The sequence below is a fragment of the Auritidibacter sp. NML120636 genome, from assembly GCF_003185945.1.
Lineage (GTDB): Bacteria > Actinomycetota > Actinomycetes > Actinomycetales > Micrococcaceae > Auritidibacter > Auritidibacter ignavus.
On the sequence record NZ_QHLO01000003.1, the window covers coordinates 1 to 115343 of the forward strand.

The window sequence follows — 115343 nt, forward strand, 5'->3', positions numbered from 1 at the left end:
GCAACACCACGGATAGACACCACCCGGTTACGCTCGAACAAAGCATCGAACTCCCCCACGCACTACCCCTTCGCTCCATACGAGAAAAGAAGCTTCCCGTTTTGAGAAGAATCTTTCGAAAAGACCCGTTACATTTATTTATAGGTCCTTCTAGGGTATTTCTTAGGTCTATCCAAGGAGCTGGTCGCTGGCTCTGGTATGGCTGTGTTGCCCTGTCATTTCATGGTCCGGGGGGTGTTGCCGCCAGAGGTCCAGGACGCGCGTTGACTTCTCATAGGGATGCGGCCCAAGCAGTGTGTTGAGGTCTGTTCGTCACGTGGGTGCAAGCATCGGGTGTCATGATCACAGCGGCGTTGCTACCAGCAGTGAGGAAGACTGCCATGACAACAACCTACGATGTGATCCTGGGGCTAGACGTTGGTAAAAGCGCACATGACGGATGCGCTCTGACAACCACCGGCGAGAAACTCTACGACCGGGAATTACCGCAAGACGAAACCGCATTGCGAGACGTCATCGTTCAGCTCCAAGGGCACGGTTCAGTGCTGGTGGTGGTCGATCAGCCTAACACCATTGGTGCCTTACCGATCGCGGTGGCCCGAGACTGTGGCGCCACCGTGGCATACTTGCCGGGCTTGGCGATGCGCAAGACTGCTGATCTGTATCCCGGCCGGTCCAAAACTTGATGCCCGGGACGCGTTCATCATTGCTGATACTGCCAGAACCATGCCCCATACGCTACGAGCCGTGGATCGGGAATCTGATCTGTTCTCGGCGTTGAAAGTGCTGGCTGGGTTTGATAATGACCTGGCTCGGGAATGTACCCCAGCCATCAACCGACTACGATCGTTGCTGGTGCACATTTACCCGTCACTGGAACGAGTCTTCACCGGCACCGTCCTCACACGGCCCATTGTCCTGGAGTTGTTGATTCGGTATCACGGACCCCACGGCCTGCAGGCTGCTGACAAATCTGGGGTAAAACGCTGGGCGAAAAATCATGCCCGCAAAGACCCCTCCGCGTTGATCGACCAGATCTTCACGGCCCTAGCTGAGCAAACGGTCACCGTGCCTGGAACAGCTACCGTGGAACTGATCATTCCCAGGATGGCCGCCCAGATCAAAGAGCTCAAAGCTCAACGCGCTCTGGTGGCCACCGAGGTGGAAGCGATGGTCGATGCTCACCCTCTTACCCAGGTCTTGATTCCTATGCCAGGAGTCGGAATCAAGACCACCGCCACGATCCTGCTCACTGCAGCAGACTTCAGCTCCTTCCCCACCCCAGATCACCTGGCCACCTACGCCGGCATTGCTCCCGTAACGCGTCGCTCTGAGACCTCGATCCGAGGTGAGTCCCCGGCCCGTTCTAGCAATAAACAACTCAACAACGCCTTATTCCGATCCGCATGGATGGACTCCTGCCACGATCCGGTATCGAAGGCCTACTACGACAAAAAACGCGCCGAAGGCAAACGCCACAACCAAGCCGTCATCGCCCTCGCCCGACGCCGATCCGACGTCCTGTTCGCCATGCTCAGAGACGGCACGTTCTACGAATCTCGCCCAGCACAACTTGTTCCAGCAGCTTGACGAAAACGATAGAAGCACCCCCCGTCGACGGTACTGAGCAAGCTCCGTCGATGCCAGGTTTCGAAGATTCCGAGTTAGACAACTACAATGCCGACCAGCTTGATGAGCCCGGCGACGACTACTCAAACGACAGCATCGTGAGCTAACCCCTCATCCCCAGTGTGGGGGACGTTGCTCCAGCATCCACCGGTCGCGTTCAGACAACTGAGCGTGGCCGGTGGATTTTTTAACGCGCGGAGTGGACACCGGGTGCGCCTGATCTGCGCGGCGTGTTACCTCCGCCGTGAGGTGCTGATCACCGTCGGGGTCAGGTTGACCTGTCGGCCCCACATCCACTCGACGGTGTCCACGCCGACGCGGTTGCGGGCGGTGCTGAGATGGCTCGTGCGGAGTCATCACGGGTCACTGTTCCGTCACATCGTTGGTGTCGGGCTCTTTGCGGTGGGAGCGACTACTGCGCCGGGTGCGTTGTGTCTGCTGATCCATCGTGCCCGGTTGCAGACCGATAAGATCACCCAGTCGGTCCACAGTTTTTTGCGGTTCGGCAAAAGAATCGATACTCCACACCGATACTGGCCGCCAGCCCGCTCGCTGAGCAGCCAGCGGGCGAAGTCGCGATCGCTCACGTACCGAAAGGTGCTGATAGTGGCTACTACCGTCGGTGGTGACCGCCAGGGGGACCGTGTAGTCCTCCCCACCGGGAGTAGGCCGGTAGATTTCTGGATCCGGGTTCCAGATCAGCAACTCCGCATGTAAAGCACCATCGGTGATCACCCGGGCGCCCCGGGCGAGGAGTTCCTCAGCGATCGGTTGCACCAGGGGGTCGGTGGTCGATTTCGTGACGCCGCCAGCCACAGCCTCGGTGTCTGTCCGTGGGGCAGAAATGAGTTCTATCATCTCCCAGAAGTAGCCGGCCCCAGCGGATAAACGAGCGGGGTCGACCTCTTGGGGGTGAATGCAGCTGAGCACCCGAAACGACTCGCGGGCACGGGTTGCCAGTCTCGCGTAGTACTCCACGCCGTGTTGTTCGGACAGTGGCCCAAAGTGGTGTACCACGGTGCCGTGGGAGGTGCGTCCATAACCCAGGGAGAAGATCACGGTGTCGCGCACCATTGACCCCGCCCGCTCCAGTGGTGCGACCACGAAGGGTTCGCCGTGGGGGGCAGTCTCGGCATTGAAGAAGCTGGTGGCCCAGCGGTGATCAGCGAGGTTGACGCGTATTGCTTCGGCCACCCTGCGGGCGTGCAACGGTGTGGTGGTCAACACCGCCACCGAGCGATGGGGGAACGTCTGGAACTGTTCAAAGACCAAATCGACCACACGATTGACTTCAGCAGTGGTGGACTCCACTCCATCGTCGCCGTAGCCCGGGGTACCGGGCGCGGTGAGGTATTCGACCTCGGCCCCTCGGGAGGTATAGGCCCCGGTGATTTCCGCGGCGGTGGCCATTTTGTCCAGTTGTCCGTCATAGAGTTGGGTCCCGAGTAATCGGACCAGCGCCTGGGAGACACCACGGTGCATGGTCGACAGCGCGGTGGTCGGCAACACTCGGCGCAGGGCCACGCACACCGATTCGGTCACGGCTGGTTCGCTACCGGTGGTGGGTTCCACGCAGACGTGGAACGGCTGGGGCCGTTCGGAGACCGGGTCTCCGAAGGCAACCACCTGTTGAGCCCGGGCCATCGCGCCCAGACCCGTGGGCAAAGCCAAGGAACCAGCATCCAGGATCAACACGGCATCGAAGTGCAGTTTCTGCGGGGCTTGCGCCAAAGCCATCGGCGAGGACATCCATACCGGGATCAAGGGCTGCAGGAGCTCGGGATCAATGTCAGCGAGGTTCTCTAGTGTGGTCTCGCCCTCTTTGAGCATGGTCCGTAGCGTCGAAGCGGCAGTCTCGTGAGTGTCGCAGACCTCGTTCCAGCGCTGGGCCAGCGTCCAGTTCAACGAGGAGGCGCCCAAGTCCAGATGCGTCCCATCGGCAAGACGGTACTCGGCTTCTAGTGTGTTCAGCTCGTCGCCGTCCATCACAGTCAGGGTCTCGTCGGAGGACAGCATCGCTTCCAGCACGGACTGCCACCAGGCCATCTCGAGTTCAGCGACCACGTTGTCTGCGGTGACTTCCCGTTCGGAGAAGTCGCGAAGTAGCTCACCGAGCCCGTGTTCAGTCAGCTGATCGACGACCAGGGTCCGTTCGGGCAGTGTCTGCAACGTTTCAGCGTCGTCGACCAGACGTTGGACGACGTCGGAGAGGTCGTTGATCGACAGACGCGCCAGTTCTTCGGCCCGCACCGCCGGTGTGGCTAACCGCTCTTGGAGCTGGGAAATATTGTCGGTCAGCACCGACAGCTCCCGTTCGAGGGTGTCTAGTCCGGTGGGGATTTTAGGATGGCGTTTGGAGGTGGAGTACTGATTCCACGCGGTGAGTTGTTCTTGGACTTTCTCCAGAGCGTCGTGTAAATCGGGCACCGACACGCCGGGCCGCACGTACTCTTTAGCCACACGACGAAGTTTCGACCGCGTCATCGCCGACATCTCGATCTCGTGATCGCGTCGCCAGGATCCTGACCCTGTGGCAGCAATCAGATCGGTCACCGGCCGATCGAAAATATCGGGGGTGAAGTGGTCCAGGGAGCCGCGCACACTTTGCAGCAGGGAAACTTGGTCGTTCCACTCATTGATGTTCGTCCCGGTCCGCAGGTGGGCATCCTCAGTGGCCTGGACCATCAGCTTTCGAACTCGCGGGAGGTGGTCGTTAATGTCTTCGGCCAGCTGGTAGGCAGCTTCGGCTTCTTGCACGTTGCGTAACCGCGCACCATACCACGGGGATTCGGTGGCGGCCCGTGAGAAGGCACCCAGTCTGGCCGCCGAGGTGAGCTTTTCAGCAATATCGTCCCGTGCGACGGTGGAATCCAGCACCGAACGTTTCAAGCGCACCGAAGTGCATGGTGGCGGGTCCAAGGCGGTGAGCTCAGCCAGGGCGCGCATGGCCTGGTAAGGCGAGCAATTCCACCGCTCGCGCACCCGGTGGAGGCTCTCGGCATGAGCAACCAGCTGATCACGACGTTGCACCAGGGTTTGGTTCACCCGCTGGGTGGCCGGCTCTTTGGCAGCTTCGACACGTAGTAACGCCTGGATCATTTCTTCACGCAACTGAGCGGAAGTATGGGTTGCACTGACGTGGAAGAGCATGCTGGCTAGTCCCACCGCGTCGGCACGACGGTAGAGCTCGTTGAGTGTCGTGGTGCGTTCAGCCACCATCAACACCCGGCGACCATCAGCGGCCAAGGCTGCTGCAGCGGCCAGCGCGGTCTGTGTTTCGCCGGTTCCCGGAGGAGCGGTTACCACCACGGAATGTCCGGAGCGGATCAGGTCCACGGCGGTTTGTTGTGAGGGGTCGAGGTCGAAGACGAGTGGCTCATCGGCGGGGTCGCGCTGGTCCAACGGGGTGAGGTCCACCGCCTCCAGACTCGATTCTTCGGGTTCGACGAGTTCGGTCGCGAATTCGGTGCCGGCTTGCGCACGGTAGAGGTCGCGGAGCACGGGGTGATCAAATCCGGTGATCGCCGAAACCGATTCGTCGGTGAGATCAGCGAAAGTCGAGAGCAGAATACGGTGTTCGACCACCAGACCTCGAACCTCAGAGCTATACTCGCGCATCAGCTCCAGTGCGGGCAGAGGCTCGAGCTTATTGGTGGCGTAGGCGGCACGACGGAACTGCTCTGGGTCAAGTTCTACACCGTAGACCGAGTGGAAGTACCGGGCCAGGGCCGGGTTGAGGATAGCTTGTCCGGTGAGCTGGACGTCAAAGTCTTCGCGTCCATTGCGCTGGCTCAAGCGCACAGGAGCCAGTAACACAGGCGCTGACATCTGGTGAGATGCCCCGCCATCGCTGATCCGCCAGGTCGCAATGCCGGCGGCGACGAAGCCGACGTTGATCCCACGATCTTCAGCGAGTTCGTCGATCTTGGAGATCATGGCGGTGGCGGTAGCTCGAGCCGAGTTTTGTCCGGGTTGATCCCGCATCAGCGTGGAGAGGCGGGTGCGACGTTTGGTCAGAAACTGTGTCAGCCCCGAGGGGTGGGAGTGGGTGATTTCCAGGGAGTTTGCCGTGGTCGGGGCAAACCGCAACATGGTGTCAGACTCTTGCCCGGTCGTGATCTGGTGTAGCCATTGGCCGAAGCTGATCTCGGGATCGTCGAAACCGGCTGTGCTCGGTGCGGAATCATCGGCAATGAAGTCGAGATCGGTGCTGTCCAGTTCCTGGTTTTCGGCGCCACCGAGCTCTGTGTCGTCATCACGACGAGTGGGATCCGTTTCGTTCACAGCAGCCTCGTCCTTCCTGATCGATAGTCCTCGCTGAAACTATCCAACCGCACATTGGGCGAGATCGGGCGGTGAACCACCGAGATGGTCCCAGATTTTCTCACGGGGATCGCTTTATTACTCCCATTCGATGGTTCCCGGGGGCTTGGATGTCACATCCAACACAACCCGGTTGATCTCATCGACCTCATTGGTAATGCGATTGGAGATCTTGGAGAGCACGTCGTAGGGCACCTTCGCCCAGTCAGCGGTCATCGCATCATCGGAAACCACCGGGCGTAGTACGATCGGGTGACCATAAGTTCTGGCATCACCCTGCACACCCACGGAGCGAACATCAGCCAACAGCACGACCGGGCACTGCCAGATCTCCCGATCCAACCCGGCTGCGGTCAGCTCGGCACGCACAATTGCGTCGGCGGCCCGCAGGGTGTCGAGACGTTCTTTGGTGACTTCGCCGATAATACGGATACCCAGGCCGGGGCCAGGGAAGGGCTGACGCCAGACAATCTCATCAGGCAGGCCCAGTTCAGTTCCCACGGCGCGGACCTCGTCTTTGAACAGGGCTCGCAGTGGCTCGACGAGTTCAAATTCAATATCGTCCGGCAACCCGCCCACGTTGTGGTGGGACTTGATCACAGCGGTCCCGTCTCCCCCACCGGATTCGACGATGTCGGGGTACACGGTTCCCTGGACCAGGAACTTCACTGGGGGCAGATCCTGATCAGCGGTTTCTGCCACAATCTCGGCTTGTGCCCGTTCGAAGGTGCGGATGAATTTTTCGCCGATGATCTTGCGCTTGGCTTCGGGGTCACTCACACCGGATAACGCCTGCAGGAAGTCTTCTTCGGCGTCCAACATCACCAGACGGGCTCCCCCGGAAGCGGCTCCAAAAGCACGTTCGATTTCGACTGATTCGTCGTGGCGCATCAGTCCGTGGTTGACATAGACGCAGGTGAGCCGGTCACCAATGGCGCGTTGCACTAGCGCGGCGGCCACCGCGGAGTCCACCCCGCCGGAAAGGCCACAGATGGCTCGAGCGTCACCGACCTGATCCTTGATCAGTTGCACCTGCTCGTCAATAACACTGCTGGTGGTCCATTCCGGACGCAATCCGGCACCGTGGTAGAGAAAGTTCGTGATGGTGTCCTGACCGAAGGGAGTATGTTTCACCTCGGGATGCCACTGGACGCCGAAAATCTTCTTTTCGGTGTTCTCGAAAGCGGCCACACTGGCATGCGGAGTCGAGGCAATGACGGTAAACCCTTCGGGGGCTTGCGACACCGCGTCGGAGTGCGACATCCACACCGTCTGGTCGGCGGGCTGACCCGCCAGCAGTACCGAGTCTGTCGCTAGGCTGGTCAGCGGTGTGGAGCCGTATTCGCGCCGTTCGGTCCGCGCCACCGTACCACCCAACGCCTGGGTAATGGCCTGGAATCCATAGCAGAGGCCTAGCACCGGGATGCCGGCTTCCAGCAGGTCCGGGTCAATTCCGGGAGCGCCGTCTTCGTAGGCCGAGGATGGTCCGCCCGAGAGGATAAGCGCGGCGGGTTTGCGCGCCACAATGTCTTGGACCGGGGTGGAGTGCGCGACCACTTCGGAGTAGACATGAGCCTCACGGACACGCCGGGCAATCAACTGGGCGTATTGAGCTCCAAAGTCCACCACCAACACGGTGGGGAAATCAGCGGCAATGTCTGGGTTATCTGCGCGGGATGGATCAGTCACGTTCTCAGTCTAACTGAGCCGCACCGGGGCGCTGCGCCGTTTTTCGGGACCGGATCTTGTAGACCACGTAGGCGATCAATGCCAGCAGGAGCAACCCGATCACCAGGTATTGGAACCAACCGGCGGCCTGTTCCAGCAGGTACCAGTTCTCCCCGAGCAGAAATCCACCGTAGACAAAGATGGTGTTCCAGATCGCTGATCCGGTCAGGGTCAAGAGCCCAAACTTCCACCAGTTCATGCGCTCAACTCCCGCCGGTAGCGAGATCAGTGAGCGGAAGATCGGCACCATACGACCGAGGAACACGGTCCAATAACCGTGTTTGTTGAACCAGTTTATGGTGGCGTCGATCTCCCTGCGCTCCACGAGCGGCAATTTCGTCAACAGATTCACGGTGCGCTGGTGCCCCAGCCAGGCACCCAGCCCGTAGAGACAGTATGCGCCCAGGACTGATCCAACGGTCGCGAACAGCACCGCGGAGGCCCAGGTGAACTGCGCCTGGTCGGAGGCGGCGCTAAATCCGGCCAGGGGCAGGATCACTTCGGAGGGAATCGGCGGGAAGAGGTTTTCGATCAGCACCAACAGCCCGACACCGGTGGGGCCTAAGGCGTTCATAACCGCCACGGCCCAATCGCCGATCAGGCCAAAAGCAGAGTCGGCGGAGTTGGCCTGGGTGGCCATCAACTCCTGGAGCATGATGGTGTCTCCGATCGTTAGTACCGGCGCACTCCTTCGGGGTGTTCGGCAAGTTCTTGGTGGGTCCGTTGAGCTATTTTATGCTCGGTGTAGAAACTCAAAAATGGCACCACGCCACCGCCGGCCATCGCCAACAGCGTCCAGCCGGACCAGCGCATCAGCGCCCACAGTCGGAAACAACCCACCAAATACACCACGTACATCCATCCGTGGACGATGAGTACTAGCAACGACAGGTTTACTCCGCCCAGCACGGAGTCCGGGGGGTGTAGTCCCAGCGTGTTATCCGCACCATCGAAGGTGGTGCCACCGGCGAAAAGCTCGAGGTCGAAACCGTATTTCAGGATCATTTCGACTACCAGCGCCAGGAGCAAAATACCGGTCAGATAAGCGCAGATCCGGTAAAAGGTCAGGGCTCCACGAATCTGTTTGTGGGTGCCGCCAAAACGGCGTTTGCCCACCGACTCAGGGCGGGGTGGCGCAGCCGGCAGATCCTCTTCGGTGATCTGGTCGGGGTCGGGCAGGGTGTTGGGGTCGATGGGAGGTTGTCTATCAGTCACGATCTGTCACGGTGCCTTCGTTGGGTCGAGCTCACTGGTCGGCGGGTGGTTCAGGGTCATGCCCATAGTAATTTCGATAGGCTACCACCGCCGCGGCCTTTTCGGCGCGGGCTTGTTCGCGTCGTTTTTCGAGTTCTTTGCGTCGCCAATGCTGTTCCCACAGCCGGTCGAGTTCTGCCTCGCGTTGGTCTTTCAGGTAGTCATCGCGCACGAATCGCCACCACAGATACAGCGCGAAAGCCGCAAAAATCACCCACTCGATCGCGTAGAAGACGTTGAGCCACACCACGTCGGTTTCCTGCTCCGGGGCGGAGACACGGACAGCTTCCAGGCCATCGGATGTGCTGGACGAGCCGGGGGCCTGAACGGTGTGCACCGTCCCTTCGGTGTCCTCGAATTCTTCGACGACAACATAGCCGGCATAGAGCGGCTCATCCCAGATATTGGTCAGCTCGGCGGTAGCCAGGGTCGAGACGGTTACCGGGGTGGTGGACAGATCAGAGCCGGTATCCGGCCCATCGGCAGGAAGGAGTCTTCCGGTCATGGTCACGGTCTGGCTCGGTTCGATGCCACTAGCCTCAGTAAACAGGCGTTCTGCAACGCTGAGGTCCGTGGGGTTCTGCTCGGTGGCCTCAAAATCCAGCGGTTCTTCGCGCCAGCCCCACACCACCGGAATACTCACGTTACGATCGGTGCCGGTCACCGTGGCACGCGAGACGATCCAATATCCGGTCTGGCCGTCGTGCACGCGGTGAGCAACTTGGACGGTGTGCTCGGGCTCAACAGTGCCGGTGAAGTACACCATCTGGTCAGCCTGAGTGGAAACCATAGCGGTAAATGGTTCGAAGAATTCGGTCATCTCCACCGGGTTTTCGGTTTGTTCCGGTGGCGGGGCAGGGTTGGAGACTGCTTGGCGGGCTTGCCAGACCGACAGGGCCATGAACACCGCCGAAACCAGGATCGCGACCGCTAGGAAACCCAGCCACCGAGGCTTCAGCGCGGTACGGAGCATCAGACCTCGCTTTATCGGGGGTAGCTACAGCAGATGGGAAGGGGTTAGACCTGGGCGATCTGAACTTCGACTTTCTGGAATTCTTTCAGTTCGGTATATCCGGTCGAAGCCATGGCACGCCGGAGTGCGCCCATCAGGTTGGCGGTGCCGTTGGTGTGATCGGTAGGTCCCAATAATACTTCACGCAACGGGGCGACGGTGCCCACATGGGTGCGATCGCCACGGGGGAAGACCGGATGGGCGGCTTCCAGGCCCCAGTGCCATCCCGCTCCAGGAGCTTCTTCGGCTCGGGCCAGGGCGGCGCCGAGCATCACCGCGTCAGCGCCCATACCCAGAGATTTCACGATGTCTCCCGAGTTTCCGAGACCGCCATCGGCGATCACGTGCACGTAGCGTCCACCAGATTCATCCATGTAGTCGCGACGGGCCTCAGCAATATCGGCAATGGCGGTGGCCATCGGCACCCGGATGCCTAAGGCACGACGGGTGGTGGAGGACGCGCCACCACCGAATCCGACCAGCACCCCGGCAGCACCGGTGCGCATCAGGTGAAGAGCGGGTGTGTACCCGGCGGCACCACCGACAATCACCGGAACGTCCAGCTCGTAAATGAACTGTTTCAGATCCAGGGGCTCGGAGGTTTCGGAGACATGCTGTGCCGAAACGGTGGTACCACGAATGACGAACATGTCCACCCCGGCGTCCAGCACGGTGCGGTAGAACTCTTGGGTGCGCTGAGGCGTGAGCGCCCCGGCGACCACGACTCCGGCGTCGCGAATCTCGGCCAGCCGGGCGGTGATCAGGTCGGGCTGGATCGGGGCCGCGTAGAGCTGCTGGAGGCGTGCGGTGTTCTCTGGGGAGAACGCTGCAACTTGCAGGTGGGCGATCTCTTCCAGAATCGGTTCCGGGTTTTCATAGCGGGTCCAGAGGCCTTCGAGGTTGAGCACGCCCATGCCTCCGAGCTTGCCCAGCTCGATCGCAGTGGCCGGAGACATAACCGAGTCCATCGGGGCTCCGATGACTGGCATGGAGAACTTGAAGGCATCGATCTGCCAGTCCAGCGACACATCTTCGGGGTCGCGGGTCCGGCGGGCCGGAACAATATTGACCGCGTCCAGCGGGTAGGATGCTCGGCCTCGTTTGCCGAGACCGATCTCAATCTCGTGACTCACTAGTTGGCTCCAGATTTAGCGGTTGTGGTAGTTGGGGCCTTCCACGGTCATCATAATGTCGTGGGGGTGGGACTCTTTGAGCCCAGCAGGGGTGATCCGCACGAAGCGGCCGTCGCGCTTCAAGGCAGGAATGTCGGCGGCGCCAGTGTAGAACATGGTTTGGCGCAGACCGCCCACCAACTGGTGCAACACGGCACTGACCGGACCGCGGTAGGGCACCTGTCCCTCAATGCCTTCGGGGATCAGCTTCTCTTCGCTGGGCACATCGGCCTGGAAGTAGCGGTCCTTGGAGTAGGAACGGTGACCATCACGGGTTTGCATCGCACCCAGCGATCCCATGCCGCGGTAGGCCTTAAACTGTTTGCCCTGGTAAAACACCAGGTCGCCAGGAGATTCTGCGGTGCCAGCCAACAACGACCCCAGCATCACCGAATCGGCGCCGGCGACCAGCGCCTTGCCGATGTCACCGGAGTATCGCAGACCGCCATCGGCGATCAACGGCACGCCGGCAGGGATGGTCGCTTTGGCGGATTCGTAGATGGCAGTCACCTGGGGCACGCCGACACCGGCCACCACACGGGTGGTGCAAATAGAGCCGGGGCCCACCCCGACCTTGACCGCATCGGCTCCGGCATCAACCAGAGCTTTCGCGCCGGCGTAGGTGGCGGCCTGTCCGCCGATAACATCAATATGCCCCGCGGCAGGTTCCTTCTTCAGTCGGGAAACCATGTCCAGCACGCCGTGGGTGTGACCGTTGGCGGTATCGACCACGAGTGCGTCGACTCCGGCGTCTACCAAGGTCATAGCACGGTCCCAGCCGTCGCCGAAAAACCCGACCGCAGCCCCGACCAGCAGGCGCCCTTCGTGGTCTTTGGAGGCCAGCGGGTATTCCTCGGCCTTGTCGAAGTCCTTGACCGTGATCAGCCCCTGGAGGTGGTTGCGATCATCGACCAGCGGGAGCTTTTCGATCCGGTTTTCAGACAACAACCGGATGGTTTCTTCACGAGTAATGCCGACGTGGGCGGTCACCAGTGGCATCTTCGTCATGGCCTCGGCCACCGTGATGGTGTCGAACTGTCCTCGGGGCACAAACCGAGTGTCACGGTTGGTGATGATCCCGACTAACGTGTTGTCTTCTTCTACAACCGGCAAGCCGGAAACCCGGTAGCGGCCACAGAGTTCGTCCCACTGGCTCAGAGTGGCTTGCGGAGAAATCGTGACCGGGTCGGTAATCATTCCGGACTCATTGCGCTTGACCTTATCGACTTCCGAGGCTTGGTCTGCGATGGACAGATTGCGGTGAATCACTCCCATACCACCCATGCGGGCCATGGCGATCGCCAGACGGGACTCGGTGACGGTGTCCATGGCCGCTGAGATGATCGGGACGTTGATGTTGATCCGTTTGGTGAGCCGGGTGGCGACATCGGCGTCAGCGGGAATGACTTCAGTGGCATTCGGTAACAGCAACACATCATCGTAGGTCAGCCCCACAAACCCGAAGGGGTCGGCGGCTTCGGTGACTGGCTGTTGTGACGGTCCAGAGGTGTTGTTGTTCACGATGGTCGCCTTTCACGAGATGATGCAGGAACAGCACCAAGTATTCGATCAGAACACAGGTTGGTTCTCAGTCTATTCCTCTGGGGTTACGGCGTCACGGTCGGTGACCGACGATGACCGACCTCGGCACGGGGTATTGGGGCCTGATATGGAGCCGCTGGCAATGGCTACTCACCGAAGGGGTCCGCAGGTAGGGTGTGAACTAGATGAAAAGGGGTTTCTCGTGACGGCACCATTGAAATTTTTTCACAGTTCACTGCTGAATCATGCGCCCAAACGGGTTTGGGACTGGTATTCCAGCCCGGGGGCTCTGACTCGGTTGACTCCACAGTGGTTGACCACGGTGGTAGAGCCTCCCACCAACGGCCTGCAACCTGGCTCGCGAACTCACCTGGTGCACGGGGCACCGTGGGTCGATGCGGTGGTCTCAATGGTGCCGGGGCTGCAGCATCTCACGCCGGTGGGTACCAGCTGGGTGGCGGAACACACCACGTTAGAGCCGGGAGTATCCTTCACGGACGAGATGGTGTCCGGACCCTTAGCATCCTGGGAACACATCCACCGGTTTGTGCCCAGTGGCACCGAGGAGACTCTGGTCTGCGATGAAATCACCTACGAGTTTCCCGGTGATCTCCGGGAGGTGCTGCGACTGCGCGAGGAATTTGAAGAGCAACTGGAACGCGTTTTCCGCCACCGCTCCCGGGTCGTGGCCGGCGACCTGAATTTCCACACCGATCTCGCGTTGAGCACGCCGTTGACTATCGTGATCGCCGGCGCCTCGGGTCTGGTGGGTACCCAGTTGGTGGCCCTGCTAACCGCCGCTGGTCACCGGGTCATTCGGTTACAGCGCCGTCGTGGTGAATCGCGTCGGCTCGATGAGGACCGGTTCAGTTGGGATCCTGCTCGGCATCAGCTGGACTCGGAGGTGCTCGAGGACGCGGATGCGGTCATTAATCTCGCCGGTGCATCGATCGTGGGCGTGATGACCGAAAAGCATCGCAACGCGATCTTTGCCTCCCGGGTGCAGACCAACTCCACGCTGGTCGCGGCCATGAAACGTACCACTCGTGCTCCAGCCAGTTTTATTACGGCTTCGGCCTCGGGGTTCTATGGTCACGACGCCTCCCCGCTGTCTCTGGTGGCTGAGCCGATTACCGAAGATCATCCCAGCGGTGACGATTTCTTAGCGGCTGTGTGCCGTCAGGTTGAAGGCATTGCCCGTGAGGCCGAAGATCTGGGGATCCGCACCGTGGCGATGCGCACCGGCCTCGTACTCTCAGCTCGTGGCGGTTTACTGGCCACGCAATTGCCCCTGTATTTTGCCGGCGCGGGAGGCCCGTTGGGTCCGGGAACCATGTGGATGCCCTGGATCGGGCTCGATGATCTGATCCAGCTGTATGTTTGGGCGGTGACGCACGATAGCATCACTGGCCCCCTCAATGCAGTCGCCCCGGCGCCTGTCCAGCAACGCGAATTCGCCGAGGTCCTCGGCGAGGTGATCACCCGGCCCACACGCCTACCCACCCCCGGGTGGGCGCCGGCGCTGGTGTTGGGGCGACAAGGCAACCGTGAATTAGCAATGGCCTCGGCGCGGTTGAGTGCCGAGAAGGCGTTAGCTTCTGGCTACCGGTTCCGCGCCGAGACCATCGATGAGGCGATTCGACAGATTTTTGGGCGTTAGCCCTCCGTCACCTCGACGTCGAATTCCTCGGCGTAGGCCTGAGCATCCAACAGAGGACCATTTTCGGTGACCTCCACGCTGAACAGCCAACCCTTACCGTAGGGGTCCTGATTCACCAACTCGGGGTCGTCCACGACCTCCTCATTGATGGCAGCCACGGTCCCGCTCACTGGAGAGTACAGATCAGACACCGATTTGGTGGACTCGAGCTCACCGCAGACCTCACCGGCGGTGACCTCATCACCAACCTGTGGCAGGTCCACGAACACAATGTCGCCGAGCTGTTCGGTCGCGAACTCGGTGACACCGACTTTCACCGGGCTGGACTCATCGATCCACTCGTGTTCGGCGGAATATTTCAGGGTTGACAGGATTGCGGGCATCGCAGGTGTCCTTTACTTTGTGGTGGGTTGATGGAAGCTGTTTCTGGAAGCTACTGAGACGATATACCGGGTCACCGGTTACGCTGGTAGAAGGGCAGGGGCACCACGGTGAACTCGTGCTGTTTACCGCGAATGTCCACAGTGAGCACTGTACCTGGTTCCGGGGCCGGTGCCTGGATATAGGCCAGTGCGATCGGATATCCCAGGGTAGTCGACAGCTGACCGGAGCTCACTTCTCCGATGGGCTGTCCCTGCTCGTCCAGCAGGTGCGCCCCTTCGCGGGCAGCGCGTCGACCGGTTCCTTGCAAGCCAATCAGCACTCGGACCGGGGTCGCCTCGTTCTCCCGGTCGGCATCTACCGCGGCACGCCCCGGGAAGTCTTCGGTCTTTTTGGCCGAGACCACGCCCAGCGACCCGGCTTCCGCCGGAGTAGTGTGCTCGGTCAGCTCGTGACCGTAGAGTGGCATCCCGGCTTCCAGGCGCAACGAGTCGCGACACGCCAGCCCACAGGGTAGTAGTTGCTCATCAGCTGCCCGAAGTTTCTCCCACAGGCTCACCGCCTGGGTGGCATCCAAGAACAGTTCAAAGCCATCTTCCCCGGTGTAGCCGGTTCGGGCCACCACCAGTTCGCCCAGGTTGTCAATCTCCCAGCGAGCGCAACGATAATATCCCAGCTCGGTTACGACGCTGGCGGCGTGTTCATCGATCAAGTCGGTGAGCACGCTGGCGACGATCTGTTCTGCGGCCGGGCCCTGCACAGCAATGATTGCGGTGTGCTCGGTGGTATCGACGAGTTCAGCTGGCTGCGCTAGCCCCTGGTTGACGCCAGCGATCTGGTCGCGGACCGGGTCCACGTTCGCGGCGTTGGGGACCACCATGAAACGGTCCTCGCCCAGCCGGTAGACGATCATGTCGTCCACAATGCCACCGGATTCGGTCAGAGCCAGGGTGTATTTGGCCCGGCCGATAGCCATCGGGGCGAAGTTTCCAGCTAGCGAGCTATTGAGCAACTCCACAGCGCTGGGACCGGAGATCAGCAGGTTACCCATATGCGACAGATCAAAGATACCGGCATGAGTGCGCACCGCTTGATGCTCCACACGCTCGGAGTCATAACGCAGTGGCATGTCCCAACCGGCGAAATCGGTGAACTTGGCACCGGTTTGCTGGTGCGTCTCGTACAGTGCACTCGTTTTTAGCTGTTCAGTCATGGCTTTACTCCCCCTGCTGTTGGTCGTCGCCGGATACCTCAAAGGCTTCAATGGGCGGGCAGGAACACACCAGGTTGCGGTCACCGGCCGCACCATCGATGCGTCCCACCGGCGCGAAGTACTTACCACGACGCAACTCGGGAACCGGGAAGGCGGCTTGTTCGACCGAGTAGGCCCGATCCCAGCTGGAGCTGATCACAGCATCCTGGGTGTGCGGTGCCCGACGGAGCACCGAATCCTCGGCGGCCACCTTGCCGTCAATGACTTCCTGAATCTCTTCACGCATGGCATGCATCGCCGCCAGAAAACGCTCGATCTCGTCCAGCGACTCGGACTCGGTCGGCTCGATCATCAGTGTGCCCGGAACCGGGAAAGCCTGGGTCGGGGCATGGATGCCGAAGTCGATCAAGCGCTTAGCCAGGTCTTCGACAGTAATCCCGGAGTCCTTGGTGAGCTCGCGGACGTCGATGATACATTCGTGCGCGACCAGGTTGTTGTCTCCGGTGAACAGGATCGGAAAGTCCTCGTGGATCCGACGTGCCAAGTAGTTGGCGTTGAGGATGGCAGTCTGCGATGAGGCCTTAAGTCCTTCAGCACCGGTCATCGCAATATAGGCCCAGGAGATGGGCAACACGCCGGCGGAACCGAAGATGGTGGCCACCACGGGATTGCCACCGCGGGCTGTCAGATCGTGGGCACCGTCGTCTGCCAGCGGGTCACCGGGCAAGAAATCCACCAGGTGCTCCCCCACCCCGATGGGCCCCACACCGGGGCCACCACCACCGTGCGGGATACAAAAGGTCTTGTGCAGGTTCAGGTGGGAAACATCGCCACCAAATTGGCCGGGCTTGGCCAGCCCCATCAGCGCGTTGAGGTTGGCGCCGTCAAGGTAGACCTGACCGCCGGCGTCGTGGATCTTCGCGCACACCGCGCGCACCTGGGTTTCATACACGCCGTGGGTGGAGGGGTAGGTGATCATGATCGCAGCGACCTGATCCCCGGACTTCTCCAGGATGCTGTCCAGATCTTCCATGTCGATCGAGCCATCGGGGGCGGTTTTGACCACCTTGACGGTCAGTCCGGCCAACACTGCTGAGGCAGCGTTGGTGCCGTGGGCCGAGGCCGGAATCAAGCACAGACGACGCTGTTGATCACCCTGAGCGATGTGGTAGTTGCGGATCGCCATCAGACCAGCGTATTCACCCTGCGAGCCAGCGTTGGGCTGGACCGAGACGGCAGCGTATCCGGTGATCTCCGCCAGCCAGTCTTCCAGTTCTGCAATGAGCTCGCGCCAGCCGGCGGCCTGATCGGCCGGAACGTAAGGGTGAATGCTGGCAAATTCGGGCCAGGTGATAGATTCCATTTCCGTAGCGGCGTTGAGCTTCATGGTGCACGATCCCAATGGGATCATGGTCCGGTCCAGCGCCAGGTCTTTATCCGCCAAGCTGCGCAGGTAGCGCATCATCTGTGTTTCGGAGTGGATGGTGTTGAAGGTCGGGTGGGTCAGGTAGTCGCTGGTACGCACGAGGGAAGAATCCACCACATCGGCGATCTCGTAGGAAACTTCGTCCAGCTCGCGTGTAGCGCTGGCCGGAAGCTCGGCGCCAAAAGCCTTGGCAACCGCTTCCAGGTGCGCAATGGTGGTGGTCTCATCCACGGACACACCCACGCGGGTCGCATCCACGTGGCGCAAGTTGATATCGGCGTCCAGGGCCTGGCTGATGACCTGCTCGGCTTGGGCTTCGGAGCCGGTGTCGACCACGAGAGTGTCAAAATAGCTGGTGGTGGCCAGGTTTAGTCCGGCCGAGGTAAGGGCCTCGCCGAGCACGCGGGCCTTGGCATGCACCTCGGAGGCAATCTTCCGCAACCCGGCCGGGCCATGGTAGACGGCGTACATGGAGGCAGTGACCGCCAGCAGTGCCTGCGCGGTGCAGATATTGGAGGTCGCCCGGTCGCGTCGAATGTGCTGTTCGCGGGTTTGTAGGGCCAAACGGTAGGCCGGGGTTCCGGCGTCATCAGTGGAAACACCCACCAGACGGCCCGGCAAGGAACGCTCCAGCCCGGCACGAGCCGCCATATAAGCCGCGTGCGGACCACCGTAGAACAGGGGCACACCGAACCGCTGGGTGTTACCCACCGCAATGTCAGCGCCTTGCTCACCGGGAGGGGTAATCAGGGTCAAGGCCAGCAAGTCAGCGATGACCGTCACGAATCCGCCGGCTTCTTTGGCGGTGGCAATCACCTCGGACTGGTCACGGACCCCACCGTTATTGCCGGGTTGCTGCAGGATGATGCCACACAGGCCTTCTTCCGGCAGATTGTCGGTGACGTTGTCAGGGTTGGAGAGGTCACGAATGTCGATCTCCAGGTCCACCATGGTAGCCCGAGAGGTCACTACCGAGAGGGTCTGCGGGAAGATGTTTTCGTCGACCAGGATGATGCCTTTGGATTTCTTCCGATTGGCACGGCGCATCATCAGCATCGCTTCGGCGGCGGCGGAAGCTTCATCCAGCAGGGAGGCGTTGGCCAACTCCAACCCGGTCAGGTCCATCACCATGGTTTGGAAGTTCAACAATGCTTCCAACCGGCCTTGGGAGATTTCGGCCTGGTAGGGAGTGTAGGCGGTGTACCAGGTCGGATTCTCCACCACGTTGCGACGAATGACTGCCGGGGTGAAGGTGTTGTAGAAACCTTGCCCGATCATCTGGGTTTTCACCTGGTTTTTACCGGCCATCTCCCGCAGGCGATCCTGCGCCTGTTCTTCGCTGAGCGGGGCGGGCAGGTTCAGCGGCTCGGTAATCCGAATGTCTTCGGGAACGGCGGCGTCGACTAGATCCTCAACGGAGGCATAGCCGACTGTGTCGAGCATGGTCTGGACATCTTGTGCGGTGGGTCCGAGATGACGGGTGATAAATGAGCTCATCGGAGTACCTCTCATTGTGCTGTCGGTGGCCCACGACCGGTAGTCGTGTCCCCGCTCTGTTCAAGACCTGAGAGTTTTAGCCGCACTCGGTCGGGACCGGGTCCGGTTTTGCACCGTCGGTGAGACCTGAGTGACTCAGGGCTACTTTCCAGAGTTGCCTAACACAAGCGATTCTGTGACCTGAGAGATTCTTGGGGGTGTTACTCCTTCGGTACCTCCTCCGGTGTTGCCACCGAATGAGATTCTCCCGCCTGCGCTCAACGGCATCACCGTCAGTTTACGTGATCTGGGAATCACTGCTCAACACATCACCATTCTGACGGGCACACTCACGACACGCCGGAAAAAACACGTGTGGCCCCGCCAATTCAGGCGGGGCCACACTGAAGATGTCAGGACGCATCAGCACGGTCAGCGCCGGTGATTAGTCCTCGTCTTCGTCTTCGTCGGTCTTGTCGGCGACCAGGGTTTCAGTGGTCAGCACCAGACCAGCAATGGAGGCTGCGTTCTGCAAAGCTGAACGGGTCACCTTCACCGGGTCGATGATGCCCTGCTCCAACAGGTTGCCGAATTCGCCGGTCTTGGCGTTAAAGCCCTCGTTGGCTTCCAGCTCAGCGACCTGAGAGATAATGACGTAGCCGTCCTCGCCGGCGTTCTCAGCAATCCAGCGCAACGGCTGCACCAGAGCGCGACGAACCACACCGACGCCGGCGGCCCGGTCGCCGGTGAGCTGGTCCAGCTCGGCGTTGTCATCCAGAGCCTTCAGTGCGTTGATCAGCGCGGTACCACCGCCGGCGACAATGCCTTCTTCCAGGGCGGCACGGGTCGAGGAGACAGCGTCTTCAATCCGAGCCTTACGCTCCTTGACCTCGACCTCAGTGGCTGCACCAACCTTAATCACACCGACACCGCCGGCGAGCTTAGCCAAGCGTTCCTGGAGCTTCTCGCGATCCCAGTCGGAATCGGTGGCATCGATTTCGGACTTGATCTGAGCCACGCGCGCTTCCACGTCAGCATCGGAGCCAGCACCTTCCACGATGGTGGTGTTGTCCTTGGTCACAGTCACTCGACGGGCGCTACCCAGGACTTCCAGGCCAACCTGGTCCAGCTTCATACCGAGATCTTCGGAGACCACCTGACCACCGGTGAGGATCGCGATATCCTGCAACATGGCCTTGCGACGATCACCGAAGCCCGGAGCCTTCACGGCCACAGCATTGAGTGTCCCGCGGATCTTGTTGACCACCAGGGTGGATAGTGCCTCACCGTCGACGTCTTCGGCGATGATCATCAACGGCTTCTTCTCGTTGAGGACCTTCTCCAACAGGGGCAGGAATTCCTGGACGTTGGAAATCTTGGACTGGGTGATCAGGATATAGGGGTTCTCCAGTACCGCTTCCTGACGGTCAGTATCGGTGACCATGTAGGGCGAGAGGTAGCCCTTATCGAACTGCATACCTTCGGTGATATCCAGATCGGTCGAGGTGGTGGAGGATTCTTCGATGGTGATCACACCGTCAGTGCCCACTGCATCGAAAGCGCGAGCCAGCAGTTCACCGACTTCGTCGTCGCCAGCGGAAATAGCCGCCACCTGAGCCAGGTTCTTGTCGGTGACGTCCTTGGCGTTGTCCAGCAGACGCTGTTCCACAACAGCCACGGCCTGCTCGATGCCCTTCTTGACTTCGTTCGGGGCAGCGCCGGCAGCCACCAAGCGCATACCCTCATTGACGAGAGCCTGAGCCAGCACAGTGGCGGTGGTGGTACCGTCACCAGCGATGTCTTGAGTTTTGGTGGCAACTTCTTTAGCCAGCTGGGCGCCCATGTTTTCGTAGGAGTCTTCCAGCTCGACTTCGCGAGCGATCGAGACACCATCGTTAGTAATGTTCGGGGCGCCGAATGCCTTGTCGAGCACGACGTTGCGACCCTTGGGCCCCAAAGTGACCTTCACAGTGTCGGCCAGACGATCGATACCGGCCTGCAGTGCACGGCGAGCATCGTCATTGAACAGTAGCTTCTTGGCCATCTGTTCTCCTTCCGGTTATTTCAGGACAGTCTTTTCACTCAATCTGTTCTGTCAGTGAATGATCAGCGACTGAGCAGACTTACTTGGTGACAACAGCCAGCACGTCACGTGCGGAGAGCACCAGGTACTCTTCGCCGTTGTACTTAACCTCAGTGCCACCGAACTTGGAGAACAGCACGACGTCGCCTTCGTTGACGTCGACGGAGACGCGCTCGCCACTATCGGTGATACGACCGGGACCAACGGCCACGACGGTGCCTTCCTGTGGCTTCTCCTGTGCGGTATCGGGAATGACCAAACCGGAAGCGGTGGTCTGCTCGGCTTCCAGCGGCTGGACGACAATGCGGTCCTCAAGGGGCTTGATGGAAACTGCCATAATCAAACTCTCCTGTAGTTCTTTGTCACGTTTTTCGTGAACTGAATCAAGGTTTTTGCGCCGGGCGAGCCAACCGTCGTCGCGGGTGCCGGATGGCGTCTGGCATTTAGCACCTTCACTGTTCGAGTGCTAACTCGACTCTATTCTGTGATTAGCACTCGGTCAAGATGAGTGCCAGCCTGTTCTGCTCAGAGAGGAGCAGGCGGTAACGTGAACATCGTGCCAACACACCAACCCACTGCTGAAAACGCCGAAACCTGGGCGCAACTGCTCTCTCCGGCCGGTCGCGCTCTGCTCGATAAGCTCACCACCGAGACGAGTTATCACCGTGAAGATCCCCTGCAGTTAGCGACGCAACTGCGCCGGGACGGCGTGGACTCCACGCTCGCTGCCGCAGTGCTCACCCAGCTGAAGTTGCGCGAAAAAGCCCACGCAAAGTTCGGCGAGTTCGCCCAGCACATGTTCTTCACCACTGATGGGTTACAGCAGGCCACCCGCCTGGGCGTGGCGGCCCACCATGCCCGCCGTTTTCAGGCCCACGGCATCCAGCACGTGATTGATCTCGGATGTGGGATCGGCGGCGATGCCATGGCTTTTGCGGCGATCGATTTGCAGGTCACCGCGGTGGAGGTCGACGACATCACCGCGGCGGTGGCCACCTTGAATTTGACGCCGTTCCCGCACGCTGAGGTGATCGCCGCCGAGGTCGAGACCTGGGTCGCCGATCATGCCGAGCAGCTTTCGGGAGCCGGGCTGTGGTTGGACCCGGCCCGACGTGAAGTCTCCACCGCCGAATCCGCCCACCGGATTTTCGATCCGGAGTCTTTCTCTCCCCCCTTGTCCTTTGTCGAACGGCTCGCTGATGCCGGACACGCCGTCGGGGTCAAGCTCGGTCCCGGTCTCGCCCATGACTCCATTCCCACCACCGCCGAGGCCCAGTGGGTCTCGGATCACGGGTCGGTAGTGGAGGTAGCCCTGTGGTTCAATGATCTTGCCCGTCCCCGGGTGCGCCGAGCCGCCTTGGTGACGACCGCCCACGGTAGTGCTGAGTTCACCTCGGATCGGGAGTTCGGTGACGATCCCAAGGTAGAGGTCCGTCCTACTCCCAGTGTGGGTGGCTATCTCTACGAACCCGATGGCGCGGTGATCCGTTCGGGGCTGATCCGCGAGTTGATGGCTCGGGAGTTTGGGGCCACCGCGCAAGACTCTCCCAGCTGGTTGCTCGATCAGCACATCGCTTATTTCTGTTCCGATCACCTGGTCGACAGCGACTTTGCGACCGCTTATCGGGTTGTGGAGGTTCTGCCCTATCATCTGAAAAAGCTCAGGGCCTGGATCGCCGAACACGGGATCTCTCGCCTTGATATTAAAAAGCGTGGAGTGGACGTCACCCCTGAGCAGCTTCGTCGGATGCTGATGGCAGGTACGGCGAAAACTCGCAAGAAAACCAAGGCCGGTGGCCATCAGGCGACCTTTGTCCTGACCCGGATCGGTAACTCTCGAGTGGCGCTCGTCGTCGAACCGGCCGAGCAGTCCTGACCGCACCCCCGCCGAAAACTGGTCCTAGAAGTAGACCGCCACCGGGCCGTCGTGATCGTCGATAATACGGACCGTGGTGCCGAAAATCTCGGTGAGTACCTCGGGTTGCATAATCTCTGCGGTGGGGCCGGCATGAGAAATCTGGCCGTTTTTCATCGCGACAATATGATCGGCGTACCGGCCGGCAAAGTTGATGTCGTGGAGCACGATCACCACGGTGCGACCCAGGGCATCGCAGGCTCGGCGCAGTTGGTGCATCATGTGCACCGAGTGGGACATATCCAGGTTGTTCAGCGGCTCATCGAGTAAGAGGTAGTCGGTTTCTTGGGCCATCACCATCGCCACATAGGCGCGTTGGCGCTGACCGCCCGACAGCTCATCGAGGTACCGGTCCTGGAGGGTGACCAGATTGAGAAATTCCAACGCCTCATTGATGGCGCGTTCGTCGTCGACGGTGAGTCGCCCTTTCGAGTGAGGGTAACGACCAAAACCGACGAGTTGGCGGACGGTAAGACGGGTGATGAAATGATTCTCCTGACGCAGGATGGCCAGCGTTGTGGCGATTTGAGCCGAGGGCACCTTGTGCACGTCCTGACCGGCGACGGTAATCCAGCCGGTATCAGGTTGCTGAAGCCGTCCGATCATGGTCAATAGCGTGGACTTACCGGCACCATTGGGGCCTACCAACGCGGTGACTTGCCCGGCTGGGATTGCTAAGTCGATGGGGCCGATCTCAGCGTCTTCTGAGTATTTTTTGGCGATATTGCTGATCTGAATCACAGTCGCCCCTTTCTCATGATCACGACCAGGAACACCAAGCCACCGATCATTTCAATGATCACGGTCACCGCCCCTTGAGCATAAAAGATATTGCGCAACACGAAGTACGCTCCGGTTAACACCACATAGCCGAGCAATATGGCCACCGGGAAGATGCGCTTGTGATCGTAGGTGTCGGTGAAGCTATAGGCCATCGCGGCGATCAAGAACCCCAGGAAGGTCATCGGCCCCACCAACGAGGTGGTCACCGCCATCAGGATCGAGACCAGCAGCAGGGTTTTCATCACCTCGTGTCGGTGGACCAGCCCCAGGCTTTCAGCCACCGGTTTGCCGAGGCTGAGGACGTTGAGCCGGTTGGCTCGGCGTAAGAGCAGAAACGCGACGACGATGACAAGTGGGATGACGACCGGTAAGAAGTCGGTGTTGGCGTTGGCGAGATTGCCGAAGGTGCGTGCCGAGAGCACATCGAATTCATTGGGGTCCAGCATCCGTTGCATAAAGGCCGACAGGGAGCTCAGCCCGCCACCGATCACGACACCAACCAGCAGCATGATGTGCACGTTGGAAAATCGGCCGGAGAGTAGCCAGCCGTAGAGCAGTGAGGCGAGTCCGACCATCAGCACCATTTGGAGGATAAAGGGCACCAGGCCCCGGCCGATCGCTGCACCGGCGATACCGAAGAAAAACACTAAGGCGGTTTGGATCGCCACATAGAGGGATTCGAACCCCAGGATCGAGGGGGTCACGATCCGGTTGGCGGTGGCTGTCTGGAAGGAGACGGTGGCCATCGCGTGGCAGGTGGCGACCAGCATCATCACCACGATGGTCGACAACCGCGATTCGACAATCAGCCAGAACCCCTTGTGCCCGAACGGGACCGGAATACCGTAGGTGAGCATTCCCATCGTCGTCAGCAGGGATAACACGATCAGTGAGGCCACCAGGATGAAGTAACGCTTGCGGTGCCGTGCGGTGACAAAGGACCCGGTTTTCGCCCGATGTCGTTGCGGGGCCTGCGGAGTTTTAAACACGCGTGCGCCTCCTGACCAGCAGGTAGACGAACACGGTCGCTCCCAGGACACCCAGGATCATCGAGACAGGAATCTCGAACGGCATGATGATGGTGCGACCAATGATGTCGCAGACGGTCACCACACAGATGCCGACCAGACACACCCACGGCAGGTTTGAGCGCAGGTTATCTCCACGGAACAACGAGACGATATTGGGCACGATCAGGCCCAAAAACGGTAACGCTCCGACGATCACGGTGACCACACCAGTGGTCACGGCCACCAGAGCAATACCGGTAAAGAGCACCAGCCGGTAGTTCAAACCGACGTTGGTGGCAACTTCTTCACCGAGTCCGGCCACGGTGAAGCGGTCGGCTGTCAGAAAGATCAGCACCAATACGATCGCGACAATCCACAGTAGCTCGTAGCGTCCTCGCACGATCGAGGTGAAGGATCCGGCAAACCAGATGCCCAGGTTCTGCAACATGTCGTATTGCAACGCGATGAAGGTGGAGAAGGATCCCACCACAGCACCGAGCATGATGCCAACGATGGGCACAATGAGTGATGATTTCAGCGCCACGCGCCGCAGGAAGAGGAAGAAGACGATGGTACCGATAAAGGCAAAGAGGATCGCTCCGACCATACGCATCATCAGGGTCGGTTCGGGTAGTAGCAGCCAGGTGAGCATCAACCCCAGACCGGCCCACTCAATGGTTCCGGTGGTGGAGGGCTCAACGAACCGGTTTTGAGTCATCAGTTGCATGACCAGTCCGGCCACCGACATGGCGGCACCGGCCAGGATCAGTGCCAGGGTGCGTGGCAGCCGGGTAATGAAAAACATCTGCCGTCCACCCTCTTGGCTCAGGTCGTAGACGCCGATGAACAATGATGCGATCACCAGCCCGAGGGTGACCAGAACGCCGAGGGCTAAGGGCCACATGGTGTGCCAGATTGACCGGTGAGCTGTGGGGCCACTGGTTGGTGGTGTAGATGTCTCGGAACGGGACGGGGCCCTGTTCCGGGAGATCGTCTCTGACATGTCTCCTCACTTCGGCCACGAAATGGCCTGCCCCATCGGTGCGACGGGACAGGCCACCTGCTCGGCCAGGTCGGGATTAGTTTTCAGCCCCACCAGCGTCTTCAAAGGCCTCAGACATCTGGTTGAACAGCTCGGTATAGTGCTGAATGTCTTCGGCAGTGTAGAAATCAGGGCTCATGTAGATGACCTGATCTTCTTTCACCGCGGTGACGTCAGCCAAGGCTTCGGACTCTTCAATGAGTTCTTCAGCCGAGGAATACCCCTCTTCGTCACGGGCGCTGGTACCTGCGTCGCGGTCCAGAACAATCAGCCAGTCGGGGTTGGCTTGGGCGATGGTTTCCACGGAAATGTCGTCACCTTGGTGGTTAGCGGAACCGTCTTGGTCCAGAGCTGGAGTCAGCCCGATGATGTCATAGACCGGGCCCACGGCCCGACCGGTGGTCGGAGCTGAGTAGTTGATGTCCCCACCGGAGGTGATCAGCCCGGCTACGGTCCAGTCCTCATCGTAGGCGGCTTGTGCATTGTCGATGGCCACGTCGAAGTCATCGACAATCTGCTCGGCGTCCTGCTCACGCCCGAAGATCTCGCCCAGCAAAGTGGTCAGCTCCCGATACTGGTCAGCGACGTCACGGAAGCCTTCTTGTTCCTGACCTTCGCGGTCAACGGGGGAGGAGACAATGTTGGTGTCCACCATGGTTGCATCGGGAGCAGCTTCCTGCATGGCTTCAGTGTGCTGATCGAAACGTTGACCGTTCAAAATCAGATCCGGTGCGGCAGCGGTGACCTGTTCGAAGTCCGGTTCACGGTGGTTTCCGATATTGAGGATGTCCTCGTTCTCGCGGTAGGGCTTCAGGGTCTCGGTATCGGGCATCAGATCCACCGGTGCTGCCGAGAGCTCAATATCCCAGTCAGCCAGGGTCCCAAAGATCCGGTTATCAGTGGCCACAATGGATTCAGGGTTTTCGGGCAACTCCACCGTGTTGCCACCCATGTCGGTGACCTCGGTAGCAGTAGCACTACCGTCCTGTTCCGAATTGCCACCGTTATCGTTGGCCGACTCGGTGCCACCACAGGCGGTTAATCCCAGGGTTGCGGCGGTCACGAAGGCCATGACGCCCAGACGAGTGCGAGTCTTATTCTGCATTCTTGAACTCCAATTGAGTATTTGGTGAGTGTTCGCAAGCCTCAGGGTGGGACCCTTTCAAAAGGCTGGGCTTACCTAACTTCATTTACGCTACTAGAGCATTGCCAATTCGTCCACCGTTACCTGCCAGATATTCGCCATTCACTCATCGTTATCTCAGCGCCATCGAGCCATTTCGCCAGAAAAACCGCAGGCTTTCTTTTCGTCCGCACCTGTCGTGTGGCATAAAACACTCTCGCCGGGTGGCTGTGGAGGGAATGACATGGAGCTACCGAGCGTGGTTGGTGGGCAGAATATGTCGAACGATGTCAGCCCGGCATGTCGCACCAGGCCACAACTGGGATACCGGCTGATGCACTGGCTAAAATCATCGGTATTGTTACCGCTCGGGAAAGGCTCAAGTACCGCTGATGCATCTACCCTTCGCACCGTCTGAACCCGCAACACTGGGAATTGAGTGGGAGTTGGGGCTGGTTGATCGCCAGACCGGAGTGCTACAACCTCTGAGCGATCGGATCGTTGACCGGGTGGTGGCACCCTCTGAGCAACGACCCTATTTGGTCTCCGGTGAGTTTATGCTCAACACCATTGAGCTCATCACTGGTGTGTGCCGTACCGTTGACCAGGGATTAGACCAGCTGGCTGCCGCTGGGCGAGAAGCTCTCAAGCACGCTCAGGCCGAGAACCTGCTGTTGTATTCGCAGGGCACTCACCCCTTCGCGTCGCCACGACAGGAAACGGTGGCTCCTCAGCAGCGTTATCAGCGGATGCTAGACCGCACCCAGTGGTGGGGCCAGCAGATGGTGATCTACGGGGTCCATGTGCATGTTGGGTTACCGAGTACTGATGCGGCGATGCCGGCGATCAACCAGCTGATTAACTACTACCCACACTTATTGGCATTGTCAGCCTCCAGCCCGTATTGGGAATCTCAAGATACCGGATATGTCTCCCAACGGACCTTGATTTTCCAACAGCTACCAACCTCAGGACTTCCTTTCCAGTTTGAGCAGTGGTCCGGGTTCGAGTCGGTGGTCAGCGATCTGATCAAAATCGGGATGGTCGACGATGTCACCGAGTGCCGGTGGGACGTTCGCCCGGTGCCCCGTTTGGGCACCGTGGAAATGCGGATCTGCGACGGGGTCTCGACGCTGAAAGAGATCGGTGCGTTGGCAGCGTTGACCCAGTGTTTGGTGGCTGAAGTGATCACCCCTGAGTCAGACCGGTACGCCCCGGTGGAGATTATGGCACCCTGGTTTGTTCAGGAGAATAAATGGCGGGCTGCCCGGTACGGGCTGGATGCGATCGTGATTATCAATGCCGCCGGGGATGAACAGCTGGTCACCGAACACCTCATGGAGACCATCAACCGGTTGGAGCCTGTTGCCCATCGGCTGGGTTGTCACACGCAGCTAGGCTGGGTGGAGGATTTGATTCGATCCGGGGGCCCGGCGGCGCAACAACGCCAGATTGCTCAGCGAGGAGACCCGGGGCGCGCCCCGGATGTTGCGGATCTAGCCCACGTGGTGTTGGATGCGGCCGGTCGCACCGAGCATTCACTGCTCAACTGGGGTTAGACGCTAATCTGGTCGACTGGTTGGCTCGGGTTGGCGGAGAAGTCCAGACCGGAGGGAGCCACCCCGGCCGAGACGAGATGCGCACCCAGGGCTGCCACCATGGCGCCGTTATCGGTGCAGAGCCCAACCGGCGGGATGGTCAGCGAGATACCGGCTTGCTCGCACCGCTGGGCCAAGAGGTCGCGCAATCGCGAATTGGCGGCTACTCCCCCGCCCAGAAGCACGTGGTCGATGCCGTGCTCTTGACAAGCCAGGACCGCTTTCGAGGTGATCACGTCTACGACGGCTTCCTGAAAAGAGGCGGCGATATCGGCCACCGGCACCTGGTCTCCGCGAGCGCGGAACTGCTCCACAGCCCGAGAAACCGCGGTTTTTAGTCCGGAGAAGGACCAATCGTAGCGGTGCGGGCCAGGCTCTTCGGCGCTACCGACGAATTTAGGGGCGGTCAAGCCACGTGGGAACCGAAACGCGGTGGGATCGCCTTCTGCAGCAAGTCGGTCGATGACTGGCCCACCGGGGTATCCGGTGCCTAGTAGCCGGGAGACCTTATCGTAGGCCTCACCGGCGGCGTCGTCGATGGTACTACCCAGCAGCTCGACGTTGTGGGCCAAGGAGGTGACCTGCAGAATTTCGGTGTGACCACCGGAGACCAGTAACGCTCCCAGGGCCTCCGAGTCCTCGGAGCCGAAACGACTGTGGCGTGCTGGCACGTCGTCGGTGTGGGCTTGATGGAGAAAGCCGACCCCGATGTGGGCCACCAGATGGTTGATTCCATATAGTGGCTTACGATAAGCCACCGCCAGCGCTTTAGCCCCGGCGACACCGACCATCAACGCTCCGGCAAGTCCGGGTCCGGCGGTGACTGCGATGGCGTCCACGTCCTCGGGGCTCACCTGGGCTTCCTCGAGGGCCGCATGGAAGACGGGCAGGAATTCGGTGACGTGGGCACGGGCGGCGATCTCGGGGATCACCCCGCCGAAGGCAACGTGTTCGTCCATCGAGGAGGCCACCTGGTGGGCCAGCAATTCTCGACCGCGCACAATGCCCACACCGGTTTCATCACACGAGGATTCGATGCCGAGCACCAGCGGTGCCCGTTCGGTCGGCATGGTCACAGGATGTGTCGGGAAGGTCATGAACGCGCTTTCGGGTCGTCGTGGGTCGGGGTGTTGGGCAGTATTTTACGCATCACCAAGGCATCGACTCCGGGCGGGTAGTAGTGCGGGCGGGTTGAAATGTGCTCAAATCCCAACTGTTGGTAGAGCTGTTGAGCGCCGGGGTTATCGGCACGTACCTCTAAGAGCAGGTCGGTGGCGCCACGTTGCTGGGATTCGTCAAGCATCCACTGCATCAGGGCGGTCCCGATACCCTGGCGACGAACGGATTCTGCTACCGCGATGGTTTGGATATCGGCCAGGGGTAGCACACACATCAACCCCGCGTAACCGACGACCTGCTCTGTTGGTTCGCCGGTGGTGACCGCAACCCGATAGGCTCGGGTCCCGCCTTGCTCCGGTGGGGTGGTGGCGGCCAGTTCGTCGTGGAAGAAGGAGGCCGGCCAGGCATCCAGAGGGAACAGTTCTCGTTCCAGCGCATGCACGGCGGGGATGTCCTCGGCTGTCATCTGACGCAGTCGGTAGGCAATAGTCATCGGGATCACCCGTGGCGCATTGCGGCCGGGATGTGGGCGTCGTGACCGCGCAGGTACATCGGTGTAACCGGTTCGAGCCCACGGCCACGGCGGAGTGCCCGGATGCCGTAGTGCCCCAGGAATTCTGCCAGCGGCTGAGCCCGGTCCCATCCGGGTACGGCGTGCAGAGCGTCAGGGTACAGCCCGGCTCCGGCGCCGACAACCGGCAACCGGGTGACGTCTTCGGCGGAGGTGACAAAGGGGCCGTGCAGGCGCTGGGATTGTCCCCCGATCAGCTCGTAGTGGGCCCAGTACACCTCGTGTCGGCGGGCATCGGTGGCGACCACCAGTTCTTCGTACCCCTCACGCCACAGTGGTGCCACAGCCTGTTCGGCGAGCGCATCCAAGCTCATCACCCCATAGCAGGGAATGCCCCAGCTATCAGCCAGGGTGGCGGCGGTGAGCACACCGACGCGCAGTCCGGTGAAGGGGCCGGGGCCCACCCCAGCGAAGACCGCCTGAAGGTCCTGGACCCCCAGGCTGGCTTCCTCGAGCACTTCCGCCACATAGCCAGCCAAAACTTCGGAGTGGCTCCGTGTGTCCTCGGTGTGCCGGGTGGCGATGGTGTCGTGCCCGGTGACGATCGCTACCGAGGCTCCGGCAGCGCAATCAACAGCGAGATAGTACATACGGGAGTATCCCACCTTAGGGTTGGTCGGGGCCAGTCGATTCCTCGAAGACGACGGCTGGGTGATCAGGAATCAGCTCGGCAAGGTGAAAACGGCTGTGGTGGTCGCAGACAACGATCCGGCGAGATTCGTCGTGGTCGTCTGCGTCGGAAAAGTCGGTCACCATCGGTGCAGTGGGATCCGGGGTCCCACAGCGCTGAAAGTCTAGTTCGAGCCAGCCGGTAGTGGCGAACAGGGCCTCTGCGAGGCCACGGCCCCATTCGATGACGGTTACGGACTGCTCGAGATCGGTGTCGAGGTCGAGGCTGGCGAGCTCGTCGGCGCCCGAGATCCGGTAGGCATCCACATGGACCAAGTCTGGCAGTCCGGGGTGCTGGTTGCGGTGGTGGTGGGCGATGACGAACGTCGGGGATTTCACCGGGTCGGTGATCTTCAGCCCGGTAGCCAGGGCCTGGGTGAAGGTGGTTTTGCCGGCACCGAGGTCTCCGGTGAGCACCAGCCCGTCACCGCCACGCAAGTGCGTGGCCAGATGATGGGCTACCGCGGTGGTTCCGGTTCGATTAGCCACGGTGATGACCAAGGAGTCCTGGGACTTGGTGCTCTCAGCCATCGATGCCCTCCGATACGTGGGGGTAGATGTGTTGCCGGGGTACCCGCTGGGAAATGCGGCTGACGATCTCGTAGTTGATCGTTCCGGCAGACTGTGCCCAGTGGGCCGCGGAAAGGCCCGAGCGTTCCCCGAAGAGTTCCACCTCAGCACCGACGGGTGCAGTAACGGTGTCTTCGGGGCTGATATGCAAGTCCACGACGAATTGATCCATGGCCACGCGCCCGCAACTGCGGTAGATTGTCCCGTCGATCCACACCGGGGCTTCCCGAGCGATCCGCGGGATGCCGTCGGCATAGCCCAGGGGGATCAAGGCCAGCCGGGTTGGCGCGCTGGTGTGATAGAGGTACCCGTAGGAGACCCCTTGGCCTTTCGGCACCGGTTTATTGTTGGCCACGCGGGTGCGTAAGGACATCACCGGGCGTAGTCCGAGGTCTTCGGCGCAGCGGTCGGCGAAGGGGCTGAGCCCGTAGATCGCGACTCCGGCGCGCACCAGATCCAGGTGGGTGTCGGGGCGGGACAGGATAGCCGGAGAGTTGGCGATATTGCGCAGGTCGATGGTCAGCCCATGGGTGCGGGCCCGCTCAACGGCCCAGTGGAAGACACGGAGCTGTTCGTCCACGTCTTCTTCTCGTTCGGGTTCATCGGCTACCGCCAGGTGGGAAAACACCCCGACGGTGCGGATGAGTCCTTGTTGTTGGTACCGTGCGGCGGTTTTGACCAGGTCTTCCCACTGTTCGGGAACGCAACCGTTGCGACCCAGCCCCGTGTCGATTTTCAGGTGAATTTTCGCGGGGGTGCCCATCTGTTCGGCCACCGAGGCGATATGGGGTAGCTCCCAGCCGGAGACGCCCAAATCGATATTGTGTTCCACCGCCTGGGCGAAGTCCGTGCCGGGTGCGTGCAACCAGGCCAGGGTGGGGGAGGTAATGCCAGCGGCCCGTAGCTGGAGTGCTTCTTCGACCAGGACCACGCCCAGCCAGCTGGCACCGGCCTCGAGTACCGTGCGGGCAACGGGGATCAGCCCGTGACCGTAGGCGTCAGCTTTGACGACGGCCATCAATTGGGCCGGGGCGACCCAGTCTTTGATGACGCGAATATTGTGGGCGAGGTTGGCGTGATTGATCACGGCGATCCGGTGCCCGTCTGGGGCCTCTGGGATGAACTCAGCAGAAGACATAACGACTCCATTATTCCACCACCGCTACGGCGACGGTACCGAATGTGTGGGATTTAGCCTCGTGAGGCGAGTACGGCTCGAACGGCCGGGGCTAGGTCCGAGGCGGAGACTGGTCCGGCGTGGCGTGCGCTCACGGCCGCGGCCCCGTGGAGGTGGATGGCAGCCAGCACATGGTGCAGCACCTGGTGTTCGGTGACAGGCGAGTTCGTGCGTGTCCACGCCGTGGCCAAACTGACAGCGATCAGCCCCGCCAAGGTGTCGCCGGTGCCGGCTGTGGCGAGGTCGGCGCTTTGGGCCGGGTGGAGTCCTCGCTGACCCGATGGGGTGGCCACGACGGTATCGGCGGCTTTCAGCACCACGTAGCAACCGGTTGCCTGCGCCAACGCGGTGGCCCAGGCCAGCGCGTCTTTGTCTCCACCGATCGTTGCCGGAACTGCCTCAGTGCCCACGAATCTCTGGCTCAGTCGCGACATTTCCCCGAGGTGCGGGGTCAGCACGGTGGGTGCGGTCCGCGAGCTGGTGCCTCCGAGACGGAGTCGGTCGAGCCACCCCTGGTCCACCAGGTCTAATCCGGTGGCATCAATGACCACCGGTAGGTCGTGTTCCACAGCATGGTCGAGCCCCTCGTCGAGCCGTTGCCGGCTGGTTGAGGTGTCGTCGAGCCCGGGGCCGATCACCAGGCTGGTGACCTGGGGCACCGGTGCGGCGGTGACCACGGTTTCCGGGCGATCGCCGAGTACGAGCGGTCGTAGGCTCGGCACGGTTTCTGGGTCGGCGATCAGGTTTACCATGCCGATTCCGCAACTGGCCACAGCTCGGCTACACAGCAGGGACGCGCCCGAATAGGCTTCGGATCCGGCAATGATTCCAACGACACCGCGGGAATATTTGTAGTCGGTAGCCCGTGGGGGTGGAAAACACGTTGTGACGTCGTGGGGGTCCGGGCACCACACCGTGGGTTGGTAGGATAGGTGCTCCTGCAACCCGATATCAACAGTGTGCACACGACCGGCGTGCTGGTGCCCTGCCGAGAGCAACAGTCCAGTTTTGGTGGCCCCAAAAGTGACCGTGGCGGTAGCGGTCAGCGTGTCTCCGTCCAGCTGTCCGGTATCGGCGTTGATCCCGGAGGGGATGTCACAGGCGATAACTGTGGTCTCCGGACGGGGTCGATCGATACCTCTCTGGGCCAGCACGGCGCTCATCGAAAAAGGACCGGAAGCGCCAGTGCCCAAGACCCCATCGATCACCACGTCGGTGCGCTGGCCCAAGGCGGTGACGAACCGGCCCCCTGCTCGGTGGAACGCGCTCACCGCGTCCTGCGCGTTCTGCTCCGGATTGCCGAGCACCGCAATGGCCTCGACCGAGACCCCACGCTCGGCCAGCATCGACAGCGCCCAGAGGGTGTCAGCACCGTTCTTTCCTTTGCCGATCAGCCCCACAACCCGGCTCCCATAAACCGCACCGTGAGCAGTCTCCGCCAGGTAGGCCAGTACGTGGTGCGCGAGTCCCCAGGCCGCACGGCGCATTAAAAGCGCCGAGGCGCCACGGGCAATTAGGGGCGCCTCGGCCTTTCGGACACTGGTTCCAAAGTAGAGCTTTTTCACGAGAGACCTTAACCTTCAGCGACCACCATGGCTGCCGCCCAGCCACCGTCGTGAGACAGGGACAGGTGCCAGCGACGCACGCCCTTCGCTTCAGCAATATCGGCGATCGTTTCGGTCACCACCACGTAGGGTTGCCCGGATGCTTCGGCGCCGATGGTGCAGTGTTGCCAGTTCATGCCACCCGGGGCGGCCAACGCTTTGGCAACGGCTTCTTTGGCGGCAAAGCGGGCGGCCAGGGATTGCAGATTGAGCTCACGTTCGGGCGGGGTGAACAACCGTTCCTTAAGTTTCGGGGCTTTGCGAAGTTGCCCCGCAAAGCGGTTGATATCCACCATGTCTATCCCGATACCGATGATCATGTGCTCAGTCTACCGTTCCCTGTTGTTCGTCCTGGTGTTACTGTCTGCTGGCACCCCAGAGGAGCGTTATTCCACGGTGACCGCTTTGGCAAGGTTGCGTGGCTGGTCCACGTCATAGCCCTTGGCAGCTGAGAGTTCCATGGCGAAGATCTGCAACGGCACCACGGTCAACAGTGGCATCAGTAGCGGCATGGTCTCCGGCACGTAGAAGACCTGCTCGGCGAATTCCTTGACCTTCTCGTCTCCTTCGGCTGCCACGACCACGGTGGCTGCACCGCGAGCGCGAACTTCCTGAATGTTGGAGACCACTTTGGCGTGCAATGAGTGTCGGTCCCGCGGAGAGGGCACCACCACAAACACCGGTTGGCCCTGATCGATCAACGCGATGGGGCCATGCTTGAGCTCACCGGCGGCAAAACCTTCAGCATGGATATAGGCCAGCTCTTTGAGTTTCAAGGCACCCTCGAGAGCCACCGGGTAGCCCACGTTGCGACCCAAGAACAACACCGAGTTGTTCTGCTGCATCTGTTGCGCCAAGTCTTTGACCGCCGCAGCGTTTTCCAGCACCTTGTGAATCTTTGCCGGGATTTCGGCCAGTTCGGCCAAAATATCCTTGATCTGCTGGCTGAAAAGTTGCTTCTGTAACTGAGCCAGGTAGAGCCCCAGCAGGTATGCTGCGGTGATCTGGGCCAAGAAGGCCTTGGTGGAGGCCACCGCGATTTCCGGGCCCGCATGAGTATAGAGCACCGCGTCCGACTCGCGCGGAATGGTCGCTCCGTTGGTATTACAAATCGAGACGGTGCGCGCGCCCTGCTCGGAGGCATAACGGACCGCCATGAGCGTATCCATGGTTTCACCGGACTGAGAGATCGACACCACCAGGGTGGAGGGATCGATGATCGGATCACGATAGCGGAATTCGTGCGAGAGCTCGACTTCCACCGGGATCCGTACCCAGCGTTCAATGGCGTATTTAGCCACCATTCCTGCGTACGCGGAGGTTCCGGCGGCCAAGATCACAATTTTGGAGATGGCCTTGAGTTCTTCTTCATCAATGCGCAGTTCGTCCAGGGTCAGCCGACCGCTCGCATCGTGACGTCCCAACAGCGTATCCGCCACTGCGGTGGGCTGTTCGTGGATTTCCTTTTCCATGAAGGTCTCGTAGCCACCCTTTTCAGCAGCCGAGACGTCCCAGTCAACGGTGAAGGGTTTGCCTTCGGCCGGCTGGCCCTCGAAGGAAATGATCTCCACTGAATCGGCGCTGATGGTTACGATCTGGTCTTGATCCAGTTCAATGGCGTTGCGGGTCTCATCGATGAAGCCGGCAACGTCAGAGCCCAGGTAGTTGGCGTCATCGCCCAGACCAACCACCAACGGCGAGTTGCGACGCGAGGCCACCACGTGATCCGGATGCTCGGCGTGCACAGCCAGTAGCGTGAAGGCCCCTTCGAGCCGGTTGACGGTCAGCCGCATGGCCTCGGTGAGGTCCTGGTGCGCCTCGGTGCGGTAGAGGTGGCCCATCAACACCGCGGCCACTTCGGTGTCGGTTTCAGAGATGAAACTGTAGCCATCGGCCACCAGCTCATCTTTCAGGGCCGCAAAGTTTTCCACGATCCCGTTGTGGATCAGAGCGAGTCGGCCCTGATCGGCCAGGTGGGGGTGAGCGTTTTCGTCCGAGGGCACACCGTGAGTTGCCCAGCGGGTGTGTCCGATACCGACCTGCGCTTCGGGCACAGGGTGCTCGGCGATGTTGTCCAGAAGGTTCTGGAGTTTGCCTTCTTTTTTGCGCATTTCCACGTGGCTTGGTTCCTCCGTGGCAATGACCGCAATACCCGCGGAATCATAGCCACGGTATTCAAGTCGTTTCAGGCCGGTCGTCAACACGTCCACCGCGTTGCGCTGTGTCACGGAGACTGGCTGTCCTGCGTATCCAACAATTCCACACATGGATTCAACAATAGCCGGTGATGGACCACTTCCAGACCATTGAGTATCGTTGTCGCCGGAATTGAGCTACCTGTCACCCGATGCGCACCACTGATGTCACTCACAGCACGGTGTTTACCGTCGTGGTCCATAATAGAGCGGTGACTGATTCTCAATACTCCACACCCTCGGTGCCCAAAGTTTTTGGTGCCCGGCAGACCCCGGTGTCGCCGGTGACTGCCAGCAACCCCCGGGTCGGTTCGCCACCGATGGAAGAGCAAAATCACTACTCGCCGTTTATTGAACTGGACCGTCCAGCCTGGGCCCGGCTCGCCCATGAGCTAGAACAGCCCTTTGATGAGTCCGACGTGGAACGTTTGCGGGGACTGGGAGAGCAACTCTCTCTACAGGAGGTCGCCGAAGTATATCTGCCCTTGTCTCGGTTGTTATCGATTTACGTCGATTCCTCGTCGAAACTGCGCCAAGCCTCCAATGAATTCCTCGGAGAGTCCACCCGACGCACCCCCTACGTCATCGGAGTCGCCGGCTCGGTAGCAGTCGGAAAATCGACCACGGCTCGCGTACTCCAGGAGATGTTACGTCGCTGGCCCAATACCCCGCGTGTGGAACTGGTCACCACAGACGGTTTCCTGTACCCGAATGCAGAGTTAGAGCGTCGCAATCTGCTGGGTCGCAAAGGCTTCCCGGAATCCTACGACCGACGTCGCCTGCTGCGGTTCGTCTCCGATGTGAAAGCCGGTAAACCCGAAGTGCGGGCTCCGATGTACTCGCATTTGACCTACGACATTCTGCCCGACCAACAAGTGGTGGTCCGTCGTCCGGACGTGTTAATTATGGAGGGGCTGAACGTGTTGGCCCCACCCACCGTTCGAGCTGATGGCACCGCAGGGTTAAGTGTCTCTGACTTCTTCGATTTCTCGATCTATGTTGATGCCCGGACCACGTTCATCAAGCGCTGGTACACCGAGCGTTTCATGGACCTGCGCAAATCGGCTTTCACCGACCCCCGCTCCTATTTCCACCGCTATTCCACGCTGTCGGATGCTGAAGCCGAGCGTACGGCATCCGATATTTGGGATCGGATCAATGGCCCGAATTTGAAGGTCAATGTACTACCCACACGCGGGCGTGCCAGACTAGTGTTAACCAAGGACGAGCATCACCGCGTCAAGCGGGTTTTAATGCGGAAAGTTTAACGAAGCGTTCGATGGCTCCACCACGCACACAGCTCAGCGCCTATCGGGCGGTGGCCTCTGCTGTCATCGTCGTGCTGGCGCTGACTTCGTGCGCCTTAGCCGAACCGAGAACCTCGGCCACCCACCGGATGGAACACCGGGTACAGCACCCGCACGAGCACCCGCGGGTGGAGTTTGTGATCGACTCACCGCTTATGGTCTTTCCCGCCACAGGACCCCCGTCGTCTCGCGAGCCCCTCTTACAGGCCCGGAGCGCTCCAACTCGCCAGGAATCGGTGCTGGAATCCTCGCCACGTCCGGCGCGTCAACACTCGATTCTGCACAGTTCGCCCCGGCCCTTGCGACAACAGTCCATTGTCGAGCCATCCGCTGTCCCGACCGCGCCGGGTCCGAGCGCCGGTACCGCCTCAGAGTCGAGCCCAACATCGCCGAGTCGCCCGGAGCCCACCGAGACCACGACTGTCGAAGAACTCGACCATCAGGACCCCGCCTCCATCCACGTCATGGTCAATAAGCACCACCCGCTGGAACCAATAGACTACGCGCCCGAGGACCTGGTGTCCGTTCAGGGCACCGGCACCTCACAGACTGTCACCTTACGCCAGGAGGCTGCCACCGCACTGGAAGAGCTCATGGAAGTAGCCACAGACGATGAGGTCACATTCTCCTTACTGTCGGGCTACCGGTCCTATGAACGACAAAACCAGCTCCACCGGCAGTATGTGGCCAGTCATGGTACCGATCAGGCCGAGCACTTCTCTGCCCGTCCCGGCTACTCCGAACACCAGACGGGGCTGGCCGTGGATGTGGCCGGAGAGAATCATCACTGTGTGCTGTCGGCCTGCTTTGGCGAGACCGTCGAGGGCCAATGGCTCGTTGACCACGCCGCCGAGCACGGCTGGGTGATCCGTTATCCGCAGGATTCCGCCGAGCTAACCGGGTATGCCTATGAGCCCTGGCACCTGCGATACGTCGGGAAAGAACAGGCTGAAGCAATTGTCGATGCCGGGGGCATTGCCGAAACAGCGTGGGGCTTTGAGGCTGCCACAACATATCCGGAAGAGTCACACTAGTCACACGGTTCTCTACGTCCTACGATGAATGTCATGCTCCAAGGATTCAAAGACTTCATGATGAAGGGCAATGTCATTGACCTGGCCGTGGCCGTGATTATTGGTGCGGCATTCAGCCAGGTCGTGACCGCGCTGACTGACTCGGTCCTGATGCCGTTGATTTCAGCGCTGGTGGGATCACCGAACTTCGACTCTTTCGCGGTACTGGAACTGAACGGCAACGAGATCCGCTTCGGCGTCTTACTCACCGCGGCCGTGAACTTCCTGCTGATCGCCGCCGCGGTTTACTTCGTGATCGTGCTACCGATGAATAAGATGATCGAAGCTCGCAACCGTCGACTCGGCATCGAACCCGAAGAGGACGCCGTGGCCGAAGACGTTCAGCTACTGACCGATATCCGCGATTTGCTAACCGCCCAGGCCAAGGCCCAGGGTACCGATCAGCTCGCAGATCACTCCCGCGACGAATCCTCTGGACGCCACGCCGAATAGATTTCTCCCACCATCAACAGCTCAGCGCCGGCCAAGTGCCCGGCGCTGAGCCCTTTAACCGGAACCATCCAAACACGGTGCCCAGTTCAGCGTGGCCTGTTCGCAATCCGGTGCAGTAATCAACGTCCAGCTCAACAAGACTAGGCCGGTAGCCAGCACCACAATCCCGATGAACAGCACCCACTGCCACCGCAACAGGTGTTGGGCTGGTTGTGGCATCACGTCCCCGGCGTCAACGTTGTCCTGTTGCGACGGGTCGACGAGATGTTCTGATGCCATGATGTTCGAGATCCTTGACAGGAGATTTACAGAGCGAGCTGTGTGGCGACCTCTTGGGCCAGATACTCAGCTTCCCGCTCAGCCTGCGCCTGATCAGCGGCTTCGACCATGACGCGAACCACCGGCTCGGTACCAGAAGGACGCAAGAGCACCCGCCCGGTTTCGCCTAGTCGGGATTCCGCCTCGGCCACTGCCTGCTGTACTGCGGGATGATCTTTCACTGCGGTTTTGTCTACGTTATTGACGTTGATGAGCACCTGGGGGAGCTTCGTCATCACGGTGGCTAATTCGGCCAGCGACGATCCGGTTCCAGCAACGCGGGCAGCGAGCTGGAGACCAGTCAAGACGCCGTCGCCGGTGGTGGCGAAGTCCGAGAAGATCACGTGGCCGGACTGTTCGCCACCCAGGGAGTATCCGCCTTGGTCCATGGCTTCCAGCACGTAGCGGTCGCCCACCTTGGTTTCCACGACGTTGATGCCCTGGTCTTGCATGGCCAGCTTCAGGCCGAGGTTCGACATCACGGTGACCACGAGCGTGTCGTCTGCGAGCTGGCCGGCTTCTTTGAGCGCTGTAGCCATGATGCCCATGATCTGATCACCATCAACTACATGGCCCTGGGCATCAACGGCCAGGCAACGGTCAGCATCCCCGTCATGCGCGATCCCGAGATCGGCCCCGCGGTCCACGACAGCCTCTTGGAGACGTTCCAAGTGGGTTGAGCCGTAGCCAGCATTGATATTCAGGCCGTCGGGGGCCGCCCCGATGACCACCACATCGGCGCCGGCGTTAGCGAAGGCCTGCGGAGAACAACCGGCGGCGGCACCGTGGGCGGCATCGATCACGACCCGCAACCCGTCCATCCGGTTGGGAAGACTTTTCAGCAGGTGAAGCACGTAGCGGTCTTCTGCGTCGGCGAACACCCGCACCCGCCCGACCTCAGCTCCGGTGGGGCGTTGTGGTGGCTGTGACATTTGCTCCTGGATAGCGTCTTCCTGTGCGTCGGAGAGTTTCAGGCCACCGCGCGCCAAGAATTTGATGCCGTTGTCTGGGGCAGGGTTGTGAGAAGCCGAAATCATCACACCGAAATCGGCGTTGATATCGCCAATCAGGAAAGCTGCCGCCGGGGTGGGAAGCACCCCAGCATCGTAGACGTCGACGCCGGAAGCGGCGAGACCAGCCAAGACCGCGGCGTTGATGAATTCCCCGGAGATTCGTGGGTCTCGGGCCACCACGGCCAGAGGACGACGGCCGTCGGTGGTGTGATGACCTAGAACCACCGCCGCGGCCTGCGCGAGCTGTACAGACAGTTCGACGGTCAGTTCTTCATTGGCTTTGCCTCGAACGCCGTCGGTTCCAAACAATCGAGTCATTCCACTTAGTGTAATCGCGAAAGGTAAATGCTCGAGATTCACCACGCACGTGGGATCGTTTCCTGGTTTTTGCCGGCCTGTGATTTCGTATCACACGGTGAGAAAACAGTCGCCACCGCACCGCGACGGGTTCTTGCTGGGGTGCCTTGGACACAGCATCGGAGGACCAAAGCACGTATGCTGGATCACATCACCACTATTCACACAGAAGAGGTAACGATGATGCGCAAACTCAGCGCCCTGCGGGCACTGGTGATTGCAATGCTGTGTCTCATACCGGCATTGCTCGCTGGATCGTCTGGTGCCTGGGCCGATGCCGAAGAAGTACCGCCCGGGGATTCAGGAGACAATCAGGTCGCCGGTGACGACGCTGGTGAACTGTACGTGATCGGGACGGATACGACCTTCGCTCCCTTTGAATTCCGGGATCCGTCCGGCGAATTGGTCGGTATTGACATCGATATTATGACCGCGATTGCCGAGAATCAGGGCTTCCAAGTCGAGTTCCGTTCGATGGGCTTTAACGCGGCCCTGCAGGCGTTGAGCTCCAATCAGGTCGACGGTGTGATCGCTGGTATGGGGATCACCGACGAACGCCAGGAAGTCTATGACTTCTCCGACCCATACTTCACCGGCGAGCTGACCATCGCCGCCAACGAAGGCAGTGGCATCACCGGCTGGGAAGACCTGGAAGGGGAGACGGTTGCGGTCAAGACCGGGTCCCTATCCGAAGAGTGGGCCCAAGAAATGCAAGAGGACTACGATTTCGAGCTGAATTCGCTGGACCAGACCACCTCCTTAGTCGAATCAGTCAAAGCCGGCCACGATGCCGCGCTGGTTGATGACTTACCGATTATTGCCTACGGAATTCAGCAGGGCTCGGGTTTGGAACTGGTCTCTGATCCCGAGCCGGCCGGCGATTACGGTTTCGCTGTCAATAAAGGCGAGAACCAAGAATTGCTGACCATGTTTAACGAGGGCTTGCAAGAAATTCAGGCCTCGGGTGAGTACGACGAGATCCTTGACCGTTATCTGGGGGAAGATGCCGAGGGACCAGATAATTCGACATTCATCGGCCTGTTGCAGACCTCCCTGCCGGCCCTGATGATTGGTCTGGGAAACACCCTGGCGATTACCGGCATTTCCTTTGCCATGGCGATGGTGCTCGGTCTGGTCTTCGGTTTCTTGAAGGTCTCCTCCAATATCGTGTTGCGCGGTATTGCCACCACCTATGTCAATCTCTTCCGGGGCACTCCGGTTCTGGTCTGGGCGTTTTTCTTCTACTTCGGTCTCCCCCAGCTCATTCAAACAGAAGTCAATATTTGGGTGGCCGGTGCCCTGACGCTGTCTCTAAACGCCGGTGCTTATATCGCCGAAATTGTTCGCGGGGGTATTCAGTCGGTTGACTCCGGTCAGCAAGAGGCGGCTCGGTCACTTGCCCTAACGTCCGGACAGTCTATGCGCTACGTGGTCTTGCCACAGGCCTTCAAGATCATGACCCCGTCACTGATCAACCAGCTGGTGATTATGATCAAAGACTCCTCGTTGCTGTTGGCTATCGGTTTCGGTGAGTTGCTCTATCAGGCGCAGCAGATCTACGCTGCCAACTTCCGCGTGACCGAAGTGCTGGCCATTGCCGGTCTGATCTACTTCATCGCCATCTATCTGCTGACCAAGCTCGCCAACTTTGTCGATAAGAAGGTGAATCACTGATGAGCCACACATCATCGAATCCCCACACCTCGACCATCCCCCTGGTGGTCGATGATTCGTCCAACATCATCCGGCTCGAGAACCTCCACAAGTCTTTTGACAAGAATCATGTCCTCAAAGGTATTGATGCCACGATCAAAGTTGGCGAGGTGGTCTGCATTATCGGCCCGTCGGGGTCCGGTAAATCCACGTTATTGCGCTGTCTGAACCGGTTGGAAACTCCCAGCGACGGCGCTGTTTGGGTGGGAGGCTACAACCTGGCTGATCCCAAGGTGGACATCAACGAGGTTCGTAAACATGTCGGGATGGTGTTCCAGCACTTCAATCTCTTCCCCAATATGAACGTCCTGGACAACATCACCTTGGCCCCGCGCAAGGTGAAGAATAAAGCCGCCCAGGATGCCAGTGACCAGGCGATGGCCTTGTTGAAGCGGGTCAACCTGGAGGATAAGGTTGAAGCCAAAACATCGTCCCTGTCGGGTGGCCAAAAACAACGTGTGGCGATCGCACGCGCGTTGGCGATGAACCCCGAGGTCATGCTCTTTGACGAAGCAACCTCAGCATTGGATCCTGAGACGGTCGGTGAGGTTTTGCAAGTCATCCGGGATCTGGCCGGCGGAGGCATGACCATGGTGCTGGTCACGCATGAGATGGGTTTCGCTCGCGAAGTTGCCGACACCGTACTATTCATGGACGATGGCCAACTTGTCGAGCGCGGGTCGCCTGCCGAGGTCTTTGAAAACCCGCAGTCTGCACGGCTACAAGACTTCCTTTCCAAGGTGCTCTAAGCCCGGACCAGCGGCGTTTTTTAGAGAACCCTACAAGCCAACGGGGACCTCGCCATCATGGCGAGGTCCCCGTGTGGTGTGCTGGCTGAATGCGCCAGTACAAAAAGGAGTTTAGCGCTTGGAGTACTGCGGGGCCTTACGGGCCTTCTTCAGACCGGCCTTCTTCCGCTCAACAGCGCGCGCATCGCGAGTTAAGAATCCGGCCTTCTTCAGGGCAGGACGGTTGTTGTCGCGATCGATGTCGTTCAGCGCACGAGCGACGCCCAAGCGGACTGCACCGGCCTGGCCGGAAGGGCCACCGCCACGCACAATAGCGATCACGTCGTAGGCGCCGTCAACGTTGAGAAGCTTCAGCGGGTCGTTGACTTCCTGCTGGTGGAGTTTATTCGGGAAGTAGGTGTCGAGCTCGCGGCCGTTGACTTTCCACTCACCGGTGCCCGGAACCAGACGCACGCGGGCGATGGCCCGCTTCCGGCGACCCACGGCGGAACCGGACTGAGTCAGGGCAGGACGCTCAGCAACAGTGGCACCTGCATCGACAGATTCGGTTGATTCGGAGGTGTAGCTAGTCAGCTCCACTTCCTCGGTGGACTCATTCTCATTCAGAGTCATGGTTCTCCTTAGAAAGAATTAATGGGGCTGACCCTACTGGGCCACCTGGTTCAAGGTGTACTCAACGGGCTGCTGGGCAGCGTGCGGGTGCTCGGAGCCGCGGTAGACCTTCAGCTTCGACATGAACTTGTCGTTGAGCTTGTTCTTCGGCAACATGCCACGAACAGCCTTCTCGACGGCCTGGACCGGGTCTTTCTCCAACAGCTCAGCGTAGGAGGTGGAGGTCAAACCACCCGGGAAGCCGGAGTGACGGTAAGCGCTCTTCTGCTCCAGCTTGTGCCCGGTCAGGGTCACCTTGTCTGCATTGATAATGATGACAAAATCGCCCATATCCATGTGGGGGGCGAAACTTGGCTTGTGCTTGCCGCGCAGTAGCGGAGCCACCTGGCTAGCAAGACGCCCCAGCACCACATCGGTGGCGTCAATAACGTGCCATTGACGATCGATGTCGTCTGGCGTTGGTGTAAACGTACGCACTATTCTTGCCTTCGTTAATTCGGTATCGGTCTGCAACATTCGACGAGTTCTTGGGCGTGAGACCAAGTTGACTCGACTGTATCTTGTGGGTGCTTCCGGTACACCAGGTGAGGGCTGGCGTGAAGCCGGGTCGATATTTCCCAGCGCGATGAGACTTTGCAACGATGCAACGACGTCAGTCTGATCAGCGTACAGTCTGGGATGACTCGCACAACAGCAACCTAGTTTAGCGCGAGTCTACCCCTAACACCAAATATGGGGCATGTGGGCTGTGACGAAACTAGCGTTCTGTGTCGCGTTTGGCTCGAGTCTGTTCGGCTCGCGAGGCCAGGTCTTCATCGTTAGGGTAGTCAACACCACTGAGGATAAGTCCCTCAGCGGGAGCCAACCGCACCTGCGAGTCGCGAACCTTGGCCGCTAAACGGTGCGCCAGCCACCCCGGGTCCTTCGACCCCTCCCCCACCTGAATCAGTGCTCCCATCAGCGCCCGCACCATGTTGTGGCAGAAGGCGTCTGCGACCAGCTCCGCGGTAATGATGCCACTGTCGTCGCGGGTTATACGAATGTCGTGGACCGTGCGGATCGTGGTGGCGTCGGGTTTAGGTTTGCAGAAGCTGAGGAAATCATGTAGTCCCAAAACCGTGTTGGCTTCGGCCTGCATGAGGCTCACGTTGAGTTCACGACGTAACCAACAGGTGAAATGCCGTTCGAGAGGTCGGAAGTTCTCTACACGGTCGGCTATCCGGTACCGATAACGGCGCTGGGTGGGCGAGAATCGAGCATCGAAACCTTCTGGAGCCCGCTCGGCAGTATAAATGTGGATCGCTCCGCCCAGGTGTTTGAGAGTCCCGTTCAGGCGTCGCACCAAGCTTTCGCCAGGATCCAGTGCAGACTTACCGCGGGCAAGCCCCCACCATTCGTCCTGAGTCAGGTCGAACTGAAACACTTGGGCTTCTGCGTGCACGCCGGCGTCAGTTCGACCGGCAACCACTGTCCTTATCTCGCGACGAATAAGTGTGTGTAGCCCCTGTTCGATCTCACCTTGCACCGTGGTGAGTCCTGGTTGACGGGCCCAACCGTGAAAGGCGCCTCCGTCATAACCACAACGGACTTTAACCCGCACCGAACGGCTAGTACGAGCTGATTTATTCGCGGGCCTTGGTTGCACAAAAACGTTCTGGGCCCCGGGGGGTGCCTTCTCGTCGTCCATCACATCTAGTGTAGGCACTGAGACGAAAAGGCGGTGTGAACCCTGCTCATTCGTGTAGGGCTCACACCGCCTTGGTGTCAGGCACGTGCCTGGTGAGGTGTTGACAGCAGATTATTTCTGCTCTTCGTCAGTCTCTTTGGCCTCGTCTGCTGTTGGAGCGTCAGCTTCATCAGTGGATTCAGTCTCTGTCTCGGCAGGAGTTTCAGCTTCGGCCATTTCGGCTTCTTGCGACTCGTCGACAATATCGTCGGCAATCGGCTGCTGTTGTTCAGCCTGTTCGTCCTGCTCGTCGGCAGCTGCCACCTCAGCAGCGTGCTTGGCTGCGTTTTCGGCATCCTGAACCACAGCCTGTTTGGGCGAAACCGGCTCCATGACCAGTTCGATTACCGCCATCGGGGCGTTATCGCCGGAGCGAGTACCGATCTTGGTGATGCGAGTGTAGCCGCCTTCGCGGTTCTCCATAGCTGGGCCAATGACGGTGAACAGTTCGTGCACGATGGACTTGTTGGTGCGAGAACGACCAGCAATCATGGACTGCACCTTACGGCGGGCGGGCAAGTCACCGCGCTTCGCGAAGGTGATCAGACGCTCGGCGTAAGGTTGCACTCGCTTAGCCTTGGCCAAGGTGGTCTTGATGGACTTGTGCTCGAAAAGGCTCGCCGACAGGTTGGCCAGCATAGCCCGCTGATGAGCAGGGCCGCTGCCCAGGCGCGGACCTTTAGTTGGGGTTGGCATGGTTTTCTCCTTGGGATATTCCCGCACGCGTGGCGGAAGCCACCGCCACAGGAATCACTTATTCGGGTTCGGGTGTCTTCTCAGTAACCAGTACGGAACGGATTTAGTACTGGTCGTAGGACTGGAAGTCACCGTTGTACTCTTCGCCGCCGTTGTACTCCTGGGAGTCGGTAGCCAGAGGATCGAAGCTTGCCGGTCCAGAGTCCTTCAAGGACAGGCCCAGCTCAGCAAGCTTCTCTTTCACTTCGTCAATGGACTTCGCACCGAAGTTCCGGATATCCATCAGGTCGGTCTCAGAACGAGCCACCAGCTCACCGACGGTATGGATCCCTTCACGCTTCAGGCAGTTGTAAGACCGCACGGTCATCTCCAACTCCTCGATGGGAAGGGCCATATCGGCAGCGACGGTATCATCGGCCGGCGAAGGGCCAACCTCAATACCTTCGGCGGCAACGTTGAGCTCACGGGCCAAACCGAACAGCTCCACCAGCGTGGAACCGGCCGAAGCCAGCGCGTCGCGCGGAGCAATGGATTCCTTGGTCTCCACATCCAGTACCAACTTGTCAAAGTCGGTGCGCTGCTCAACACGCGTGGCTTCGACTTTGAAGGTGACCTTCAGGACCGGAGAGTAGATGGAGTCGACTGGAATTCGTCCGATTTCAGCGTCCGGGGTCTTGTTCTGAGTAGCGGTAACGTAGCCACGACCGCGCTCAATGGTCAGCTCCATATCGAACTTCCCCTTCTCATTCAGGGTCGCGATATGCAGTTCGGGGTTGTGGATCTCAACGCCTGCCGGCGCAGTGATATCAGCGGCAGTTACCTCGCCGGGACCCTGCTTGCGCAGGTAAGCCACGACCGGCTCATCGTTTTCCGAGGAAACCGAGAGCTGCTTGATGTTGAGGATAATTTCGGTGACGTCTTCGTTCACACCGTTGACGGTAGAAAACTCGTGAAGCACGCCATCGATGCGGATGCTGGTCACGGACGCACCGGGTATGGATGACAGCAGGGTCCGCCGTAGCGAGTTACCCAGTGTATAACCAAAACCAGGCTCCAAGGGTTCAATAACGAACCGCGAGCGTTGAGTTGATACGGGTTCTTCAGTCAACGTGGGGCGCTGTGCAATGAGCACTGACATTTCCTTTCAGCGAGGCGTCCGCCATATGACGCTCGCAGGTATGGGGAAACGAGGGAGATAATGATGTTTTGCTGTAAACCAGTAGGCCTCTTCCGGCGCATGGCCCGCGGAATTAGCTTACTGATCCACAGTTGGTGTGCTCAACGGTTTAGACGCGACGACGCTTTGCCGGGCGGGCACCGTTGTGGGCGACAGGAGTGACGTCTTGGATCGATCCGACTTCCAGTCCTGCTGCCTGCAGCGAACGAATCGCAGTCTCCCGTCCAGAGCCGGGGCCCTTGACGAAGACGTCGACCTTCCGCATGCCGTGCTCTTGAGCGCGCTTCGCAGCTTGCTCAGCAGCGGTCTGAGCTGCGAAAGGAGTGGACTTACGGGAGCCCTTAAAGCCCATCTCTCCAGCTGACGACCAGGAAACCACAGCACCGGTGGTGTCAGTAATGGAAACGATGGTGTTGTTGAAAGTGCTCTTGATGTGGGCTTGGCCCTGGGCGATATTCTTCTTCGAGCGACGACTCTTACGTACGGTCGCTCCGCGTCCCTTCGGGGGCATGTTTCTCTCTCCTACGAAAAGCTATTGAGGTGATTAGACAGTAAAGCTCTGGGATTGATGGCCCAGGAGACTACTTCTTCTTACCAGCGACGGTCTTCTTCGGGCCCTTACGGGTACGTGCATTAGTCTTCGTGCGCTGACCGTGGACCGGCAGGCCACGACGGTGGCGCAAGCCCTGGTAGCTACCAATCTCCACTTTGCGACGAATATCAGCGGCGACCTCACGGCGGAGGTCACCCTCAACCCGATAGTTTCCTTCGATGTAATCGCGCAACTCCACCAATTCAGCGTCGGTGAGATCCTTGACGCGGGTATCGGGAGAAATCCCGGTCGCCTCAAGGGTCTGCTGCGAGCGGGTACGACCCACCCCGTAGATGTAGGTGAGAGCGATGACCACACGCTTCTCGCGCGGGATATCAACGCCTGCTAGACGTGCCATATGGCCGTTCTCCTTGTTCTGTCGAGCAAAGGTCTGCAACGGTACGTCCTGAACCGTGATGATGGTCTCTATCATCTGCTAACCCTAAGAATCGACGATCTCAGAACAAGATCGATCAATACTGTTGTCAGCCAGTTCAGTCTCCGGCCTTTGCTGTGTCCGGAGGTTGAGACACATGAATAGTTCATGTGCTCTGCACCGCTGTCGGCTCCTGGATGAGCCTTCGTTCTCAGCGCCTATTGGAAGGGCACCCCGCGGGGTGTTAGCCCTGACGCTGTTTATGGCGTGGGTTACTGCAGATCACCATAACGTTGCCATGGCGGCGAATAACCTTGCAGTTATCGCAGATCCGCTTCACGCTTGGCTGAACCTTCATGGTTCCTCCTTGAGCGTTGTGCTAGTTCTTCTATTTTTATTTGTAGCGGTACACAATACGACCCCGGTCCAGGTCGTACGGGCTAAGCTCGACTACCACTCGGTCTTCGGGAAGAATCCGAATGTAGTGTTGCCGCATCTTGCCTGAAATCGTCGCAAGCACAACGTGCTCGTTCTGAAGGCGGACGCGGAACATTGCATTGGGCAACGCTTCGGTCACGGTGCCCTCGACTTCGATGACGCCTTCCTTCTTAGCCATGTCCTCCACAATCGCTTGGCCCACGCAGTCTTCCTGAAACAGGTATACAAAGGCTACGTGGGGACGAATACTTGATGCGCTGTTCGTGATCTGTGATCTGGCGACACGCCAATCCACTGAAGACAAAAACAGCCAACAAATTATGTTATCTCAGACAGGCACATTTTTCCAGCCCGATCCGCCGTGGGACGGCTTACGATGCCGTGGAAGGCAAGGGAACTGGTGTCACACCCAACGGTTGGAGTTCGCTGGCTCCCCCGTCTTCGGCGGTCAGTACCCAAATTCCGTCCTGATGACGGGCAACCGAGTGCTCCCACTGGCTGGCGCGCGATCCGTCGTTGGTGACCACGGTCCAGTCGTCGTCCAACACGGTCGTGTCGATACCGCCACGAACGAGCATGGGTTCGATCGCGAGGCAAAGCCCGGGTTTGATGCGTTGCCCTCGCATTCCGGAGTCGTAATTGAACACGTCGGGGGCTTGGTGCATGGCCGTGCCGATGCCGTGCCCGACGTATTCTTCCAAAATCCCCAGGTGCGAGCCTGGCTGGGCCCGCACGTAGGTTTCGATGGCCTCGCCGATCTCTCCGACATATTTGGCCGAGGCAAAAGCAGCAATGCCACGCCACATCGCTTTGCGGGTAATCTCAGAAAGTCGCTGGTCTTCCGGGTCAACCCCGGTGTTGTTCTCATCGGCTACGATCACGGTCCGAGCCGAATCGGAATGCCACCCATTCAGAATGCAACCGCCATCAATTTTCAGCACGTCACCAGATTGCAAGGGTGTTGCGTTCGGAATCCCATGGACCACCTGGTCATTGACAGAGGCGCATATGGAGTTCGGGTATCCGTAATATCCCAGAAAATTTGAGGTCGCTCCTGCTTCGGTGATGGTCTCAGAGAAAATCTCGTCGAGTTCCAGTGTGGTGGTGCCGGGTTTCGCGGTCGCAGCGACCGCGTCCAGGGCTCGAGACAGGATAAGTCCTGACTGGTGCATCACTGCCATCTCATTGGCGGTCTTCAGTTCAATTTTGCGACGGCTCATGGTCGCCTCCTGACGGTGCTCGCAAAGGTATTCTTACGGTGTGCGCTCAAAAATCAACAACGCCGGCCGAGAATGCTCGGCCGACGCTGTGATGATGTGGTGGCGACTGCGTGATTACTGGTCTTTCCTCGGACGAATCACGGGAAGTGTCCCGGTGCGTGCACGAATGTTGTACACGGCTTGCAACAACCGCTCGGTGACGTCATCGATCATGCCGGTGCCGTCCACGCGGGCAACAATACCGTCCTTGAGGTAGGCATCAACCAGGTCCGCAGTTTCTCGGTGGTAGAGCTCCAGGCGGTGTTTGATGACCTCTTCGGTGTCATCGCTACGGCCTTCGGTCTCGGCGCGGGCCAGCAGGCGTTGCACAAGTTCGTCGTCGGGCACTTCCAGAACCAGAACGGCAGTAAGGGTTTTACCCTGGTTGTCCAGGATGTTGTTCAGGGCCTCAACCTGTCCGGCGGTGCGAGGATATCCGTCCAAGAGGAAACCTTCGGTAGCATCCGACTGGGCCAGACGATCCTCCACCATGCGGTTTGTGACGTCATCGGGTACGAAGTCACCGTTATCCATATACTGCTTGGCCTCACGCCCCAGTTCGGTGAGTTCCTTGACGTTATAACGGAAGATATCGCCGGTGGAAATCGCTGGAATTCCGAGCTTATCGGCGATCAGGGCCGCCTGCGTGCCTTTACCCGACCCTGGAGGGCCCATCATCAAGATTTGAGACATGTGTGATACCTCAGTCCTATCTACTCTGCTCTACACAAGGATCAGACCACTAACGCAGGAGTCCTTCGTAGTTGTGTTGTTCCATCTGGGCATTGATTTGCTTGATGGTCGTCAGAGCAACGCCCACCATAATCAAGATCGACGTACCGCCGAACGGGAAGTTCTGATTCGCACCGATCAGAACAAAGGCTACCAGCGGAATCATGGCGATAACACCAAGGTACAAGGAACCCACGAACGTGATACGAGAAATCACGTATTCCAGATACTGCACGGTGGGCCGGCCCGCCCGGACGCCTGGAATGAATCCGCCGTAGCGTTTCATATTGTCCGAAATGTCCTGCGGATTGAACGTGATGGTCACGTAAAAATATGTGAACCCAATCGTGAGCAAGAAGAAAATCAGCATGTAGACCGGGTGCGACTGCGTGCCGAAATACTCCTGCAACCAGACCACCCATTCTTTGGGTTCTTCTTGACTACCGGGAGCTGGCTGGTTGAACTGGATCAAGATCTGCGGAAGCATCAGGATTGAAGAAGCGAAGATCACCGGAATGACACCGGCCATATTGACCTTGATCGGAATGTAGGTCGAGGTACCGCCGACGGTGCGACGACCAATCTGACGCTTGGCGTATTGGACCGGTACGCGACGTTGCGAATCCTCGACGAACACGATGGCCATAATGGTCAACAATCCCACGACCATCACGATCGCAAAAGTCTGCCAACCCTGGGTGGTCCAGATCTGGCCGAGTCCGGCCGGGAAGCCAGCTGCGATCGAGATGAAGATCATCAGCGACATACCGTTACCCACACCGCGTTCGGTGATCTGCTCCCCCATCCACATCAGCACCACGGCACCAGCGGTGAGGATCAGCACCAACAACAGGATGGAAGGGATGCTGCTATCGGTGAGCAGCGGGAGGTTGCAGTTCAGCAGTGCACCCGAGGAAGCCAAGGTAGACAGCGTGGTCGCATTCAGTAGCGCCAGTGCAATGGTCAGGTAGCGGGTGTACTGTGTGAGCTTGGCTTGTCCTTCGGCGCCTTCCTTATGGAGGCGCTCGAACCGTGGGATCACGACGCGCAACAGTTGGGTGATAATCGCGGCGGTAATGTAGGGCATGATGCCCAGCGCGAAGATGGAGACCTGGAGCATCGCGCCACCGGAGAACATGTTCACGAACGAGTACAGGCCACCTTCGGTTTCACCGCTGGCCAGACACATTTGCACGTTGTCGTAGTTCACTCCCGGTGCAGGGATAAAAGAACCGATCCGGTAGATCACAATGACACCGAGCGTGAATAGGATCTTGGTCCGCAGATCCGGGGTCTTAAAGACCCGTGCAATCGCGCTGAACAAGCGTCCTCCTGAAGGGGTAATGGTCGAGGTGGCCGAAGCCGTTCGTAGTCTGCGTGGGTGGGCCATAACCCGCGCATCTGCGGGTGTGGTGATGACACACCGTAGAGATTCTAGCGTTAAATGCCTCGGTCCTCGATTCGTTGCAAGACCTCCTGCACAGAATCGAGGACCGATTGGCCTGAATCGGAGTGTTTCGCCTTAGCGAGCCGTGGTTGACCCTCCAGCGGCGTTGATCTTTTCAACAGCCGACTTGGAGAATGCATCGGCGGTGATGTTCAGAGCCACGGAGATCTCTCCGGTACCCAGGATTTTCACCGGCTGGTTCTTGCGCACCAAGCCACGCTCCACCAGAGAATCGACGGTGACCTCGCCACCGTCGGGGAAGTGCTGAGCGAGCTTGTCCAGGTTGACGACCTGGTACTCGGTGCGGAATGGGTTTTTGAATCCGCGCAGTTTCGGAAGGCGCATGTGCAACGGAAGCTGACCACCTTCGAAACCTGCAGGGACCTGGTAACGAGCCTTGGTGCCCTTAGTACCGCGGGTAGCGGTCTTGCCACCCTTACCGCCTTCACCGCGTCCGTAACGCAGCTTGGTCTTCTTCGAACCGGCAGCTGGACGCAGGTCATGCAGCTTGACGATGTCTGGGCCGTTCTGGCCTTCGTTGGTGTCAGCCATTATTGACCTCCTCCACTGTGACGAGGTGGCGCACGGTATTAATCATGCCCACCGTGGACTCATCGGCTGTACGGGTCACAGTGTGACCAATTCGCTTCAGACCGAGCGAACGCACAGTCTCACGATGCTTGGGTTTACGGCCCACGGTTGAACGGATCTGGGTAATCGCCAGAGTCGCATCCGAGGCCGTGATGTTCTTTGGAGTTGAACCGTTGTTCGTTGCCATGATCAGGCACCTGCCCTTTCTTCGGCCTTCTTGGCGCGATCTTCCTGCATGGTGCGAAGCATGGCGTGCGGAGCGACCTCATCGACAGGTTTACCGCGACGGGCAGCAACTTCCTCGGGTCCTTCCAACTGCTTGAGCGCATCGATCGTGCCTCGCACAATGTTGATGGCGTTCACTGAACCCATCGACTTGGAAAGCACATCGTGGATCCCTGCGCACTCCAGCACAGCACGCACCGGACCACCAGCGATCACACCGGTACCGGGGGAAGCAGGACGCAACAGCACAACGCCGGCAGCGTCTTCACCCTGCACGATGTGAGGAATGGTTGTCCCGATACGCGGAACGCGGAAGAAGCTCTTCTTGGCCTCTTCAACACCCTTGGCGATAGCGGCCGGAACTTCCTTGGCCTTACCGTAACCAACGCCAACCAGACCGTCGCCGTCACCGACGACAACCAGAGCGGTGAAGGAGAACCGACGTCCGCCCTTGACCACCTTGGATACGCGGTTGATGGTCACCACGCGCTCGAGGAACTCGTCGCGGTTGTCGTTGCCACGGGAGTTGTTACGGCGGGAGCCGCGTTCGTTCTTGGCAGCGCGGTCACGACGGCCTCGACCGCCGCGCTCACCACGACCACCAGTGCGTTCGGTGTTCTGGCTAACCGAACCTGATGAGGTCTCAGACACGGCGTCTTCGTTAGCTTCAGTCACCTGATTGTCCTTTTCGTTGGTGTTTTCGCTCACAGTTTCAGCCCCCCTTCGCGTGCTCCTTCAGCTACTGCCGCGACGCGACCGTGGTAACGGTTACCGCCACGGTCGAAGACGACCGCTTCAATGCCGGCTGCTTTGGCGCGCTCAGCGACGAGCTCGCCAACCTTACGCGACTTCTCGACCTTCTCAGCGTCCAAGCTCCGAAGATCGGCTTCCATAGTGGAAGCTGAAACCAGGGTGAGTCCCTTCGTGTCGTCGACCACCTGCACGAAGACGTGTCGGGCTGAACGGTTGACGACCAAGCGAGGACGTGCCGAGGTTCCGGAGATATGCTTGCGAACACGCTGGTGGCGGCGAGCCCGAGCAGCGTATTTGCCCTTGCCTTTGACAGTGACGTTCGACATCACTTACCTGCCTTTCCGGCCTTACGACGGACCTGCTCGCCCAAATACCGGATGCCCTTGCCCTTATAAGGCTCGGTTCTACGAAGTTTCCGGATATTGGCTGCGGTTTCGCCGACCAGCTGCTTGTCGATCCCGGAGACAGTCACCTTGTTGCCGTCAACTTTGAAGTCGATGCCCTTCGGCGCGTCTACGGAAATGGTGTGGGAGAAGCCCAGGGAAAATTCCAGACCCTGTCCCTTGGCCAGCACGCGGTAACCGGTACCAATGATCTCCAACGTCTTGGAGTAGCCTTCGGTGACACCCACGATCATGTTATTGATCATGGTCCGGCTCAAACCGTGCAACGAACGCGATTCGCGCTCATCGTCGGGACGGCTGACAGTAATAGTGTTTTCTTCCAAATCAACGGTGATAGGCGATGCAACGGTGAAGCTCAGCTCACCCTTAGGTCCTTTCACATCGACCTGCGAGCCATTGACCTTCACATCAACGCCGGAAGGCACGGTGATCGGAAGACGTCCAATACGTGACATTTTCTCTACCTTTCGTCCGTGTTCCGTTACCACACGTAGGCGAGGACTTCCCCACCTACACCTTTGGAAGCCGCCTGACGGTCTGTGAGCAGACCGGAGGAGGTTGACAGGATCGCAATCCCCAAACCGCCCAACACACGAGGCAGGTTGGTGGACTTGGCATAAACGCGCAGACCGGGCTTAGAAATACGGCGCAGGCCAGCAATAGCGTGCTCGCGCTGCGGGCCGAACTTCAGCTGGATGGTCAGGGTTTTGCCAACACGGGCCTCTTCTTCGGCCCAGTCATCGATGTAGCCTTCGTTTTTCAAGATCTCGGCCAGGCGGGTCTTCAGTTTCGAAGACGGCATGGATACCGAGTCATGTGAGGCCGAATTTGCGTTGCGCAGACGGGTCAACATGTCTGCGACAGGATCGGTCATAGTCATGTGGGCTTCACGCCCTTTCTCGCTGTGGTTTCCCGGACCGGTACACCGGATGGGACCTGTAGCGTAGATAGATTACTGGTCTTTCTTGAATGGGAAGCCCAGAGCGCGCAACAGCGCACGGCCTTCGTCATCGGTCGTTGCGGTGGTCACGACGGTGATGTCCATACCGCGTACGCGGTCGATATTGTCCTGATCGATCTCGTGGAACACGGTCTGCTCGGCCAGGCCGAACGTGTAGTTACCGTTACCATCGAACTGCTTGGAGGACAGACCACGGAAGTCACGAATACGTGGCAGAGCAAACGAGACCAAACGGTCCAGGAATTCCCACATGCGGTCGCCGCGCATGGTCACATGGGCGCCGATGGGCATACCTTCACGCAACTTAAACTGCGCGATGGACTTCTTGGCCTTGGAAACCTGTGGCTTCTGACCAGTGATGGCGGCCAGATCCTTGATGGCACCTTCGATGACCTTCGAGTCACGAGCTGCTTCACCAACACCCATGTTCACCACAACTTTGGTCAGGCCCGGGACCTGCATCACGTTGCTGTAGTTAAACTGGTCCTGCAGCGACTTCTTGATCTCGTTCTGGTATGTGGCCTTCAGACGCGGGGTGACCTTGGGGGCTGCGGCCGTATCGGTGCTAACCTCAGTCATCACAGCTCCTTTCCAGAGGCCTTGGCGTAACGGACCTTGACGGTCTTGGTTTCGCCGTTCTTCTCGACTTCTTCAAAGCGGTAGCCAACGCGGGTCGGCTTGCCAGACTCGGGGTCTACGATGGCAACATTCGAAATGTGCATCGGGGCTTCGACCACCTGGATACCACCTTCGGTAGCGCCCTGGGGTCCCTGACCGGCACGGACGTGCTTAGTCACGCGGTTGACACCTTCAACGAGCACGCGCTCATCTTTGGGGAACACGCGCAGGACTTTGCCCTGCTTGCCCTTGTCCTTGCCTGCAATAACCTGCACGAGGTCGTCTTTCTTGATCTTGGCCATGGGACTAGATCACCTCCGGTGCCAGTGACACGATACGCATGAACTTCTTGTCACGAAGTTCGCGACCGACCGGGCCGAAAATACGAGTGCCACGGGGTTCCTGGTCACCCTTGAGAATTACAGCTGCGTTCTCATCGAAGCTGATGTAGGAACCGTCAGCGCGGCGTACCGATTTCTTGGCACGGACTACCACGGCTTTGACGACATCTCCAGCCTTGACGTTGCCACCGGGGATAGCGTCTTTTACGGTTGCGACGATCACGTCGCCGATGGATGCATAGCGGCGTCCAGATCCTCCGAGAATACGGATAGCCAGGATTTCCTTGGCGCCCGTATTGTCGGCGACCTTAAGCCGCGACTCCTGCTGAATCACTTGATTACTCCTGTCGTCGTGCTGGTTCTCCCCCGAAGACCGGGTGAGCCTAGCCGAACGGTGAACTGATAGCTTTCGCCTTCTGCTTTCCCTCACCCTGAGAGGCTCGTGGCGTCGAACAACGAGCAATCTCGACGTTGTTCAGACCGCTCGAGAACACTCATTCACGTCATCCACGTGCAGGGCAAGGCCGAGGCATTTTCGGCGAAAGTTCTGTGGTTCTTGGCACGTGAGATGGATGGTCTCACCATCAAGAGCACACAGACTCTTCATCTTACACGCCATACTGGCGCTATTTCAATCTAATGGCATGGTGGTGCGGGTGTTAGTTCGCTCTCTGTCGATTGGCGTCGTCCTGAGAAAAGCACGTGACAAAGTCTCAGTTAACGACACAGGCCCACCACAAAAGTGGTGGGCCTGTGTTACTCAGTGCGCCTGGGATTACTGAGCGCGCTCAACAATCTCAGCCAGCCGCCAGCGCTTGCTCTTAGACAACGGGCGGGTCTCCATCAAGTCGACGCGGTCACCCACACCTGCGGTGTTCTCCTCATCGTGAGCCTTCACACGCTTGGTGGTGCGAACGATCTTGCCATACAGTGCGTGCTTTTTGTGGGACTCGATCTCCACGACGATGGTCTTATCCATCTTGTCGGAAACCACGATTCCACGAAGAGTCTTCCGGTAGTTACGCTCCGGAGCGGCTTCGGTGGCGGCGGTGTTCGTTGATTCGGTCACTTGTCCTCCTCCTCAGCCTTCTTCTTGGACTTCTTGGTTTTCTTCTTGGATTCTTTGACGTCATCAGCCGGAACGTCGACATTCTCGCGAATACCGAGTTCACGCTCGCGCAGGATGGTGTAGATCCGTGCGATATCGCGCTTGACGACCTTGATACGACCGGTGTTTTCGATCTGACCGGTGGCGGCTTGGAAACGCAGGTTGAACAGTTCAGCCTTTGCTTTCTGCAGCTCTTCGGTCAGGCGGGCGTTATCGAAGCCATCGAGAGCTTCAATGTTGAGTTCCTTGGAACCAACTGCCATGATCACTCACCACCTTCACGACGAACGATACGTGCCTTCATCGGCAACTTGTGGATGGCCAAAGTCAACGCTTCACGGGCGACCTCTTCGGAAACACCGGAAAGTTCGAACATCACTCGTCCGGGCTTGACGTTTGCAACCCAGTACTCAGGCGAACCCTTACCGGAACCCATACGGACTTCGGCAGGCTTCTTGGTCAACGGACGGTCCGGGAAAATATTGATCCAGACCTTACCACCACGCTTAATGTGGCGGGTCATGGCAATACGAGCTGCCTCGATCTGGCGGTTGGTGACGTAGGAGTGGGTCAGAGCTTGGACACCAAACTCACCGAAGGTCACTTCGGTTCCACCCTTAGCCATACCACGACGACCGGGACGGTGCTGCTTGCGGTACTTCACACGACGTGGGATCAACATTAGGCGTTGCCTCCTTCAGTTGCGCCGGTCTGTGCCTTGGCGTCCTGTCCCCCGCCGCGACGACGACGCTGGTTGTTGCGGCCACGGCCGCCACCGCGTCCACCACGACCGGACGGCTTGGCAGCCTCGACTGCAGCCAGTTCCTTATCGGTCAAGTCACCCTTGTAGATCCAGACCTTCACACCAATGCGACCGAAGGTGGTCTTCGCTTCGAATTTGCCGAAGTCGATGTTGGCGCGCAGGGTGTGCAGAGGCACGCGACCTTCACGGTAGAACTCCGAACGAGACATTTCAGCCCCGCCCAGACGGCCCGAGCACTGGATACGGATACCCTTGGCGCCCGCACGCATTGCGGACTGGATGCTACGACGCATCGCGCGACGGAAAGCCACACGGGCGGCCAGCTGCTCAGCGACACCCTGTGCCACGAGCTGGGCGTCCATTTCGGGGTTCTTGACTTCCAGAATGTTGAGCTGGATCTGCTTGCCGGTCAGCTTTTCCAGCGACCGACGAATACGATCGGCTTCTGCACCCCGGCGACCGATGACGATACCCGGGCGCGCGGTGTGGACGTCCACACGAACGCGATCGCGAGTGCGTTCGATCTCCACCTTGGCGATGCCAGCACGCTCCATACCATCGGACAGAAGTTCACGAATGCGAACGTCTTCTTTCACGAAGTCGGCGTAGCGCTGGCCTTCCTGGTTGGAGTCAGCGAACCAACGGGAGACGTGATCGGTGGTGATACCGAGGCGGAATCCATTGGGATTAATTTTCTGACCCATTTAGTTGGTCCCACCCTTCTCTTCTTCGGTCGCAACGACCACGGTGACGTGGCTGGTGCGTTTTCTGATCTGGAAAGCGCGTCCCTGGGCACGAGGCTGGTAGCGCTTCATGGTCGGTCCTTCATCTACGAAAGCTTCGGAGATGAACAGTTCGTCTTCTTTGAAGGACAGACCTTCACGGTCTGCTTTCTGACGGGCATTGTCCACCGCGGAGGCAACAACCTTATACACCGGATCCGAAGCACCCTGCTGAGCGAACTTCAGAATAGCCAGCGCTTCAGTCGCTTGCTTACCACGAACAAGGTCGACAACGCGCCGGGCCTTCATTGGCGTCACGCGCAAGTAGCGCGCACTTGCCTTGGCTTCCATTGCTTATCCTCTTTCGAATCTTGCAGGGCCCGCCTTAGCGGCGGCCCTTCTGGTCGTCCTTGGAGTGGCCGCGGAAGGTTCGAGTTGGTGCGAACTCTCCGAGCTTGTGTCCCACCATGGCTTCGGTGATGAACACCGGAACGTGCTTCCGACCGTCGTGGACAGCGATGGTGTGACCAATCATGTCCGGAACGATCATGGAACGACGGGACCAGGTGCGGATAACGTTCTTATTGGTCTTTTCGTTCTCAGCAAGAACCTTCAGGTAGAGATGCTGATCAACGTAAGGACCCTTTTTCAGGCTGCGTGGCATTGAGAGATCAGCTCCTTATCGTGATTTCTTGCCGGTACGACGACGACGAACAATGAGTTTGTCGCTTTCCTTATTCGGGCGGCGGGTGCGGCCTTCCTTCTGACCGGACGGGCTCACAGGGTGACGACCACCGGAGGTACGACCTTCACCACCACCGTGCGGGTGGTCGACCGGGTTCATCACAACGCCGCGAACAGTCGGGCGGACGCCCTTCCAGCGCATGCGACCGGCCTTACCCCAGGAGATGTTGATCTGCTCAGCGTTGCCGACTTCACCGATAGTGGCGCGGCAACGAACGTCAACGTTGCGAATTTCACCGGAGGGCAGACGCAACTGGGCGTACTTGCCCTCGCGAGCCACCAGCTGGGTGGAGGCACCAGCGGAACGAGCCAGCTTAGCGCCACCGCCCGGGCGTAGCTCCACTGCGTGCACCACAGTACCCAGCGGGATATTGCGTAGCGGCAGATTGTTACCCGGTTTGATGTCAGCGTTCGCACCCGATTCGACGATGTCACCCTGCTTCAGCTTGGCCGGAGCAATGATGTAGCGCTTCGCGCCGTCGACGTAGTGCAACAGTGCAATGTTGGCAGTGCGGTTCGGGTCATATTCAATGTGTGCGACCTTGGCCGGAATGCCATCCTTGTCGTAGCGACGGAAATCGACCAGGCGGTACTGGCGCTTGTGACCGCCGCCCTTGTGACGGGTCGTGATCTTGCCGGAGCTGTTACGCCCACCAGTCTTCGTCAGCGGACGAAGCAGTGATTTCTCGGGCGTGCTCCGCGTGATTTCTGAAAAGTCGGAAACCGACGAGCCGCGCTGGCCCGACGTAACCGGCTTGTATTTACGGATAGCCATATCTTTATTCCTCGATTAAGTGGTCTCCGGCTTAGAGAGCCGGACCTCCGAAGATGTCAATGGTCCCTTCCTTCAGAGTGACGATCGCGCGCTTGGTATCTTTGCGCGAACCCCATCCGAAGCGGGTGCGCTGACGCTTCCCGGGACGGTTCATGGTGTTGACCGAATCAACTTTGACATCAAAAATCTTTTCGATGGCAAACTTAATTTCGGTCTTATTCGAGCGCGGGTCGACGATGAAGGTGTAACGACCCTCATCCATATCGGCGTAGCTCTTTTCCGAGACGACGGGAGAAATGATCACGTCGCGCGGGTCTTTGTTGATGGTGCCGCTCATTTGGCCTCCTCCTTCTTGTTGCTGCCGGCGGCAGCCACGAAGGCCTCGTAGGCCGGCTTGGTAAAGACCACATCATCACTCATCAGCACGTCGTAGGTGTTGAGCTGATCAGTGTAGAGGGTGTGGACTTGTTGCAGGTTGCGGGTGCTCAGGGCAGTCACATCGTCACTGCGATCAATGACTACCAGGAAACTCTTCCGACCGGTATTCAGCTCCTCCAAGGCGGCCTTTGCGGCCTTAGTGGACGGAGTCTGTTCGGTCACGAGAGCTTCCAGCACGTGAATCCGGTCGTGACGAGCACGGTCGGACAGTGCTGACCGCAGAGCGGCAGCTTTCATTTTCTTGGGGGTCCGCTGGGAGTAGTCCCGCGGCACCGGGCCGTGGACAATACCACCGCCGGTCATCTGAGGCTCGCGGTTGGAGCCCTGACGAGCGCGACCGGTACCCTTCTGGCGGAATGGTTTACGGCCACCACCGGATACTTCGCCGCGAGTCTTTGTTTTATGAGTTCCCTGCCGTGCAGCCGCTTGCTGTGCGACGACGACCTGGTGCATCAGAGGCACATTCGTCTCGGCACCAAAGATATCGGCCGGCAGATCAACCGTAACTTTCTTGACAGCCATCTGCTCATGCTCCCTTCGCTGCATCGCGAACCAGCACAACCCGACCCTTGGGGCCAGGAATGGCGCCCTTGATCAACAGCAGGTTGTTCTCTGCATCGATAGCGTGCAGAGTAAGGTTCTGAGTGGTAGTGCGCTTATTGCCCATACGGCCGGGCAGGCGCTGGCCTTTGAAGACGCGGCCCGGGGTGGAAGCACCACCGACCGAACCGGGTTTACGGTGGTTCTTGTGCTGACCGTGGGATGCGGCCACACCGGCGAAGCCGTGACGCTTCATGGCACCGGCGAAGCCTTTACCCTTAGAGTTAGCGGTCACGTCAACCTTTTGACCAGCTTCAAACTGTTCAACGGTGACGTCCTGGCCCAGCGTGTACTCAGCGACATCAGTGGTACGGATCTCGACCACATGGCGACGCGGGGTGACGCCTGCCTTCTCGAAGTGGCCGGTCAGTGGCTTGGTTACCTTACGGGGATCAATCTGACCGTAGGCCAGTTGAACAGCGGTGTAGCCATCTGATTCTTCAGTGCGAAGCTGCGAAACCACGTTGGGCTCTGCCTGAACCACGGTCACCGGAACAAGGTTGTTCTCCTCGTCCCAGACCTGGGTCATGCCGAGCTTCGTGCCCAGCAAACCTTTTGTTTGACGGTTAGCGGTCATAGTTCTCTCAGCACCTCCCTAACCTAAAGCTTGATTTCAATATTGACGTCCGCGGGCAGGTCCAAACGCATCAGCGAGTCGACGGCCTTCGGAGTCGGGTCTACGATGTCGATCAGCCGCTTATGAGTGCGCATTTCAAAATGCTCGCGACTGTCCTTGTACTTGTGCGGAGAACGGATCACGCAGTAAACGTTCTTCTCAGTTGGCAGCGGCACCGGGCCCACTACCTGAGCGCCTGCGCGTATGACCGTATCTACGATCTTCCGTGCTGAAGTGTCAATCACCTCGTGATCGTAAGACTTCAGACGGATGCGGATTTTCTGTCCCGCCATGGCGTCTTGCCTCTTTCGTCCTTGTTGTCCGTACCTGTCCCTGTGTGCGATTCAACGGCCATGGACCAGACAATTGCGCCTCATCGACCGTCTTCGCTTATTCCACCTCCAGCAACAAATCCGAAAACTTCGGGTTCCTCGCTCCTGAAGGGCTCCCATCCACGCGCTCGGGCGTGTCGAAATCTATGTCGGAACACTACGCTCGAGGAGAGGGAGGGAATTCTGCTCACGGGGCGAATACCGATTCAGACACGATGATTCGCTCGTCCATGCTGAGCAACTTATCTAGTATGACATGTTTTGGCGCGCAACGCGAATCCTCGGGTCTCGTTATTGGCAAGATCACGTTATTGCCACGAGACCTCGACACACAACAGGGCCCCGCCTCCGAGATATCTCGGTGACGGGGCCCTGTCGACGAGCCTCAGGCTGAGCTCAGCCGAACTCAGTCAGAGGTCTTACTTGACGATCTTGGTCACACGACCGGAACCAACGGTGCGACCACCCTCACGGATAGCGAAGCCGAGGCCCTCTTCCATAGCGATCGGCTGGATGAGCTCGACTGACATCTCAGTGGTATCGCCAGGCATAACCATCTCAGTACCTTCCGGCAGGGTGATGACGCCAGTAACGTCAGTGGTGCGGAAGTAGAACTGCGGACGGTAGTTGGAGTAGAACGGGTTGTGACGGCCACCCTCGTCCTTGGAGAGAATGTAGACGTTACCCTCGAACTGGGTGTGCGGGGTAATCGACCCCGGCTCAGCAACAACCTGACCACGCTCAACGTCTTCACGCTTCAGACCACGCAACAACAGACCACAGTTCTCGCCTGCCCATGCTTCGTCGAGCTGCTTGTGGAACATCTCGATACCAGTGACGGTGGTCTTCTGGATTTCGCGGATACCGACGATTTCAACCTCAGAGTTGATAGCCAGAGTACCGCGCTCGGCGCGACCGGTCACCACGGTACCGCGACCGGTAATGGTGAAGACGTCCTCGATCGGCATCAGGAACGGCTTGTCCTTATCGCGAACGGGGTCCGGAATGTAGGTGTCAACAGCGTCCATCAGTTCTTCAACGGACTTGACCCACTTCTCGTCGCCCTGCAGAGCCATGTAGCCGGAGGTGCGGATCACAGGAGCCTCGTCGCCATCGAAGTCCTGCGAGCTCAGCAGTTCACGAACTTCCATTTCAACGAGCTCAAGCAGCTCTTCATCATCAACCATGTCGCACTTGTTCAATGCAACCAGCAAAGCGGGAACGCCAACCTGGCGAGCCAGCAGCACGTGCTCGCGGGTCTGAGCCATCGGGCCATCGGTGGCAGCAACCACGAGGATCGCACCGTCCATCTGGGCAGCACCGGTAATCATGTTCTTGATGTAGTCGGCGTGGCCCGGGGCGTCAACGTGTGCGTAGTGACGTGCTTCGGTCTCGTACTCGATGTGGGAGACGTTAATGGTAATACCACGCTGGCGCTCTTCAGGAGCACCGTCAATCTCGTCGTAGTTACGTGCCTCGTTGAGGTCAGGGTACTTACCGTGCAGTACCTTCGAGATAGCTGCGGTGAGAGTGGTCTTACCGTGGTCAACGTGGCCGATAGTACCAATGTTGACGTGCGGCTTCGTCCGCTCGAACTTTGCCTTCGACACAGATTCCTCCTAGAACTGTTCGACTGGAGAAGGACATGGCAGCCGCTTGATGTGCGGTCTGACTTTTCTACAGTCTACGCGTCAGATTTTTCTTTTCTAAATTCCCCGGATATCAGGACCGGCGCCCGTCGCTTGAGGCCTACTCGGCCGAGCAGGCGGACCGGACCAAAAGTCCTGTCTAGCCCCGTCCCTCCGGAGTGTGGTCGAGGCTGTGTGACCGGTGGGGTGAAGCGTCTGTTCTCCACCCCTCCGATCCCAAGTTGTTTCAGAGTGATTTTACCGGATATTTCCGGTACCGATGACTCTTACTGGCCTGAGTGCTTCTGGATGATCTCTTCCGAGACAGCCTGTGGCACTTCACCGTAGGAGTCGAAGGTCATGGTGTACACAGCGCGACCTTGAGTCTTGGACCGCAGGTCGCCGATGTAGCCGAACATCTCGGACAGCGGTACCTGTGCGTTGATGACCTTCACACCCTGAGCGTCTTCCATCGAACCGATGGTGCCACGGCGGGAGTTCAAGTCACCGATCACATCACCCATGTATTCCTCCGGAGTGCGGACTTCAACGGCCATCAGTGGCTCCAGCAACACCGGCTTAGCTCGACGGACACCTTCTTTGAAGACCTGCGAACCAGCCAGTTTGAAGGCCATTTCCGAGGAGTCCACATCGTGATAGGCACCATCCTCGAGGGTAGCCTTGATGCCGACCATCGGGTAGCCGGCCAGCACACCGAACTGCATAGCTTCCTGAATACCCTGGTCCACCGAGGGGATGTATTCGCGGGGAACCCGACCACCGGTGACGGCGTTGTCGAACTCGTAGATCTCACCTTCGGAGGTTTCCATCGGTTCGAAGGTAACGATGACCTTCGCGAACTGACCGGAGCCACCGGTCTGCTTTTTGTGGGTGTATTCCACGTTTTCGACCTTCTTGCGGATCGTTTCGCGGTAGGCTACCTGCGGCTTACCCACGGTTGCTTCCACTTTGAACTCACGCTTCATGCGATCCACAAACACGTCGAGGTGCAACTCGCCCATACCGCCGATTTCGGTCTGGCCGGTTTCCTCGTTGTGGTTGACCGTGAAGGTCGGGTCCTCAGCGACCAGACGCTGAATAGCGGTGGAGAGCTTCTCCTGGTCACCCTTGGATGCGGGCTCGATAGCCACGGAGATCACTGGCTCGGGGAACTCCATTGATTCCAGAATGATCGGATCGGACTTGGCAGACAGAGTGTCACCGGTAGTGGTGTCTTTCAGACCCACCACAGCGTAGATGTGGCCTGCCTGAGCTTGCTCAACGGGGTTCTCTTTATTGGCGTGCATCTGGAAGAGCTTGCCAATGCGCTCCTGCTTGCCCTTGGTAGCGTTCAGGATGGTGTCACCCTGGGAGATGGTACCGGAGTAGACGCGGATGTAGGTCAGAGTACCGAAGAACGGGTGAGCCGCGATCTTGAAGGCCAGAGCAGAGAACGGCGCGTCGGTGCTGGGTTCACGGGTCAGTTCGACAGACTCGTCACCGACCTCGTAGCCGTGGACAGCGCCGACGTCGAATGGTGCCGGCAGGTAGTCAACCACGGCGTCCAGCAACGGCTGAACTCCACGGTTTTTGAAGGCCGAGCCACAGAACACGGGGTAGGCCTCGTCGTTGACAGCCATGGCCCGGACGCCGGCCTTGATGTCCTCTTCGCTCAGCTCTCCGTTCTCGAGGTACTTCTCCATCAGCTCCTCGGAGGACTCAGCAACAGACTCCACCAGTTCGTTGCGGTATTCCTCGGCGCGCTCCTGGAGCTCAGCCGGAATCTCCTGGGTTTCATAGGACGCACCCAAGGTCACGTCACCCTTGGCGTCACCTTCCCAGACGTAGGCCTTCATGGTGACCAGGTCAACAACACCCACGAAATCACTCTCAGCACCGATCGGCAGCTGCATGACCAGTGGCTTGGCCTGCAGGCGGTTCACGATGGTGTCGACGGTGTGATAGAAGTCTGCACCGAGCTTGTCCATCTTGTTGACGAAGCAAATGCGTGGGACGCCGTACTTATCGGCCTGGCGCCAAACGGTCTCAGACTGAGGCTCCACACCTTCCTTTGCGTCGAACACAGCAACGGCACCGTCGAGCACGCGCAAGGAGCGTTCCACCTCAACGGTGAAGTCCACGTGTCCCGGGGTGTCGATGATGTTGATCTGGTGACCTTCCCAGAAGGAGGTTACAGCCGCGGAGGTAATGGTGATACCGCGCTCTTTTTCCTGTTCCATCCAGTCGGTGGTGGACGCACCATCGTGGGTTTCGCCCAATTTGTGGTTCACACCCGTGTAGAACAAGATACGCTCGGTGGTCGTGGTCTTGCCGGCATCGATGTGGGCCATGATGCCGATGTTTCGAACCTTCTTGAGGTCAGTCAGCACGTCTTGTGCCACAGTGTCTCCCTTGGGGTTGTGACCGGAAGTTCAGGAACTGACCGTTCTGCGGTGTCTGCCCAAACCTGGCCGTTGGTTATCTCGTGATCTGTAGTTATGGTCGGATCTCGGGATGCTGGCTTACCAGCGGTAGTGTGCGAAGGCCTTGTTGGCTTCGGCCATCTTGTGCACGTCCTCGCGACGCTTCACTGCAGCACCCAGGCCGTTGGAAGCGTCCAAGATTTCATTGGTCAGGCGCTCGGTCATGGTCTTCTCACGGCGCACCTTGGAGAAGCCCACCAACCAACGCAGGGCCAGCGCGGTCGCACGACCGGGCTTGACCTCAACCGGCACCTGGTAGGTTGCACCACCGACGCGGCGGGAACGAACTTCCAGAGCCGGACGGATGTTGTCCAGAGCTTTCTTCAACGTTGCAACGGGATCGTCGCCGCCTTTATCGCGGGTACCGTCCAGTGCACCGTAGACAATGCGCTCTGCGGTGGACTTCTTACCATCGATCAGCACCTTGTTGATCAGCTGGGTGACCAGCGGGGAGCCGTACACCGGATCAACGACCAGCGGGCGCTTAGGAGCAGGTCCTTTACGTGGCATTACTTCTTCTCCTTCTTTGCACCGTAACGGCTACGTGCTTGGTTGCGATCCTTGACACCCTGGGTGTCCAGTGCGCCACGCACGATCTTGTAACGAACACCGGGCAGGTCCTTCACACCACCACCGCGCACCAGCACGATGGAGTGTTCCTGCAGGTTGTGGCCCTCACCGGGGATGTAGGCGGTGACTTCGATACCGCCGGCGAGACGCACACGTGCAACTTTACGTAGTGCAGAGTTCGGCTTCTTCGGGGTCGTGGTGTACACACGAGTGCACACGCCACGACGCATCGGGCGGCCCTCCAGGGCAGGAGCGCCCACCCGCTTGGACTTGGGGGTGCGGCCCTTACGGACCAGCTGCTGAATTGTAGGCAAACTATTCTCCGTTATGTATGATCTCGGTCGACCGCCCCGTCACGCACCCAGCTCATGAACGGGAGGTGAACTCGAGGACGGTCTGGACCGAAGTCCGTGGTTTATTTCTCGCTACCCGAAACTCAAAAAGTGTTTGGGCGTGCAAAAAGGTGGCATTTGTTGCGCAAGAACCCCGCAACCCGGACTGTGTCCTATTGCCACACTGGAAACAATCGATCTTATAGTACCAGGTCTAGCACCAGAATGGGAACCGAGACTGTTCGTGGTCCGTAGGGCTAGTTCATACTGCCGGGCCGGTGTTGTACTTCTTCGGCAGCTTTATACAGTCGGTACTTCTGATACAGGTCGCGCTTGAAGTTTTTATCCTGCCGATACTGAAGCGGAGTGTAGACCTGTCCAGACTTTTTGAGCTCAGAGATGTAGTGGCGTTGCTGGTCGTTGGCGTAGCGTTGGGCAACCGAAAGCGGGATCGTCGTTGACAACGCGAGGTGCTCAACATGTGCCGGTGCTGGTTCATCAAAGTCGCCGAGCAGATCTCCCAAGTAGAAATCCACGGGGTTACGTCCGGCCGCGGTGAGGTAGTAGTGATGACGTCCTAGCCGAGGGTTCATTTCTAAGAACATCGGTTCCCCCGTGGTGGGATGGACCTTGATATCAAACATGGCGAAGCCGTGCCAGTCAAGGCTGTCGAGAATTTTCGCACCGTGGTGATGAATGGTGTTATCCGGTACAGCAATCACCGCGCGGGCATTGCCTTCTAGTCCCACAGCATGATCTTCCACGATGACTTCACAGAGCCCCGACAAGGTGATGTTTCCGTCTGCGTTGCGGTACATCGTCAGGATGCGTAGCTGGGAGTCAGGCCCTGGAATGAACTCCTGGACAATGAGCCCTCCTCGATACCCAGCGTCAGTTGCCTTGTCAAGAACCTCTTTGAGGTTCGCGTCGTTATCGATGTAGTGGACCTTACGGCGCCCTTCGAAACGTGTGGAGGCCCATTGGCCACCATCATCGGCTTTGAGCACTACCGGATACGACAGTCGTGCGCCGTGAAAGGAATTGAGGAAATCATCAGAACTTGTGGTCTGCTCAGCTGCCGCATGGGAGTCATAGATCAAGGTACGCGGGTAGGGCACAGAGTATGTCCGACAGAGCTCATAAAAATGTTCTTTGAGCGCCGCACGGTCGAGTTGTTCGACAGTGACGGCGGGGAACACGTAGCCAGCTTCGCGCAACCTGTCTGCTTTTTGGGCCACAATGCGAACCAGATGATCGTATCCGCTGTGGAGCACCAAGGGCCGATCCGGGGTGTGAGCATTGACCGAAGTAGCAACCTGTTCTACGTGTGCTGTTACCGTCTCTGGGTCGAACATGGGACCGGCCGGGTAGAGCTCGGTGAGTTTGCTTCCTCCAACAATCAGGTTCTGCCCGGTTGGCACCACCGCAGACATCCAGCCGAAGCGTTCGTGATATTCCCGGGCGAGACTATAGGCCCCCAAATCACCTCCGGTGATCACCGGGACAACGGGTTGCTCCGCGCTAATTTTCGAGCTCATAAACGCCAGACTATAGCAACAGCACGAGCAAGGGCACTCCCCCAGCCGATCGGACTTGATTCCTTGAGTGGAGCGATCCGAGGAGCCACTTGTTCAGATCGATACGGTAGGTTAGCGATGTGACTTCACGACAGGACCTCCGGATTACTGACATCTCAACCTCCACGCACGAACAGTTCCTAGCCTCCCAACCAAGCGCGTCTTTTCTGCAAAACCCGCGCTGGCCCCAGGTGAAGACAGGGTGGAGAGGACAGTCACTGGGTTGGTACCGCGGTGACGAACTTGTGGCCGTCTCCCTCGTGCTATATCGGGGTATTCCAGCGCCGTTACTCCGCAAAAAGTCGTTGGCTTATCTCGCCGATGGTCCGGTATTCTCTGCTGATACCGTTGCCCTCGGGGACATTCTGGAGCCGCTGGTCCCCTACCTGCGTTCTCAAGGCGCGTTCCTCATTCGGATGGGATTGCCGTTCTCGGAACGGTCGTGGAGTGCACATACCGTTCGTTCGACACTATCCAAAGGCGACGAAACTCTTGTCACAGAGCTGGATGCCGAGTCCGAGAACGATCAGGTCGTGGAGATGACCCGATTGCTCGACGACCAGGGCTGGTCCCGCCCGAAGATTACCGCGGATTTCCAGGCCGGCCAAGCGCAGTTCCAGGCTCGGATACCCTTGCCCGAGCTGTCTGAAGCAGACCGAGCCGATCGAGAATCGGAAGGTTTTCAGGAAGCGGTCGAGCAGGTCCTGTCACGAATGGACAGCACTTCGCGTCGACAGACCCGTAAATCCACGCGCTCGGAGCTGAAAATCACCGCTACGGGAGCGGAAGCTCTCGATCGCTGGCAGCAACTTTTTGAAGAAACCGCCGCACGGGATGGATTCTCGGGCAGGCCGCAGGAGTACTTCGAGCGCATGGCCACGGCGCTGGGCGAGTCTGAAGTCTCAGACTTCAAGGTGCTACTGGCAGAATACGAGGATCAGCTACTGGCTTCGGCTATTTACGTCCAGCAACAAGACACCGGTTGGTACGTCTACGGAGCCTCGTCACGGGCCGAATCCAAACGCTACGCACCTCGCGCTTTGCAGTTGGAACAGATTAAACTGTCGTTAGAGGCGGGCTGTCGCTGGTACGATCTCGGCGGGATCTCACCAACTTTGGATAAAGAACACCCCTTGGCTGGTCTGAGCCGGTTCAAAACCACTATGGGCGCTGATGTGCACCAGACTTTGGGTGAATGGGATTTGCCACTCAACAAGTTGCTGGCCAACGGGTTCAACTTCTATATGAACCGTCGTGGTTAGCTCACTGCGTTAGTCCCCGACCGGGGCCCAAGCGCACCCAAGGTTATCTCGATCTCCTTTGATGATGACGCTTACCCATCCCGGCCATAACTTGTCATGCGGTGTGTTTGGCTCGTAGGAACCCAGCACCATCACCTCCCCGGTTTCTTCTGGGAACTCGTTCAGTGTGGGGTCGCGCTCGGAGAGGGGCGCGCTCATGTCGTCCGGGACGAGGTAGGTATGATGAGTCGAGACCGGATATCCTTCCTCGCCACGGGGAGCAGGACAGACTCCACCAAATGCGGGATAAGGGTCAGTCCGGACAGGCCACCACGTTTGAGTTCCTTCCAGATACTCGGCGTTAACCACACGTGTTCGCTCCCCCGAGCCCCGATCAGAGCACGGCGCGTCATCGCCTGGTTCCCGCAAAAATTCGTGAACTTCTAAACCCCCATTGACAGGTGTTACGGAATCGACTGCATCCCCGCAACTTGCTGTCCGGGCAAAGGGCATCGGAGACTGCTCAGGTCCGTCTTCCGTGGCAATCCACATGTACCACCGAGCGTCGTAACCGTTGCCTTGATAACGGTCAATTTCCACGCCCGCATCCACGATACCGTTCCCGTTGAGGTCTTCACGGATCACTTCACCGAGTTCATAAGAATAGGGTAGGTGAGATAGTTCCTGCTCGGCCTCGGTCAGCTTAGCCTCGTTAAGGGTCAACTCCGTCGTGTCTGCTCCAGGCACATAGCCGGAAAAGTGAAAACTCATCGAGGTGAAATCGGTATCTTCCAAACCCTCAATTTTTGCTTCGGTCTGCTCCTCAGATTCCTCGTTCTAAGGCGTGGACGAGGCGGAGGAAGACTCAGGGGAACCCGCGCCCCCGCAGGCAGTCAACATCAAAGCAAGGACGATACTGCCGATAAAGTACGTCGTGATGTTGCGATTTCTCGGTGAGCGCATGAGATACATAACACTCAGCCTACCTGCCGACCCGCCCCTCGTGTACTGTTCCCACGACCAGCCAGTGATCTCGAATCCCATCATCGGGCCACGTCACTTCACCCGCAGTAACCTTGGAGTAACTATTGGTCTGAGCTAGCTGAAGCCGTGTCCGTGGCGGGACGGACGCGGAGAAAATTCAGTTGACTGGTTTCAGCATCAGCTCCACGATAAACCCCACAGTTAGTGCGGGGACCGACCTGTTAACGAACCATGAGCAACACGTTCAGTGTTTCGGGACACCGCGAGAAATTCCCGTCTAGCCAAACCGAATACCGATCGGCAAGTCTTCGTAGGCGACCCAGCCACACCCGAGAACCTGTGAACCATCGAAGATGCCCCCGATTGCCCACCATTCACCGTCGATTTTGCGATCACTGCCATCCCCCTCACCGAACGGAAACAATATCGTGAGCTCAGGGTGCGTCTCAGCATTAGTCTCAGCTATCGATGCGCTTTCTTTGTACGGATTTACATGCGCAATATCGACCGGAGCCGTCATTCCTTCGTCTCCCGTCAGAGAACAAATTCCGCCGTACCCGATAACAGGTGCCACTTGCACAGGCCACCACGCGCCTGCTAGATCAAAATAGTCTGCGGCGATAGTGCGAGTTCGTTCGTGCAAGCCATGCTCTGCGCAGGAGACATCGTCTTCCTTAGCGCGTAAGTGCTCATGCACTTCAAGTCCGTCATTCGTAGCAGTCACGGATTCGACCTGATCACCGCAATTTCCGGACCGGGCGAACGGGAGGGGCGACTGTTCCGGACCGTCTTCCGTGGCAATCCACATGTACCACCGACCGTCGTAACTATTGCCCTCATAACGTTCAATTTCCACGGCTGCGTCGACGATGCCGTCCCCATTGAGATCCTGATGAATCACCTCTCCGAGCTCGTAGGTAACTGGAAACTGTGGATCTCCCGCCTCCACCGTGCCATCGACGAATGTCTTCTCTTCTGAGTCATCGGTATCCGAATAACCCACAAATTGAAAACTAATCGAACTAAAGTCGGTATCTTCCAGACTCTCAATTTCCGGCTCGGTTGGCTCGGGCGGTTCCTCACTCGATTCCTCAGTCGAGGGTGTATCCGGCGCAGACGAGGAGTCCTCGGCCTCAGTCGGGGGTTCCGGGGCGTCTTGCGTATCCGTGCCTGGAATCGAGGAGGTATCAGCTGCCTCGGGATCCCCCGATCCAGCGCAACCAGTCAGCAGGAGTAATAGAGTAGCGAAGCCAACAAAGTACCTGGTCAGTGATGTGGTGAGTGAGTGTTCGTGATGAGATCCAGTTAACGCCATAACTGAAGTCTACAGGAAGGTTCAACGATCATTCAGGGCCTCGCTTCTTCCATCAACTCATCTCGTCAACGCGCTTTTAAACGCCGATGGCGCCGACTCCCCCGGGAGTCGGCGCCATCGGTATGAAGGACTTCGTATCGGTTAGCGGAAATCGCCACCCAGACCGTAGTCATCCAAGCTAATCGCGTGGTAGTCGCCACCGATCTGCTCCATACCCGGGTAATCGAAGTCCGGGTAAGCAATCGGAGAGGTGAATAACTTGTTCTTGGCTTCCTCGGTGGGTTCCACGACCACGTTGGAGTACCGGTCCAAGCCGGTACCGGCCGGGATCAGCTTACCGATGATCACGTTCTCCTTCAGACCCAGCAACGGATCGGTCTTACCCTCCATAGCCGCCTGTGTTAGAACGCGGGTGGTCTCCTGGAAGGATGCAGCCGACAGCCACGAGTCTGTAGCCAGCGACGCCTTGGTGATACCCATCAGCTCGTCACGGCCTGAGGCCGGACGTTGACCCTGGGCCACGGCAGCGCGGTTGGCGTTGACGAACTCGGTGCGGTCGGTGAGTTCGCCGGGCAACAAGTCGGTGTCGCCGGACTCGATCACGGTAATGCGACGTAGCATCTGGCGAACAATGACTTCCACGTGCTTGTCGTGGATGCCCACGCCCTGGGACTGGTACACGTTCTGAACTTCCTTAACCAGGAACTTCTGAGCGGCCCGCGGTCCGAGCACACGCAGCACCTGCTTGGGGTCAACCGCACCGGAGACCAGCTGGGTACCAACAGCGACGTGCTCGCCGTCTTCCACCAGCAGGCGGGAGCGACGCAACACCGGGTAGGCGATTTCGTCGGAGCCATCGTCCGGGGTGAGGATCAGCTGGATCTGACGGTCGTCGTCTTCGATCCGAACGCGACCGGCCACCTCGGAAATCGGGGCCACACCCTTCGGGGTACGGGCCTCGAAGAGCTCCTGAATACGGGGCAGACCCTGGGTAATATCGTCAGCCGATGCCACACCACCGGTGTGGAAGGTCCGCATGGTCAGCTGGGTACCGGGCTCACCAATGGACTGCGCAGCGATAATACCGACAGCTTCACCAATATCGACCAGCTGGCCGGTTGCCATCGAGCGACCGTAGCACTTCGCACAGGTGCCCACCTGGGATTCACAGGTCAGCACGGAGCGGACCTTGATCTCGGTGATGCCGTTGCTGATCAGCTTCCCGATCAGCACGTCGCCGACGTCCGAGCCGGCCTCAGCCAGCACGGTGCCGTCGTCTGTGGTGACGTCGGTGGCCAGGGTGCGTGCGAAGCACGAGGTCTCCACGTTCTCATCCAAGACCAACTCGCCGTCCGCGTTGGCGGTAGCGATGGTTTCGGTCAGACCACGGCGGGTACCACAGTCGTGCTCGCGAATGATGACGTCCTGGGAGACGTCGACCAGACGACGAGTGAGGTAACCGGAGTTTGCGGTCTTCAACGCGGTATCGGCCAGACCCTTACGAGCACCGTGGGTTGCGGAGAAGTATTCCAGCACCGACAGACCCTCACGGTAGGAGGACTTAATCGGACGCGGGATAATCTCACCCTTCGGGTTGGTCACCAGACCACGGATACCAGCGATCTGACGAACCTGTAGCCAGTTACCACGCGCTCCCGAGGTCACCATGCGGTTAATGGTGTTCAGTGGACCCATACCAGCGCGCATGGCCTCGGCGACCTCGTCGGTTGCCCGCGACCAGATGTCGTTGAGTTCACTGCGGCGCTCGTCGTCAGAAATCAGACCGGTGTCGTACTGGCCCTGGACCTTGCTGGCCTGGTCTTCGTACTTGGCCATCACCGCAACCTTGTCGAAGTCCGAGGTGATGTCGGAAATTGCCACAGTCACACCGGACCAGGTACCCCAGTGGAAACCAGCGTTCTTCAGGTTGTCCAGGGTGGTAGCGGTGTCGATCAGCGAGTAGCGCTCAGCCAAATCATTAACCAGTGCGCCCAGGGTACCCTTGGTTTGACGCTCATCAACCCAGGGGTAGTCATCCGGCAGCAGGTCGTTGAACACGACCTTACCCAGCGTAGTTTCGATGGTTGCCGGCTGACCGGGTTCCCAGCCTTCCGGAGCTGATACCGCCTCGGATGGCACGAAGTTCTGCACAGTGATGGTCACCGGTGCATTGAGGTGCAGTTCGTTGTTGTCGAAGGCCATGGTGGCTTCACCCACGTGGGTGAAGTGACGGCCGGCGCCGACCTCGTCCTCACGCACGGTGGTCAAGTGGTTCAGGCCGATAATCATATCCTGCGACGGAACAGCAACCGCGCGGCCGTCCGAGGGCTTGAGGATGTTGTGGCTGGAGAGCATCAGCACCCGAGCCTCGGCCTGAGCCTCAGGGCTCAGCGGCAGGTGCACGGCCATCTGGTCACCATCGAAGTCTGCGTTGAACGCAGCACAGACCAGCGGGTGCAACTGAATGGCCTTACCTTCCACCAGCTGCGGCTCGAAGGCCTGAATACCCAGACGGTGCAGAGTCGGTGCACGGTTGAGCAGTACCGGGTGTTCGGTAATGACTTCTTCCAGCACGTCCCATACTTGAGGGCGGGTGCGCTCTACCATGCGCTTGGCGGATTTGATGTTCTGCGCGTGGTTGAGGTCCACCAGCCGCTTCATGACGAAGGGCTTGAACAGCTCCAAAGCCATCTGCTTGGGCAGACCACACTGGTGCAGGCGCAACTGCGGGCCCACCACAATCACCGAACGGCCGGAGTAATCAACACGCTTGCCCAACAGGTTCTGACGGAAACGACCCTGCTTACCCTTGAGCATGTCCGATAGCGACTTCAGCGCACGGTTACCTGGTCCGGTCACCGGACGACCACGACGCCCGTTGTCGAACAGCGAGTCCACGGACTCCTGTAGCATCCGCTTTTCATTGTTCACGATGATCTCGGGAGCACCCAGATCCAGCAGACGCTTCAGACGGTTATTGCGGTTGATCACACGACGGTAGAGGTCGTTGAGGTCCGAGGTGGCAAAACGACCACCATCGAGCTGGACCATCGGGCGCAACTCAGGCGGAATCACGGCCACCGCGTCCAGCACCATACCCTGCGGGGAGTTATTGGTGGTCAAGAAGGCGTTGATGACCTTTAGACGCTTCAGGGCACGAGTCTTGCGCTGGCCCTTACCGTTCTGAATGGTTTCGCGCAATTTTTCGGCTTCTGCCTGTAGGTCGAAGTTCTCCAAACGACGCTGAATCGATTCAGCACCCATGGAACCTTCGAAGTACTCGCCGTACTTGTCACGCATGGAGCGGAACATCGACTCGTTACCGATCAAGTCCGAGACCTTGAGGTTCTTGAAGGTCTCCCAGAGCTCTTCAAGCTTCTTGATCTCGTCGTCGGCGCGCTTACGGATCTGAGCCATGGTCTTCTCAGCAGTGTTGCGTGCCTTGGTGGTAGCTGAGGACTTGGCACCCTCGGATTCCAGCTGGGCCAGCTCATCCTCGAGATCCTTGGCCACTGCGGCGATGTCGGCATCGCGCTGGTCAGCCAGGTGCTTGACCTCTTGGTCGTGTTCCACCTGCAGATTAGGCAGATCCTGGTGACGAAGTTCTTCGTCAACATCGGTGATCATGTAGGCAGCGAAGTAGATGACCTTCTCCAAGTCCTTCGGTGCCAAATCCAACAGGTAGCCCAGGCGGGAGGGCACACCCTTGAAATACCAGATGTGGGTCACCGGTGCGGCCAGCTCGATGTGGCCCATGCGCTCACGGCGGACCTTGGAGCGGGTGACTTCCACACCACAGCGCTCGCAGATGATGCCCTTATAGCGCACGCGCTTGTACTTACCGCAGTAGCACTCCCAGTCGCGGGTCGGTCCGAAGATGCGCTCACAGAACAGACCATCTTTTTCGGGCTTGAGGGTGCGGTAGTTGATGGTTTCGGGTTTCTTGACCTCACCATAGGACCAATTGCGAATCTGATCCGCAGTGGCTAGCCCAATGCGCATGAGGCCGAATGAGTTTTCAGTGGACATGGTCCGTAGAACTCCTGATGTCTAAAAGGGGATGAAAGCTTTCTGGCGGGCGTGCTGGATCAGACGGTTTAGACTTCCCCGATGGTATCCACAGAGTCGGGCTCTGCGTGGGAGAGATCGATACCGAGTTCTTCAGCGGCCCGGAATGACTCCTCATCCGAGTCCCGCATTTCAATGGCCTGGCCTTCAGAGGACAAGACCTCAACGTTCAGGCACAGTGACTGCATTTCCTTGACCAGCACACGGAACGATTCCGGAACGCCGGGCTCTGGAATGTTTTCACCCTTGACGATGGCCTCGTAGACCTTCACACGACCGTGCACGTCATCGGACTTGTGGGTGAGCAACTCCTGCAGCGTGTAGGCAGCACCGTAGGCCTCCAGCGCCCACACTTCCATTTCACCGAAGCGCTGACCACCGAACTGCGCCTTACCGCCCAGCGGTTGCTGGGTAATCATCGAGTACGGGCCCGTGGACCGGGCGTGAATCTTGTCGTCCACCAGGTGGTGCAACTTCAGCATGTACATATAGCCGACCGAGATGGGGTCCGGGAAGGGTTCACCGGAACGACCATCGAACAGCTGCGCCTTGCCGTTTTCACCCATCAGGCGTGCACCGTCGCGTGAAGGATTCACCGACTGTAGCAGTCCCTGAATCTCTTCGGCTTCAGCACCGTCGAAGACCGGGGTAGCCACGTTCAGTGGTCCGGTCTCACGTGGCAGGTTGGGCAGGTTGCGCAACCACTCGGGCTCGCCTTCGATCTTCCAGCCGTTGGCCGCAATCCAGCCCAGGTGTAGTTCCATCACCTGGCCGAGGTTCATACGACCCGGAACACCTAGCGGGTTCAGAATGATATCGACCGGAGTACCGTCGGCCAAGAACGGCATATCTTCCACGGGAAGAATCTTGGAGATCACACCCTTGTTACCATGACGACCAGCCATCTTGTCACCGTCGGTGATCTTACGCTTCTGAGCCACGTAGACACGGACCAGCTGGTTGACACCAACCGGCAGATCATCGTCGTCTTCGCGGTCCAGGATGCGGATACCGATCACGGTTCCGGATTCACCGTGCGGAACCTTCTTAGAGGTGTCACGAACTTCCTTGGACTTCTCGCCGAAGATGGCGCGCAACAGGCGCTCTTCGGGGGTCAGCTCGGTTTCACCCTTCGGAGTGACGCGACCGACCAGGATGTCCCCGGCCTCGACCTCGGCACCGATGTGGATGATGCCACGCTCGTCAAGCTGTGACAGCACTTCCTCGGAGACGTTGGGGATGTCGCGGGTGATCTCTTCAGCGCCCAGCTTGGTGTCACGGGCATCGATTTCGTACTCCTCAATGTGGATCGAGGTCAGCACGTCATCGGAAACCATGCGCTGGGAGAGGATGATCGCATCCTCGTAGTTGAGGCCTTCCCACGGCATGAATGCCACGAGCAGGTTCTTCCCCAGGGCCAGCTCACCGTTATCGGTGGCGGGCCCATCAGCGATGACCGACATAGTCTCCACCCGATCACCTTCGGCCACGCGCACCTGCTGGTTGTAGGCGTTGCCCTGGTTGGAGCGAGCGAACTTCTGGATCTTGTAATGGGTGGTAGTGCCATCGTCGTTCATCACGGTCACCATGTCGGCGGAAGCCTCGGTGACAACACCGGGTTTGGTGGCGGTCACGGAGTCGCCAGCGTCCAGCGCGACGTACTTCTCCATACCCGTACCCACCAACGGCGCTTCAGACTTCAACAGTGGCACCGCCTGACGCTGCATGTTCGCACCCATCAGCGCGCGGTTAGCATCGTCGTGCTCCAAGAACGGGATCAGGGCGGTGGCTGCCGAGACCATCTGACGTGGGGAGACGTCCATGTAGTCAATATCGGACGGTTCAGCCAGTACCGGTTCACCGTCACCACCGCGCTGACGACACAAGACCTGTTCTTCAGCGAAAGAGCTATCCTCGTTCAGCACCGCGTTAGCCTGGGCAATCTGGGCGTCCAGCTCGTCATCAGCGGTGAGGTACTCAACACGGTCAGTGACCTTACCGTCAATGACCTTGCGGTACGGAGTCTCAATGAAACCGAAGGCGTTGATCCGACCGAAGGTTGCCAACGAACCAATCAGCCCAATGTTGGGACCTTCTGGGGTCTCAATCGGGCACATACGACCGTAGTGCGAGGGGTGGACGTCGCGGACTTCCATCCCCGCGCGATCACGAGACAGACCACCCGGTCCCAGGGCGGAGAGACGCCGCTTGTGGGTCAGACCGGCCAGTGGGTTGTTCTGGTCCATGAACTGCGAAAGCTGGGAGGTTCCGAAGAACTCCTTGATGGAAGCAACCACCGGACGGATGTTAATCAAAGTCTGAGGGGTAATAGCCTCAGCGTCCTGGGTGGTCATCCGCTCGCGCACCACGCGCTCCATACGAGCCAGACCGGTGCGGATCTGGTTTTCAATCAACTCGCCGACGGCGCGAATGCGACGGTTACCGAAGTGGTCGATATCGTCCATCTCGACGCGAATATCGACCTCTTCGCCGTTGTGTTGACCCTTGATGGTCTTCTCGCCGGCGTGCAGAGCACAGATGAAGTGAATCATCTGCGCCACATCCTGCTCCGTCAACACGCTCGATGCGGGGTCGGACAACGGAGCGTCGACGCCGAGCTTGCGGTTGAGCTTATACCGACCCACTTTAGCCAGATCGTAGCGTTTCTCAGTGAAGTACAGGTTAGCCAGCAGAGTTTGGGCTGGATCCACAGCTGCCGGTTCACCTGGACGCAACTTGCGGTAAATGTCCAGCAGGGCTGCCTTCTGGTCTTCGGTTTGGTCCTTTTCCAGGGTCAACCGCATGGAGTCATATTGACCGAATTCTTCGAGAATCCGGGACTCCGACCAGCCCAGGGCCTTGAGCAACACAGTCACCGGTTGCTTGCGCTTACGATCCAGGCGCACCGAGACCTGGTCGCGACGGTCAATCTCCAGCTCAAACCAGGCACCACGGGACGGGATAATCCGGGCCGAGTAGACGTCCTTATCGGTGGTCTTGTCAGGGTGGCGTTCGAAATAGGCACCCGGGGAACGCACCAGCTGGGAAACCACAACACGTTCAGTGCCGTTGATGATGAAGGTGCCTTCTTCAGTCATCAACGGGAAGTCACCCATGAACACCGTCTGTTGCTTAATTTCACCGGTGTTGTAGTTCATAAACTCCGCCTTGACGTACAGCGGAGCAGCGTAAGAGGAGTCTTTCTCCTTCGCTTCATTTTCGGTGACCTTAGGGTCAGAGAATTCCGGATCAGTGAACGACAGCGACATCGTTCCCTGGAAATCCTCAATGGGTGAGATTTCCTCGAAAATATCGGAGAGCCCGGATGTGGTAGCTACCGAATCATCACCGATTTCCTGGGCATGCGCAACACGCTGTTTCCACCGTTCGTTACCGACCAAGCGGTCGAAAGATTCGGTCTGGAGTGCTAACAGGTCGGGCACGTCCAGAGGTTCGGCAATCTTCGCGAAAGAAACTCGGCCTGCAGAGGCGGCGTGGCGAGGATTGGTAGCGGCTGAATTATTTGAGGTGCTCGAAGCGACCAAAAGAGTGATCCTTTCACAGACCTTCTGTGTACAGTTCTGACTTCCCTACACACCGTGTCGCATCCGGTGCGACACGCGAGGTTGGCCGACCCACCGCTATATGAAGGTCAAGACCGTATACCGTATATTTATCGTGGCGTGCCAGAAGGGGCTCATGGCACGACACATGGAAGATAGGGATACGCAAAAGAACAGCTTATCACATTTCTATCCTGACCCCAAGCCCCTGCTGAGACACTTGTGGCCCCACGCCATCCATGGTGCGGGGCCACAAGCAGTTCAGTCGATGCTAAGCAGCTGATGCCACTGGCATTACTTCAGGGTGACGGTAGCGCCAGCACCTTCCAGCTGCTCCTTAGCCTTCTCGGCAGCTTCCTTGTCCACGCCTTCCAGCACGGGCTTCGGAGCACCATCGACCAGTTCCTTGGCGTCCTTCAGACCCAGCGAGGTCAGTGCGCGAACTTCCTTAATCACGCCGATCTTCTTGTCGCCAGCAGCTTCCAGGATAACGTCGAACTCGGACTGCTCGTCAGCAGCGTCACCGTCACCGTCGTCACCAGCAGCCGGAGCAGCAGCAGCGGCAACCGGAGCAGCAGCGGTCACGTCGAATTCTTCCTCGAATGCCTTGATGAAGTCAGACAGTTCGACCAGGGTCAGCTCTTTGAAAGTGTCCAGCAGTTCTTCAGTGGATAGCTTAGCCATGAGTGTGGCTCCTTTACGTAGTGGGTTCTCAGGTTCAAGAACTCAGATGTGAAGTTTTTGGTGTGATCAGTTGACCACGTAGTCCATCGCCTCGACGATGGGGTTAGGCGGCGTCTTCCTGCTTGGCACGCAGTGCCTCGGTCGTACGCACGGCCTTCGACAGCGGGGACTGGAACAGCGCGGCGGCCTTGGACATACCACCCTTCATTGCTCCTGCCAGCTTCGACAGCAACACCTCGCGAGATTCCAGATCCGCAAGCTTCTTAACACCCTCAACATCGAGTGCGGCACCTTCCATGTAGCCGCCCTTGATGACCAGGGCCTCATTGTCCTTGGCAAAGTCACGCATAGCCTTTGCTGCTTCAACCGGCTCACCTTCGATGAAAGCGATAGCAGTCGGACCGTTGAGTAGTCCCTCGAAGGCATCTACTCCGGCTTCTTTGGCAGCAATGTCAGCAAGCGTATTCTTCACCACGGCGTAGTGGGTGTTCTCACCGAGAGAGCGGCGCAAGGTCCTGAGCTGCTCCACGGTCAGACCACGGTACTCTGTGAGCACAGCAGCATCCGAGTTGCGGAAACGCTCCACCAACTCAGCCACTGCGGCCTCTTTTTCAGCAGTCGCCATGGCACTCCTTCCGATTGCTTCAGCCGGTACCTAACGGCTTCGACACAAAAAAACGCCCCGTGCAGGCGTGCACAGGGCGCAGCAATACTGAAGATTGTGATCAGCAGTCTTCAACTGGCTTGACGTTCACACCTGCGCTGGTCGCTTTTGTGTCAAAAGCTTTATAGTCATTCCGTCGCGGCGCTCATGTTGTCAGATGGGCACCAGAATTAACGACCGGCGGTCTTTGGTGGTTAATAAGCTACCCTACCGATTCCCGCAACACCAAATCCACGCTTGGAATGAGAGCGAGATCATCAGCGGACGTGTCTGCTAGCGGGCTGAGAGTGTTGCTGGGGTTGGCCCGGTCGCTGAGACCTCCGGCGAGTTTTGATCTCATAGGCGACGAGCAGCAGCACGAGCCACAGTGGTCCGACAAAGACCGCGGTACGGTACTGTTGCGACCATCCCATGATCACGACCAGGAGGGCGAAAAACACCAACACAATCCAAAACACCACCGAGGCTACGGGAAGTTTGAAGTGAAGCTTTTCGCGTTCCTCTTGGCTGAGCTGGGCACGGAATTTGCGGTGGGTGATCATGACCATAGTCCAGTTGATCAGCGCAGCCGCCAACGCCACGGACATCAGGTATCGAAAGGCGAAATCGGGCCAGAGCATCACCACCACCACGGCGATGACGGTCACCGCCGAGGAGACGAGCACACCCCAGTACGGCACGCCACGTCCGGAGACCTTGGTGAGAAACGAGGGAGCGTTTCCTTGCAGTGCCAGCGAGTACAGCATCCGAGCGTTGGAAAAAAGTCCGGAGTTATAAACGGAAATGACCGCGGTGAGCATGACCAAGTTCAGGATGTGGGCAGCTCCGGTAATGCCGACGGCATCAAAAATTTGCACGAAAGGACTGGAATGCCCGTCGATCTGGTGCCAGGGCACCACGGACATGATGACAGCCAGAGCCAAGATATAGAACAGCAGGATGCGCAGAATGACTTGGTTGATGGCTCGGGGGATGGATTGCTGCGGACGGTCAGCTTCCCCGGCAGCCACCGCCACCAGTTCGGTGCCGCCGAAGGAAAACATCACGACGGCCATGGCGGCGATGATGCCGGTCAGTCCCATGGGCATAAATCCGCCGTGGTCCCACAAGTGGCTAAAGCTGGGGTCTGGCAGTTCGGGATTGGAATTGACGCCCAGGATAACCACCACGGTGCCAAGCACAATCATGGCGATGACTGCCACAACTTTCACCACGGCGAACCAGAATTCGAATTCGCCGAAGGTTTTGACACCGACCAGGTTGATGAAGGTGATCAGCACTAAAAAGAAGGCTGCTGAGACCCAGGGTGGTACCTCGGGGAGCCAGTAGTTGACGAAGGATCCGACCACCGCCAGCTCGACCATGGCTACCGCAATGTAGTTGAACCAGTAGTTCCACCCGGAGACGAAGCCAGCCCGCCGACTCCAATATTTGTGGGCATAGTGGGTAAATGCTCCGGCCACGGGCTCGTGGACGGACATCTCCCCCAAAGCACGCACCACCCAGAAGATGATGAGGCCACCGATGAGATAGGCGATGAGAATGGCGGGCCCGGCCAGACTGATGGAATCGGCAGAACCATAGAACAGCCCCGTACCAATAGCGCCGCCCAGAGCAATCATCTGAATGTGCCGATTCTTCAAGTCTCGTTTCAGACGCTGGTCGTGTTGAGCGACATCGTATGCCACAGCGGTGCTTCTTTTCTGTCGTGAGGTGGATACAGGGCGACAAAGCGTAGACGGACCTCGCAAAGGTCTAGGTCATCGGCTCTGCAGATCAGAGTACCCTCGCTCCGTGGTGTTGTGAACGCAAAATGTCAGGCGTGTTAACAACGATGTGGCTCTCTGGGGGCCTGTTGTGGGAGTGGGAGACTCTGAAAACTACTGTGGCCTTCACCGAGACAACCGGTGAAGGCCACAGCTAACGGGCTACCGGAGGGCTTTAGGCCTGTTCAGTAACAACCCGAGTGACGTTAGGATCCACGGAGATGCCGGGGCTCTGCGTCGATGCCACGGTAACGCTGGAAATGTAGCGTCCCTTAGCGGAAGAGGGCTTGAGCCGGATAACCTCCTCCAGTGCCGCGGCGTAGTTCTGAGCCAGCTTCTCAGCATCGAAGCTGGTCTTACCGATGATGAAGTGCAGGTTGGAATGACGGTCGACGCGGAAGTCGATCTTACCGCCCTTAATATCTTCAACCGCTTTGGCAACGTTCGGGGTCACGGTTCCGGTCTTGGGGTTCGGCATCAGGTTACGGGGACCCAGGATCTTACCGAGGCGACCGACCTTACCCATCATGTCCGGGGAGGCCACGGCGGCGTCAAAATCAGTCCAACCGCCCTGGATTTTTTCGACCAGATCATCGGAACCGACGTAGTCGGCACCGGCTGCTTCGGCAGCGGCGGCGTTGTCACCGGTGGCGAAGACGACAACGGTCGCGGTCTTACCGGTACCGTTGGGAAGGTTCACGGTACCGCGAACCATTTGGTCAGCCTTGCGGGGATCCACTGACAGACGCATCGCCACATCCACGGTGGCGTTTTTCTCAGCGGGGGTAATGTCCTTCAGAAGCTTGATTGCTTCAAAGGGGCTGTACTGACGGTCTTCAATTTTGGCCGCGGCTGCCTGGTATGCTTTGCTGCGCTTTGCCATCTGCTAAATCTCCTTATGCAGTCGTGGTGTAACGGGCCGCGCTCGACCCATGCCACTGAAATGTTTTGGGTGTTGTTGACGGGCAACAACGATGATCCGTATGGACCTGGTTAGTCTTCGACAGTGATACCCATCGACCGTGCAGTGCCGGCGATGATCTTGGTAGCGGCTTCAATGTCGTCAGCGTTCAGGTCAGCCATCTTGGTCTGAGCAATCTCAGCCAGCTGATCCTTGGTGACCTTACCGACCTTATCGGTGTGCGGAGTCGAAGATCCCTTGTTCACACCGGCTGCCTTTTTGATCAGCTGCGCCGCCGGAGGGGTCTTGGTAATGAAATCGAAGGAACGGTCTTCGTAAACGGTGATTTCCACCGGGATGATGTTTCCACGCTGGGACTCTGTGGCGGCGTTGTAGGCCTTGCAGAACTCCATGATGTTCACACCATGCTGACCAAGCGCCGGACCAACCGGAGGTGCCGGATTAGCAGCACCAGCTTCAATCTGCAACTTGATCAGACCAGCGACCTTTTTCTTGGGGGCCATATTCGGGTCCTTTTCTATCGTCGTTCTTCGATCACAGGAGCGTGATCGAAGGGGTGATCACCGTGGCGCGGTGATCGAGGTCGTGGCGCCCGGCCAAAGCAACCGGGACCACGAAGTCTTTTCTACACTTTGGTCACTTCACTGAAGGACAGGGTCACCGGCGTCTCGCGTTCGAAGATGGATACCAGCACCACCAGCTGCTGGGAGTCAACTTTGACTTCCGATATGGTAGCCGGCAACGACTCGAACGGCCCTTCCTTGACGGTAACGGATTCGCCGACTTCGAAGTCGACGGTGACTTCCGGAGCCACTTCTTGCACGGCTTCCTTGGGTGCAGGTTTGCCTTCGTCCTGGGCCTTCTTCGCGGCTTCCTGCAGAATCGAAGGGGCCAACATGTCGTAGACCTCGTCTAGGCTCAGCGGCTCGGGCTCGTAGGCGTCGGCGCCGACAAATCCGGTCACGCCAGGGGTGTGGCGCACCACGCCCCAGTTTTCTTCAGTAAAGTCCATACGCACCAGCGCGTAGCCGGGAATCCGAACACGGTTGACGACCTTGCGGTTGGAGTTCTTAATCTCCACAGCTTCTTCCATGGGAACTTCGATCTCATAGATCTCGTCAGCGTCCATGGTCTGAATGCGCGTTTCCAGGTTGGTCTTGACACGACGTTCGTAGCCGGCGTAGGTGTGCACCACGTACCACTCACCAGGCTGGCGACGAAGCTTCGCGCGTAGTTCTTCGCCGATCTTCTCCAGATCGGTTTCGCCATCATCATCGCTGTCGGTCTCGGCCTCGTGAGCCTGGTCAGCTTCCTCTGCGCTTGTTACGGCGTCAGTGTCGCCAGATTCTTCAGGAGTGGATTCTGCAGACGCTTGGGCCTCAGCGACGTCGTTGCCCTCAGGGTTTGCCACGGCATCCTGGTCTGCAACGGTGTCATCGGAGGCCACAACCGACTCATCGATGGACTGTTGCTCGCGTTCTTGCTCGGACACGTGATTCCTGCTTTCCTCGGTAACTTGCTGGTCTGATGGCCGTGACAGTTGCCGGCCTGAGGCTCTTAGACAGTTTCTTGACCGCCGAAGAGGAACGACGCTCCCTGCCCAAAGAGCCAGTCCAACACAAATACCACGGCGATCACGATGATCACGAAGACCAGAACAACGCCGGTCATTTTCAGCAGTTCTTCGCGGGTCGGGGTGACGACCTTACGGATCTCATCAACGACCTGACGCAGAAACAACATGATGCGGCTGAAGAAACCACGCCGTTCGGAGCGGCTCTGGCCACCGTCCTGAGTTTCGTGCGTTGATTGTTCGGCCACGGATCCTCGCTCGGTCATCAATAAGGGTGATCTGCTGTACGCTGGCGGATATTCCGGCAACTTACTGCGCAGGGCAGACAGGACTCGAACCTGCAACCTACGGTTTTGGAGACCGTTGCGCTACCAATTGCGCCACTGCCCTCGGTGTTCGGGGGGGGATTTCACGCACCACAACAAATGGTGAGTGGACACCGAATGACTAGTCTACGATGTTGTCCGCTCATCACCAAATTGAACACGGAAGTTGCACGAAGTCGCCTATCGCCCCGGTATCTGTCAGACGGTTTCAAGTATTGTAAAGAGTGGCTGGTGTCCCCGCCCTCGGTCGGTGATGGCTCAGAAGAAAACGGGTACGAGTATCCTCGCCTGCCTCGCCGACGGTAGCCGGTGTCACTCAGCGTGTGAAGGCAGAACAATATGTCGAAGGGACCTACCATCATGGTTGAACCCGCCCGCCGCGTTTCCGCTCGGTTAAATGCCATCACCGAGTCCGCCACTCTGGCGGTGACCGCGAAAGCCAAAGAGCTCAAGGCCGCTGGTCGCGAGGTGATTGGATTTGGCGCTGGAGAACCAGATTTTCCCACTCCTGACTACATCGTTCGCGCCGCGGAGGAAGCTACCACCGATCCGGTCAACCATCGCTACTCCCCTGCCGGTGGGTTGCCCGAGCTCAAAGAAGCCATTATTAACAAGACACAACGTGATTCGAAGCTGAGCTACCAGTCGCAGGAGGTGTTGGTCACCAATGGGGCTAAGCAAGCGGTGTACAACACCTTCGCTGCTCTGCTGGACCCAGCCGATGAGGTGCTGGTGCCTGCACCTTATTGGACGACCTATCCCGAATCAATCAAGTTGGCCGGTGGAGTCCCTGTCGATGTGTTTGCCGGCCCGGAGGCCGATTACTTGGTCACCGTCGACCAGCTCGAGGCTGCTCGCACCGAACAAACCAAAGTGGTGCTCTTCGTCTCACCGTCGAACCCCACCGGAGCCGTGTACTCGCGCGAACAGACCCGTGCCATTGGCGAGTGGGCCCTGGAACACGGTTTGTGGGTGGTTACCGACGAGATCTACGAGCACCTGCTCTACGATGGGGCCGAAGCACAGTCCATAGTTTCGGTCGTCCCCGAGCTCAAGGACCAGGCCATCATCCTCAATGGTGTGGCCAAAACCTACGCGATGACCGGGTGGCGTGTTGGTTGGATGCTGGGCCCGGTCGACGTCATCAAGGCAGCCACCAACCTGCAATCTCATGCCACCTCGAACGTCGCTAATGTTTCTCAGCGGGCTGCCATTGCCGCATTGAATGGTTCATTGGAGGCCGTCGAAGAGATGCGCCAGGCCTTCGATCGTCGTCGACAAAAGATCGTACAGATGCTCAACGAGGTGCCCGGATTCTCCTGCCCGACACCGCGTGGCGCGTTCTACGTCTACGTCGATGTCCGCGACGCACTGGGCCGGAAGATCAACGGCCGTGTCGCCGAAACGTCACAGGATTTGGCCACCATCATCCTTGAGGAGGCCGAGGTCGCGGTGGTTCCCGGTGAAGCGTTCGGTCCCTCCGGGTTTTTGCGACTGTCTTATGCACTGTCGGACGAGGACCTCGAAGAAGGCACCTCTCGCCTTCTGCGTTTGTTCTCCTAAGACCGCCCACGACCGATAGTCGCACCGGAGAAAAACCACTAGCCTGGAAAGTGTCTGGGATAACCCATCAGGGTTGTACCCGGGATTTCTGAGCGGTTTTCTTGACTGTTTTGACGAAAGGATACCCCTGGTGCGCATCGGAATCTTAACCTCTGGCGGAGATTGTCCCGGGCTCAACGCCGTGATCCGGTCAGCGGTGTTGCACGGCATCAAGTCTTTCGACGACGAGCTAGTGGGAATTCGCAACGGCTGGGCCGGACTTATTGACAAAGACTATTTCGAGCTCCCCCGCCAGGTGGTTCGGGGCTTGGCACGCACCGGAGGCACGATTCTTGGTACCTCCCGCACCCACCCGTATAATGCTGAAGGCGGTGGGCCGGAGAATATCAAGCGCAATATGGAAGACATGGGACTCGGCGCGCTGATTGTCATCGGCGGAGAAGGCACCCTCGCCGGGGCGCAACGACTCTACCAGGACGGGATCAACCTGGTAGGAGTGCCGAAAACCATCGATAACGACCTGCGTGGCACCGACTACACATTCGGGTTCGACACGGCACTGTCGATTGCTACCGATGCGATGGACCGGTTACGCACCACCGGTGAGTCGCACCACCGGTGCATGGTCGCTGAGGTGATGGGACGTCACGTTGGCTGGATCGCATTGCACTCAGGCCTCTCCGCCGGCGCCCACGCAATCTTAATCCCAGAATTCCCAACCCCGATGGAGCAGGTCAGCGAATGGGTCACACAGGTGCACGAACGCGGTCGGTCGCCACTTGTTGTCGTGGCTGAGGGGTTCATCCCTGAAGGCCACACCGATCCAGTGGCAGAGGCCGGGGTGGAAGCATCCGGCCGCCCGCGACTGGGTGGAATTGGAGAGTGGGTCACCCACCAGATCGAGGATCTAACCGGCATCGAGACCCGCAACACCGTTTTGGGACACATTCAACGTGGCGGGGCACCCACCGGATATGATCGGGTGCTCTCAACCCGGTTCGGCATGGCCGCCATCGATCTGATCCATCGCGGACACTACGGTCGCATGGTGTCTTTGGCCGGTACTGAGATCGTCGACGTTGACTTGGACCAAGCTCTGGCCGGTTTGAAAGAAGTCCCCCAGCAACGCTACGACGAGGCGAAGGTTCTTTTTGGTCGATAATCCACGCATGAACCCGACCGATCCCTCGGATCACCACAAACGTGTGATCCTGTTAGCCTGGGCCACCTCCATGGGGGCGGACCCCCAGGAGGTGCTAACCGTCGCGGACCACCCCGGCTCCGGACCCCACCGTTTTCCCGTGCTCTCCGACCACGCCGATTCGAAGATCGCCAGCGTGATTCGGATTTACAACATCACGTTCATCTACGGTCCGTCCTGGTTTCTACAGGCCGCCAATGAGATTGATGACGAAATTCTCGCCCTGGAATCCACACTCATTCGTCTCGGCGCCTCGCACGGGGCACGCTCGCTGGGAGAAACCACGCTGTACTATGCCGAGGACCCTCCCGAGATCAGCGGGTCGGATGCGGTAGCGATCAGTGAGGACCGCGAATTTATCACTGAGTTAGAAGCCAGGTGTCCTTCCGACGATGTGGGGGCAGCCGGACTGTCGCAAACCGGGCAAACCTTTGCGGTGGTCTCCGACCAAGACCCCGGAAATCTGCAGGTGGTCGCCGGTTCCGGTTACGAGGAATGGGCGTCGCTAATCGCGGATCTCACGGTGTTGGTTGACCCGGATTTCCGGGGCCACGGCTTAGGCACCTACGCCGTCGCCGTCGCCGCCGAAGAGGCCTTCATGGCGGGCCTGATCCCCCAGTGGCGGGCTGCCATGGGCCACCGCGCGGCCCAACGGATGGCTGATGCCATGGGCTTCCAACTCAGTGGTTCACAGACCACCCTTAAAATTGAGGCAACCGAATCCCACGCCGGATAGCCAGTGGGAGGCTGGAGCAATAGAACACCCTAAAGCCCTGGATGGGCGCTACGAGCGTGAGGTGCCGGGGCGTTGACGTCGTAGATTCATCAAACCGGTGGGTCGCCCCACGGTATTGCCGGCATCTGTGGCCACCAGGACTTGTTGCGTCGCTGCCATATAGGTGTAGTCGGGTGCATCCTCGGCACCGTTCGGGGCGTGGTCGTCGGCGTGATCTGCGGGGAGCTGTTCCCGGATGAGCAACTCTGCCTTAGGGTCCACCGCCCGTTTGATGACTGCCAAGGCGATGGGTCCCATTTCGTGGTGATGGCCCACGGAGGTGACCCGCCCCAGCGCGCGAGCTTTGTCGAGCCTGGCGCGGTCGGCACCGGTTTCGCCACCCTCGGGGCGCAAAATGACATCCGCGCCGGGTTCGGGTAGCCCGTGAACCGAGCCGTCGAGAAGAAGTTGCACCAGTCTGCGGGGCGGATGGCCGAGATTATGAACGCGGGCCACGGTTTCCTGCCCCTTATAGCAACCTTTATTCAGGTGCACCGCGGTGCGGAGCAAGTCTAGCTCATGGGGAATAGAACGCTCGTCGGTATCAACCAATTGACGAGGTCGTCCCGCGGCGACGCGTAGTGCTTCAGCACTCATCATGCCCGCCCAACGGTAGCCGTCAGGCAACAACTGCTCATCACGGTTCGAGCCGGCCAGCGCGGACCGGTCCACTAGGTATTCGTACCAGGACCAGTCCACTCCCGGGTGGTCATCAGGGTCGACGTCCGGGGTATAGGCGTATCCGCCCGGACCGATGTGTGGCCAGGGATCCTGCCAGCACGGGGTCGCGTCCCATCGGGACACTGGGGCGGTCGTTGCCACGACAGCCAGGTCGTCACTACGGTCGGCAATCTCTACCCGGGAGGCAAACTTCATCGCCTCCAGCCATCCGGCCAGCGAGGCACCCAGCCCGGGTTCTACGGTCATCCAGGTCGTCTCGCCGTCGTCAACCAGGTGTACCTGGAAGTCCAAGCGCCCGTGCAGGTCCAGGAATAAGGTCTCAGTGGAGGTTCCCGGTGGCAGGGTCGCCAGATCCTGGGAGCTGAGCACGTGCAATAATTGCAACCGGTCAGCTCCGCTGATGGTCACCACGCCACGGTGACAGAGATCCACCACGGCCCGCCCCCGGTCCAGCGCACGTTGTTCGGCAATGGGATGGCCGTAGTGAGCAGCAACGGGCTCATCCACCCCGCCAGCGGCCACGGCGCCGGGCACTGCCGTGGGTGGTAACAACAGCGGTGACGGATCGGGAACAGTGCGTGTCGTATCGGGTTCAGTCAGCATCGGTGAGATGAGCTCAAGATAGATCGTGTTTTCCCGGGGTATGGACGGTGCCGGGAGCAAGCCGGCCATCGGTGAGACTCTTCATGCGGTCCAGGCTGGCCGAGGCGTGCGGTTGCGCCGGGGACGATGCGGTCTCTTTCACATCCCAGCGCCAGAACAGCTGGCCGTTAACGAGTCCCAGGATGCGTTCGGCGCTGTGGTACTGGCCCGTCAGCTCCCCGCGCATCACGGTCTCGGCGCGCAGGCTAATCTGCGGACCACGCACCACGCCGTAATACAGCTCGCTGAGTGATCCCGGGTGCGTGATGGTAGCCGTGATAGGGAATTCGTCCTCCGAGAACCGCAGGGATTCCACATCATCGGCCGACCGGTAAGCCGGCACCACATCGGCGGGTTTCATCCCGGGACCCACATCGGCGTCGTGGCGTTCGCGCGCCAGAGACCAGAAGCCGGTTTCGATCGTCAACGGGCGAATCAAGGTGGCGTCGGCTTCACACAGCCAGGACTCGGCACGATATTCCAGGAAGGGCAACCCGTACTCGGTGAAATCAACCCTTTGGTAAAAGATCTCGTCAGACTCTGTGCCTTGGCCGAGTCGGCCCTGCCCCTCCCAGGAACCGATCAGCCAGCTCAGTGGCGCCAGCTCGGGAACGAGGTCTACCGGCAGTTCCATCACCATAGAAACGAGGTACTCCTACATCAACCTGGGCGCCTGGCCACGGGGCGAGCACCCAGGATCAGATTGCGACGGCTACTTTTGTCCTTTGAACAGCCCAGCGATCACCAGCACGGCGACGGCGGCCATGCTTAGTGCAATCAGGCCCAGCAACACAAGGAAGAAAATTTCAAGTGCGAGAAGATTCATGGCCCCTATCCTACTGCACTGCCCCGGCTGCGACCGATCCTTACAGGTCGAGGCCCGGGTGTTCGACCACCGGCTTTAGTGACGACGTTGGATGTGGCGCCCTTCGTGATCGGCGTGGAGCCACTGGTCGGCAAATTCTCCGGCGGTGAACGCCTCCAGATCCTCGTTGACAACTTCCAGCAGCTCTTGGTCTCCGCCAGTGTCGACGATGTCCAGGCTCAGTAAGGGCTTTTCGGTCTCACGATCACGGATCACCACCGCGTCGCCGATAACTTCGGAACCTGCGCCAGGACCCGAAAAAGCCGCGGTGAGGACTCCGCCGATGAAACGAAACACTCGTTCCACCCGGTCGCGACCGGCTGGTTCCAGAGCGACGGTGAAAAATTCGTGTGCTGGGCGCCGGGCTTGCTCGACCGAGAGCTCGCGAGAAAATTCAGTCATGTCACTACCCTAAGGCTTTTAGATCAATGCGGGCACTACCCAGACGGTGAAATACTGCAGGATGCCCAGCCCCAGCACGGGAACCATGCCCACTGCGATCGCCGACACCGGTGCATCGCGGATTTCGATGGGGGGTGCGCCCAGGGACTGGAGTTCGGCGGTGGTGCGCCGACCCAGCACATACACCATGTGGTGAACCAGTACGACCATCAAGGCTCCGACCCCGGCGGCAATGACGGTAGGAACAGAAAGTACCAGCGGGTGAGGCAGTTGCAACGCGGTGGTGGTGGCGATACCTGCCACGATCCCTAGGGCACTAGCAAGAAAACGGTGGATGGGAAACAGCGAGACCACACCGGCCACCATCACGCCGATGAGCGCGGTGAAAGCCAACCAGTTCAGGCCCCCGACTTGTTGGGTGGCCTCGATCTCGGCTCCGTAACCGGCGTAGCGCAGGATCCGGTCAACGTCCATGCGGGCAATCAGCGACCACAGTCCGGTCGCGGCCATGATGGAGATCGACACGATTCCCAGTCCCAGACGTGGCGGACGGTTTCCATTTTGCGGTCCCGCGATTAATTCGGTGACGAACAGCGCGATCAGGCCCAGCGATAAGGTGATCGCCACCGGGGCCATCCAAAGATCCGGGCGTGCCATCTCGAAGGAATAATTCCCGCTGAACCGGGTGTCCTCAGGCAACAGGGCCAATAACCAGGTGGAGATCATCCCCACGGCGGCAATCACGGCGATGAGCAGCACTGTCAAACGTCCCTTGACGAGTCGAGCAAGACCCACGCTGAAGACAATAACCAGGACGGTGACAACCCCGGGCACAGCCCAGCGCGCCACGTCGTTGGTCATCAGCACAGCCAGGGAGAGACCCGCACCCGCCAGTAAGGTTCCTAAAGCCGCATATATTAAACGCACGTTTTCATTCTGTCATGGCCTCGGACTCTCGCCGGGATTTCGTGTCTCAGCAAACTTTGGCCTGCAGGCGGACACCGGTACTGTGGAGGCTATGAACTCCCTGCAGGTGCGTGACCACGATCTTAATTCCCAAGAGCTCAGTTATCTTCAGGCCTTGGCAGCCCTGGGGCTTCGCGCAGATAATAATGAGCCATTTTCTGATCAAACCTGGGTCGAGATCCGTAGCGGTCGAGCTGTGGTGTTCACCGCGGACTCTACCTCTCATCCTGGATGGGCGGTCGCGGCGGCACTGGTTGGCCAGGGAAACGCTGAGGACCCATATCTCGTGGAGATGGTGGTTCATCCCCAAGAACGCGAGCGCGGTCTCGGCTGTGCTGTGGCGGATAAAATCGCCTCGTATCTTCAGCAAAACGCGCCCGCCGACGCGCTGGTGACCGCCTGGAGTCACGGCAATCACGAAGCTGCGAATATTTTGGCCCAGCGGTACGGTCTTGCCCCGGTCCGTGAGCTGTGGCGGATGGGGCTCATCGGCTCTGAAGGGTCCCACTGGCCAGATCACCCACCGCAAGGTTATCGGTTCCGCACTTTCGTACCCGACCAGGATGACCGTGCCTGGCTCGAGGTGAACGCCGCGGCCTTCGTGGATCATCCCGAGCAGGGCAAAATGACCCTTCAGGATCTGCAGTCACGGATGAAACAGGACTGGTTCAGCGCTGATGGGTTTTTTGTGGCTGAGCAGGAAGATACCGGAGACATGGCGGGATTTCACTGGACGAAGGTGGTTCCCGGTGCTGAGTCCGGAGAGGTTTATGCCGTCGGTGTTTCCCCCGAGGCTCAAGGTAGCGGACTGGGACGAGCACTCACCGCACGCGGGATGAACCATCTTGTCGAAAATGGTCTCACTCATTTGGTGCTCTATGTCGATGCGGACAATACACCCGCGACAAAATTGTATGACTCGTTAGGATTTTCTGTGGAGAATGTCGATGTCATGTTTTCGTCGACGACGTCCCGACATCATGTCCAGGAGAATGATTCGTGAGTTCGGTAGCCGAATATATTCAGGATCTCACCGCTCAACGTACCTCATCTGCGGTGGAAGATCCCGGTCCAGCATCTGACATCGTCGCCTGTGGAATCCTCCCTTGGCGTTGCGAGCGTGGCGCGCTCGAAGTCTTATTAATTCACCGTCCCCGGTACGACGACTGGTCGTGGCCCAAAGGCAAACTCGATGAGGAGGAGACTCTACCCGAGTGCGCGATTCGCGAAACACGAGAGGAGATTAATCTCGACGTCGAGTTGGGCATCCCTCTGCCGATCATCCGGTACCAGGTGGAGGGAAAGTCAAAAGAAGTCTGGTACTGGGCGGCTGAAGTCACCATGCAGCAGCCCCGTGCTGATCAGGGTGAAGTCGATCGGGTGGAATGGCTTTCCGTAGAGCAGGCTCGTCAACGGTTGACCAATGACAATGACCACCAGCCTCTCGACGCCCTGGTTGAAGCATTCGAGAATAAGACGTTGAGAACGCGTCCCTGCCTGTTTTTACGTCACGCCAAAGCCAAACCACGCTCCAGCTGGTCGCGGGCCGAATCGGAACGCCCACTGGCGGCCACCGGGCGTCGTCAGGCCTGGACCGTAAAACGCCTGCTGGAGGCCTGGTCGCCACAGCGAGTGATCTCCTCGCCCTGGGTCCGTTGCATGCAGACTGTGGCGCCTTTCGCCAAGCAGGCTAAGCGAAACGTCAAACAACGCGATATTCTCACCGAAAAGCAAGCCGGTAAGAAGGCATCGAAAGCCACCAAAGAGTTCCTGGCGCAACTTGGTAAGAACCGCCCGCGGGTCATCTGCACTCATCGGCCCGTTTTCCCGCGTATTTTTGAGGCTATCAAGGCACACCTCAAAAAGTACGCCGAGTCTAAAGACCTACGAGACCGGTTACTCAACGCCCTGCCAACGGACAATCCCTACGTTAGCCCTGGTGCGGTGATTGTGGTGCATCAGGCCGTGGATCGCCAGCTACGTATTGTGTCCGTCGAGATCTACGATTCCTACGACCTTTAACGCAGATAGTGACGTCTGCCGGGGACATGCCGGTAGGATTCAGGACAAGAACTATTCGGAGTGAGGAAACTGAGATGACTGAGGTACAGCCCGGATCCGAGAACCAACCGGCCAAGAACGTCCATCCCGGAGCAACTATCAGATTGTCTGAGTCCAATGATCGGTTTGAGCTGTGGGACAACGGCGAATTCATCGGCTTTCTCGGATTCAGTGTAAACCCCTCTACCGATGAGAATGGCCGTGAAGTCCTGCACCTGCAACACACCATCATCTCCGAAAAATATGGGCGCCAGGGGTATGCACGCGCCCTGGTCACCATGGTGTTAGATCAATTACGTAAAGATCACGTGCAGGTCATCTCCAGTTGCTCCTATATCGACCGTTACTTGCAACGCTACCCGGAATATCAAGACATGGTCGTTGACTGACACCGACGATAAACCGATTTCAGCACACATCCCAATACACCCCATAACCTTCAGGAAGAGGCTACCGACGTGTCTGCGTCAGCTGAGGATATTGTCACGCCCTACGAGGACCTTTTGGCCGATGTTCTGAAGCATGGAACCGCCAAAACCGATCGCACCGGAACCGGCACCTATTCGGTGTTCGGACGTCAGATGCGGTTCGATTTGAGCTCCTCGTTCCCGTTGATCACCACTAAACGGGTCCACTTCAAGTCCGTGGTGCTCGAGCTGCTGTGGTTCCTGCGTGGTGAATCCAATGTGCGGTGGTTGCAAGAACGTGGCGTGACCATCTGGAATGAATGGGCCGATGAAAACGGCGATTTGGGGCCGGTCTACGGTGTCCAGTGGCGATCATGGCCCACTCCCAGTGGCGAGACCATTGATCAGATCAGCCAGCTGATGCAGAATCTGAAAACGTCCCCGGACTCCCGTCGGCACGTGGTGACCGCATGGAACCCGGGACAGCTCAGCGAAATGGCGCTTCCGGCCTGTCACGCACTCTTCCAGTTTTATGTCGCTCCGACGGCTGACGGTTCGACCCCAGTGCTGTCCTGCCAGCTGTACCAGCGCTCGGCCGATATGTTCTTGGGAGTCCCATTCAACATTGCGGAATACTCATTGCTGACGCTGATGATCGCCGACCAGTTGGGATACCAACCCGGTGAATTCATCTGGACTGGCGGTGACACCCACATTTACACCAATCACGTGGACCAGGTGAAAGAACAGCTCACCCGGGCGCCCTACCCGTACCCGCGGGTGCGGATCCGGCGAACACCGCAGGACTTGTTCAGCTATGAGTTCGAGGACTTTGAACTCCTCGATTACCAGCACCACCCGACCATTAAGGCTCCCGTTGCAGTCTGATCACATCTCAACCGAAACCCCATCGACACCTCAGCGCCCACGGATCGGGATGATCTGGGCCCAAACCTCCACCGGGATCATCGGCGATCAAGGGGGCATGCCCTGGGACGTTCCGGAAGATCTCAAACACTTCCAACGTGTCACCACCGGCCACCCGGTGGTGATGGGACGTCGCACCTGGGAGTCGTTCCCCGAAAAGTTCCGCCCGTTGCCGAACCGGGATAATATCGTGGTCTCCTCGTCTCTGGACCCCGACGAGGCGTCAGGTGCCAGTGTGTTCACCGACCTCGACGCGGCGCTGGATGCCGCCATCGAGCGCGCCGAGAACGGAGAAGTCTGGATCATCGGCGGAGCAACTCTCTATGTGGCGTTGCTACACCGTGCAGACCTCATCCAACGTTCCCTGCTTCGCGTCAACGTTGACGGAGACACTAAAGCGCCTGAACTCGATGAAGCCTGGCACCTGACCCAGGCCGATCCCGAAAACCCCGAGCAGTGGCACCGTTCCCGGTCCGGAGTGGACTACCGGTTTGAACTCTGGGAAAGGACCACTGCTGATGGCTGAGCACGACACCTCCTCATCCACGCACTCCACGGACCCGGGGACGACAACAGATAGGGCCCAGGTGCTGACCTTTTTGGCCTTGATCGCTGCTCCCATTCTCGCCGTCGTCAGCGCCGGGATGGGACTGGTGCTGATCTTGACCGAACGAACCATCGCCGGAGTGATTTTCATTCTGATTCCCACCCAGGCATTTCTTGCCCTGGGTATTTGGGCCTATACGGCCCGAAAACGTAATTTTTCCCACAGTTCCTCGCCATCCCAGTCGGTAGAATAGATGAGCATGACCGTAGATGATGCACAACAATTCCAACATGCTGACCCCGCGCAGAACCAGACGGTAGGAATCGTCGGATGGCGTGGCATGGTGGGGTCAGTCCTGATGCAACGGATGCAAGAAGAAGGGGACTTCTCCAAACTGAATCCCGTCTTCTTCTCCACATCTTCTCCCGGTGCGCCGGCCCCGAGCTTTTCTTCCGCTGAAGACAACGGTGTCCTGCAAGACGCCTACGATATCCAGACGCTAGCAAAGCTTCCGGTCATCATCACCACGCAGGGTGGTGACTACACCAAGAAGGTCCACCCGCAGCTGCGTGAAACCGGCTGGGACGGCATCTGGATTGATGCCGCATCCACCTTGCGGATGAGCGCTGACTCGTTGATCGTGCTGGACCCCATCAACCGGCCCGCCATCGACGCCGGTTTGCGCGACGGTATCAGAGACTTTATTGGCGGTAATTGTACGGTGTCCTGCATGCTGATGGGCCTCGGTGGCCTCTTTACCGCAGGGCTCATTGAGTGGGGCACCGCGATGACTTACCAAGCAGCCTCCGGCGGCGGCGCTAAGCACATGCGCGAGTTGCTCTCCGGTTTCGGCACCCTGCACCAGTCAGTGGCCGATGAATTAGCTGATCCGTCTTCGGCCATTTTGGAGATTGACCGCAAGGTCTTGGCCTCCCAGCGCGACGGGTCCATGGATACCACCGAGTTCGAGGTACCCCTGGCCGGTTCGTTGATCCCATGGATTGACTCCGAGCTGGACGGCGGTGTCTCCCGCGAAGAGTGGAAGGGTGGCGCTGAGACCAATAAGATCTTGGGACGGACCGCCGAGTCCGAGCGCATCCCTTTTGATTCGATTTGTGTGCGGATCGGTGCGTTGCGTAGCCACTCGCAGGCCTTGACCCTAAAGCTGACCCGTGATGTTCCCCTGGATGAGATCACCGATCTGATCGAGCAAAGCAACCCGTGGTCCAAGGTCGTGCCCAACACCAAGGAAGCGACCATGCAAGAGCTGACTCCCGTCGCAGCTTCCGGGGATATGACTATCCCGGTGGGCCGGTTGCGGAAGATGCAGATGGGGCCGGAGTACCTGTCGGCCTTCACGGTCGGCGACCAGTTGCTCTGGGGCGCCGCCGAACCGGTGCGCCGGATGCTGATGATTGCCACCGGTAACCTCTAAAAACCACCAACCACAGTGGGGCTAAACCTTTTGTTGCGGGTTGGGCCCCGCTGTGGTGTCAGTAGAGCGTGGGCCAGTCCTCTAAGACCCTGTCTGGGAGCACTCTTAGAAGGTCACACCCACCAACACAGGTTCCGGACGTAGCTCAATACCCCAGTGGTCCAGCACTCCATCACGCACCGTGCGGGCAACCTCCAGCAGGTCCTCGGTGCTGGCCTCTCCCCGGTTGGTCAGCGCCAGAGTGTGCTTGGTCGACAGTGAAGCCCGCCCGTGGTCGAGGTGAAAGCCTTTGTGGAATCCCGCGTGGTCGATCAACCAGGCTGCCGAGAGTTTTACCATCCCATCACCGGCACCAAATCTCGGGGCGGCCTCGGGCAGATGAGTAGTCCGTTCGACAGGCACAATCGGGTTGGTGAAGAACGAGCCGGTGGACCAGGTATCGTGGTCGGCCGGGTCCAAGACCATCCCTTTGCCCGTGCGCAGTCGGATCACTTCCTCACGGATCCGGTGGAGTCCGGCGTGACTGCCCAGCTCGACATCAAGCGCTTTGGCCAGTTGCCCGTATCGGACCGCAGCGTTTTCTCCGGTGTGTTTCAGGTGAAAATCCACGCTGAGCACAATCCACCGTGGTGAAGCGTCGTGCTCGACTCGTGTCCCGGCCAGGGCGTCGTGCAGGCTCCGCTTGATGACCGAGTCCCGGTATCCGAAGTCCAGCTCATCGGCGGCCAGTTCCACCACGCGGTGGGTTTCTCGGTCCAAAGCCCGGATGCGTTGCAACGATTCGGAAATATCGGCCCCATAGGCACCGACGTTCTGGACCGGAGTGGCCCCAACCAACCCGGGAATCCCGGAGAGCGTTTCGACTCCGCTGAGGCCTTGTTCGACGGTATAGGCCACAAAGTCATCCCAGGTTTCTCCGGCAGCCACGCGCACAACCGTATAGTCATCGTGTTGCTGCAACGTGTCGATGCCCCGGGTGCAAATCTGCACGACGGTTCCGGGGAATCCCCGATCGGCCACCAGCAGATTGGAGCCACCGCCGAGCACCAGAAGTGGCTGATGGGCCGCATCGGCGGCGGTAACGGCCTGAATAAGCTGGTCTTCAGTCTCTGCACGGATGAGGCTCTGCGCCGGGCCGCCGACCCGAGAGGTGGTCAGCTCAGCAAGCGTGATCGGCGACGGGCTCATGCCACAGGATCCAGTTGCACGAGCACCTGTGCTTTGGTGAGCACCTTGCTGTCACCGTCGTCAGGGTTGGTGACGACCAGATCAATACGGACCACCCCAGTGTCTGCGGTGACGGCACCGACCTTGGCGGTAATGGCCAGGCGAGCTCCGGCCGGGCCGGTGGTAAACGGCTGGGTGGGGTCTGCTTCCGGGGTGGTCTCAGCAACGGGCACCATGGACGTAAAGCGGGATTGGTAGTCCAGAATACGACCGGGATCGGTGCACCAGTGGCTGACCAGATCCACCGCGGTGCCCATCGAGAGCATCCCGTGAGCGATCACGCCGGGCAGTCCAGAGGCCCGGGCGGTCTCCTCGGACCAGTGGATCGGGTTGGCATCACCGGAAATTCCAGCGTAGCGCACCAAATCGGCCCGGCGCAGTTCCACGGTGGTTTCAGAGATGATGTCTCCTGGGGACAGCTCGGAGACGACCGGCAGTGCTGGTTGTGCTTGTGGTGACGTGGTCATCGCTTAGGCCTCCTCATCTACCGCACGCACCAGCAGGCTGGAGCGCACGGTGGCTACCTGCGTGTCGGTGGCATCGGTCACCACGGTTTCGGTGGTCACCATCCGGTGTCCACCCAGTGCTTTATCCGAGGCAACCGTGGCGCGGGCGAACAACTCGTCACCGGCCACAATAGGACGGGATAGGCTGAAGCGTTCATCGGCGTGAACCACCCGGGAGAAATCGATCTCTGCCTCGGGATCCGCCAACACTGCAGCTTCGGCACGTTGAGCCAACGTCACCAAAAAAGTCGGTGGCGCCACCAGGTCCGCATAGCCAGCCTGCTGCGCCGCCTGCACCTCACGGTGGACGGGGTGGGTGTTTTTGGTGGCCAAAGCAAAGTCGCGAATCTTTTCCCTGGCGACGAGATACGGTCCTACAGCCGGGTATTCACGGCCGGTGATCGGTGAACTCACGAATCGTTCGTCCTCTCAACTTGTCAAAACAGTCCGCACGCAATGATCCCAGTCTACCCAGCACCGCGAGAAGTACTCAGTTACGGGGTACTCCCCCGCGCTGATCACGGTCGCGCTGAGCTTGGCGAAAACGAGTCCACTGCGCAAAGAGGTGAATGACAAGTCCCAACCCGATGACGCCCAGCGCAATCCAGGAGATCACCATCACCTGAGCAATAGCGCCAATAATGGCCAGGAGAATCCCCAGTCCCAGGACCGCCATCCCACTCAGAAGCGCGCGTCGGTACACCGTGGATCCGGTCTCCCACGGGTTATACCCGCCACGTGGATTGTCTGCCATAGCATCCATTATTCCGGTTCGGATGACCCTAGCCGCATATGTTGCCCACGCGACCGGCACCGACAGCGGTCCCCCCCCCACCTGGATCAGATCTAGGGCTCGATCACCTCATTGACGTCATCGCCAATGCCAGGCTCGCCACCGGAGCCTTGCTGGTTGCCAGGGTTGTCGGGCGAGAGTTGCTGTCCGTGCTCGTCTGGGGCTTGGCTGGGCTGTTGTTCTCCCGGAAGACCAGATTGCTGGTCCTGTTGCCCCGGCTGGTTCGGCCGGCCTGGCTGGTTCTGGTTGTTTTGGTCACCTTCCCCGGTTTGCCCGTTGTCTTCTTCCACGATTTCTTCGGCAGGCGACGGGCTGGGCTCGGCATCGCCTTCGCCACCATCGGGGCGCAAAAAGATCCACAGCAACACACCGGCCACGATCACCAGAACCACCACGATCAATCCCCACCAGATCCACGACTTTCCGCCCCGCTGCGGTTGATCAGGCTCCATGACGTCCCCGGATCGGCTCACGTGGAGTGGCTCGGAATACGCCTCAGCACCGGACTGATAGGAAGAATCCGAACGGTGTCGGCCATAGACCTCCTCATCCGATCCCGGAGGGTCGAAACGTACCGTGGGGTCCGTTGGACCGTGCTCGTCGGAGGAGAGATGATCCTGCGGGCTACCCCACGAGGAGTTATTGTTGTTGTTCCACGGATGACGGTCATTCATGTTCTGGCCCTGGCTGCTGGTTGGATGGGGAGCGTACCCGGCAAACCTTTCGCCGGTTCCGTGTCACTGGTGAAATTCAGCAATCAGTAGGAATGTTCCCGACCCTCACGAGCAGTTTCCAGCACATGTGGTGCGGTTGGTGGTTTAGCAGTCAGGCATCCGCACAGTGACAGCCAGACCGCCCCGGGAGGTTTCCTTGTACTTATCCATCATGTCGGCACCGGTGGCACGCATCGTTTCAACGGCCATGTCGAGGCTGACTCGGTGCTCGCCGGCATCATCGAAATTCGACATCCGTGCGGCGTTAATGGCCTTCACGGATGCGATCGCATTGCGTTCGATGCACGGAATCTGTACTAAACCACCCACCGGGTCGCAGGTCAGCCCCAGATTATGCTCTAGCGCTACTTCCGCGGCGTGCTCAACCTGTTGCGGTGTGCCACCGAGGACGGCGGACAGTCCGGCAGCAGCCATCGCACAGGCCGACCCGACCTCTCCCTGGCACCCGACTTCAGCCCCAGAGATGGAAGCCTGCGATTTGATGATGATCCCAATCGCTGAGGCGGTAAGCAGAAACTTCACGATGGCGTCGTCGTCAGCTTTTTCCGGGTAAAACTGCACAAAATAATGCATCACGGCGGGAATAATCCCGGCCGCTCCGTTGGTCGGGGCCGTCACCACACGTCCCCCAGAGGCGTTTTCCTCATTGACCGCCAGCGCATAGAGGTTCACCCACTCCATCGCGCTGAGGGGATCAACGTTTTCCGGCGATGCTTTCTGTTCCTCCAGAAGTTGTTGCAGGTGTGCGTAGAGCTTCGGGGCCCGCCGCATCACCAGCAACGTGCCCGGCAACATCTGTTCGGTACGGTGTAGCCCAGTATGCACGCACTCTTGCATCACGTGCCAGATCTCCAACAACCGTTCGCGCACTTCATCGGGGTTGCGCCACTCGATCTCATTCTCCCAGGCGATCTCGTCAATCGACTTGTCCTGGGACCGGCAGTGAGCCAACAGTTCTTTACCGGTGGTGTATTCATGGCGAGCGTGGCGTTCGGTCGTCAACGGAGCGTTCAGTTCGTCCTCGGTGACGACGAACCCCCCACCAATCGAATACAGCACCTGAGCGGCTAACTCCTCGCCCTGGTCATCGTAGATCGCGCACCGCATCGCGTTGGGGTGTGCTGGCAAGGATTTGTTCTGGTGCAACACCACGTCACGGTAAAAGTCGAAACCAACCCGTTGTGTACCGGCCAACAGAAGAGTCTGTTCTTCTTTGGCCTGGTTGATAATATGATCGACCTTTTCAACATCGATGGTGGCCGGATCATATCCGGCCAGTCCGAGCACCACCGCCTGGTCGGAGTGGTGACCCACACCGGTGGCACCCAGAGAACCAAACAGTTCCACGACTGCTCGGTGCGTTCTTCTCAACACCTCGGGGTCAAGATCATTAATGAACGTCGCAGCGGCCCGCATCGGTCCTACCGTATGGGAGGATGAAGGCCCCAGGCCGATGGAAAACATGTCGAGTGCACTCAGCGCCATGATTACTCCTGTATTTCGCCGATCAGGGACAGCCTGCATCGCATCGAGGTTTCACCACCCCGCGTGATGGCGAGTTACAGCTTTCGCCACGACACCGGATGGTGTCATTCCAGTCTTGCATAAACCCCTCGCACCGGTGCGATCAGAAAGTCACAATAGCCTGACCTGGGGGTGAGTCTGCTACCGGCGTCCGCGGGCCGGTGTGGCTGTGCCCGTAGCAGACCATAGTTGCCTATATCGTTGCCATATCTATCCATGCGAGCTCCTGGAACCTACCTCAGCCGTCACGCACCAGCGGTGGCCCGCTCACCACAACGCTTAACTTTGGTGGTCAAGTCATCATTCCCGCCCTGGTGACCAAACATCCTGTGTCGGCTAACCGTGCGCACTACATAAAGTCTCAACATCATGCACAACCGGAGTGTGATCTGGCATAATCTCATGCTCGTGAATGCAGTGATTATCGCCGTTGTCGTTATGCTCGTGCTGGCCGTTTGCCGTCTGCACGTCGTGATTGCACTCTTCATTGGTGCGCTCGTCGGAGGCCTCGTCGCCGGCATGGGACTGGAATCAACGATGGTTGCCTTCCAAGACGGGCTCGGAGGGGGCGCGCGCGTCGCACTCAGCTACGCCCTGTTAGGTGCTTTCGCCATGGCCGTGGCCAACTCCGGGTTACCGAAATTGCTCTCCGACGCGATCGTCAAACGCCTAGATCACTCCAGCGAGGACAAGTCCCAACGCATCGAAGTAGCAACGCGCTATACCCTGATTGCTGGCGTGTTGCTGATGTCGGTCTTCTCCCAGAACCTGATTCCGGTCCACATCGCGTTTATTCCTCTGCTGATTCCCCCACTGTTGGGGGTGCTGAACCGACTGCGTCTCGACCGGCGCGCCATCGCTTGTGTGCTGACCTTCGGCCTGGTCACAACCTATATGTATGTCCCGCTAGGGTTCGGGCAGATTTTCCTCCACGACATCTTGCTCTCCAATATCGAATTGGCAGGATTGGATACCTCCAATATCAACATCATGTCGGTCATGGCCATCCCGGCTGCGGGCATGCTCGTGGGGATGTTAGTGGCGGTGTTTATTACCTACCGCAAGCCGCGTACTTATCGACAACTTAACATCACCGACACGGCCACCGAACCGACCGATAACACCCAGGCCGAGCCTCAGCCCAGCACCTATAAGATCATCTGCTCTCTTGCGGCGATCCTCGCCTGCTTCGGGGTCCAAGTGATCCTGAATATTCTTGGTTCCGAGGCCAACGGCTTGCTCGTTGGTGCCCTGTTGGGACTGGCCATCATTCTGGCCTCCGGAGCGGTAAAGTGGAACGAAGCCGATAACGTATTCAATCAAGGCATGCGCATGATGGCGATGATCGGTTTCACCATGATCACCGCACAGGGTTTTGCCGCGGTGATGGCGGAGTCCGGAGCCATCGAGCCACTGGTGGCCGGTACTCAGGAACTGGTGGGTGATCAGAAGGCCCTGGCCGCATTGGCCATGCTGATGGTTGGCCTGGTCGTGACCATGGGCATCGGTTCCTCGTTCTCCACGCTACCGATCATTTCCAGCATTTACGTTCCGCTGTGTTTGGCTTTGGGGTTCTCACCGGCTGCGACCGTGGCTATCGTCGGTACTTCCGGTGCCCTGGGGGATGCCGGTTCCCCCGCCTCGGACTCCACCTTAGGTCCCACCGCGGGCTTGGGCGCTGATGGCCAACACGATCACATCAAAGACTCGGTGATTCCGACGTTCCTGCACTTCAATATTCCGTTGCTGGTAGCTGGCTGGATCGCAGCCATGGTCCTCTAAGCCACCATGAACTATACCCAGAACCCCATGGCTCCGGGGCGCTCACAGATCCCAAGCGACTAAAGCGTCGCCACCACGGCCGTGAACCAGATGAACATAAGCAGCAGGAAGCCAACGACCAAACCGATAACAACCCAACCGATGATGGCCCCGGCTAGCGCAAGGCCACGGCCCCGTTCTCCAGTTTTCTTAATCTGGCTGAGCGAAATATGCGAGCAGATCACACCGACAATGGGAATGAGTAGCGAGAACACAAACCCAACAATAGCCATAGTGTTAAACGGCGCATAGTATATCGGTTGCCCGATGGGTGGATAGACGCTCTGGCCGTTGGCAACAGTGCTGGGCTCTTGTTGCGGATATCCCCAAGGTGGCGGGGTGCTGTACGCCCGGTAGCTGTCTCCTGGAGCATCCGTGGGCTGAGAAGAACCGGTGGCCCATCCGCCGTAGGGGTCGTCCGTTTCTTGCCGAATGCCCGACCCGGGCACCGTGTCTATCGTTTCTAAGTTTCTGATGCTCATAACGTAAAACCGGACCGAAAAAGAACCCTAGTGCGTTGGCCTGCGAATAGTCCGTATCATAAGCGTAGTGCGAGACCAAACTACTGGGCATACCCTTCTGAATGGCACTTGCCGGTATCAGCCACCATTTGTTCGGCGAGCGCTTCCGATGCGACAAAGAGCTCGGTGTCGTGATCACCGAGAGGGTCGCGCAAGTGCCCGACATAGTCCCGGTACACTTTCTCGGCCTCTGAATCATCGCGAGTATCTGCGAGACGCTCCATCCCATCTGCATACTCATCTGTAGCCGACGGATCCGTGTAATCCACTTCCCATGCGAGCTGCTGATAGTCAGCAAGCGCGTCGCAGAAGGCTTGGTTAACGTCGCCTCCGACCGCACCGCTAGTGTCACTTCTCGCACCGTCAGTGGCATCGGCGGTCGAGTTAAACGAGTCCCCGCCGAAAGGATCTTCACCCAGCGGATCCTGGCTCAAAGGGTCCTCACTCATGGAGTTTTGTCCAAAGGGATCTGCAACTTCCGGTGGCGCTGGGGCCGTGTCCTGTGGCTCCGGGCTGGCTTCTTGCTCTGGCTCAGCACTTTCTGTTTCTTCAGCTGTAGCCTCTTCGCTCGGCTCATCATCGGACTGCCATGGCAGGTTCCCGAATGCAAAAGCCACCACCAGAGCAACAACAGCAAGAACAGTGACAACCCAGCCGATAATAATACCGGCCAGGGCAAGGCCTCCTCCTCGTTCCCCAGACTTCTTAATCTGGCCCCGGGCAACGTGACTCAAAATCGCACCCACAGGAGCAAACAAAAAAGCCAGAATAAAACCAACGATGCTCAACGTATTCATGGGTGGCTGTTGCTGGGGTGGCATACCACCACCGAAGTTGCCGTCATCTCCGCCACCGTAATAACCCCCGCCGGGGCCTGCACCCCAGCCGGTAGGGGGCACCTGACCTCCGAACTGCTCACCCGCGTTCCAGCCGGCGTTCGGGTCGCCAGAGGGCGACTGGCCGGACGGTGGTTGTTGCTGATCCCCGAATTGTTCGTAAGGGTTACTGCGCGCAGAGTACCAGGGTGGAACCTGCGGGGGATTCGACGCAGGATACTGTGGCATCGGCCGCGTGACCTCGGAGGGCTCTTGCCCTTCAGAATCGGGTCCGTAGGGAGGGTAATTATTCGACATCTCCGTTTTTCCTTCGCTCTCTACCGCTGAGCTCCACCCCAAGAGGTCCTGACGATATCAAACCATGAGCCAGCGCTTCTTCGTCAAGGGGTCAAGCGCCTGCCCCTGATACGGTTTTCTCTTGTTGCGGGGTGTGCAGTGTTCAACTTCTCACGCCAGCTATGAAATGAGTCATTCGACACCTTTGCTCCCACGTCAGCAAAATTTTTCTGATGATCGCACACAAAACCTGCTAACACGGTTCTCAGGGTAGGACTATCCTGGCGAATAGAGACTCTCCAGCCAAGGCCCCGATAGAGCGCCAGGCCCGGCGGATCGCTATGCCAGCCTCCCCATCCCCAGTTAGTCCTATAGTAGATGCCGTGCCTTCGGCTCTGCCTCTGTGCAGATCGCGTGTACAGATCTCTCCAGCGTTTCTCGCACATGGACTTGGTTCACATATGTTCCCAAATGAGTGCACGTCAAGGTGACCTCATGCGAACATCGGCACTATGCCACACGAGACAATGTCTTGCCCTAGTTGCTCGGCAGCCTCTTCGCTGAGTTCCACGAATTCGACATCGGTGTTACCTACGGGATCGCGCAAAGCTCTGGCGTACTCTCTGTAGAGTTCTGTCGCGCTGGGATCGCTATGAACATCTGCCAAATGATCATATGAACCGGCGATCTCTTGCATCTCGCCTTGGTCAGAAGAATCTAACCCCGCCATGTTGTCCAAGACCTCGTTGACCGCATCACAATGTGGCGCATTCAGATCTCTGCTAACCACGGCGCCATCAGTCTCATCCGGGTTGACGTCATATGGTTTTCCCCCGAGGGGGTTCGGCCGTGACGCTTCGTGGGTCTGCGTTGGCTCAGCGGACGTGTCCGTTGAATCCTCACTAGTGTCCTCGTCGGGGACGGCACTTGCAGTAACTTCGGTTTCCAATTCGGATATTGTCTGGGTGAACATTGAGAACAAAAAGCCACCAACAGCAAAGAACACGACCAGACCTAAAACAGCGACGGCGGTTTGGGTCCATCCAATGATGATTCCAGCCAGCGCCAAGCCCTCACCACGCTCACCGGAACGTTTAATTTGGCCCCGGGCAATATGACTGAGGATCGCACCCACCGGTGCGAGCAGAAAAGCGAGAATGAAACCGACGATACTCATCGTATTCATCGGCGGTTGCGGATATGGAGGCACGCCACCACCGTAGTAACCACCTGGCGCCGTCCCGCCCCATCCACCGTCAGGTGGAATCTGGCCATAGGAGTTAGGGTCACCAGAAAACTGCGTAGGATCCTGTACTGGATATGGCGGTATCGGCCTCGGTGGGTCCGTATCACCGTTTCTCGCGGAACCGTCGCCGTAGGCAGGGTTATTATGCGACATATCGTGCCCCTTCAATCGTCACAGCCGGAATACGCCTCGGCTGTTACCAATACATCAAATCACAAGTAAGCGTTGAGAAGACAAGATCATAAAGAAAAGATGCTTCTCGGTTCTCTGAACTCAAGGTATGTACTTTGTGCCGATGAGTTAACGGTGTCTGCCCATTCTTCGTCACCGATTCAGCTCTGCCATCTGGCCTGACTGAGCCAAGGAGCCTCATTGGGACCATCACCGAGCGATGATCACGATCCGGCAAGAACATAGGTTCTTGGAGGTGCCCGGTCGGTTCCAGCTTGGTCGAGCCGGCCTGCACGTCCCATTCGTCGAATGAGCAGGCGAGCAAGTTCGACAGAAAAAACACCCCACAAAACGGTGGGGATGAACACCGACTTTTGGTACCGCCCTTGGACCTGGCAAGCACTAAGGATCGTCGATGCCTTGAACAACAACGTCGCCTATCACGGTGGTATCGCCAGCCCGACCACCATTCGACGGATTGCGCAAGAATCCGCTGAATTCCTTAGGGACTGCAGCCGCGTGCGAGCGACCATTCGTGCGAGCTCAACGAGCGTATTCATCCGCGAACATTTGGCTATTTCTCGGATCGTGGAGGGCACTGCTTCCCTGCTCGCTGATGCCGTAGCAGGTTTCGCAAATTATGAGAGTCACGTCGGCATCCACCGCTGACTCTGCCCTGTGAGATGCTTCAGCTCTCAGCTCCCGGTTCTATTGCATCGGTTAACCAACCCAAAAAACGTCCCGTGGCGACGCCCCAGAGAAGGACGGTCGCGAGCGCACAGGTAAAAATCATCACGCCCACCGGCGAGGGCATAAAGCCCATAAAAAACGCAACAACGCTCACCGTGTTCAGTCCTGACTGGTTTACCGGATTTTCGCGAACGCCACCCCGAAGGCCGGCCTGGCACCCGTCGGTTCCAACTTTCACTGCCCACCGGCTATGCCCGTGCTCACTGCTCGCGTGGCCACCAGCGACGACCCGTTTTATGCTGAAGAACACGTGAAAGAGTACCTTAGGTATGCCAACACGAAGTGCCGGTCCTCTGGTGTGTGAGTGATCCCGCACTCAGGGATGTTTCTCCTTAGTGTTTCGGCACACAGTGGACCTACCCAACGCAGGGACCATCAGTGTGAGGAGAAAGAAATCCGTGCCAGAGTAGATCGTCGACGGGCGCCTTCGTCAATGGGAAACATCCTGAGCGCAGGAGCAGTCGTGGAGGATCTCATCTACTGCATCGAGGCTTGACCTCATGTCGTGTGGGCCGTCGTTAGTGCCTCGGAGAGATTCCGCGTGTTGACAAGGGTAGCTGCGGACAGACTCGAACTGTCGACCTCACGATTATGAGTCGTGCGCTCTCACCAACTGAGCTACGCAGCCATAGTGTGCTCTGATCAAGCAACCTATATATTTTCACATAGTTAATATCAGAGAGTCAATTTGGGATGGCGTGATCGCGACGACGGATCCTGTAGATCATCGGCAGTAGCGACACAGATCTGGCTCAGCACGAATGACTACCATGCCAGATCGTGTTGACCACCGATTCCATTCAGACAATACCGCCGGTATACATCCGACGGTGATGGCCGGGCTCGAGCGGGCGAATTCCGGCTATGCCGGCCCCTCCGGGGATGACGATGTCACTGGGGAACTCAATCGTTTAGCGACAAACTTATTCGGTCCTGATGCCGTGATGTTTGCCGTATTCAATGGCACCGGTGGAAATATGGTGGCTTTGCAGGCAATTTGTGGCCACTTCGGCATGGTATACGCACCTGCAAGTTCCCATATTCTCAGCACCGAGTCGACCTCGATCGAAGGGTTGGCGGGGAGCCGTGTCCACCCCTGTCCGGCCCACCCGGACGGAACCTATGATGTGGGGCAGTTGGAGACGGTGCTCACCCCGTCAGTAGTTCGAGACCATATTCATGCGCCACGTGCGGAAGCGGTCACACTGGCGCAAGCCCCCGAACGCGCCGGTCTCTATTCGCCACAGCAACTGCGCCAGCTGACCGAGTGAGCACATCGGCACGGGTTGAAAGTCCACATGGACGGCGCACGTCTTGCGCAAGCGGCTGCGAGTTTGAACTGCTCTTTAGCAGAACTGACCGTTGATGTTGGTATCGATATCCTTACCCTGGGCGCGACCAAGCTCGGCGCGTTAGGAGCCGACGCGGTCGTCGTGCTTCACACGAGGGACCTGAGCGACACTCTCGGTGTCGTCGAGCGGGCTCGCAAATACACCACGCAGTTAGCTTCCAAACAGCGGTTCTTGTCGGCCCAGTTGTTGGCTCTGCTTGATAACGACACCTGGTTAAACAACGCTCAGCACGCTAACGATATGGCGCGCTACCTAGCCGAGTGCGCCACACACTACGACTGGGCTCGTCCGGTTCGCGAGCCCCGCGTCAGTGGAGTATTCATCGCACTACATCCCGACAAGCTAAAGCGTGGGCGCCACCGCTATCGATTACGGCAGTGGGACACGGATGCTCAAGGGTGGCCGGTGGTACGCCTGATGTGCCCCTGGCAAACTTCGCCGGAAAATATCGAGACTTTGTGGAACGACCTCACCGACTGAAGGCACCTGTTTTTGGCTCATTGACAAGTGCCGGGACCTACACAAAGACCCGCACATTGGCCTGTGCGGGTCCTTAGTCTCTGAGCCCCGACCGGGAATCGATCCCGGGACCTCCATCTTACCAAGATGGCGCTCTACCACTGAGCTATCGGGGCAACGAGCAATGAGTTTACCAATGAATTTCGCAGAAGTGAAATCGAGAGGGCAGAATCGCGACGAACATGGTGAACGTCACGATTTCCTTCAGAAAGGTCGGATCTCAGCCAGGGCTAACCGGCGTACCAGAACGTCTTCGAGCCTTTTTTGAGCATGATGGTCTGCTCGACCATCTCGCGTAAAAGAGACCAGTTCACCTCAGCATCCCACGGAATCGTGAATTGGCTCTTGGTCGACTGATAGCCAGCCTCGCTTACTCGAGCGCGGAACTGCTCCAGGATGACGAGTTCGGGTCCCACCGCGATATGAGTTTTCGCCACGCTGAAGGCGATAATAAATGTTCCGCCCAAAGTCAGCATGGGGGTGTTCCATTTGATTTCCACTGTCAAGCCAGCGTGCATGGCCTCAGTAGATCTGACGAGCGCAACGAATTTTTCCTGATGCTCTGTGTCGGCTATCAGCTCGAGATAGTCCTGGAAGGTCACGATCGCAGCGCTCATTTCTTCGCAGCCCGCTTCTTCGCCTTGGACCAGCGTTCCTTCTTCTTTGCGGTCCGGCCCTCACGACGCGAGGTGGTCTCACGATCTCGACGACTCGGAGCCAGCCCCCCACGGTCTTCCGGACGCCCCCGGTCCAATCGCAGGTTAAGACGTCGTCCAGCCACCGTGGCATCGCGCAGGGTAGCAAGCTGTTCTTTGGAGAGCTTTTCGGGTAACTCCACCAACGAGTGCGTGGGACGAATACTGATGTCGCCGATCTCACGGGCATCAAGGTTGGCCTCATTGGCGATAGCGCCGACGATATTGCCAGGACGCACGCGGTCTTTATGTCCCACTGCGATCCAGTAGGTGGCCTTGCCATCGGCTGGGGTAGCCACCCCACGATCGTGGTTCTTGCGGTGGCCACGTGCCGTGCGGTTTTTCTTCCCCCGATCGAGTTTCATGGGGGGTAGATCGGGTTCTTCGGCGAACAGCGGTCGGCCGTCTTGGGCCATCATCGCCAACGCTGCAGCGACGTCAACGGCAGCCACATTGTGTTCGTCGACGTAGCTGGTGACCAGCTCGCGGAACGAGGCGATATCGGAATCTTCTTCCTCACCCAGGGTGGCAGTAATCTGGTCGGCAAAACGCTGTACCCGGGAGGCGTTGACTTCTTCAAGGGATGGCAGTTGCATCTCTTCTACCCGTTGGTCGGTAGCTTTTTCGATTGCTCGCAGTTGGTGACGTTCGCGCGGGGTCATCAGGATGATGGCGTCCCCGGCCCGTCCGGCACGACCGGTACGACCGATGCGGTGCACATAGGAAGAGGTGTCGTGCGGAATGTCGTAGTTGATCACGTGGGAGATACGTTCCACGTCGAGCCCGCGGGCGGCCACATCAGTGGCGACCAGAATATCGATACGACCGGCACGGAGATCTTCGACGGTCTTTTCTCGAATGTTTTGTGGAATATCGCCCGATATCGCGGCCGCGCGAAAGCCTCTGGCCTGGAGTTTTTGGGTAAGTGCCTCGGTCATGTTCCGGGTGCGTACGAAAGTGATGATCCCGTCGGTGTCCTCGGTTTCCAGGATCCGGGTCATGGCCTCGAGTTTCCACGGGAAAGACACCTGGATGTAGCGCTGCCGAATGTTCTGGGCGGTGGTTGATTCAGCTGCGATTTCCACTTGGGCCGGGTCGTTGAGGTAGTCCCCAGAGATCCGCTGAATCGCGCGTGGCATGGTGGCTGAAAACAGCGCGGTTTGTTTATCCTCGGGGGTTCCGCTCAGGATCCGGTCGACTTCTTCCGCGAATCCCATCCGCAACATCTCGTCAGCCTCGTCCAAGACGATGTAACGCACCTGAGAGAGGTCCAAGGACCCTTTTTCCAAATGGTCAATGACGCGTCCAGGGGTTCCCACGACAATGGCGGCGCCACGTCGCAGTCCTGCCAGCTGAGGGCCGTAGGCCGAGCCTCCGTAAACTGGGACGACGGTGGCTTGCGGGATTTCGGCAGCGTAGCTGGTGAAAGCTTCAGCGACCTGCAGCGCCAGCTCACGAGTGGGAGCGAGCACAAGAATGCGGGGAGCCTGGATCTCAGGGTCCCCCGCTAGAGTGTCGAGCAACCGGGCCAGGGCCGGAAGCGCGAAGGCGGCCGTTTTGCCGGTACCGGTTTGGGCTAAACCAACGACGTCGCGGCCCTGGAGCAATAGCGGGATGGTTTCGGCCTGAATTGGCGAGGGCTTCTCATATCCCAGTTTCTCTAAGGGAGCCAACAGTCGTTGGTCGCTGATCAGGTCCGAGAAGGTCACGTGGCCACTGGTCGTGGAGTTTTCGGGCACAGACATGTGCTGTGATGATTCAGTCATCGTGGGGTCCTCTATAGGGGGCAAGGAAACGAATTGGGATCGTTTTTCACACGTATTCCGGAACACCCCTGGTACGCTCCAACAGCGCACCGCACCACAATTCTGGCACCGAGAACCTCGCTCGCCTCAGGCGCGAGAAGACAGCTAGTTCTTTGCCACAGGACATCCCGGGCTATCACAGGATGTTTCGGGGGCAGACCGGACGGTCATTCCTCTAGTGTACGCCACAAGCAACCAGCGGTGACACCTGCAAATACGCCAGCATCATCAGGAATCTCATAGCTGAGCGAAGGCCTGACGGAGGTCTTCGACGAGATCATCGGCGTCTTCAATACCCACCGACAGTCGAACCAGGTCGTCGGGAACGGCCAATTCGGTCCCGGCTACCGACGCATGGGTCATCTCTGCCGGGTAATTCATCAGTGACTCCACTCCCCCCAGGGATTCAGCCAGCTGGAACAGGCGCGTGGACTCGGCAATCTTCTTCGCGACCGGGGCACCACCGCTGAACTGGGCCGAGACCATGCCACCTCCGGCTTTCATCTGCCGGGAGGCCAGCTCGTATTGCGGGTGAGTCGACAGTCCCGGATAGTGCACCTGGGAGACCTGTGGCTGTTCGGTCAACCATTCGGCCACAGCGGTGGCATTGGCCACGTGCCGGTCCATCCGGACACCCAGGGTCTTCAGCCCGCGGGTCACTAGGTATGCGTCCATCGGACTGTTGGTGGCCCCCGCGGCAGCTTGTTGAAATTGAACCTTGTCGGCCACCTCCTGATTTTCGGTCACCACGGCGCCACCGACTGTATCGGAGTGTCCGCCCATGTACTTGGTGGTGGAGTGCACCACCACATCGGCGCCCAGCTGCAGTGGCAACTGCAAATACGGGGTGGCGAAAGTGTTATCGACCACCAACAACGCTCTGTGCCGGTGTGCTAGCTCCGCTAGCCCGGCGATATCGGCGATCTTCATCAGCGGGTTGGTCGGCGTTTCGACCCACAACAGCTTGGTCTCCCGGGCGGTCATCACCTGATCGACCTGGTCCAGGTCGGACGTATCCACCACCGTGTGAGCCAGGTGCCACTGTCCCAAGATCTTGTTAATCAGGCGGTGGGTACCGCCGTAGACGTCATTACCCATCACCAGGTGATCACCGGGAGCCGCCACTGCCATCAGCAACGCGTTTTCGGCGGCCAACCCCGAGGTGAAGGTCATGGCGCGTCCGCTCGCAGAATTACCGGTTTCCAGGGCAGCAATCTGGTTCTGCAGGGCATCACGGGTCGGGTTGGTGCCACGACTGTAGTCATAACCTTGCCGCAACTGGCCAATCGCTTCGGGCGCATAGGTGGTTGACAAGTACACCGGGGGCACGACCGACCCGTTATTCGGGTCAATGTCTTGGCCAGCGTGAATAGCTCGAGTGTTGAAACCGTGGGCACGTTGCTCAGTCATGATGACCTTCGTGAAATCCTTACTTGTCGTAGCTTGTGATAGCTCGTATTCGCCCGTCTTAGCGGGGGCTCAAGAACATTAACAGGTCGTGGTGGGTCATAATTCCAACCGCGAGGCCGTCTCGTGTGGCGATCACTGCCGAGGTGGTTGCCAGCGCGAGGCGGGCATCGCTCAGTGAGGACCGAGCCCCGAGTAATACCGGTTGATCCAGCTTGACAGTGCCGACCGGGTCGGCCGGAGTGAACCGTCCCTGAGCCAACCCGTCCATTAAGGTTGCGGTCGTGATCATCCCGCGCACTTCATTGACCCGAATGTCGGCGGTTGAGGCACTCACCACGGGCAACGTGTCAATGCCGTACCGGTTCATGATCGAGATGGCCTCACCGACTGTGGTTTCGGTGCGGGCGGTGACGACCTCGGGCAGTGATCCCGGCAACCAGGAGTGTTTATCGTCCAAGAGCTCGGCCACCGTGGTCTCGTCCAGCTGTTGCTCAGCGGCGGTACTATCGGCAGTATCGGAGGCTCGGCCCTTGGGGCTGTCGGCACCCGCGGCGAGGCCGTCCCGGTAGGCTGTTCCCAGGCGATCGGGAATAACGGGAGTTCGCTCGCCGGTGGAGAACCCACGAGTGCTCATCCACGTATCGGAGAAGATTTTGCCCAGATAACCACGGCCGGAATCGGGCAG

Annotated in this window: 114 protein-coding genes, 3 tRNA genes, 2 pseudogenes and 1 riboswitch (1 of these 120 running past the window's edge); of the genes and pseudogenes, 24 read left to right on the forward strand and 95 right to left on the reverse strand. The window is 58.9% G+C overall.

What is annotated here, in order from left to right:
• The first annotated feature begins 380 nt into the window (after positions 1-380).
• Positions 381-1590, forward strand: a pseudogene (locus tag DCC25_RS03235) (IS110 family transposase).
• Positions 1587-1736 carry a hypothetical protein gene (locus tag DCC25_RS11270; protein WP_158524707.1) on the forward strand — a complete coding sequence of 50 codons (150 nt, stop codon included), beginning with the start codon at positions 1587-1589 and terminating at the stop codon, positions 1734-1736. The pseudogene DCC25_RS03235 and the gene DCC25_RS11270 overlap by 4 nt, the downstream one beginning before the upstream one ends.
• Before the next feature lie 256 nt (positions 1737-1992).
• Here the strand turns inward: DCC25_RS11270 and DCC25_RS03240 are convergent, their stop codons facing one another.
• The 7 genes from DCC25_RS03240 to guaB all read right to left on the reverse strand — a co-directional run bounded on the left by DCC25_RS03240 (position 1993) and on the right by guaB (position 12639).
• Positions 1993-5913, reverse strand: a complete 3921-nt coding sequence (locus DCC25_RS03240) for a DUF4011 domain-containing protein (protein ID WP_110100608.1) — start codon at positions 5911-5913, stop codon at positions 1993-1995.
• A 117-nt stretch (positions 5914-6030) separates the two neighbouring features.
• A complete protein-coding gene (gene guaA, locus DCC25_RS03245) occupies positions 6031-7641 on the reverse strand; it encodes a glutamine-hydrolyzing GMP synthase (protein ID WP_110100609.1) in 1611 nt (536 codons plus the stop codon).
• Positions 7642-7645: 4 nt separating this feature from the next.
• Entirely contained in the window at positions 7646-8335 is a 690-nt protein-coding gene (locus DCC25_RS03250; RefSeq protein WP_110100610.1) for a DedA family protein, read from the reverse strand.
• Positions 8336-8352: 17 nt separating this feature from the next.
• Entirely contained in the window at positions 8353-8895 is a 543-nt protein-coding gene (locus tag DCC25_RS03255; protein WP_183145610.1) for a DUF3817 domain-containing protein, read from the reverse strand.
• Positions 8896-8926: 31 nt separating this feature from the next.
• The gene (locus DCC25_RS03260) at positions 8927-9907 is read right to left on the reverse strand and encodes an SURF1 family protein (protein WP_110100611.1); all 981 of its coding nucleotides are present in this window, start codon (positions 9905-9907) and stop codon (positions 8927-8929) included.
• A 44-nt stretch (positions 9908-9951) separates the two neighbouring features.
• The gene (locus tag DCC25_RS03265) at positions 9952-11079 is read right to left on the reverse strand and encodes a GuaB3 family IMP dehydrogenase-related protein (protein ID WP_110100612.1); all 1128 of its coding nucleotides are present in this window, start codon (positions 11077-11079) and stop codon (positions 9952-9954) included.
• A 15-nt stretch (positions 11080-11094) separates the two neighbouring features.
• Positions 11095-12639 (reverse strand): IMP dehydrogenase, encoded by a 1545-nt coding sequence (guaB, locus tag DCC25_RS03270; protein WP_110100613.1) that lies wholly within the window; start codon positions 12637-12639, stop codon positions 11095-11097.
• A gap of 343 nt (positions 12640-12982) precedes the next feature.
• Here guaB and DCC25_RS03275 point away from each other — a divergent pair, with 343 nt between their 5' ends.
• The gene (locus tag DCC25_RS03275) at positions 12983-14320 is read left to right on the forward strand and encodes a TIGR01777 family oxidoreductase (RefSeq protein ID WP_233487889.1); all 1338 of its coding nucleotides are present in this window, start codon (positions 12983-12985) and stop codon (positions 14318-14320) included.
• Here DCC25_RS03275 and gcvH read toward each other — a convergent pair.
• From gcvH to groES, 5 genes are all read right to left on the reverse strand, one after another.
• The gene (gene gcvH, locus DCC25_RS03280) at positions 14317-14703 is read right to left on the reverse strand and encodes a glycine cleavage system protein GcvH (RefSeq protein ID WP_110097878.1); all 387 of its coding nucleotides are present in this window, start codon (positions 14701-14703) and stop codon (positions 14317-14319) included. The two genes, DCC25_RS03275 and gcvH, sit on opposite strands and share 4 nt — an antisense overlap.
• Before the next feature lie 71 nt (positions 14704-14774).
• Complete coding sequence (gene gcvT / locus DCC25_RS03285; protein ID WP_110100615.1) at positions 14775-15914, reverse strand: glycine cleavage system aminomethyltransferase GcvT; 1140 nt, start codon at positions 15912-15914, stop codon at positions 14775-14777.
• Between the two features lie 4 nt (positions 15915-15918).
• Positions 15919-18837: an aminomethyl-transferring glycine dehydrogenase gene (gene gcvP / locus DCC25_RS03290; protein ID WP_233487890.1), complete on the reverse strand. Its 2919-nt coding sequence runs from the start codon at positions 18835-18837 to the stop codon at positions 15919-15921.
• A gap of 158 nt (positions 18838-18995) precedes the next feature.
• Positions 18996-19097: riboswitch (glycine riboswitch) on the reverse strand.
• 164 nt (positions 19098-19261) lie between these two features.
• Complete coding sequence (gene groL, locus DCC25_RS03295) at positions 19262-20860, reverse strand: chaperonin GroEL (RefSeq protein WP_110100617.1); 1599 nt, start codon at positions 20858-20860, stop codon at positions 19262-19264.
• A 79-nt stretch (positions 20861-20939) separates the two neighbouring features.
• Positions 20940-21236 carry a co-chaperone GroES gene (groES, locus tag DCC25_RS03300; protein ID WP_110097882.1) on the reverse strand — a complete coding sequence of 99 codons (297 nt, stop codon included), beginning with the start codon at positions 21234-21236 and terminating at the stop codon, positions 20940-20942.
• A 210-nt stretch (positions 21237-21446) separates the two neighbouring features.
• Here groES and DCC25_RS03305 point away from each other — a divergent pair, with 210 nt between their 5' ends.
• Positions 21447-22775, forward strand: coding sequence for a class I SAM-dependent methyltransferase (locus DCC25_RS03305; RefSeq protein ID WP_110100618.1), 1329 nt, complete (start codon positions 21447-21449; stop codon positions 22773-22775).
• A gap of 24 nt (positions 22776-22799) precedes the next feature.
• Here DCC25_RS03305 and DCC25_RS03310 read toward each other — a convergent pair whose 3' ends face one another.
• From DCC25_RS03310 to DCC25_RS03325, 4 genes are all read right to left on the reverse strand, one after another.
• Positions 22800-23555 carry an ABC transporter ATP-binding protein gene (locus DCC25_RS03310; RefSeq protein ID WP_110100619.1) on the reverse strand — a complete coding sequence of 252 codons (756 nt, stop codon included), beginning with the start codon at positions 23553-23555 and terminating at the stop codon, positions 22800-22802.
• Entirely contained in the window at positions 23552-24586 is a 1035-nt protein-coding gene (locus DCC25_RS03315) for an iron chelate uptake ABC transporter family permease subunit (RefSeq protein WP_110100620.1), read from the reverse strand. Before DCC25_RS03315 ends, DCC25_RS03310 begins: the two co-directional genes overlap by 4 nt.
• A complete protein-coding gene (locus DCC25_RS03320; protein WP_110098170.1) occupies positions 24579-25511 on the reverse strand; it encodes an ABC transporter permease in 933 nt (310 codons plus the stop codon). Before DCC25_RS03320 ends, DCC25_RS03315 begins: the two co-directional genes overlap by 8 nt.
• A 175-nt stretch (positions 25512-25686) precedes the next feature.
• Entirely contained in the window at positions 25687-26754 is a 1068-nt protein-coding gene (locus DCC25_RS03325; RefSeq protein WP_110100621.1) for a siderophore ABC transporter substrate-binding protein, read from the reverse strand.
• Between the two features lie 410 nt (positions 26755-27164).
• Between DCC25_RS03325 and DCC25_RS03330 the strand changes: the two genes are divergently transcribed.
• Complete coding sequence (locus tag DCC25_RS03330) at positions 27165-28331, forward strand: glutamate--cysteine ligase (RefSeq protein WP_110100622.1); 1167 nt, start codon at positions 27165-27167, stop codon at positions 28329-28331.
• On the opposite strand, the gene tsaD is transcribed toward DCC25_RS03330, so the two are convergent.
• From tsaD to glmS, 8 genes are all read right to left on the reverse strand, one after another.
• Positions 28328-29440: a tRNA (adenosine(37)-N6)-threonylcarbamoyltransferase complex transferase subunit TsaD gene (gene tsaD / locus DCC25_RS03335; protein ID WP_110100761.1), complete on the reverse strand. Its 1113-nt coding sequence runs from the start codon at positions 29438-29440 to the stop codon at positions 28328-28330. The genes DCC25_RS03330 and tsaD overlap by 4 nt on opposite strands.
• A gap of 23 nt (positions 29441-29463) precedes the next feature.
• A complete protein-coding gene (gene rimI, locus DCC25_RS03340; RefSeq protein ID WP_110097889.1) occupies positions 29464-29982 on the reverse strand; it encodes a ribosomal protein S18-alanine N-acetyltransferase in 519 nt (172 codons plus the stop codon).
• A 5-nt stretch (positions 29983-29987) separates the two neighbouring features.
• Positions 29988-30650: a tRNA (adenosine(37)-N6)-threonylcarbamoyltransferase complex dimerization subunit type 1 TsaB gene (tsaB, locus tag DCC25_RS03345; protein ID WP_110100762.1), complete on the reverse strand. Its 663-nt coding sequence runs from the start codon at positions 30648-30650 to the stop codon at positions 29988-29990.
• Between the two features lie 16 nt (positions 30651-30666).
• Complete coding sequence (tsaE, locus tag DCC25_RS03350) at positions 30667-31260, reverse strand: tRNA (adenosine(37)-N6)-threonylcarbamoyltransferase complex ATPase subunit type 1 TsaE (protein WP_110100623.1); 594 nt, start codon at positions 31258-31260, stop codon at positions 30667-30669.
• Positions 31253-32437: an alanine racemase gene (alr, locus tag DCC25_RS03355; RefSeq protein ID WP_110100624.1), complete on the reverse strand. Its 1185-nt coding sequence runs from the start codon at positions 32435-32437 to the stop codon at positions 31253-31255. The genes tsaE and alr overlap by 8 nt, the downstream gene beginning before the upstream one ends.
• 53 nt (positions 32438-32490) lie before the next feature.
• A complete protein-coding gene (locus DCC25_RS03360) occupies positions 32491-34041 on the reverse strand; it encodes a bifunctional ADP-dependent NAD(P)H-hydrate dehydratase/NAD(P)H-hydrate epimerase (RefSeq protein WP_110100625.1) in 1551 nt (516 codons plus the stop codon).
• A gap of 8 nt (positions 34042-34049) precedes the next feature.
• The gene (locus DCC25_RS03365; protein WP_110100626.1) at positions 34050-34400 is read right to left on the reverse strand and encodes a holo-ACP synthase; all 351 of its coding nucleotides are present in this window, start codon (positions 34398-34400) and stop codon (positions 34050-34052) included.
• Between the two features lie 66 nt (positions 34401-34466).
• Positions 34467-36347 carry a glutamine--fructose-6-phosphate transaminase (isomerizing) gene (glmS, locus tag DCC25_RS03370; protein WP_110097895.1) on the reverse strand — a complete coding sequence of 627 codons (1881 nt, stop codon included), beginning with the start codon at positions 36345-36347 and terminating at the stop codon, positions 34467-34469.
• A gap of 248 nt (positions 36348-36595) precedes the next feature.
• Here glmS and coaA point away from each other — a divergent pair, with 248 nt between their 5' ends.
• From coaA to mscL, 3 genes are read left to right on the forward strand one after another with little or no spacing between them, the layout of a single operon-like run.
• Positions 36596-37543: a type I pantothenate kinase gene (gene coaA / locus DCC25_RS03375; protein ID WP_110098171.1), complete on the forward strand. Its 948-nt coding sequence runs from the start codon at positions 36596-36598 to the stop codon at positions 37541-37543.
• Between the two features lie 11 nt (positions 37544-37554).
• Positions 37555-38616: a M15 family metallopeptidase gene (locus DCC25_RS03380; protein WP_110100627.1), complete on the forward strand. Its 1062-nt coding sequence runs from the start codon at positions 37555-37557 to the stop codon at positions 38614-38616.
• A gap of 33 nt (positions 38617-38649) precedes the next feature.
• The gene (mscL, locus tag DCC25_RS03385) at positions 38650-39108 is read left to right on the forward strand and encodes a large conductance mechanosensitive channel protein MscL (protein WP_110097897.1); all 459 of its coding nucleotides are present in this window, start codon (positions 38650-38652) and stop codon (positions 39106-39108) included.
• 54 nt (positions 39109-39162) lie between these two features.
• Here the strand turns inward: mscL and DCC25_RS03390 are convergent, their stop codons facing one another.
• Complete coding sequence (locus DCC25_RS03390) at positions 39163-39387, reverse strand: hypothetical protein (protein ID WP_110100628.1); 225 nt, start codon at positions 39385-39387, stop codon at positions 39163-39165.
• 26 nt (positions 39388-39413) lie between these two features.
• A complete protein-coding gene (gene glmM, locus DCC25_RS03395) occupies positions 39414-40757 on the reverse strand; it encodes a phosphoglucosamine mutase (protein WP_110100763.1) in 1344 nt (447 codons plus the stop codon).
• A 177-nt stretch (positions 40758-40934) separates the two neighbouring features.
• On the opposite strand from glmM, the gene DCC25_RS03400 reads away from it, so the two are divergent.
• Entirely contained in the window at positions 40935-42470 is a 1536-nt protein-coding gene (locus tag DCC25_RS03400; RefSeq protein ID WP_233487891.1) for an ABC transporter substrate-binding protein/permease, read from the forward strand.
• Complete coding sequence (locus DCC25_RS03405; protein ID WP_110100629.1) at positions 42470-43258, forward strand: amino acid ABC transporter ATP-binding protein; 789 nt, start codon at positions 42470-42472, stop codon at positions 43256-43258. The genes DCC25_RS03400 and DCC25_RS03405 overlap by 1 nt, the downstream gene beginning before the upstream one ends.
• Before the next feature lie 111 nt (positions 43259-43369).
• Here DCC25_RS03405 and rpsI read toward each other — a convergent pair whose 3' ends face one another.
• From rpsI to DCC25_RS03590, 37 genes are all read right to left on the reverse strand, one after another.
• A complete protein-coding gene (gene rpsI / locus DCC25_RS03410; RefSeq protein WP_110097901.1) occupies positions 43370-43870 on the reverse strand; it encodes a 30S ribosomal protein S9 in 501 nt (166 codons plus the stop codon).
• 33 nt (positions 43871-43903) lie between these two features.
• Positions 43904-44347, reverse strand: coding sequence for a 50S ribosomal protein L13 (gene rplM / locus DCC25_RS03415; protein ID WP_110097902.1), 444 nt, complete (start codon positions 44345-44347; stop codon positions 43904-43906).
• A 280-nt stretch (positions 44348-44627) separates the two neighbouring features.
• The gene (gene truA / locus DCC25_RS03420; RefSeq protein ID WP_110100630.1) at positions 44628-45557 is read right to left on the reverse strand and encodes a tRNA pseudouridine(38-40) synthase TruA; all 930 of its coding nucleotides are present in this window, start codon (positions 45555-45557) and stop codon (positions 44628-44630) included.
• A gap of 111 nt (positions 45558-45668) precedes the next feature.
• Entirely contained in the window at positions 45669-46292 is a 624-nt protein-coding gene (rplQ, locus tag DCC25_RS03425; protein WP_110100631.1) for a 50S ribosomal protein L17, read from the reverse strand.
• A 103-nt stretch (positions 46293-46395) separates the two neighbouring features.
• The gene (locus DCC25_RS03430; protein WP_110097904.1) at positions 46396-47424 is read right to left on the reverse strand and encodes a DNA-directed RNA polymerase subunit alpha; all 1029 of its coding nucleotides are present in this window, start codon (positions 47422-47424) and stop codon (positions 46396-46398) included.
• 154 nt (positions 47425-47578) lie between these two features.
• Positions 47579-47980, reverse strand: coding sequence for a 30S ribosomal protein S11 (gene rpsK, locus DCC25_RS03435; RefSeq protein ID WP_110097905.1), 402 nt, complete (start codon positions 47978-47980; stop codon positions 47579-47581).
• Between the two features lie 70 nt (positions 47981-48050).
• Positions 48051-48419 carry a 30S ribosomal protein S13 gene (rpsM, locus tag DCC25_RS03440; RefSeq protein WP_110097906.1) on the reverse strand — a complete coding sequence of 123 codons (369 nt, stop codon included), beginning with the start codon at positions 48417-48419 and terminating at the stop codon, positions 48051-48053.
• A 262-nt stretch (positions 48420-48681) separates the two neighbouring features.
• Positions 48682-48795, reverse strand: coding sequence for a 50S ribosomal protein L36 (gene rpmJ, locus DCC25_RS03445; protein WP_110097907.1), 114 nt, complete (start codon positions 48793-48795; stop codon positions 48682-48684).
• Positions 48796-48831: 36 nt separating this feature from the next.
• Entirely contained in the window at positions 48832-49053 is a 222-nt protein-coding gene (gene infA / locus DCC25_RS03450; protein ID WP_110098174.1) for a translation initiation factor IF-1, read from the reverse strand.
• Between the two features lie 193 nt (positions 49054-49246).
• The gene (map, locus tag DCC25_RS03455; RefSeq protein ID WP_110097908.1) at positions 49247-50095 is read right to left on the reverse strand and encodes a type I methionyl aminopeptidase; all 849 of its coding nucleotides are present in this window, start codon (positions 50093-50095) and stop codon (positions 49247-49249) included.
• 114 nt (positions 50096-50209) lie between these two features.
• The gene (locus DCC25_RS03460) at positions 50210-50827 is read right to left on the reverse strand and encodes an adenylate kinase (RefSeq protein WP_110097909.1); all 618 of its coding nucleotides are present in this window, start codon (positions 50825-50827) and stop codon (positions 50210-50212) included.
• Positions 50828-50876: 49 nt separating this feature from the next.
• Positions 50877-52190: a preprotein translocase subunit SecY gene (secY, locus tag DCC25_RS03465; RefSeq protein WP_110100632.1), complete on the reverse strand. Its 1314-nt coding sequence runs from the start codon at positions 52188-52190 to the stop codon at positions 50877-50879.
• Between the two features lie 198 nt (positions 52191-52388).
• Entirely contained in the window at positions 52389-52865 is a 477-nt protein-coding gene (rplO, locus tag DCC25_RS03470; protein WP_110097911.1) for a 50S ribosomal protein L15, read from the reverse strand.
• On the reverse strand, positions 52858-53091 hold the full coding sequence (gene rpmD, locus DCC25_RS03475; RefSeq protein WP_110097912.1) for a 50S ribosomal protein L30: 234 nt from the start codon (positions 53089-53091) through the stop codon (positions 52858-52860). Before rpmD ends, rplO begins: the two co-directional genes overlap by 8 nt.
• A 2-nt stretch (positions 53092-53093) precedes the next feature.
• Positions 53094-53837, reverse strand: a complete 744-nt coding sequence (gene rpsE / locus DCC25_RS03480) for a 30S ribosomal protein S5 (RefSeq protein WP_110097913.1) — start codon at positions 53835-53837, stop codon at positions 53094-53096.
• On the reverse strand, positions 53834-54208 hold the full coding sequence (gene rplR, locus DCC25_RS03485) for a 50S ribosomal protein L18 (RefSeq protein WP_110097914.1): 375 nt from the start codon (positions 54206-54208) through the stop codon (positions 53834-53836). The genes rpsE and rplR overlap by 4 nt, the downstream gene beginning before the upstream one ends.
• A complete protein-coding gene (rplF, locus tag DCC25_RS03490; protein WP_110097915.1) occupies positions 54208-54741 on the reverse strand; it encodes a 50S ribosomal protein L6 in 534 nt (177 codons plus the stop codon). The genes rplR and rplF overlap by 1 nt, the downstream gene beginning before the upstream one ends.
• Before the next feature lie 26 nt (positions 54742-54767).
• Positions 54768-55166, reverse strand: a complete 399-nt coding sequence (rpsH, locus tag DCC25_RS03495; protein ID WP_110097916.1) for a 30S ribosomal protein S8 — start codon at positions 55164-55166, stop codon at positions 54768-54770.
• Positions 55167-55238: 72 nt separating this feature from the next.
• Positions 55239-55826: a 50S ribosomal protein L5 gene (gene rplE, locus DCC25_RS03500; protein WP_110100633.1), complete on the reverse strand. Its 588-nt coding sequence runs from the start codon at positions 55824-55826 to the stop codon at positions 55239-55241.
• Positions 55826-56167, reverse strand: a complete 342-nt coding sequence (gene rplX / locus DCC25_RS03505; protein ID WP_110097918.1) for a 50S ribosomal protein L24 — start codon at positions 56165-56167, stop codon at positions 55826-55828. The genes rplE and rplX overlap by 1 nt, the downstream gene beginning before the upstream one ends.
• A gap of 4 nt (positions 56168-56171) precedes the next feature.
• A complete protein-coding gene (gene rplN / locus DCC25_RS03510) occupies positions 56172-56540 on the reverse strand; it encodes a 50S ribosomal protein L14 (protein ID WP_110097919.1) in 369 nt (122 codons plus the stop codon).
• Positions 56541-56981: 441 nt separating this feature from the next.
• Entirely contained in the window at positions 56982-57275 is a 294-nt protein-coding gene (gene rpsQ, locus DCC25_RS03515; RefSeq protein ID WP_199223084.1) for a 30S ribosomal protein S17, read from the reverse strand.
• Positions 57272-57577 carry a 50S ribosomal protein L29 gene (gene rpmC, locus DCC25_RS03520; protein WP_110097920.1) on the reverse strand — a complete coding sequence of 102 codons (306 nt, stop codon included), beginning with the start codon at positions 57575-57577 and terminating at the stop codon, positions 57272-57274. Before rpmC ends, rpsQ begins: the two co-directional genes overlap by 4 nt.
• 2 nt (positions 57578-57579) lie before the next feature.
• A complete protein-coding gene (gene rplP, locus DCC25_RS03525) occupies positions 57580-57996 on the reverse strand; it encodes a 50S ribosomal protein L16 (RefSeq protein ID WP_110097921.1) in 417 nt (138 codons plus the stop codon).
• Complete coding sequence (rpsC, locus tag DCC25_RS03530; RefSeq protein ID WP_110097922.1) at positions 57996-58781, reverse strand: 30S ribosomal protein S3; 786 nt, start codon at positions 58779-58781, stop codon at positions 57996-57998. The genes rplP and rpsC overlap by 1 nt, the downstream gene beginning before the upstream one ends.
• On the reverse strand, positions 58782-59150 hold the full coding sequence (gene rplV, locus DCC25_RS03535) for a 50S ribosomal protein L22 (RefSeq protein ID WP_110100634.1): 369 nt from the start codon (positions 59148-59150) through the stop codon (positions 58782-58784).
• Positions 59151-59184: 34 nt separating this feature from the next.
• Complete coding sequence (gene rpsS, locus DCC25_RS03540) at positions 59185-59463, reverse strand: 30S ribosomal protein S19 (protein WP_110097924.1); 279 nt, start codon at positions 59461-59463, stop codon at positions 59185-59187.
• A gap of 15 nt (positions 59464-59478) precedes the next feature.
• The gene (rplB, locus tag DCC25_RS03545; protein ID WP_110097925.1) at positions 59479-60318 is read right to left on the reverse strand and encodes a 50S ribosomal protein L2; all 840 of its coding nucleotides are present in this window, start codon (positions 60316-60318) and stop codon (positions 59479-59481) included.
• Between the two features lie 31 nt (positions 60319-60349).
• Entirely contained in the window at positions 60350-60655 is a 306-nt protein-coding gene (rplW, locus tag DCC25_RS03550; protein WP_110097926.1) for a 50S ribosomal protein L23, read from the reverse strand.
• Positions 60652-61278, reverse strand: coding sequence for a 50S ribosomal protein L4 (rplD, locus tag DCC25_RS03555; protein ID WP_110100635.1), 627 nt, complete (start codon positions 61276-61278; stop codon positions 60652-60654). Before rplD ends, rplW begins: the two co-directional genes overlap by 4 nt.
• Positions 61279-61282: 4 nt before the next feature.
• The gene (gene rplC, locus DCC25_RS03560; RefSeq protein WP_110097928.1) at positions 61283-61933 is read right to left on the reverse strand and encodes a 50S ribosomal protein L3; all 651 of its coding nucleotides are present in this window, start codon (positions 61931-61933) and stop codon (positions 61283-61285) included.
• A gap of 23 nt (positions 61934-61956) precedes the next feature.
• A complete protein-coding gene (rpsJ, locus tag DCC25_RS03565; RefSeq protein ID WP_110097929.1) occupies positions 61957-62265 on the reverse strand; it encodes a 30S ribosomal protein S10 in 309 nt (102 codons plus the stop codon).
• A 458-nt stretch (positions 62266-62723) separates the two neighbouring features.
• On the reverse strand, positions 62724-63914 hold the full coding sequence (gene tuf, locus DCC25_RS03570; RefSeq protein WP_110097930.1) for an elongation factor Tu: 1191 nt from the start codon (positions 63912-63914) through the stop codon (positions 62724-62726).
• A 305-nt stretch (positions 63915-64219) separates the two neighbouring features.
• The gene (gene fusA / locus DCC25_RS03575) at positions 64220-66334 is read right to left on the reverse strand and encodes an elongation factor G (RefSeq protein WP_110100636.1); all 2115 of its coding nucleotides are present in this window, start codon (positions 66332-66334) and stop codon (positions 64220-64222) included.
• Between the two features lie 120 nt (positions 66335-66454).
• On the reverse strand, positions 66455-66925 hold the full coding sequence (gene rpsG / locus DCC25_RS03580; RefSeq protein WP_110097932.1) for a 30S ribosomal protein S7: 471 nt from the start codon (positions 66923-66925) through the stop codon (positions 66455-66457).
• Entirely contained in the window at positions 66925-67299 is a 375-nt protein-coding gene (gene rpsL / locus DCC25_RS03585) for a 30S ribosomal protein S12 (RefSeq protein WP_110097933.1), read from the reverse strand. Before rpsL ends, rpsG begins: the two co-directional genes overlap by 1 nt.
• 275 nt (positions 67300-67574) lie before the next feature.
• Complete coding sequence (locus DCC25_RS03590) at positions 67575-68855, reverse strand: hypothetical protein (RefSeq protein WP_110110270.1); 1281 nt, start codon at positions 68853-68855, stop codon at positions 67575-67577.
• Positions 68856-68974: 119 nt separating this feature from the next.
• On the opposite strand from DCC25_RS03590, the gene DCC25_RS03595 reads away from it, so the two are divergent.
• Entirely contained in the window at positions 68975-70156 is a 1182-nt protein-coding gene (locus tag DCC25_RS03595) for a peptidoglycan bridge formation glycyltransferase FemA/FemB family protein (RefSeq protein WP_233487892.1), read from the forward strand.
• A gap of 9 nt (positions 70157-70165) precedes the next feature.
• Here DCC25_RS03595 and DCC25_RS03600 read toward each other — a convergent pair whose 3' ends face one another.
• From DCC25_RS03600 to DCC25_RS03660, 12 genes are all read right to left on the reverse strand, one after another.
• A complete protein-coding gene (locus tag DCC25_RS03600) occupies positions 70166-70906 on the reverse strand; it encodes a hypothetical protein (RefSeq protein WP_146206404.1) in 741 nt (246 codons plus the stop codon).
• Positions 70907-71396: 490 nt separating this feature from the next.
• Complete coding sequence (locus DCC25_RS03610) at positions 71397-72434, reverse strand: hypothetical protein (protein ID WP_110100639.1); 1038 nt, start codon at positions 72432-72434, stop codon at positions 71397-71399.
• Positions 72435-72575: 141 nt separating this feature from the next.
• Positions 72576-76463 carry a DNA-directed RNA polymerase subunit beta' gene (locus DCC25_RS03615; protein ID WP_110097937.1) on the reverse strand — a complete coding sequence of 1296 codons (3888 nt, stop codon included), beginning with the start codon at positions 76461-76463 and terminating at the stop codon, positions 72576-72578.
• Positions 76464-76531: 68 nt separating this feature from the next.
• Complete coding sequence (locus DCC25_RS03620; protein WP_110100640.1) at positions 76532-80047, reverse strand: DNA-directed RNA polymerase subunit beta; 3516 nt, start codon at positions 80045-80047, stop codon at positions 76532-76534.
• A 312-nt stretch (positions 80048-80359) separates the two neighbouring features.
• The gene (gene rplL, locus DCC25_RS03625) at positions 80360-80749 is read right to left on the reverse strand and encodes a 50S ribosomal protein L7/L12 (protein ID WP_110097939.1); all 390 of its coding nucleotides are present in this window, start codon (positions 80747-80749) and stop codon (positions 80360-80362) included.
• A gap of 103 nt (positions 80750-80852) precedes the next feature.
• Positions 80853-81374, reverse strand: a complete 522-nt coding sequence (rplJ, locus tag DCC25_RS03630; protein ID WP_110097940.1) for a 50S ribosomal protein L10 — start codon at positions 81372-81374, stop codon at positions 80853-80855.
• A 296-nt stretch (positions 81375-81670) separates the two neighbouring features.
• The gene (locus tag DCC25_RS03635) at positions 81671-83101 is read right to left on the reverse strand and encodes an amino acid permease (RefSeq protein WP_233487893.1); all 1431 of its coding nucleotides are present in this window, start codon (positions 83099-83101) and stop codon (positions 81671-81673) included.
• Positions 83102-83354: 253 nt separating this feature from the next.
• Positions 83355-84062 (reverse strand): 50S ribosomal protein L1, encoded by a 708-nt coding sequence (gene rplA, locus DCC25_RS03640; RefSeq protein WP_110100641.1) that lies wholly within the window; start codon positions 84060-84062, stop codon positions 83355-83357.
• A 110-nt stretch (positions 84063-84172) separates the two neighbouring features.
• Positions 84173-84604 (reverse strand): 50S ribosomal protein L11, encoded by a 432-nt coding sequence (gene rplK / locus DCC25_RS03645; protein WP_110100642.1) that lies wholly within the window; start codon positions 84602-84604, stop codon positions 84173-84175.
• Positions 84605-84726: 122 nt separating this feature from the next.
• A complete protein-coding gene (gene nusG / locus DCC25_RS03650) occupies positions 84727-85593 on the reverse strand; it encodes a transcription termination/antitermination protein NusG (RefSeq protein WP_110100643.1) in 867 nt (288 codons plus the stop codon).
• A gap of 65 nt (positions 85594-85658) precedes the next feature.
• A complete protein-coding gene (secE, locus tag DCC25_RS03655; RefSeq protein ID WP_110097944.1) occupies positions 85659-85940 on the reverse strand; it encodes a preprotein translocase subunit SecE in 282 nt (93 codons plus the stop codon).
• Between the two features lie 51 nt (positions 85941-85991).
• Positions 85992-86064, reverse strand: a tRNA-Trp gene (locus DCC25_RS03660).
• Between the two features lie 296 nt (positions 86065-86360).
• Between DCC25_RS03660 and DCC25_RS03665 the strand changes: the two genes are divergently transcribed.
• The 3 genes from DCC25_RS03665 (at position 86361) to DCC25_RS03675 (ending at position 89500) form a co-directional block, all read left to right on the forward strand.
• A complete protein-coding gene (locus DCC25_RS03665) occupies positions 86361-87563 on the forward strand; it encodes a pyridoxal phosphate-dependent aminotransferase (RefSeq protein WP_110100766.1) in 1203 nt (400 codons plus the stop codon).
• A gap of 130 nt (positions 87564-87693) precedes the next feature.
• Positions 87694-88725: a 6-phosphofructokinase gene (locus tag DCC25_RS03670; protein ID WP_110100644.1), complete on the forward strand. Its 1032-nt coding sequence runs from the start codon at positions 87694-87696 to the stop codon at positions 88723-88725.
• A 7-nt stretch (positions 88726-88732) separates the two neighbouring features.
• The gene (locus DCC25_RS03675) at positions 88733-89500 is read left to right on the forward strand and encodes a GNAT family N-acetyltransferase (RefSeq protein WP_110100645.1); all 768 of its coding nucleotides are present in this window, start codon (positions 88733-88735) and stop codon (positions 89498-89500) included.
• Between the two features lie 48 nt (positions 89501-89548).
• Here DCC25_RS03675 and DCC25_RS03680 read toward each other — a convergent pair whose 3' ends face one another.
• The 4 genes from DCC25_RS03680 to DCC25_RS03695 form a co-directional block, all read right to left on the reverse strand.
• Complete coding sequence (locus tag DCC25_RS03680) at positions 89549-90823, reverse strand: folate-binding protein YgfZ (RefSeq protein ID WP_110100767.1); 1275 nt, start codon at positions 90821-90823, stop codon at positions 89549-89551.
• A 13-nt stretch (positions 90824-90836) separates the two neighbouring features.
• Positions 90837-91502, reverse strand: a complete 666-nt coding sequence (locus DCC25_RS03685) for an FABP family protein (RefSeq protein WP_110097948.1) — start codon at positions 91500-91502, stop codon at positions 90837-90839.
• Positions 91503-91763: 261 nt separating this feature from the next.
• The gene (locus tag DCC25_RS03690) at positions 91764-92129 is read right to left on the reverse strand and encodes a hypothetical protein (protein ID WP_110097949.1); all 366 of its coding nucleotides are present in this window, start codon (positions 92127-92129) and stop codon (positions 91764-91766) included.
• Positions 92130-92147: 18 nt separating this feature from the next.
• Complete coding sequence (locus tag DCC25_RS03695; RefSeq protein WP_158524709.1) at positions 92148-93056, reverse strand: hypothetical protein; 909 nt, start codon at positions 93054-93056, stop codon at positions 92148-92150.
• Positions 93057-93147: 91 nt separating this feature from the next.
• Here DCC25_RS03695 and mshD point away from each other — a divergent pair, with 91 nt between their 5' ends.
• From mshD to asd, 7 genes are all read left to right on the forward strand, one after another.
• Entirely contained in the window at positions 93148-94098 is a 951-nt protein-coding gene (gene mshD, locus DCC25_RS03700; RefSeq protein WP_158524710.1) for a mycothiol synthase, read from the forward strand.
• Positions 94095-95117: an NUDIX hydrolase gene (locus DCC25_RS03705; protein WP_233487895.1), complete on the forward strand. Its 1023-nt coding sequence runs from the start codon at positions 94095-94097 to the stop codon at positions 95115-95117. Before mshD ends, DCC25_RS03705 begins: the two co-directional genes overlap by 4 nt.
• 74 nt (positions 95118-95191) lie before the next feature.
• The gene (locus DCC25_RS03710; RefSeq protein ID WP_110100648.1) at positions 95192-95545 is read left to right on the forward strand and encodes a GNAT family N-acetyltransferase; all 354 of its coding nucleotides are present in this window, start codon (positions 95192-95194) and stop codon (positions 95543-95545) included.
• A gap of 69 nt (positions 95546-95614) precedes the next feature.
• The gene (locus tag DCC25_RS03715) at positions 95615-96451 is read left to right on the forward strand and encodes a thymidylate synthase (protein ID WP_166769858.1); all 837 of its coding nucleotides are present in this window, start codon (positions 95615-95617) and stop codon (positions 96449-96451) included.
• A gap of 49 nt (positions 96452-96500) precedes the next feature.
• Positions 96501-97016, forward strand: coding sequence for a dihydrofolate reductase (locus tag DCC25_RS03720; protein WP_233487896.1), 516 nt, complete (start codon positions 96501-96503; stop codon positions 97014-97016).
• Positions 97009-97290 carry an NF038396 family protein gene (locus tag DCC25_RS03725; RefSeq protein WP_221040954.1) on the forward strand — a complete coding sequence of 94 codons (282 nt, stop codon included), beginning with the start codon at positions 97009-97011 and terminating at the stop codon, positions 97288-97290. The genes DCC25_RS03720 and DCC25_RS03725 overlap by 8 nt, the downstream gene beginning before the upstream one ends.
• A 6-nt stretch (positions 97291-97296) precedes the next feature.
• Positions 97297-98472, forward strand: coding sequence for an aspartate-semialdehyde dehydrogenase (gene asd, locus DCC25_RS03730; RefSeq protein ID WP_110100770.1), 1176 nt, complete (start codon positions 97297-97299; stop codon positions 98470-98472).
• A gap of 105 nt (positions 98473-98577) precedes the next feature.
• Here asd and DCC25_RS03735 read toward each other — a convergent pair whose 3' ends face one another.
• The 6 genes from DCC25_RS03735 to DCC25_RS03760 form a co-directional block, all read right to left on the reverse strand.
• Positions 98578-99660, reverse strand: a complete 1083-nt coding sequence (locus DCC25_RS03735; RefSeq protein ID WP_110100650.1) for a UDP-N-acetylmuramate dehydrogenase — start codon at positions 99658-99660, stop codon at positions 98578-98580.
• On the reverse strand, positions 99657-100166 hold the full coding sequence (locus DCC25_RS03740) for a MaoC/PaaZ C-terminal domain-containing protein (RefSeq protein WP_110100651.1): 510 nt from the start codon (positions 100164-100166) through the stop codon (positions 99657-99659). The genes DCC25_RS03735 and DCC25_RS03740 overlap by 4 nt, the downstream gene beginning before the upstream one ends.
• Before the next feature lie 3 nt (positions 100167-100169).
• Positions 100170-100619, reverse strand: coding sequence for a MaoC family dehydratase N-terminal domain-containing protein (locus tag DCC25_RS03745; RefSeq protein WP_110097957.1), 450 nt, complete (start codon positions 100617-100619; stop codon positions 100170-100172).
• Positions 100620-100695: 76 nt separating this feature from the next.
• The gene (locus tag DCC25_RS03750; RefSeq protein WP_110110256.1) at positions 100696-100959 is read right to left on the reverse strand and encodes a hypothetical protein; all 264 of its coding nucleotides are present in this window, start codon (positions 100957-100959) and stop codon (positions 100696-100698) included.
• A gap of 92 nt (positions 100960-101051) precedes the next feature.
• A complete protein-coding gene (locus DCC25_RS03755) occupies positions 101052-101672 on the reverse strand; it encodes a hypothetical protein (protein WP_110100652.1) in 621 nt (206 codons plus the stop codon).
• A 144-nt stretch (positions 101673-101816) separates the two neighbouring features.
• Positions 101817-103217: an L-serine ammonia-lyase gene (locus DCC25_RS03760; protein ID WP_110100653.1), complete on the reverse strand. Its 1401-nt coding sequence runs from the start codon at positions 103215-103217 to the stop codon at positions 101817-101819.
• Between the two features lie 408 nt (positions 103218-103625).
• Here DCC25_RS03760 and DCC25_RS03765 point away from each other — a divergent pair, with 408 nt between their 5' ends.
• Positions 103626-105038 carry a Na+/H+ antiporter family protein gene (locus tag DCC25_RS03765; protein ID WP_199445862.1) on the forward strand — a complete coding sequence of 471 codons (1413 nt, stop codon included), beginning with the start codon at positions 103626-103628 and terminating at the stop codon, positions 105036-105038.
• A 59-nt stretch (positions 105039-105097) separates the two neighbouring features.
• Here the strand turns inward: DCC25_RS03765 and DCC25_RS03770 are convergent, their stop codons facing one another.
• The 3 genes from DCC25_RS03770 to DCC25_RS03780 form a co-directional block, all read right to left on the reverse strand.
• On the reverse strand, positions 105098-105559 hold the full coding sequence (locus DCC25_RS03770; RefSeq protein ID WP_110100654.1) for a DUF4190 domain-containing protein: 462 nt from the start codon (positions 105557-105559) through the stop codon (positions 105098-105100).
• 80 nt (positions 105560-105639) lie between these two features.
• A complete protein-coding gene (locus DCC25_RS03775; RefSeq protein WP_199445863.1) occupies positions 105640-106731 on the reverse strand; it encodes a DUF4190 domain-containing protein in 1092 nt (363 codons plus the stop codon).
• Positions 106732-107203: 472 nt separating this feature from the next.
• A complete protein-coding gene (locus DCC25_RS03780; protein WP_158524711.1) occupies positions 107204-107887 on the reverse strand; it encodes a DUF4190 domain-containing protein in 684 nt (227 codons plus the stop codon).
• Positions 107888-108487: 600 nt separating this feature from the next.
• Here DCC25_RS03780 and DCC25_RS03785 point away from each other — a divergent pair.
• The gene (locus DCC25_RS03785) at positions 108488-108796 is read left to right on the forward strand and encodes a hypothetical protein (protein WP_110097962.1); all 309 of its coding nucleotides are present in this window, start codon (positions 108488-108490) and stop codon (positions 108794-108796) included.
• Positions 108797-108815: 19 nt separating this feature from the next.
• Here DCC25_RS03785 and DCC25_RS11275 read toward each other — a convergent pair whose 3' ends face one another.
• A complete protein-coding gene (locus DCC25_RS11275) occupies positions 108816-108971 on the reverse strand; it encodes a hypothetical protein (RefSeq protein WP_158524712.1) in 156 nt (51 codons plus the stop codon).
• A 460-nt stretch (positions 108972-109431) separates the two neighbouring features.
• Positions 109432-109505: transfer RNA gene (locus DCC25_RS03795), tRNA-Met, on the reverse strand.
• 142 nt (positions 109506-109647) lie between these two features.
• On the opposite strand from DCC25_RS03795, the pseudogene DCC25_RS11505 reads away from it, so the two are divergent.
• A pseudogene (locus tag DCC25_RS11505) lies at positions 109648-110709 on the forward strand (low specificity L-threonine aldolase).
• A gap of 83 nt (positions 110710-110792) precedes the next feature.
• On the opposite strand, the gene DCC25_RS03810 reads toward DCC25_RS11505, so the two are convergent.
• The 5 genes from DCC25_RS03810 to DCC25_RS03830 form a co-directional block, all read right to left on the reverse strand.
• Positions 110793-110864, reverse strand: a tRNA-Thr gene (locus DCC25_RS03810).
• Between the two features lie 114 nt (positions 110865-110978).
• A complete protein-coding gene (locus DCC25_RS03815) occupies positions 110979-111350 on the reverse strand; it encodes an iron chaperone (RefSeq protein WP_158524714.1) in 372 nt (123 codons plus the stop codon).
• 11 nt (positions 111351-111361) lie between these two features.
• The gene (locus DCC25_RS03820) at positions 111362-113209 is read right to left on the reverse strand and encodes a DEAD/DEAH box helicase (RefSeq protein WP_110100660.1); all 1848 of its coding nucleotides are present in this window, start codon (positions 113207-113209) and stop codon (positions 111362-111364) included.
• 276 nt (positions 113210-113485) lie between these two features.
• Complete coding sequence (locus DCC25_RS03825) at positions 113486-114658, reverse strand: cystathionine gamma-synthase (RefSeq protein ID WP_110100661.1); 1173 nt, start codon at positions 114656-114658, stop codon at positions 113486-113488.
• Between the two features lie 58 nt (positions 114659-114716).
• A protein-coding gene (locus tag DCC25_RS03830; protein WP_110100773.1) for a pyridoxal-phosphate dependent enzyme crosses the window boundary here: on the reverse strand, positions 114717-115343 show its 3' end. The gene runs 891 nt beyond the window's last position; the window shows 627 of its 1518 coding nt (coding positions 892-1518); its start codon lies beyond the right edge, outside the window; the stop codon is at positions 114717-114719.

What these genes read in the sequence shown, in the direction of transcription:
- DCC25_RS03250 (WP_110100610.1), bottom strand. Translation starts at nt 8,335, where the DNA reads ATGCTCCAGGAGTTGATGGCCACCCAGGCCAACTCCGCCGACTCTGCT.
- DCC25_RS03260 (WP_110100611.1), bottom strand. Translation starts at nt 9,907, where the DNA reads ATGCTCCGTACCGCGCTGAAGCCTCGGTGGCTGGGTTTCCTAGCGGTC.
- gcvH (WP_110097878.1), bottom strand. Translation starts at nt 14,703, where the DNA reads ATGCCCGCAATCCTGTCAACCCTGAAATATTCCGCCGAACACGAGTGG.
- gcvT (WP_110100615.1), bottom strand. Translation starts at nt 15,914, where the DNA reads ATGACTGAACAGCTAAAAACGAGTGCACTGTACGAGACGCACCAGCAA.
- gcvP (WP_233487890.1), bottom strand. Translation starts at nt 18,837, where the DNA reads ATGAGCTCATTTATCACCCGTCATCTCGGACCCACCGCACAAGATGTC.
- groL (WP_110100617.1), bottom strand. Translation starts at nt 20,860, where the DNA reads ATGGCCAAGAAGCTACTGTTCAATGACGATGCTCGCCGTGCACTGCAG.
- groES (WP_110097882.1), bottom strand. Translation starts at nt 21,236, where the DNA reads ATGGCAGTTTCCATCAAGCCCCTTGAGGACCGCATTGTCGTCCAGCCG.
- DCC25_RS03320 (WP_110098170.1), bottom strand. Translation starts at nt 25,511, where the DNA reads ATGTGGCCCTTAGCCCTCGGCGTTCTGGTCACCCTCGGGCTGGTGATC.
- DCC25_RS03325 (WP_110100621.1), bottom strand. Translation starts at nt 26,754, where the DNA reads ATGCAGAATAAGACTCGCACTCGTCTGGGCGTCATGGCCTTCGTGACC.
- DCC25_RS03330 (WP_110100622.1), top strand. Translation starts at nt 27,165, where the DNA reads ATGCATCTACCCTTCGCACCGTCTGAACCCGCAACACTGGGAATTGAG.
- tsaD (WP_110100761.1), bottom strand. Translation starts at nt 29,440, where the DNA reads ATGCCGACCGAACGGGCACCGCTGGTGCTCGGCATCGAATCCTCGTGT.
- rimI (WP_110097889.1), bottom strand. Translation starts at nt 29,982, where the DNA reads ATGACTATTGCCTACCGACTGCGTCAGATGACAGCCGAGGACATCCCC.
- tsaB (WP_110100762.1), bottom strand. Translation starts at nt 30,650, where the DNA reads ATGTACTATCTCGCTGTTGATTGCGCTGCCGGAGCCTCGGTAGCGATC.
- tsaE (WP_110100623.1), bottom strand. Translation starts at nt 31,260, where the DNA reads ATGGCTGAGAGCACCAAGTCCCAGGACTCCTTGGTCATCACCGTGGCT.
- alr (WP_110100624.1), bottom strand. Translation starts at nt 32,437, where the DNA reads ATGTCTTCTGCTGAGTTCATCCCAGAGGCCCCAGACGGGCACCGGATC.
- DCC25_RS03365 (WP_110100626.1), bottom strand. Translation starts at nt 34,400, where the DNA reads ATGATCATCGGTATCGGGATAGACATGGTGGATATCAACCGCTTTGCG.
- glmS (WP_110097895.1), bottom strand. Translation starts at nt 36,347, where the DNA reads ATGTGTGGAATTGTTGGATACGCAGGACAGCCAGTCTCCGTGACACAG.
- coaA (WP_110098171.1), top strand. Translation starts at nt 36,596, where the DNA reads ATGGAAGAGCAAAATCACTACTCGCCGTTTATTGAACTGGACCGTCCA.
- DCC25_RS03380 (WP_110100627.1), top strand. Translation starts at nt 37,555, where the DNA reads ATGGCTCCACCACGCACACAGCTCAGCGCCTATCGGGCGGTGGCCTCT.
- mscL (WP_110097897.1), top strand. Translation starts at nt 38,650, where the DNA reads ATGCTCCAAGGATTCAAAGACTTCATGATGAAGGGCAATGTCATTGAC.
- DCC25_RS03390 (WP_110100628.1), bottom strand. Translation starts at nt 39,387, where the DNA reads ATGGCATCAGAACATCTCGTCGACCCGTCGCAACAGGACAACGTTGAC.
- glmM (WP_110100763.1), bottom strand. Translation starts at nt 40,757, where the DNA reads ATGACTCGATTGTTTGGAACCGACGGCGTTCGAGGCAAAGCCAATGAA.
- DCC25_RS03400 (WP_233487891.1), top strand. Translation starts at nt 40,935, where the DNA reads ATGCTGGATCACATCACCACTATTCACACAGAAGAGGTAACGATGATG.
- DCC25_RS03405 (WP_110100629.1), top strand. Translation starts at nt 42,470, where the DNA reads ATGAGCCACACATCATCGAATCCCCACACCTCGACCATCCCCCTGGTG.
- rpsI (WP_110097901.1), bottom strand. Translation starts at nt 43,870, where the DNA reads ATGACTCTGAATGAGAATGAGTCCACCGAGGAAGTGGAGCTGACTAGC.
- truA (WP_110100630.1), bottom strand. Translation starts at nt 45,557, where the DNA reads ATGGACGACGAGAAGGCACCCCCCGGGGCCCAGAACGTTTTTGTGCAA.
- rplQ (WP_110100631.1), bottom strand. Translation starts at nt 46,292, where the DNA reads ATGCCAACCCCAACTAAAGGTCCGCGCCTGGGCAGCGGCCCTGCTCAT.
- rpsK (WP_110097905.1), bottom strand. Translation starts at nt 47,980, where the DNA reads ATGCCCCCGAAGGGACGCGGAGCGACCGTACGTAAGAGTCGTCGCTCG.
- rpsM (WP_110097906.1), bottom strand. Translation starts at nt 48,419, where the DNA reads ATGGCACGTCTAGCAGGCGTTGATATCCCGCGCGAGAAGCGTGTGGTC.
- rpmJ (WP_110097907.1), bottom strand. Translation starts at nt 48,795, where the DNA reads ATGAAGGTTCAGCCAAGCGTGAAGCGGATCTGCGATAACTGCAAGGTT.
- infA (WP_110098174.1), bottom strand. Translation starts at nt 49,053, where the DNA reads ATGGCTAAGAAGGAAGGCGTCATCGAAGTCGAGGGCACCGTGACCGAA.
- map (WP_110097908.1), bottom strand. Translation starts at nt 50,095, where the DNA reads ATGAGCCGTCGCAAAATTGAACTGAAGACCGCCAATGAGATGGCAGTG.
- DCC25_RS03460 (WP_110097909.1), bottom strand. Translation starts at nt 50,827, where the DNA reads ATGTCTCAAATCTTGATGATGGGCCCTCCAGGGTCGGGTAAAGGCACG.
- rplO (WP_110097911.1), bottom strand. Translation starts at nt 52,865, where the DNA reads ATGGCTGACACCAACGAAGGCCAGAACGGCCCAGACATCGTCAAGCTG.
- rpmD (WP_110097912.1), bottom strand. Translation starts at nt 53,091, where the DNA reads ATGGCAACGAACAACGGTTCAACTCCAAAGAACATCACGGCCTCGGAT.
- rplR (WP_110097914.1), bottom strand. Translation starts at nt 54,208, where the DNA reads ATGTCGAACGTCACTGTCAAAGGCAAGGGCAAATACGCTGCTCGGGCT.
- rplF (WP_110097915.1), bottom strand. Translation starts at nt 54,741, where the DNA reads ATGTCACGTATTGGACGTCTTCCGATCACCGTGCCTTCCGGCGTTGAT.
- rpsH (WP_110097916.1), bottom strand. Translation starts at nt 55,166, where the DNA reads ATGACTATGACCGATCCTGTCGCAGACATGTTGACCCGTCTGCGCAAC.
- rplE (WP_110100633.1), bottom strand. Translation starts at nt 55,826, where the DNA reads ATGACTGAGGTTAGCACCGATACGGCCGCAGCCCCCAAGGTCACCCCG.
- rplX (WP_110097918.1), bottom strand. Translation starts at nt 56,167, where the DNA reads ATGGCCAAGATCAAGAAAGACGACCTCGTGCAGGTTATTGCAGGCAAG.
- rpmC (WP_110097920.1), bottom strand. Translation starts at nt 57,577, where the DNA reads ATGGCAGTTGGTTCCAAGGAACTCAACATTGAAGCTCTCGATGGCTTC.
- rplP (WP_110097921.1), bottom strand. Translation starts at nt 57,996, where the DNA reads ATGTTGATCCCACGTCGTGTGAAGTACCGCAAGCAGCACCGTCCCGGT.
- rpsC (WP_110097922.1), bottom strand. Translation starts at nt 58,781, where the DNA reads ATGGGTCAGAAAATTAATCCCAATGGATTCCGCCTCGGTATCACCACC.
- rplV (WP_110100634.1), bottom strand. Translation starts at nt 59,150, where the DNA reads ATGGAAGCCAAGGCAAGTGCGCGCTACTTGCGCGTGACGCCAATGAAG.
- rpsS (WP_110097924.1), bottom strand. Translation starts at nt 59,463, where the DNA reads ATGCCACGCAGCCTGAAAAAGGGTCCTTACGTTGATCAGCATCTCTAC.
- rplB (WP_110097925.1), bottom strand. Translation starts at nt 60,318, where the DNA reads ATGGCTATCCGTAAATACAAGCCGGTTACGTCGGGCCAGCGCGGCTCG.
- rplW (WP_110097926.1), bottom strand. Translation starts at nt 60,655, where the DNA reads ATGAGCGGCACCATCAACAAAGACCCGCGCGACGTGATCATTTCTCCC.
- rplD (WP_110100635.1), bottom strand. Translation starts at nt 61,278, where the DNA reads ATGGCTGTCAAGAAAGTTACGGTTGATCTGCCGGCCGATATCTTTGGT.
- rplC (WP_110097928.1), bottom strand. Translation starts at nt 61,933, where the DNA reads ATGACCGCTAACCGTCAAACAAAAGGTTTGCTGGGCACGAAGCTCGGC.
- rpsJ (WP_110097929.1), bottom strand. Translation starts at nt 62,265, where the DNA reads ATGGCGGGACAGAAAATCCGCATCCGTCTGAAGTCTTACGATCACGAG.
- rpsG (WP_110097932.1), bottom strand. Translation starts at nt 66,925, where the DNA reads ATGCCACGTAAAGGACCTGCTCCTAAGCGCCCGCTGGTCGTTGATCCG.
- DCC25_RS03590 (WP_110110270.1), bottom strand. Translation starts at nt 68,855, where the DNA reads ATGAGCTCGAAAATTAGCGCGGAGCAACCCGTTGTCCCGGTGATCACC.
- DCC25_RS03600 (WP_146206404.1), bottom strand. Translation starts at nt 70,906, where the DNA reads ATGAGTTTTCACTTTTCCGGCTATGTGCCTGGAGCAGACACGACGGAG.
- DCC25_RS03610 (WP_110100639.1), bottom strand. Translation starts at nt 72,434, where the DNA reads ATGGCGTTAACTGGATCTCATCACGAACACTCACTCACCACATCACTG.
- DCC25_RS03615 (WP_110097937.1), bottom strand. Translation starts at nt 76,463, where the DNA reads ATGTCCACTGAAAACTCATTCGGCCTCATGCGCATTGGGCTAGCCACT.
- rplL (WP_110097939.1), bottom strand. Translation starts at nt 80,749, where the DNA reads ATGGCTAAGCTATCCACTGAAGAACTGCTGGACACTTTCAAAGAGCTG.
- rplJ (WP_110097940.1), bottom strand. Translation starts at nt 81,374, where the DNA reads ATGGCGACTGCTGAAAAAGAGGCCGCAGTGGCTGAGTTGGTGGAGCGT.
- rplA (WP_110100641.1), bottom strand. Translation starts at nt 84,062, where the DNA reads ATGGCAAAGCGCAGCAAAGCATACCAGGCAGCCGCGGCCAAAATTGAA.
- rplK (WP_110100642.1), bottom strand. Translation starts at nt 84,604, where the DNA reads ATGGCCCCCAAGAAAAAGGTCGCTGGTCTGATCAAGTTGCAGATTGAA.
- secE (WP_110097944.1), bottom strand. Translation starts at nt 85,940, where the DNA reads ATGACCGAGCGAGGATCCGTGGCCGAACAATCAACGCACGAAACTCAG.
- DCC25_RS03665 (WP_110100766.1), top strand. Translation starts at nt 86,361, where the DNA reads ATGGTTGAACCCGCCCGCCGCGTTTCCGCTCGGTTAAATGCCATCACC.
- DCC25_RS03675 (WP_110100645.1), top strand. Translation starts at nt 88,733, where the DNA reads ATGAACCCGACCGATCCCTCGGATCACCACAAACGTGTGATCCTGTTA.
- DCC25_RS03680 (WP_110100767.1), bottom strand. Translation starts at nt 90,823, where the DNA reads ATGCTGACTGAACCCGATACGACACGCACTGTTCCCGATCCGTCACCG.
- DCC25_RS03685 (WP_110097948.1), bottom strand. Translation starts at nt 91,502, where the DNA reads ATGGTGATGGAACTGCCGGTAGACCTCGTTCCCGAGCTGGCGCCACTG.
- DCC25_RS03690 (WP_110097949.1), bottom strand. Translation starts at nt 92,129, where the DNA reads ATGACTGAATTTTCTCGCGAGCTCTCGGTCGAGCAAGCCCGGCGCCCA.
- mshD (WP_158524710.1), top strand. Translation starts at nt 93,148, where the DNA reads ATGAACTCCCTGCAGGTGCGTGACCACGATCTTAATTCCCAAGAGCTC.
- DCC25_RS03710 (WP_110100648.1), top strand. Translation starts at nt 95,192, where the DNA reads ATGACTGAGGTACAGCCCGGATCCGAGAACCAACCGGCCAAGAACGTC.
- DCC25_RS03720 (WP_233487896.1), top strand. Translation starts at nt 96,501, where the DNA reads ATGATCTGGGCCCAAACCTCCACCGGGATCATCGGCGATCAAGGGGGC.
- DCC25_RS03725 (WP_221040954.1), top strand. Translation starts at nt 97,009, where the DNA reads ATGGCTGAGCACGACACCTCCTCATCCACGCACTCCACGGACCCGGGG.
- asd (WP_110100770.1), top strand. Translation starts at nt 97,297, where the DNA reads ATGACCGTAGATGATGCACAACAATTCCAACATGCTGACCCCGCGCAG.
- DCC25_RS03735 (WP_110100650.1), bottom strand. Translation starts at nt 99,660, where the DNA reads ATGAGCCCGTCGCCGATCACGCTTGCTGAGCTGACCACCTCTCGGGTC.
- DCC25_RS03740 (WP_110100651.1), bottom strand. Translation starts at nt 100,166, where the DNA reads ATGACCACGTCACCACAAGCACAACCAGCACTGCCGGTCGTCTCCGAG.
- DCC25_RS03750 (WP_110110256.1), bottom strand. Translation starts at nt 100,959, where the DNA reads ATGGCAGACAATCCACGTGGCGGGTATAACCCGTGGGAGACCGGATCC.
- DCC25_RS03755 (WP_110100652.1), bottom strand. Translation starts at nt 101,672, where the DNA reads ATGAATGACCGTCATCCGTGGAACAACAACAATAACTCCTCGTGGGGT.
- DCC25_RS03760 (WP_110100653.1), bottom strand. Translation starts at nt 103,217, where the DNA reads ATGGCGCTGAGTGCACTCGACATGTTTTCCATCGGCCTGGGGCCTTCA.
- DCC25_RS03765 (WP_199445862.1), top strand. Translation starts at nt 103,626, where the DNA reads ATGCACAACCGGAGTGTGATCTGGCATAATCTCATGCTCGTGAATGCA.
- DCC25_RS03770 (WP_110100654.1), bottom strand. Translation starts at nt 105,559, where the DNA reads ATGAGCATCAGAAACTTAGAAACGATAGACACGGTGCCCGGGTCGGGC.
- DCC25_RS03775 (WP_199445863.1), bottom strand. Translation starts at nt 106,731, where the DNA reads ATGTCGAATAATTACCCTCCCTACGGACCCGATTCTGAAGGGCAAGAG.
- DCC25_RS03780 (WP_158524711.1), bottom strand. Translation starts at nt 107,887, where the DNA reads ATGAGTATCGTCGGTTTCATTCTCGCTTTTCTGCTCGCACCGGTGGGT.
- DCC25_RS03785 (WP_110097962.1), top strand. Translation starts at nt 108,488, where the DNA reads ATGAACACCGACTTTTGGTACCGCCCTTGGACCTGGCAAGCACTAAGG.
- DCC25_RS03820 (WP_110100660.1), bottom strand. Translation starts at nt 113,209, where the DNA reads ATGACTGAATCATCACAGCACATGTCTGTGCCCGAAAACTCCACGACC.
- DCC25_RS03825 (WP_110100661.1), bottom strand. Translation starts at nt 114,658, where the DNA reads ATGACTGAGCAACGTGCCCACGGTTTCAACACTCGAGCTATTCACGCT.